This window comes from Streptomyces sp. NPDC098101, from assembly GCF_044760185.1.
In the GTDB taxonomy this organism is placed as follows: domain Bacteria; phylum Actinomycetota; class Actinomycetes; order Streptomycetales; family Streptomycetaceae; genus Streptomyces.
The window spans coordinates 1,012,147-1,127,489 of record NZ_JBIWAS010000001.1 but is presented as its reverse complement, the minus strand read 5'-3'; the positions used below and the strand labels follow the sequence as shown (position 1 = coordinate 1,127,489).

Annotated in this window: 84 protein-coding genes, 4 pseudogenes and 1 riboswitch (1 of these 89 running past the window's edge); of the genes and pseudogenes, 42 read left to right on the top strand and 46 right to left on the bottom strand. The window is 71.4% G+C overall.

Annotated features, from left to right (window positions below; genetic code table 11):
• The 7 genes from ACIQVI_RS04510 to ACIQVI_RS04480 all read right to left on the bottom strand — a co-directional run.
• Window positions 1-186: the beginning of a cation acetate symporter gene (locus tag ACIQVI_RS04510; protein WP_403590955.1), read on the bottom strand. It extends 1,596 nt beyond the left edge of the window; 186 of the gene's 1,782 nt are visible here — the first part of the coding sequence; the start codon lies at window positions 184-186; its stop codon lies off the left edge, out of view.
• 22 nt (window positions 187-208) lie between these two features.
• The gene (locus tag ACIQVI_RS04505) at window positions 209-613 is read right to left on the bottom strand and encodes a hypothetical protein (protein ID WP_403590952.1); all 405 of its coding nucleotides are present in this window, start codon (window positions 611-613) and stop codon (window positions 209-211) included.
• A gap of 143 nt (window positions 614-756) precedes the next feature.
• Window positions 757-1,509 (bottom strand): LytR/AlgR family response regulator transcription factor, encoded by a 753-nt coding sequence (locus ACIQVI_RS04500; protein ID WP_403590949.1) that lies wholly within the window; start codon window positions 1,507-1,509, stop codon window positions 757-759.
• Between the two features lie 51 nt (window positions 1,510-1,560).
• A complete protein-coding gene (locus ACIQVI_RS04495; RefSeq protein WP_351972117.1) occupies window positions 1,561-2,433 on the bottom strand; it encodes a DNA-formamidopyrimidine glycosylase family protein in 873 nt (290 codons plus the stop codon).
• A gap of 57 nt (window positions 2,434-2,490) precedes the next feature.
• Window positions 2,491-3,861, bottom strand: coding sequence for a wax ester/triacylglycerol synthase family O-acyltransferase (locus ACIQVI_RS04490; protein WP_403590946.1), 1,371 nt, complete (start codon window positions 3,859-3,861; stop codon window positions 2,491-2,493).
• Between the two features lie 127 nt (window positions 3,862-3,988).
• Window positions 3,989-6,043, bottom strand: a complete 2,055-nt coding sequence (locus ACIQVI_RS04485; protein WP_403592255.1) for a SpoIIE family protein phosphatase — start codon at window positions 6,041-6,043, stop codon at window positions 3,989-3,991.
• Window positions 6,044-6,213: 170 nt separating this feature from the next.
• Complete coding sequence (locus ACIQVI_RS04480) at window positions 6,214-7,362, bottom strand: DUF6777 domain-containing protein (protein WP_403590943.1); 1,149 nt, start codon at window positions 7,360-7,362, stop codon at window positions 6,214-6,216.
• A gap of 205 nt (window positions 7,363-7,567) precedes the next feature.
• Here ACIQVI_RS04480 and ACIQVI_RS04475 point away from each other — a divergent pair, with 205 nt between their 5' ends.
• The 3 genes from ACIQVI_RS04475 to ACIQVI_RS04465 are packed head-to-tail and all read left to right on the top strand — an operon-like array spanning window position 7,568 to window position 10,444.
• Window positions 7,568-8,446, top strand: a complete 879-nt coding sequence (locus ACIQVI_RS04475) for a YndJ family protein (protein ID WP_403592253.1) — start codon at window positions 7,568-7,570, stop codon at window positions 8,444-8,446.
• A complete protein-coding gene (locus ACIQVI_RS04470) occupies window positions 8,443-8,997 on the top strand; it encodes a DUF1990 domain-containing protein (RefSeq protein ID WP_351972114.1) in 555 nt (184 codons plus the stop codon). The genes ACIQVI_RS04475 and ACIQVI_RS04470 overlap by 4 nt, the downstream gene beginning before the upstream one ends.
• 22 nt (window positions 8,998-9,019) lie before the next feature.
• Window positions 9,020-10,444 carry a lipase maturation factor family protein gene (locus tag ACIQVI_RS04465; RefSeq protein WP_403590940.1) on the top strand — a complete coding sequence of 475 codons (1,425 nt, stop codon included), beginning with the start codon at window positions 9,020-9,022 and terminating at the stop codon, window positions 10,442-10,444.
• Window positions 10,445-10,516: 72 nt separating this feature from the next.
• On the opposite strand, the gene ACIQVI_RS04460 is transcribed toward ACIQVI_RS04465, so the two are convergent.
• The 3 genes from ACIQVI_RS04460 to ACIQVI_RS04450 form a co-directional block, all read right to left on the bottom strand.
• Window positions 10,517-10,687, bottom strand: a complete 171-nt coding sequence (locus tag ACIQVI_RS04460) for a hypothetical protein (RefSeq protein WP_163013712.1) — start codon at window positions 10,685-10,687, stop codon at window positions 10,517-10,519.
• Window positions 10,688-10,969: 282 nt separating this feature from the next.
• Window positions 10,970-12,445, bottom strand: coding sequence for an SDR family NAD(P)-dependent oxidoreductase (locus tag ACIQVI_RS04455; protein WP_351972009.1), 1,476 nt, complete (start codon window positions 12,443-12,445; stop codon window positions 10,970-10,972).
• Window positions 12,446-12,556: 111 nt separating this feature from the next.
• Window positions 12,557-13,270 (bottom strand): (2Fe-2S)-binding protein, encoded by a 714-nt coding sequence (locus ACIQVI_RS04450; protein WP_403590936.1) that lies wholly within the window; start codon window positions 13,268-13,270, stop codon window positions 12,557-12,559.
• 232 nt (window positions 13,271-13,502) lie between these two features.
• Between ACIQVI_RS04450 and ACIQVI_RS04445 the strand changes: the two genes are divergently transcribed.
• Complete coding sequence (locus ACIQVI_RS04445; RefSeq protein ID WP_351972007.1) at window positions 13,503-14,495, top strand: DMT family transporter; 993 nt, start codon at window positions 13,503-13,505, stop codon at window positions 14,493-14,495.
• Here the strand turns inward: ACIQVI_RS04445 and ACIQVI_RS04440 are convergent.
• From ACIQVI_RS04440 to ACIQVI_RS04410, 7 genes and pseudogenes are all read right to left on the bottom strand, one after another.
• A complete protein-coding gene (locus tag ACIQVI_RS04440) occupies window positions 14,376-15,794 on the bottom strand; it encodes a transglycosylase family protein (RefSeq protein ID WP_403590933.1) in 1,419 nt (472 codons plus the stop codon). The two genes, ACIQVI_RS04445 and ACIQVI_RS04440, sit on opposite strands and share 120 nt — an antisense overlap.
• Before the next feature lie 389 nt (window positions 15,795-16,183).
• Window positions 16,184-16,837 carry an aspartate/glutamate racemase family protein gene (locus ACIQVI_RS04435; protein WP_403590930.1) on the bottom strand — a complete coding sequence of 218 codons (654 nt, stop codon included), beginning with the start codon at window positions 16,835-16,837 and terminating at the stop codon, window positions 16,184-16,186.
• Entirely contained in the window at window positions 16,831-17,175 is a 345-nt protein-coding gene (locus ACIQVI_RS04430) for a GNAT family N-acetyltransferase (protein WP_403590927.1), read from the bottom strand. The genes ACIQVI_RS04435 and ACIQVI_RS04430 overlap by 7 nt, the downstream gene beginning before the upstream one ends.
• A gap of 23 nt (window positions 17,176-17,198) precedes the next feature.
• A complete protein-coding gene (gene panD, locus ACIQVI_RS04425) occupies window positions 17,199-17,624 on the bottom strand; it encodes an aspartate 1-decarboxylase (protein ID WP_403590924.1) in 426 nt (141 codons plus the stop codon).
• A 457-nt stretch (window positions 17,625-18,081) separates the two neighbouring features.
• A pseudogene (locus ACIQVI_RS04420) lies at window positions 18,082-18,345 on the bottom strand (hypothetical protein); the annotation flags it as partial.
• Window positions 18,346-18,357: 12 nt separating this feature from the next.
• Entirely contained in the window at window positions 18,358-19,062 is a 705-nt protein-coding gene (locus tag ACIQVI_RS04415; protein ID WP_403590921.1) for a hypothetical protein, read from the bottom strand.
• A 360-nt stretch (window positions 19,063-19,422) separates the two neighbouring features.
• Entirely contained in the window at window positions 19,423-19,911 is a 489-nt protein-coding gene (locus tag ACIQVI_RS04410; protein ID WP_403590918.1) for a hypothetical protein, read from the bottom strand.
• Here ACIQVI_RS04410 and ACIQVI_RS04405 point away from each other — a divergent pair.
• Both ACIQVI_RS04405 and ACIQVI_RS04400 read left to right on the top strand, forming a co-directional pair.
• Window positions 19,846-21,335: pseudogene (locus ACIQVI_RS04405) on the top strand (alpha/beta fold hydrolase). The gene ACIQVI_RS04410 and the pseudogene ACIQVI_RS04405 overlap by 66 nt on opposite strands.
• A gap of 455 nt (window positions 21,336-21,790) precedes the next feature.
• Window positions 21,791-22,660, top strand: a complete 870-nt coding sequence (locus tag ACIQVI_RS04400) for an acyl-CoA dehydrogenase family protein (protein ID WP_403590915.1) — start codon at window positions 21,791-21,793, stop codon at window positions 22,658-22,660.
• Between the two features lie 71 nt (window positions 22,661-22,731).
• On the opposite strand, the gene ACIQVI_RS04395 is transcribed toward ACIQVI_RS04400, so the two are convergent.
• The gene (locus tag ACIQVI_RS04395) at window positions 22,732-24,036 is read right to left on the bottom strand and encodes a hypothetical protein (protein ID WP_403590912.1); all 1,305 of its coding nucleotides are present in this window, start codon (window positions 24,034-24,036) and stop codon (window positions 22,732-22,734) included.
• Window positions 24,037-24,334: 298 nt separating this feature from the next.
• Here ACIQVI_RS04395 and ACIQVI_RS04390 point away from each other — a divergent pair, with 298 nt between their 5' ends.
• Window positions 24,335-25,045 carry a transposase family protein gene (locus ACIQVI_RS04390; protein ID WP_403590909.1) on the top strand — a complete coding sequence of 237 codons (711 nt, stop codon included), beginning with the start codon at window positions 24,335-24,337 and terminating at the stop codon, window positions 25,043-25,045.
• A 256-nt stretch (window positions 25,046-25,301) separates the two neighbouring features.
• Here the strand turns inward: ACIQVI_RS04390 and drmC are convergent, their stop codons facing one another.
• The 3 genes from drmC to drmA are packed head-to-tail and all read right to left on the bottom strand — an operon-like array spanning window position 25,302 to window position 31,788.
• On the bottom strand, window positions 25,302-26,069 hold the full coding sequence (drmC, locus tag ACIQVI_RS04385) for a DISARM system phospholipase D-like protein DrmC (RefSeq protein WP_403590906.1): 768 nt from the start codon (window positions 26,067-26,069) through the stop codon (window positions 25,302-25,304).
• Window positions 26,066-27,961: a DrmB family protein gene (gene drmB / locus ACIQVI_RS04380; RefSeq protein WP_403590903.1), complete on the bottom strand. Its 1,896-nt coding sequence runs from the start codon at window positions 27,959-27,961 to the stop codon at window positions 26,066-26,068. Before drmB ends, drmC begins: the two co-directional genes overlap by 4 nt.
• Window positions 27,958-31,788 (bottom strand): DISARM system helicase DrmA, encoded by a 3,831-nt coding sequence (drmA, locus tag ACIQVI_RS04375; RefSeq protein ID WP_403590900.1) that lies wholly within the window; start codon window positions 31,786-31,788, stop codon window positions 27,958-27,960. The genes drmB and drmA overlap by 4 nt, the downstream gene beginning before the upstream one ends.
• Before the next feature lie 204 nt (window positions 31,789-31,992).
• On the opposite strand from drmA, the gene ACIQVI_RS04370 reads away from it, so the two are divergent.
• Window positions 31,993-34,164, top strand: a complete 2,172-nt coding sequence (locus ACIQVI_RS04370; protein ID WP_403590897.1) for a UvrD-helicase domain-containing protein — start codon at window positions 31,993-31,995, stop codon at window positions 34,162-34,164.
• A gap of 79 nt (window positions 34,165-34,243) precedes the next feature.
• Here the strand turns inward: ACIQVI_RS04370 and ACIQVI_RS04365 are convergent, their stop codons facing one another.
• The gene (locus tag ACIQVI_RS04365; protein ID WP_403590894.1) at window positions 34,244-40,279 is read right to left on the bottom strand and encodes an AAA domain-containing protein; all 6,036 of its coding nucleotides are present in this window, start codon (window positions 40,277-40,279) and stop codon (window positions 34,244-34,246) included.
• A 590-nt stretch (window positions 40,280-40,869) separates the two neighbouring features.
• Here ACIQVI_RS04365 and ACIQVI_RS04360 point away from each other — a divergent pair.
• From ACIQVI_RS04360 to ACIQVI_RS04335, 6 genes are all read left to right on the top strand, one after another.
• The gene (locus tag ACIQVI_RS04360) at window positions 40,870-41,574 is read left to right on the top strand and encodes a hypothetical protein (RefSeq protein ID WP_403590891.1); all 705 of its coding nucleotides are present in this window, start codon (window positions 40,870-40,872) and stop codon (window positions 41,572-41,574) included.
• A gap of 112 nt (window positions 41,575-41,686) precedes the next feature.
• A complete protein-coding gene (locus ACIQVI_RS04355) occupies window positions 41,687-44,233 on the top strand; it encodes a DUF262 domain-containing protein (RefSeq protein WP_403590888.1) in 2,547 nt (848 codons plus the stop codon).
• A 116-nt stretch (window positions 44,234-44,349) separates the two neighbouring features.
• A complete protein-coding gene (locus tag ACIQVI_RS04350; RefSeq protein ID WP_403590885.1) occupies window positions 44,350-44,877 on the top strand; it encodes a hypothetical protein in 528 nt (175 codons plus the stop codon).
• Window positions 44,878-44,890: 13 nt separating this feature from the next.
• Window positions 44,891-45,730: a hypothetical protein gene (locus ACIQVI_RS04345; RefSeq protein WP_403590882.1), complete on the top strand. Its 840-nt coding sequence runs from the start codon at window positions 44,891-44,893 to the stop codon at window positions 45,728-45,730.
• Window positions 45,731-45,913: 183 nt separating this feature from the next.
• The gene (locus ACIQVI_RS04340; RefSeq protein ID WP_403590879.1) at window positions 45,914-46,996 is read left to right on the top strand and encodes a MerR family transcriptional regulator; all 1,083 of its coding nucleotides are present in this window, start codon (window positions 45,914-45,916) and stop codon (window positions 46,994-46,996) included.
• Window positions 46,997-47,174: 178 nt separating this feature from the next.
• Window positions 47,175-50,480, top strand: coding sequence for a type ISP restriction/modification enzyme (locus ACIQVI_RS04335; protein WP_403590876.1), 3,306 nt, complete (start codon window positions 47,175-47,177; stop codon window positions 50,478-50,480).
• On the opposite strand, the gene ACIQVI_RS04330 is transcribed toward ACIQVI_RS04335, so the two are convergent.
• From ACIQVI_RS04330 to ACIQVI_RS04320, 3 genes and pseudogenes are all read right to left on the bottom strand, one after another.
• Window positions 50,475-50,894, bottom strand: a complete 420-nt coding sequence (locus ACIQVI_RS04330) for a hypothetical protein (RefSeq protein WP_403590873.1) — start codon at window positions 50,892-50,894, stop codon at window positions 50,475-50,477. The two genes, ACIQVI_RS04335 and ACIQVI_RS04330, sit on opposite strands and share 6 nt — an antisense overlap.
• Before the next feature lie 117 nt (window positions 50,895-51,011).
• Window positions 51,012-51,268 (bottom strand): annotated as a pseudogene (locus tag ACIQVI_RS04325) (deoxyxylulose-5-phosphate synthase).
• A gap of 172 nt (window positions 51,269-51,440) precedes the next feature.
• Window positions 51,441-53,084, bottom strand: coding sequence for a hypothetical protein (locus ACIQVI_RS04320; RefSeq protein WP_403590870.1), 1,644 nt, complete (start codon window positions 53,082-53,084; stop codon window positions 51,441-51,443).
• A 177-nt stretch (window positions 53,085-53,261) separates the two neighbouring features.
• Here ACIQVI_RS04320 and ACIQVI_RS04315 point away from each other — a divergent pair, with 177 nt between their 5' ends.
• Entirely contained in the window at window positions 53,262-53,630 is a 369-nt protein-coding gene (locus ACIQVI_RS04315) for a hypothetical protein (RefSeq protein WP_403590867.1), read from the top strand.
• A gap of 29 nt (window positions 53,631-53,659) precedes the next feature.
• On the opposite strand, the gene ACIQVI_RS04310 is transcribed toward ACIQVI_RS04315, so the two are convergent.
• Window positions 53,660-54,121, bottom strand: coding sequence for an ATP-binding protein (locus tag ACIQVI_RS04310; protein WP_403590864.1), 462 nt, complete (start codon window positions 54,119-54,121; stop codon window positions 53,660-53,662).
• 229 nt (window positions 54,122-54,350) lie between these two features.
• Here ACIQVI_RS04310 and ACIQVI_RS04305 point away from each other — a divergent pair, with 229 nt between their 5' ends.
• Window positions 54,351-55,217, top strand: a complete 867-nt coding sequence (locus tag ACIQVI_RS04305; RefSeq protein WP_403590861.1) for a helix-turn-helix transcriptional regulator — start codon at window positions 54,351-54,353, stop codon at window positions 55,215-55,217.
• A gap of 2 nt (window positions 55,218-55,219) precedes the next feature.
• On the top strand, window positions 55,220-55,420 hold the full coding sequence (locus ACIQVI_RS04300) for a DUF397 domain-containing protein (protein WP_403592250.1): 201 nt from the start codon (window positions 55,220-55,222) through the stop codon (window positions 55,418-55,420).
• Between the two features lie 48 nt (window positions 55,421-55,468).
• Here the strand turns inward: ACIQVI_RS04300 and ACIQVI_RS04295 are convergent, their stop codons facing one another.
• The gene (locus ACIQVI_RS04295) at window positions 55,469-56,308 is read right to left on the bottom strand and encodes a tyrosine-type recombinase/integrase (RefSeq protein ID WP_403590858.1); all 840 of its coding nucleotides are present in this window, start codon (window positions 56,306-56,308) and stop codon (window positions 55,469-55,471) included.
• 81 nt (window positions 56,309-56,389) lie between these two features.
• On the opposite strand from ACIQVI_RS04295, the gene ACIQVI_RS04290 reads away from it, so the two are divergent.
• The gene (locus tag ACIQVI_RS04290) at window positions 56,390-57,340 is read left to right on the top strand and encodes a type IIL restriction-modification enzyme MmeI (RefSeq protein WP_403590855.1); all 951 of its coding nucleotides are present in this window, start codon (window positions 56,390-56,392) and stop codon (window positions 57,338-57,340) included.
• A 687-nt stretch (window positions 57,341-58,027) separates the two neighbouring features.
• Here ACIQVI_RS04290 and ACIQVI_RS04285 read toward each other — a convergent pair.
• From ACIQVI_RS04285 to ACIQVI_RS04270, 4 genes are all read right to left on the bottom strand, one after another.
• Entirely contained in the window at window positions 58,028-62,188 is a 4,161-nt protein-coding gene (locus ACIQVI_RS04285; RefSeq protein ID WP_403590852.1) for an Eco57I restriction-modification methylase domain-containing protein, read from the bottom strand.
• Window positions 62,185-65,427 carry a DISARM system SNF2-like helicase DrmD gene (gene drmD / locus ACIQVI_RS04280; protein WP_403590849.1) on the bottom strand — a complete coding sequence of 1,081 codons (3,243 nt, stop codon included), beginning with the start codon at window positions 65,425-65,427 and terminating at the stop codon, window positions 62,185-62,187. Before drmD ends, ACIQVI_RS04285 begins: the two co-directional genes overlap by 4 nt.
• Window positions 65,428-65,586: 159 nt before the next feature.
• Window positions 65,587-66,837, bottom strand: a complete 1,251-nt coding sequence (locus ACIQVI_RS04275; RefSeq protein ID WP_403590847.1) for a protein kinase — start codon at window positions 66,835-66,837, stop codon at window positions 65,587-65,589.
• A 188-nt stretch (window positions 66,838-67,025) separates the two neighbouring features.
• Window positions 67,026-67,946: a serine/threonine-protein kinase gene (locus ACIQVI_RS04270; protein WP_403590844.1), complete on the bottom strand. Its 921-nt coding sequence runs from the start codon at window positions 67,944-67,946 to the stop codon at window positions 67,026-67,028.
• Between the two features lie 164 nt (window positions 67,947-68,110).
• On the opposite strand from ACIQVI_RS04270, the gene ACIQVI_RS04265 reads away from it, so the two are divergent.
• A complete protein-coding gene (locus ACIQVI_RS04265) occupies window positions 68,111-70,096 on the top strand; it encodes a class I SAM-dependent DNA methyltransferase (RefSeq protein WP_403590841.1) in 1,986 nt (661 codons plus the stop codon).
• A gap of 595 nt (window positions 70,097-70,691) precedes the next feature.
• Here the strand turns inward: ACIQVI_RS04265 and ACIQVI_RS04260 are convergent.
• From ACIQVI_RS04260 to ACIQVI_RS04245, 4 genes and pseudogenes are all read right to left on the bottom strand, one after another.
• Window positions 70,692-71,075 carry a hypothetical protein gene (locus ACIQVI_RS04260; RefSeq protein ID WP_403590838.1) on the bottom strand — a complete coding sequence of 128 codons (384 nt, stop codon included), beginning with the start codon at window positions 71,073-71,075 and terminating at the stop codon, window positions 70,692-70,694.
• Window positions 71,012-71,176, bottom strand: a pseudogene (locus ACIQVI_RS04255) (hypothetical protein); the annotation flags it as partial. The gene ACIQVI_RS04260 and the pseudogene ACIQVI_RS04255, both read right to left, overlap by 64 nt.
• A gap of 102 nt (window positions 71,177-71,278) precedes the next feature.
• Entirely contained in the window at window positions 71,279-72,103 is an 825-nt protein-coding gene (locus ACIQVI_RS04250) for an IclR family transcriptional regulator (RefSeq protein WP_403590835.1), read from the bottom strand.
• Window positions 72,104-72,159: 56 nt separating this feature from the next.
• A complete protein-coding gene (locus ACIQVI_RS04245; protein WP_403590832.1) occupies window positions 72,160-73,779 on the bottom strand; it encodes a bifunctional 3-(3-hydroxy-phenyl)propionate/3-hydroxycinnamic acid hydroxylase in 1,620 nt (539 codons plus the stop codon).
• Between the two features lie 106 nt (window positions 73,780-73,885).
• Between ACIQVI_RS04245 and ACIQVI_RS04240 the strand changes: the two genes are divergently transcribed.
• The 6 genes from ACIQVI_RS04240 to ACIQVI_RS04215 all read left to right on the top strand — a co-directional run bounded on the left by ACIQVI_RS04240 (window position 73,886) and on the right by ACIQVI_RS04215 (window position 81,524).
• Window positions 73,886-74,845 carry an amidohydrolase family protein gene (locus ACIQVI_RS04240; protein WP_403590829.1) on the top strand — a complete coding sequence of 320 codons (960 nt, stop codon included), beginning with the start codon at window positions 73,886-73,888 and terminating at the stop codon, window positions 74,843-74,845.
• 67 nt (window positions 74,846-74,912) lie between these two features.
• Entirely contained in the window at window positions 74,913-76,373 is a 1,461-nt protein-coding gene (locus tag ACIQVI_RS04235; RefSeq protein WP_403590825.1) for an aldehyde dehydrogenase family protein, read from the top strand.
• Between the two features lie 358 nt (window positions 76,374-76,731).
• The gene (locus ACIQVI_RS04230; protein WP_403590822.1) at window positions 76,732-77,634 is read left to right on the top strand and encodes an alpha/beta hydrolase; all 903 of its coding nucleotides are present in this window, start codon (window positions 76,732-76,734) and stop codon (window positions 77,632-77,634) included.
• Complete coding sequence (locus ACIQVI_RS04225; RefSeq protein ID WP_403590820.1) at window positions 77,634-79,274, top strand: FAD-dependent monooxygenase; 1,641 nt, start codon at window positions 77,634-77,636, stop codon at window positions 79,272-79,274. The genes ACIQVI_RS04230 and ACIQVI_RS04225 overlap by 1 nt, the downstream gene beginning before the upstream one ends.
• Window positions 79,275-79,584: 310 nt before the next feature.
• Window positions 79,585-80,682 carry an amidohydrolase family protein gene (locus ACIQVI_RS04220; RefSeq protein ID WP_403590817.1) on the top strand — a complete coding sequence of 366 codons (1,098 nt, stop codon included), beginning with the start codon at window positions 79,585-79,587 and terminating at the stop codon, window positions 80,680-80,682.
• A gap of 167 nt (window positions 80,683-80,849) precedes the next feature.
• Window positions 80,850-81,524: a GntR family transcriptional regulator gene (locus tag ACIQVI_RS04215; RefSeq protein WP_403590814.1), complete on the top strand. Its 675-nt coding sequence runs from the start codon at window positions 80,850-80,852 to the stop codon at window positions 81,522-81,524.
• Between the two features lie 84 nt (window positions 81,525-81,608).
• Here the strand turns inward: ACIQVI_RS04215 and ACIQVI_RS04210 are convergent, their stop codons facing one another.
• Window positions 81,609-82,907: an MFS transporter gene (locus tag ACIQVI_RS04210; protein WP_403590811.1), complete on the bottom strand. Its 1,299-nt coding sequence runs from the start codon at window positions 82,905-82,907 to the stop codon at window positions 81,609-81,611.
• A 642-nt stretch (window positions 82,908-83,549) separates the two neighbouring features.
• Between ACIQVI_RS04210 and ACIQVI_RS04205 the strand changes: the two genes are divergently transcribed.
• Entirely contained in the window at window positions 83,550-84,740 is a 1,191-nt protein-coding gene (locus ACIQVI_RS04205; protein WP_403590808.1) for an amidohydrolase family protein, read from the top strand.
• Between the two features lie 169 nt (window positions 84,741-84,909).
• Window positions 84,910-85,914: an ABC transporter substrate-binding protein gene (locus tag ACIQVI_RS04200; protein ID WP_403590806.1), complete on the top strand. Its 1,005-nt coding sequence runs from the start codon at window positions 84,910-84,912 to the stop codon at window positions 85,912-85,914.
• 62 nt (window positions 85,915-85,976) lie between these two features.
• Here the strand turns inward: ACIQVI_RS04200 and ACIQVI_RS04195 are convergent, their stop codons facing one another.
• Window positions 85,977-88,304: a transketolase-like TK C-terminal-containing protein gene (locus ACIQVI_RS04195; RefSeq protein ID WP_403590803.1), complete on the bottom strand. Its 2,328-nt coding sequence runs from the start codon at window positions 88,302-88,304 to the stop codon at window positions 85,977-85,979.
• 228 nt (window positions 88,305-88,532) lie between these two features.
• Here ACIQVI_RS04195 and ACIQVI_RS04190 point away from each other — a divergent pair, with 228 nt between their 5' ends.
• The 4 genes from ACIQVI_RS04190 (at window position 88,533) to ACIQVI_RS04175 (ending at window position 92,101) form a co-directional block, all read left to right on the top strand.
• Window positions 88,533-89,054 (top strand): Lrp/AsnC family transcriptional regulator, encoded by a 522-nt coding sequence (locus ACIQVI_RS04190; protein WP_403590800.1) that lies wholly within the window; start codon window positions 88,533-88,535, stop codon window positions 89,052-89,054.
• 879 nt (window positions 89,055-89,933) lie between these two features.
• On the top strand, window positions 89,934-90,782 hold the full coding sequence (locus tag ACIQVI_RS04185; RefSeq protein WP_403590797.1) for a fumarylacetoacetate hydrolase family protein: 849 nt from the start codon (window positions 89,934-89,936) through the stop codon (window positions 90,780-90,782).
• 143 nt (window positions 90,783-90,925) lie between these two features.
• Complete coding sequence (locus ACIQVI_RS04180) at window positions 90,926-91,498, top strand: VOC family protein (protein ID WP_403590794.1); 573 nt, start codon at window positions 90,926-90,928, stop codon at window positions 91,496-91,498.
• 129 nt (window positions 91,499-91,627) lie between these two features.
• Window positions 91,628-92,101, top strand: a complete 474-nt coding sequence (locus ACIQVI_RS04175) for a hypothetical protein (RefSeq protein WP_403590791.1) — start codon at window positions 91,628-91,630, stop codon at window positions 92,099-92,101.
• A gap of 195 nt (window positions 92,102-92,296) precedes the next feature.
• Here the strand turns inward: ACIQVI_RS04175 and ACIQVI_RS04170 are convergent, their stop codons facing one another.
• The 5 genes from ACIQVI_RS04170 to ACIQVI_RS04150 form a co-directional block, all read right to left on the bottom strand.
• Entirely contained in the window at window positions 92,297-92,947 is a 651-nt protein-coding gene (locus tag ACIQVI_RS04170; RefSeq protein ID WP_403590788.1) for a CoA transferase subunit B, read from the bottom strand.
• Window positions 92,947-93,729, bottom strand: a complete 783-nt coding sequence (locus ACIQVI_RS04165; RefSeq protein ID WP_403590785.1) for a CoA transferase subunit A — start codon at window positions 93,727-93,729, stop codon at window positions 92,947-92,949. The genes ACIQVI_RS04170 and ACIQVI_RS04165 overlap by 1 nt, the downstream gene beginning before the upstream one ends.
• A gap of 278 nt (window positions 93,730-94,007) precedes the next feature.
• Window positions 94,008-95,660, bottom strand: coding sequence for a bifunctional 3-(3-hydroxy-phenyl)propionate/3-hydroxycinnamic acid hydroxylase (locus ACIQVI_RS04160; RefSeq protein WP_403590782.1), 1,653 nt, complete (start codon window positions 95,658-95,660; stop codon window positions 94,008-94,010).
• A complete protein-coding gene (locus tag ACIQVI_RS04155; RefSeq protein WP_403590779.1) occupies window positions 95,650-96,591 on the bottom strand; it encodes a VOC family protein in 942 nt (313 codons plus the stop codon). The genes ACIQVI_RS04160 and ACIQVI_RS04155 overlap by 11 nt, the downstream gene beginning before the upstream one ends.
• A gap of 38 nt (window positions 96,592-96,629) precedes the next feature.
• On the bottom strand, window positions 96,630-97,472 hold the full coding sequence (locus ACIQVI_RS04150; RefSeq protein WP_403590776.1) for a fumarylacetoacetate hydrolase family protein: 843 nt from the start codon (window positions 97,470-97,472) through the stop codon (window positions 96,630-96,632).
• A gap of 228 nt (window positions 97,473-97,700) precedes the next feature.
• Here ACIQVI_RS04150 and ACIQVI_RS04145 point away from each other — a divergent pair, with 228 nt between their 5' ends.
• Window positions 97,701-98,558: a FadR/GntR family transcriptional regulator gene (locus ACIQVI_RS04145; protein WP_403590773.1), complete on the top strand. Its 858-nt coding sequence runs from the start codon at window positions 97,701-97,703 to the stop codon at window positions 98,556-98,558.
• Between the two features lie 717 nt (window positions 98,559-99,275).
• On the opposite strand, the gene ACIQVI_RS04140 is transcribed toward ACIQVI_RS04145, so the two are convergent.
• Window positions 99,276-99,773 (bottom strand): hypothetical protein, encoded by a 498-nt coding sequence (locus tag ACIQVI_RS04140; RefSeq protein ID WP_403590770.1) that lies wholly within the window; start codon window positions 99,771-99,773, stop codon window positions 99,276-99,278.
• Between the two features lie 319 nt (window positions 99,774-100,092).
• Between ACIQVI_RS04140 and ACIQVI_RS04135 the strand changes: the two genes are divergently transcribed.
• Window positions 100,093-100,671, top strand: coding sequence for a DinB family protein (locus ACIQVI_RS04135; RefSeq protein WP_403592247.1), 579 nt, complete (start codon window positions 100,093-100,095; stop codon window positions 100,669-100,671).
• Between the two features lie 73 nt (window positions 100,672-100,744).
• Here the strand turns inward: ACIQVI_RS04135 and ACIQVI_RS04130 are convergent, their stop codons facing one another.
• On the bottom strand, window positions 100,745-101,599 hold the full coding sequence (locus tag ACIQVI_RS04130) for an alpha/beta fold hydrolase (RefSeq protein ID WP_403590767.1): 855 nt from the start codon (window positions 101,597-101,599) through the stop codon (window positions 100,745-100,747).
• A 148-nt stretch (window positions 101,600-101,747) separates the two neighbouring features.
• Between ACIQVI_RS04130 and ACIQVI_RS04125 the strand changes: the two genes are divergently transcribed.
• On the top strand, window positions 101,748-102,605 hold the full coding sequence (locus tag ACIQVI_RS04125; protein ID WP_403590764.1) for a LysR family transcriptional regulator: 858 nt from the start codon (window positions 101,748-101,750) through the stop codon (window positions 102,603-102,605).
• 7 nt (window positions 102,606-102,612) lie between these two features.
• On the opposite strand, the gene ACIQVI_RS04120 is transcribed toward ACIQVI_RS04125, so the two are convergent.
• On the bottom strand, window positions 102,613-103,620 hold the full coding sequence (locus ACIQVI_RS04120; RefSeq protein WP_403590761.1) for a hypothetical protein: 1,008 nt from the start codon (window positions 103,618-103,620) through the stop codon (window positions 102,613-102,615).
• Window positions 103,621-103,861: 241 nt separating this feature from the next.
• Window positions 103,862-105,985, bottom strand: coding sequence for a protein kinase (locus tag ACIQVI_RS04115; RefSeq protein ID WP_403590758.1), 2,124 nt, complete (start codon window positions 105,983-105,985; stop codon window positions 103,862-103,864).
• Between the two features lie 370 nt (window positions 105,986-106,355).
• Here ACIQVI_RS04115 and ACIQVI_RS04110 point away from each other — a divergent pair, with 370 nt between their 5' ends.
• The 8 genes from ACIQVI_RS04110 to ACIQVI_RS04075 all read left to right on the top strand — a co-directional run bounded on the left by ACIQVI_RS04110 (window position 106,356) and on the right by ACIQVI_RS04075 (window position 115,238).
• Window positions 106,356-106,556: a hypothetical protein gene (locus tag ACIQVI_RS04110; RefSeq protein ID WP_240449782.1), complete on the top strand. Its 201-nt coding sequence runs from the start codon at window positions 106,356-106,358 to the stop codon at window positions 106,554-106,556.
• Window positions 106,557-106,708: 152 nt separating this feature from the next.
• Complete coding sequence (locus ACIQVI_RS04105; protein WP_351973856.1) at window positions 106,709-107,236, top strand: MauE/DoxX family redox-associated membrane protein; 528 nt, start codon at window positions 106,709-106,711, stop codon at window positions 107,234-107,236.
• A gap of 90 nt (window positions 107,237-107,326) precedes the next feature.
• Complete coding sequence (locus ACIQVI_RS04100; RefSeq protein WP_403590754.1) at window positions 107,327-107,917, top strand: TlpA family protein disulfide reductase; 591 nt, start codon at window positions 107,327-107,329, stop codon at window positions 107,915-107,917.
• Between the two features lie 8 nt (window positions 107,918-107,925).
• Window positions 107,926-109,974: an ABC transporter ATP-binding protein gene (locus ACIQVI_RS04095; RefSeq protein ID WP_403590751.1), complete on the top strand. Its 2,049-nt coding sequence runs from the start codon at window positions 107,926-107,928 to the stop codon at window positions 109,972-109,974.
• Window positions 109,975-110,028: 54 nt separating this feature from the next.
• Window positions 110,029-110,475 (top strand): S26 family signal peptidase, encoded by a 447-nt coding sequence (locus ACIQVI_RS04090; protein ID WP_403590749.1) that lies wholly within the window; start codon window positions 110,029-110,031, stop codon window positions 110,473-110,475.
• A gap of 100 nt (window positions 110,476-110,575) precedes the next feature.
• A complete protein-coding gene (locus tag ACIQVI_RS04085; protein ID WP_403590746.1) occupies window positions 110,576-111,337 on the top strand; it encodes an isocitrate lyase/phosphoenolpyruvate mutase family protein in 762 nt (253 codons plus the stop codon).
• A 97-nt stretch (window positions 111,338-111,434) separates the two neighbouring features.
• On the top strand, window positions 111,435-113,216 hold the full coding sequence (locus ACIQVI_RS04080; protein WP_403590743.1) for an SMI1/KNR4 family protein: 1,782 nt from the start codon (window positions 111,435-111,437) through the stop codon (window positions 113,214-113,216).
• Between the two features lie 90 nt (window positions 113,217-113,306).
• A riboswitch (cobalamin riboswitch) is annotated at window positions 113,307-113,460 on the top strand.
• 137 nt (window positions 113,461-113,597) lie between these two features.
• Window positions 113,598-115,238: a prenyltransferase/squalene oxidase repeat-containing protein gene (locus ACIQVI_RS04075; RefSeq protein ID WP_403590740.1), complete on the top strand. Its 1,641-nt coding sequence runs from the start codon at window positions 113,598-113,600 to the stop codon at window positions 115,236-115,238.
• Window positions 115,239-115,343: the final 105 nt, after the last annotated feature.

Genomic DNA, 115,343 nt, shown 5'->3' with positions numbered 1-115,343 from the left:
GCCGAGGAAGGAGGCGGCGGAGAGGTACTCGCCGCTGATGGCGGCGGCGTTGAGGCCGGGCCGGACGGTCCGCGAGGCGACGTAGAAGTCGGAGGTGGTGCGGGAGATCCGCAGGCCGAGGGCGCCGATGAGGACGGTGGCGAGGACGACGGCGGTGACGGCGACGACCGCGTGGGTCTGGTTCACGCGGTCGTCCGCGCGGCGGGGCTCATCGCTCGACGAGGCCGGTGAAGTCGCGTTCGTTGCGCTCGGCGCGGCGGACGTACCAGTGGGCGATGCCCCAGACGACCGGGTACACGCCGACGCCGAGGGTGATCCAGACCAGGGCCTCGGGGGCGGGCAGCGCGAGGACGAGCGGGAGGGAGCCGACGAGCAGGGCGAGCGCGCCGAGGGCGGTGAGGGCGGCGCGGAGCTGGCTGCGCATCAGGGAGCGGACGTAGGTGTGGCCGAGGGTGGTCTGCTCGTCGATCTCGGAGCGGGCCGGGGGGTGGACGGGGCGCCGCCCGGCGGGGCCCGGGGCGTCGCCGGCACCGTGGGCGGAGGCGTAGGTGACGGTCTCGCGCCGGGGTCTGCGCGGCGGGTGGTGCTCGGACGTCGGTGTCCGTTCCGGCATCTCTCTCGACCTCGGACGGTTCTTTCGGGACGGTGCGCGGGCGGGGTGCCGCCCGGGACGCGTGGAGTCTACGCAGCGGGGCCGGAGGGCGGTAGACCTGCGGCGACGGAGGTGTGGGGGTACGGGGGTGTGGGGGTACGGGGTCAGCCGCCGGCCCGGCGCATCAGGAGGTCGCGGAGCTGGCGGGCGTGGCGGCGGCTGACCGCGAGGTCGGTGTCGCCGACCCGGACCGAGGTGGCGCCGCCGTCGAGCCGCAGTTCGTCGATCCGGGCGAGGGCCACGAGGTGGCTGCGGTGGATGCGGACGAAGCCCCGGTCCGCCCAGCGCTCCTCCAGGGCGGAGAGCGGGATGCGGACGAGATGGCTGCCCTGGTCGGTGTGGAGGCGGGCGTAGTCGCCGTGGGCCTCGACGTAGGCGATGTCGTCGACGGGGACGAAGCGGGTGACGCCGCCGAGTTCGACGGGGATCTGCTCGGGCGCGGCGGCGGGGGCGGGCGCGGCGGTGGCGTGGACCAGCTCGTGGACGCGGCGGACGGCTTCGGCGAGGCGCTCGCGGCGCACCGGCTTGAGGACGTAGTCGACGGCCTTCAGGTCGAAGGCCTGGAGGGCGAAGCCCTCGTGCGCGGTGACGAAGACGACGAGCGGGGGGCGGGCGAAGCCGGCGAGGAGCCGGGCGACGTCGAGGCCGGTGAGGCCGGGCATGTGGATGTCGAGGAAGACGACGTCGACGGCGTCCTCGCCGTCGGGTCCCGACTCCAGGGCGCGGCCGATCCTGCGCAGCGCGGCCGTCGCGTCGCCCGCGCCCTCGGCGGTGCGGACGCGCGGGTCGGCGCGCAGCAGGTAGAGCAGTTCCCCGAGGGCGGGCTCCTCGTCGTCGACGGCCAGTACGCGCACCATGCGGCGGAGTGTAGTGCGCGGCCGTCCGGGCGGCGGGGGCGGCGGGGGTCGCTATTTGAGCAGGCGCGAGAGGCGGCGGTCGGCGAGCGTCCTGCCGCCGGTCTGGCAGGTGGGGCAGTACTGGAGGGAGGAGTCGCTGAAGGAGACCTCGCGGACGGTGTCGCCGCAGACGGGGCAGGGCGCGCCGGTGCGGCCGTGGACGCGCAGGCCGCTCTTCTTCTCGGACTTGAGCTTTCCGGCGGCGAGGCCCCGGGAGCGCTCGACGGCCTCGCGGAGGGTGGCGCGCATCGCCGCGTACAGGGCGGCGGTCTCCTCGGGGGTGAGGTTCCCGGTGGGTTTGAAGGGGGACATGCGGGCGGCGTGGAGGATCTCGTCGCTGTAGGCGTTGCCGATGCCGGCGATGAGCCGCTGGTCGCGCAGGGCGCCCTTGATCTGCCGCCGTTCGCCGGCGAGGAGGGCGGCGAACTCCCCGGGGCCGAAGTCCTCGGCGAGCGGGTCGGGGCCGAGCCGGGCGACGCCGGGCACCTCGTGGGGATCGTGGACGAGGTGGACGGAGAGGCGTTTGGTGGTGCCGAACTCGGTGAGGTCGAAGCCGTCGCCGCCGGTGAGGGCGGCGCGCAGGGCCAGCGGGCCCCGGCCGGGTTTCGGCGGTCCGGAGGGCAGCGGGTCCTGCCAGCGGAGCCAGCCCGTGCGGGCCAGGTGGATCAGGAGGTGGAGCTCGCCCGCCGCGCCGGTGGTGGTGAGGTCGAGGTACTTGCCGTGCCGGCCGACCGCGGTGACCTCGGCGCCCTCGACGGTGCCGAGGGGCGGGTCGTACGTCTTGAGGACGCTGATCGCGACGGGCAGGACGCGGGCGATCTCCTTGCCGACCAGGTGCGCGTCGAGGAAGGCGCGCAGGGCTTCCACTTCCGGGAGTTCGGGCATGGTCCCAGCCTGCCGCACGGGTGGGCGGGGCGCACCGGGTTCACGGCTCCCGGCGCGTCACGCGCCGGGTCCGTCCTCCCGTTCCGGCGGGTCGAGGAGGTCGAGTTCGGCGCCGAGGGCGTCGGCGAGGGCGTCGAGGTCGGGGACGGCCGCGCCGTCGGCGACGAGGCCGATGTGGACCCGGCCGTCGTACGGGGACATGGCGACGGCGAGGGACTGGCCCCGGGCGAGCGGGGCCATGGGGAAGAGCGCGCGGAGCGGGGCGCCGCCGAGGGAGAGCGCGGAGCGGGGCAGCGGGACCTGGGTGACCAGGAGGTCGAAGAGGAGGCGGGCGGCGCCGGAGGCGAAGGGGGCGCCGAAGCGGTGGGCGAGCGGGGGGAGCTGGTCGGCGAGGAGGGCGACGGCCCCGGCGCCCCGGAAGGGGCCCGCCGCCTTGTTGCGGTCCATGGCGCGCCGGACGGCGGCGAGCCGGGCGGCCGGGTCGGGTTCGGTGACGGGCAGGTCGAGGAGGTAGCCGGAGAGGCTGTTGCCGGGGCCGGGCGGGGCGCCGGGGCGGCGGCGCGAGACGGGGACGAGGGCCCGGGGGTCGGCGCCGGGCAGCGGCAGGCCGCGCCCGTCGAACCAGCGGCGCAGGGCTCCGGCGACGACGGCCAGGAGGACGTCGTTGGCGGTGCCGCCGGTGGTGCGGCGGACCCGGTGGACGCGGTCCAGGGACAGGGTGGCGGTGGCGATCCGGCGGGTGCCGCTGGAGTGGGCGGCGAGGGCCGCGGTGGGGCGTCCGTCGAGGCGGCTGGCGCGGACGACGGAGGCGCCGACCTCGACGGCCCGGCCGAGGTCGCCGAGACGGTCCCGGGCGATGCCGAGGAGGCGTCCGGGGCCGGGGAGCCCGGAGGACGGGGAGCGCGGGGGCAGGGGGCGGGAGCGGCGCGCGGGGCGGCGGCCGGCGGCGATCTCGTCGAAGATCCCGGCGCCGATGGCGACGGCCCTCATGCCGTCGGCGAGGGCGTGGTGGAGCTTGACGAGGACGGCGAAGGAGCCGTCGGGGGCGCCGCTGAGCAGGTACATCTCCCAGGGCGGCAGGCCCCGCTCGACGGGGCGCTCCATGAGTTCGGCGGCGAGCCGGGTGGTCTCGGCGGGGAAGTCGGCGCCGGGGAGGGCGATCTCGCGGACGTGGCGGCGCACGTCGAAGTCGGGGTCGGCGCTCCAGGCGGCGCCGCCGACGGGGATCAGGACGTCGCGGACGCGCATCCGGAGCCGGGGGACGGCGGCGGCGCGGCGGGCGAGCAGCTCCAGGACGTCGGCCGTCTCGGCGCCGGGGGGCGCGGGCAGGGGGCCGAAGTGGGCGAGGGCACCGAGGTGCAGGGGGTGGGCGGTGGATTCCAGGTGCCAGAAGGCCAGGTCCAGCGGGGCCAGGAGCTCGGTGGTCACGGGTGTCCTCACGTCCTGCGCGGAGAGGCGGAAGACCGCAGTCAATCGCGCACCGACAGTTACGGTCAAGTGCGGTCAGTTAACGCTCCGTAAATACCCTCGGTCGCATGGTTTCCGGGAAACATCCTCAGTTCTCCGGAGCGACGTTCTCGGGAGCGACGTTTCCCGGGCCGTCGTTTCCCTGTACGGCGCTCTCCGGGCCGACGTTCTCCACGACGAACTCGCACCACACGCACTTGCCGCCGCCCCGCGACTCCACTCCCCACGCGTCGGAGAGCTGGTCGACCAGGAGCAGGCCCCGGCCGGACACGCCCGCCTCCCCCGCCTCGCGGCGCCGGGGCAGGGCGCTGGACCGGTCCTCGACCTCCACCCGGAGCCGCCGTACGGGTCCGGGGAGGACCCGCAGGGTCACGATCGCCCCGCCGTCGGTGTGCATCAGGGCGTTGGTCATCAGTTCGTCGGCGACCAGCTCGATCTCGTCGGCGCGCTCCCCCGCGCCCCAGGCCCGGACGGCGGCCCTGATCATGTGGCGGGCCGAGCTGAGGGCCTCCGGGTCGCTCTGGGCCACGTGCTGCTGGAAGCGGCCGGCCCCCGGGACGGCGTACGTGCCGTGGCGGCGCAGCAGCAGGATCGCGACGTCGTCCTCGCCGCCCCGCTCGGCGACCACGTCGCACAGGTGGTCGGCGAGTTCCTGGAGGTCGGCGGGGCCGCGCCGGACCAGGGAGGAGAGCCACTGGAGGCCCTCGTCGAGGTCGGCGCCGGGTTTCTCCACGAGGCCGTCGGTGTAGAGCAGCAGGGTCTGCCCGGAGTCCAGTTCGAGGGTGGTGACGGGGTAGTCGAGGCGGCCGAACTCCGCGGAGAGCCCGAGCGGGAGGCCGCCCTCCACGGGCAGTCTGCGGCACCGGCCGTCGGGCTCCCTGAGCAGCGGGTCGACGTGGCCGGCGCGGACCAGCTGGACGACTCCGGTGCGGAGGTCGACCTCCGCGTACGTGCAGGTGGCGAAGCGCTCGGTGTCGAGTTCGTGGAGGAAGACGGAGGCCCGTGCCATCACCGTGGCCGGGGTGTGGCCCTCGGCGGCGTAGGCGCGCAGCACGATCCGGAGCTGGCCCATGACGGCCGCGGCGTGGGTGTCGTGGCCCTGTACGTCGCCGATGACGGCGCCGACCCGTCCGCCGGGCAGCGCGATGACGTCGTACCAGTCGCCGCCGATGTCCCGGCCGAGGCGGGCCGAGCGGTAGCGGACGGCCGTCTGGGCGCCGGGCACCTCCGGGATCCGGCGCGGCAGCATGGCCTGCTGGAGCCCTTCGGCGAGGTCGTGCTCCTGCTCGTACAGCATGGCCCGCTGGAGGCTCTGGGCGATGCTGCTGCTGAGGGCGACGAGCAGGGTCCGTTCGTCCTCGCTGAAGCCGGTCCGGTCGCTGTAGAGCAGTCCGAGCGCGCCGATCGGGCGGGCCTGGGCGATGAGCGGCAGATAGGCGGCGGCGGTGATGCCGAGTCCGCTGATGTGCGGCCAGAGCACCGGGTAGGAGTCGGAGAAGTCGTGGGCCGAGTCGATGAACCGGGGGCGCAGGGTGCGGATCACCTCGCTCATCGGGTACGGCTCGTCCACGCGGGTGAAGCGGGTGCCGGGCACGAAGGCGCCCTCGGGGCCCTCGGCGACCAGATGGATGCGGCCCGCCTCCAGGAGGCCCATGACGAGGCTGGCGGCGCCGAAGTGTTCGAGGGCCTGGGAGTCGTTGAGGAGGTCGATGACGTCCTTCACGGTCCGGGCGTGGGCGAGGGCGGCGGTGGTGCCCTCGACGACTCCGGCGCGCTTGCGGCGCCCCTCGTCGAGGCCGAGCCGGGCGGCGGACTCGGTGAGTTCGTGGGTGGCGTCGCGCAGGACGCCGACGATGCGCACGGGGCGGCCGGTGCCGTCGCGGTGGACGATCCCCTGGGTGTGGGTCCACTGGTGGCGGCCGTCGCGGCGGCGGATGCGGAAGTACGCGCCGTACTGGTCGCTGCCGTCCTTGAGCGCCTGCGCCACCAGGGCGTCGAGGCGGCTGGCCTCGTCCGGCAGGACCCGGGTGCCCAGCCCCTCGGGGCGTCCGTCGTACTCCGCGCGGTCCATGTCGAAGACGGCGAGGGCGGCGTCGTCCATCTCCATCGTCCCGGCGAGCAGGTCCCAGTCGAAGCCGCCCATGCGGAAGGCGAAGCCGTACTCGGACAGGATCGGGGTCCCGTCCGGCGGCCCCTCCGGCGCACGGCGGACCGGGCCGTTCGCCTCCCCGCCCGCGTTGCCCGCGCTCATGGGGCCACGCTAGGCGCAGCCCCGGCCGTGCGCACCACGAAGATCCGCTCCACCCGTCGCATTCAGCCCTCGAAGGCCTCGAAGGTCTCGGGCTGGTCCGGCACCGCCTCGGGAGGGAAGAGCTCCTCGGGCGGCAGTTCCCCGTCCGGCGGGGCGGGCGGCTCGTCGGAGGGCTCGTCGAACGGGTCGGGGAGGGGCTCGGTGCTGGGGTCGGGATACGGGTCGGGGTCCGGTTCGGTGTACGGGTCGGGGGCGGGTCCGGTCGGGTCCTCGGGGGCCGGCGGGTCCTGGGACGGCGGTACGGGCTCGGGCGAGGCGGGGCGGTCGGGGGTGCTGGGGGCGGGCGTGGCCGACCCGGAGCCCTCCAGGGTGCACGCGTCGGGGTCGCAGGACGGCTCCACGGCGGGCTTCCGGTCCTCCTCGCCGTCGCTGCCCGTGCGGCGCTCGATCCAGGTGCGGTCGGTGGCGTTGACGATGACCAGGCTGGTGACGACGGTGCCGGTCGGACGGACGACGACCACGTGGTCGGGGTCGAAGGCGTCCCAGGGGACGCCCACGTGGACGCCGCCCCGGCCCGCGGCGGGGGCGCGGAGCGGGTTGCCGCCGGCGCAGCGGACGCGGGGGGAGCCGTACTGGTCGACGAGGACGGCCGTGCCGGTCTGCAGGACGGCCTGGTGGGCGGCGGCCCGGCCGCCCCGGTAGCCGTGGCCGGTGACGCGGACGTCCACGCGCAGGGCGACCGGGGTGAGGCCGCGCAGCCAGTCGGCGACGCCGGCCTCGGGGACGCCGGCGGCCTCGGCGAAGGCGCGCGCCTTCTTCGCGTCCCCGGTGAGGAGGGAGACCTGCCGTTCGACGTCGCAGCTGCCGACGGCGCGGGTGCCGCCGTAGAGGCCGGGGGTGGAGCCGGTGACCTCGCGGACCTGCCGTCCCTCGGGGACCTCGGCCGGTTCGGAGGGGCGGGTGGTGTTGCGGACGGTGGAGGCGGTGAAGGGGTCGGGCCCCGGGGCGGCGGCCGACTGGAGCAGGACGTCCTGGGCGGGCGCCGCGAGGGGCAGCCCCGCACTCCCGGCGCCGGTCCCGCCGGAGGAGCACCCGGCGAGCGCCAGGACGGAGACGACCGCGGCGCCGGCGATCAGGGCGCCGTCGCGGAGACGGCTCTCCTCCCGGAGGGCCGTGGGGGTCCGCCGCGTCCGGCGAAGGGGTGAGCGCACCTGGTACTCCCGACTTTCTCTCCCCCGGGCCCGGGGCCCGGTTCCGGCCAGTCCCTCATGTCTGTCGCAGCGCGCGGGCACCCGCAAGCGGAGGAGGGCCGACCGGGTCACCCGCCGAGGAGCCCCACTTGAACACGTTCAAGAAAAGCCCTACGCTCGAACCACTGATTGAACGCGTTCAAATGGGGGTGGTGACATGACCGCGCTGTCGATCCTGGTGGCCTCGGTCGTGACGATCGGGATGTTCTGGGTGGTCCCGACGGGCCTCGCGCTCCTCGACGGCCCCCGGCCTCCCGGCCTGGACCGGCTCCGGCGCGCCTGGCCGCTGCTCGCCGTCCCCGGGGCGCTCTCCCTCTGGCTGCCCCGCTCCGGCCTCTCGGCCGGGCTCGCCGCTGTCTACGCCCTCGCCACCCTGGCGCTCGCCTGCCAGGCACCGGCCCGGCTGGCGCTGACCCGCTCGCTCCGGCCGCGCGAGGTCGCCGTCCTGACCGCCCTGGCCTCTCCCTCGGTCGCCGGCCTGGCGCTCGTCGCGGAGCGGGCCTCGTACCCGCTCCTCGGCTTCGACCTGGACCTCCTGGCGCTCACCGTCCCGCACTTCCACTTCGCGGGCTTCGCCGCCGCCCTGGTCGCCGGGCTGGTCTGCCGCGCCGCCGAGGACGGCCCCACCGCCCGCTTCGCCGCGCTCAGCGTCCCCGCCGGCACCCTGCTCGTCCTGATCGGCTACTTCGTCGACGACTGGGCCGAGCTGGCCGGCGCCGTCGTCCTCACCGCCGGCATGGCGGCGGTCGCCGTCCTGACGCTGCGCGAGCGCCGCGCGCTCGCCGCCGACGGCCCCACCCGCGCCCTGCTCGCCGTCTCGGCCCTGGTCCTCGTCGCCACCATGCTGCTCGCCCTGAACTGGGCGCTCGGCGAGGCCACCGGCCTTCCGCACCTCGACCTGACCTGGATGGCCGCGACCCACGGCCTGGGCAACGCCCTCGGCTTCGCCGTCTGCGCCCTGCTCGCCCGCCGCCGCCTGCACGCCGACGGCGTCCCCACCGCCCCCGCCGTCCCCGCCCACCCGCGAACGGAGACCCCGGCATGACCCGCCTCCTGAAGGACCTCTCCCGGCCCGACCGCCGCCGCGAAGGCGGCCCGACCTACCGCGAGGTCGGCGCCACCCGCACCCCCGACGCGCTCCCCGAGGGCTACCACCACCTGCGGTACGACACGGTCGTCGGCCACGGCCGGGCCGCCTTCGCGGCGGCGGGCACCGCCGTCACCTCCTGGCGGATGCACCGCGCCTCCGGGGCGCGCCTCCACGCGGACGCCGACCGCGCGGGCCCCGGCGTCCGCGTGGAGGTGTCGGCGGGCGTCGGCCCGCTCCGGCTCGCCGTCCCCTGCGCGGTGATCTGGACGGCGTACGAGAAGGACCGCACCGGCTTCGCGTACGGCACCCTGGCCGGTCACCCGGAGCGCGGCGAGGAGTCCTTCCTCGTGACCCTCGAACCCGACGGCACCGTCCGGTTCACGGTCACCGCCTTCAGCCGTCCGGCCGTCTGGTACACCCGGCTCGCCGGTCCCCTGGTCCCGGTCCTCCAGCGCGCGTACGCCCGGATGCTCGGCCGGACCCTGCGGCGCCTCGTCAGGACGTGACCCCGGGCCGATACTGGAGGCGATGGAGTGGTTCACGGCGCCCGACCTCTGGACGGCCCGGATCGTCTTCCAGCGCGGCCTGGCCGGGCTGTACTGCGTGGCGTTCCTGTCGGCCGCCCTGCAGTTCCGGGCGCTGATCGGGGAGCGCGGAATGCTCCCGGTGCCGGAGTACGTGCGCCTGACCCGGCCGCGCCACACGCCCTCGCTCTTCCACTGGCGCTACTCCGACCGCCTGTTCGCGACCGTCTCCTGGACCGGCGCCGCCCTGGCGCTCGCGCTCGTGGCGGGCGCCGGGGACGCCGTGCCGCTGCCGGTCTCGATGCTCCTGTGGCTGGTGCTCTGGGCGCTCTACCTGTCGATCGTGAACGTCGGCCAGACCTGGTACGCCTTCGGCTGGGAGTCGCTGCTCCTGGAGGCCGGGTTCCTGGCCGTCTTCCTCGGCAACGACGACACGGGACCGCCCGTCCTGGTGCTCCTGCTGCTGCGCTGGCTGCTCTTCCGGGTCGAGTTCGGGGCGGGGCTCATCAAGATCCGCGGCGACCGCTGCTGGCGGGACCTGACCTGTCTGTACCACCACCACGAGACCCAGCCGATGCCCGGGCCGCTGAGCTGGTTCTTCCACCACCTCCCCCGCCCGCTGCACAAGGCGGAGGCGGCGGCCAACCACGTCGTCCAGCTCGTCGTGCCGTTCTTCCTCTTCGCCCCGCAGCCGGTGGCCACGGTCGCGGCGGGACTGATGGTGGTCACCCAGCTGTGGCTGGTGCTCTCGGGCAACTTCGCCTGGCTGAACTGGATCACCATCGTGCTCGCCCTCTCCGCCGTGGACGCCTCCCCGCTCACCGGCGACCGCCCGCGGCCGGACCCGCCGCTCTGGTACGTCGTCCTGGTCGTCGCGGTGACCGCCCTCGTCCTGGTCCGCAGCTACCGCCCGGTGCGCAACCTGCTCTCCCGGCACCAGGCGATGAACCGCTCGTACGACCCGTTCCACCTGGTCAACAGCTACGGCGCGTTCGGCACGGTCGGCCGGGTCCGGGACGAGATCGTGGTCGAGGGCACCGACGACCCGGCGCCGCACGAGGGCACCGTCTGGCGCGAGTACGGCTTCAAGGGCAAGCCCGGCGACCCGCGCCGGATGCCGCGCCAGTTCGCCCCGTACCATCTGCGGCTCGACTGGCTGATGTGGTTCGCGGCGCTCTCCCCCGGGTACGCGCGCGCGTGGTTCGGGCCCTTCGTGGAGCGGCTGCTCGACGGCGACCGGGACACCCTGCGGCTGCTCGCCCACAACCCGTTCCCGGACGCGCCGCCGGTCCACGTCCGCGCCCGGCTGTACCGGTACCGCTGCACGACCTGGCGCGAGCTGCGCGCGACCGGGGCCTGGTGGCACCGGACGCCGCTGCGGGAGTACCTGCCGCCCACCCGGCTGCGGAAGCCCCCGGGCGGGCCCTGAGGACGTGCCGGTGCCCCGGCCGGAGAGAGGTTCGGCCGGGGCACCGGGGGGAATTCACCCAGGGGCGTCGGTTCAGTCGATGCCCGGCAGGATGTGGGGCTCGGCGAGGTCTTCCTCGTAGCCCGCGAGCCGGATCGGGGCCGAGCGCGCCCAGACCTCCAGGCTTCCCAGCTCGCCCTTCCGGCGCGGCCGCTCGGTGGATTCGGTCGGTCGCGGTTCCTGCTTGGTCAGTTCGGGTGTCACCGCGCACTCCTTCGTGTCGCGTACCTGTGGGACAAGTGCCGTGCGGTCGCGGTGGCGCCGTTCGTCGGGCGGGAGCGCGGCCTTGGTGGCGGGCCAGTCCCGGGCCGGCCGTGGGGAAGGTGTGTCCCTTTGGTGGCCGACCGTGGACATCAGACTAACCAAATGAGCGCCTGCGCGCTCTACCGGGCTCGGAAGTGTGACGCGTTCGGGTGAAACAAGCCGAAAGAGCGCCCCACCCGGCCGGTGAGGCGCTCTTGCGGAAAAGCCGGAGAAGAGACCGGGTTACCAGTTGGCGGGGGCGTAGTCCTTGAGGAACACGCCGTACAGGTCCTCGCCCGCCTCGCCGCGCACGACCGGGTCGTAGACCCGGGCCGCGCCGTCGACCAGGTCGAGCGGGGCGTGGAAGCCGGCCTCGGCGAGGCGCAGCTTGTCGAAGTGCGGACGCTCGTCGGTGATCCAGCCGGTGTCGACCGAGGTCATGAGGATGCCGTCGGTCTCGAACATCTCCTGGCCGCTGGTCCGCGTCACCATGTTCATCGCGGCCTTCGCCGCGTTGGTGTTCGGGTGCCCGGCGCCCTTGTAGCCGCGGCTGAAGACGCCCTCCATCGCGGAGACGTTCACGACGTAGGCCCGCCCGCTGGCCGCCTTGCGCGCGGCCTCGGCCATCACCGGCCGCAACTTGCTGATCAGGATGAACGGCGCCGTGTAGTTGCACAGCTGCGTCTCCAGGAGCTCCACCGGGGAGATCTGCTCGATGCTCTGCACCCAGGTGTTGCTCTCGACGACGTCCGGCAGGAGGCCGCCCGCGTCGATGGCGGTGCCGTCGAGGTGCCGGGCGATGCTGGCGTTGCCCGCGACCAGGGCGAGGTCCGCGACCTTCTGGGCCTCCAGGCCGCTCGTGCCGAGGGGCAGCGCGGCGAGGCCGTCCACCGCGCCCGAGTTGAAGGCGCCGATGACGTCGTGGGCGGGCAGCTCGCCGGCGGGCAGCGGGGCGCCCTCGCCCTCGACCAGGGCGGCGTACGCGGAGGGCAGCCGGCGCACGGTCTGGGTCGCGTTGTTGATGAGGACGTCCAGCGGACCGGCCTCGGTCACGCGGTCCGCGAGGGCCACGGCCTGGGCCGGGTCGCGCAGGTCGATGCCGACGACCTCCAGGCGGTGCAGCCAGTCCGCGGAGTCCTCCATCGCCTTGAAGCGGCGGATGGCGTCCTTGGGGAAGCGGGTGGTGATCGTGGTGTGGGCGCCGTCGCGCAGCAGCCGCAGCGCGATGTACATGCCGATCTTGGCGCGGCCGCCGGTGAGCAGCGCGCGCTTGCCGGTGAGGTCGGCGCGGGCCTCGCGCTTGGCCCGGTTCTCGGCGGCGCACCTCTGGCAGAGCTGGTGGTAGAAGTAGTCGACCTCGACGAACCGCGTCTTGCAGACGTAGCACGAGCGGGGGCGCTGGAGTATCCCCGCGATCCGGCCCTCCTCCGTGACGGAGGTGGGCAGGATGCCCTCGGTCTCGTCGTCGATGCGCTGCGCGGAGCCGGTGGCCGTGGCCTCGGTGACCGCCTTGTCGTTGGCGGTCTTGGCGGCCCGGCGCTCCTGGCGGCGGCGCTGCTTCACGGTCCGGTAGATCCCGGCGGTGGCGCGCCGGACGAGGATCGCGTCCGGGTGGTCGACCTCCAGCTTGTCGAGCTCGTCGAGGACGCCGAGGCAGACGGCCAGGCGCTCGGGGTCGATGCCCGGCCCGTGGTCCTGGGTTTCTTCGGTCACCGTCATGGCCTTCGGGTTCCTCGTTCGCTCGTGCGTCGCCGCTCTCGGAGTGTCGCCGCTCTCGGGCTCTCGCCCTCGTCGGGCTGTCACCGTCGTCGGGCCTTCGAAAGGGCGAGTTTACGGAGCGGGGGGCCGCGCCTCCAAACCCGTTCGGGGGGCGTGGTCGAAGACACAGTCGCCGCACAGTCCGCCGCCGGGGCAGCGGTAGTAGAGGCAGCAGCTGGCGCGGCGCAGCCGGGGTCCCCGGACCGTACCGGCGAGGTCGGGGTGGTCGAGGAGCTCCGCGACCAGGGCGGCGGCCCGGTCGGCCGCGTCGGGCCTGCCGTGGGCGCGGGCCCAGCGGGTCAGTTCGCGCAGGGCGCCGGCGAGGGCGGAGCCCGCGTTGCCCCAGAGCAGCCGGGGCGATATCCGGCCGTCGCGGCGCAGGGCCGCGTGGAGCGGGACGAGGTGGGTCTCCTGGACGGCCGTGCGGAGCTCGGCGGCGGTGCCGGGGCGGGTCGCGGAGCCGGCCCACCACAGGTCGTCGGGCGAGGTCAGCGCCCCGTCCCAGTACAGCTCGGCGGGGTCCTGGTCCGGGAAGCGGCCGTACAGCGCGGCGGGGCCGAGGGCGGTGGACCAGAGCCGGGCCGCGAGCCCCAGGTGGGCGACGGAGGCGCCGACCCGCCGCTCGGGGGCGCCGAGCCGGGCGGCGACCCGGTCCACGCGCGCGGTGAGGGGCCCGTCCTCGCCCGCGTAGATCCGGGCGAGCGGCAGGTGGGCGCCGCCGGTCTCCGGCGGGGTGGTCCGCAGGGCGAAGAACCCGCCCACCGATCCGCTCTCGACGAGATCCATCCGGCCCCTCACGCTCCTGCCTCGTGCCGTCGTCCGCCCGGGTCCCGGTTCCGGGCCGGCGCCCACGGTAGCGCCCCGGGCGGGGGCCGGAGGACCGCTTCGCACCGGTTCCGACCTGCGTGGGCGTACAACCCGGGACGTACGCGGGTCGCCCGTACTGCGGAAGGGGTACGCGGGAAGAGGTCCTCCGGTACGACGACGCGAACGGCCGGGGAGGAGGATCGTGGAAGGCATGAGTCCCCTCATGCTGTCCGTCGTCCTGGCCCTGGTCTCCGCGGTGGCCTACGCGGCCGCGGCGATCGTCCAGGAGCGGGTCGCGGCCTCCGCCGCCGGTCCGCGCTACGCACCGCTGCGCCGCCCGGCCTGGTGGGGTGCCGTGCTGCTCAACGGGGTCGGGGCGGCCCTGCACGTCGCGGCCCTCGCGTACGGGCCGCTCAGCCTGGTCCAGCCGCTGGGCGCGCTCACGATCGTGTTCGCGCTGCCCATGGCGGCCCTCTTCGTCGGCCGGGGGGCCGGGCGGCGGGCCTGGCACGGGGCCCTGATGGCCACGGCGGGCCTCGCGGGCCTGCTGAGCCTCACGACCGGCGCCGACGCGCGGTCCCTGGGCGACGGGCAGCGGTGGCTGCTCACCGGGGCCGCCTTCGGCGCGGTGGGCCTGCTCTTCGGGTGCGCGCGCCTGGTGGGGCGGTCGCCGCTGCGCAGCGTGGTCCTGGCGACGGCGGCGGGCGTCTCCTTCGGCGCCGCGTCGGTGTTCACCAAGGCGGTGGCCGGGGAGTGGACGCCGGAGGCGCCGCTGGCCGAGTGGACGGCGCTCCTGGTGCTCTCGGTGTTCGCCGTGGCCGGGCTGCTGCTCTCGCAGGCCTCGTACCGGGGCGCGGGGCTCGCCGCCCCGCTCGCCACCCTCACCGTGGTCAATCCGGTGGTCGCCGCGGCGGTGGGCGTGACGCTGTTCGGCGAGGGCTTCCGCTACGGCGCGGCGGGCACCGTGGCCGCGCTGATCTGCGGCGCGGTCGCCGCGGGCGGTCTGGTGGAGCTCACGCTCGACCGGATGGCGCCCGTGCCGGAGGCACCGGCCCCTCCCCCGGCGGGGAAGGGGCCGAGGGGGTCAGACGGAGACCCCGCGCGCCCTGAGATAGGCCAGGGGGTCGATGTCGGAGCCGTATCCGGGACCCGTCCGGACCTCGAAGTGGAGATGCGGTCCAGAGCTGTTGCCGGTCGAGCCTGAGCGGGCGATGCGCTGCCCGGCGCCCACCCGCTGGCCCTCGCGGACGGTGAGGGCGGAGAGGTGCGCGTACTGGCTGTAGCGGCCGTCGTCGTGGCGGAGGACGATCTGGTAGCCGTACGCGCCCGCCCAGCCGGCCGAGACGATCCGGCCGGCGGCCACGGCCTTGACCGAGGTGCCGGTGGGGACGGGGAAGTCGACGCCCGTGTGGTAGCCGCTGGACCAGGAGGAGCCGGGCTTGCCGTAGCGGGTGCCGGTGTTCGCGGCGACGGGGGCGGAGTAGCGGACCTCCGGCGCGGCGGCCGGGCGCGGCTTGGTCGCGGCGGGCCGGGAGGCGGGTTTGGCGGCCGGCTTGGCGACGGTTTCGGAGACGGGCTTGGTGACGGGTTTCGCGGCCGGCCGGGTCGCGGGCTTGACGGCGGGCCGGGGAGCGGTGGCCTTGGCGGGCGTCCGCACGGGCGGGGCGGTCTTCGCGGGCGGGTCGGCCTTCGGGGGCCGGACGGTCCGTACCGGCGCGGGGACCTTCCCGGCCGCGCCGACCTTGCCGACCGTCTCCGGCTTCCCGGCCTTCGCGGGCTGCTCGGCCTTCGCCGGCCGCTCGGGCTTCTTCGGTGCGGTGATGCGCAGGGTGAGGCGCTGGCCGGGGAGGATGAGGTCGGGGTCGTCGCCGACGACGGGCCGGTTCGTGTCGTACAGCCGCTGCCAGCCGCCCCGGACGTTCTCCTCGCGGGCGATCTTCGACAGGGAGTCGCCGGGCGTCACCGTGTACATCTCGCGCACGGTGGGCACGGTGGTCGGGCTCGCGCTCCGCGCCGGCCGCTCCGGTAAGGCGCGCTGTCCGGGCAGGGAGGCCGTGCGCGGCTGGTTCCCGCCGGACGGCTTCGCCGCCGTGGCGGCCCGGGTGGAGGCCTCGGGCGCCTCGCCGCCCCGGGCGAGGCCCGCGCGGGGGCCGCAGGAGGGCCAGGCGCCGGGGCCCTGTCCCTTCAGGACGCGCTCGGCGACGAGGATCTGCTGGTCCTTGGAGGCGAGGTCGGCGCGGGGCGCGTAGTACGTGCCGCCGTACTCCTCCCAGGTGGACTGGGTGAACTGGAGGCCGCCGAAGTAGCCGTTCCCGGTATTGATGCGCCAGTTGGAGGAGGATTCGCAGGCCGCGACCTTCTCCCAGACGTTCAGCGAGGCGGCCTGCACGGTGCCCGCCCCGATGAGCGGCAGCGCCATTCCGGCGCCTCCCGCCGTGATGGTGAGCGAGGCGCGGTTGACGCGGCTCGGCTGGTGACGGCGGTGACGTCCGCGTACGGCCATGGGCCCCCCTAGAACACAGCGACAGCCGCCAAGTTAGGGGTGGCACACGCTCCGTGACAAGCGGTTCACGGAATCCGGGCCCTCTTCCGTCACCTCCGCGCGGGCGCCGGGCCTCCTCCGGCGGGTCCCGGCTGGGGCTGGGGCTCGGGTTCCGGCACGGGTCCGCCGGGCTGCGGGGCCGGGCTCGGCCCGGGATCCGGAGGGGCCGGGACCGGGCTGGGGCTCGGCGGGGGCACGGGGTTGGGCGCGGGCACGGGGGGCGGGATGGGCGACGGGGGCAGCGGGTCGGGGGCGGGGTGGGTCATCACGGGCCTCTCGCTCGTCGGGTTCCTCGCTTCCCAGGGTGGCCCGGCGGGCCGTCCGGCGCCCGCCGGACGGGTCCCCGGGGGTCAGCCCCGGCCCACCGCCCTCGCGGCCGCCGCGAGTCCGGGGCGGGGGCTGGAGAGGACGGGCATCGGGGTGGAGGTCCGTTCGGCGGCGTCGGCCATGGACGCCTGGGCGAGGACGACGACGCAGCCCTCCGTGACGGGCGCCCGGTCCACGGCCGCCGCGACGGCGTCGAGGTACCCCTCCCGGTCCCCCGCCTCGAACCGCTCCCAGGCCCCTTCCACCACCGCCGTACTGATGAGGCGGGGGTGCGGTCCCGATTCCTCCGCGAGGAGGGCGAGGGTGGGCTCCAGGGTGGAGCGCAGGGCGGCCACCACGACGACGTGGCGGGCCCGGGCGGCCTCGGCGGCCATCGGCCGGTCCACCCGGAGCACGGGCACGCCGAGGGAGGCCGCCGCGTCCTCGGCCACCCCGCCGAGGGTGGAGCAGGTGCACAGGACGGCGTCGGCGCCGTCCGCGACGGCCCCGGCGAGCACGGCGGCCACGGCCCCGGCGACGGCACCGGGGCCCTCCTCCCGGGCCCGTACGAGCAGTTCCTCGTCGACGAGGTGGCGCAGGGCGAGCCCGGGGTGGTGGCGGTCGCGCAGGGCGTCGAAGACGGGGACGTGGACCGGCGAGGTGTGCAGCAGGGCCAGGGTGCCGGCGGGGGTCACCACAGGCTCGGCGTGGCCCTGAGCCGGCCCTCCGCCGCGCGGACCACCTCGTCCGGCGGGACGGGCGCCTCGTCCGGGTGGCGCTCGGCCCACCGCGCGGCGTACGAGCAGAGGGGCACGACGGGCACGCCCTCGCGGGCGGCGGTCGCGTAGAGCTCGCGCACGAGCGCCCCGGCGATCCCCTTCCCCTCGTGCTCCGGCTCGACGACGGTGTGGACCGCCACCAGGGCGTGGGGCTCGGCGTCGAGGACGAAGTAGACGACGACACCGACGGGGGCGTCCTCCTCGAACGCCTCCAGACGTCCCTTCGCCCGGTCGTCCCGGATCTGCGGCTCGGCCATGCGGTGTGCTCCTCGGGTCGTACTCAGCCGTGGGCGGGCACGGCGTGCGGCGCGCGCACCGTGTCGCTGCCGGGGACGGGCGCGGACGCGTCGGCCCCCAGTTCCACGATGCGGTTGTCGCCGTCGACGTGCACGACGCGCGGCACGAACGTCCGCGCCTCCGCGTCCTCGACCTGCGCGTAACTGATGAGGATGACGAGGTCACCGGGGTGCACGAGGTGCGCGGCGGCCCCGTTGATGCCGATGACCCCGGATCCCCGCTCGCCCTCGATGACGTACGTCTCCAGCCGGGCGCCGTTGTCGATGTCGACGATGTGCACCAGCTCACCGGGGAGCAGGTCGGCCGCCTCCATCAACTCCGCGTCGACGGTGACCGAACCGACGTAGTGCAGATCGGCTTGGGTGACGGTGGCGCGGTGGATCTTGGACTTGAACAGAGTGCGCAGCACTTGGGACTCCTCCGAGACGGCTCCCTGCCTGCTTCGTGCAGGTCAAGGGCGGCCACGACTCTACACCGGCACGTGCCGTCCGAGGGTTGTGAGGAACATCGCTCCGGCCCGGCGAGACGGCTCCCCCTGGGCTTTCGCACCGCTGGCGACGCCTGTTCGGGCAGTCCTCCGAGAACGCGTCGGGCACCGGTGTCGCTCCGGTTCGTGGAGCGCGGTTCCTTCGGCCATCAGCCGATCGACCACCCGGAAGCCTGCGTGCTTGCGTGCGCCTCTCCGTCCACTCCGACGTGGCGCTCGCCGGGAAGGCGGGAGCCACCGTGGTTCGAAGCAACCTTCCGGAACGTCCTTCGCACCCTCGCCCGGGCCACGACCCTGTCGTGACGCGGTGCGGGACGAGGGCCGGTGGTCGTGACTCCTTCCCCGGCCTCGCCGACGAAGGCCACCGCGTTGCGGACCCCTACAAGTCGCTGCGGTCCGGTGAGCTCGGCAGCGGCTTCGCCCTCACCCCTCGTACCCCTTCTGGGGCCGGATCGTGGAGGAGCCGGGCGAAGGGAACGAGGAGCAGACCGCCCGACGCCAGAACATGGGCCTGCTCGACAAGCAGCCCCGGTAGTTCCCCCAGCGGGGTGTGGATCATCGGACAGTGGGTTGGTACACCGCCGAGCGCGCCACCCACGATCGTCAAGAACTCCCTCCGCGCTTCCCGGAAGGGCGGAACCGGCGCGGACGGTGCTCAGGAGTGGTAGAGGACCCGGACCAGAATCGTGGCGTCCGGGAGGCTGTCGAGGTAGGCGTTGAAGCGAACGTTGTACGGGTGAGAGCTGCCGTCCGACCAGCGACCGTCGACGGTGAGGAGAGCGAAGGTCGGCAGAACGCCCGCCTCCGCCTGTTCCACGAAGGCGGCACGGTCCTCTCCGAACCAGGGCACCGGGTCGAAGCCGAACCGCTCCTCGAGAGCGGGAGCCTGCCGAAGCGCGCTGATCACGGGCTGGTCCCTGAAGTCCTCCACCATCCGTTCCTGCGTGTATGCGGGGTCTTCGGCCGCCCTCCTGGCGAAGTGCGCGTACGGCAGACCAGACGGGAAGCCGGCGGCGAAGGCGTGCCAGGCGCCCCACTCCTCCCCCGCCTCCCGTGCGGCCGCCGCACGGCCCGTGTCGAGGTCGAGCAGGCCCTTCGGCCCGCCGTCGCACAGCGAACGGGGACGCGGGGACACATCGTCGCCCCGGATGATCAGCGGATCATCCTCACAGCCGCCCCGCACCGTGAAGTCCCAGCCGTGCGCGTCGATGAACCAGTGGTCCCACTCCCCCTGCCATTCCTCGTCCGATTTGCCGATCTGCGCGTCGTACTCGAACGGGGCCATCGCCGTCGCGAGCGCCGCACGCAACTCGCCCGGCTCGCACGGCGGCAGGCAGACGGTGACGACTTGCTCGCTCATGGTCCTTCTCATCAGTCCGTTCGGATCAGGCGGTGTTCATGCCTCTTCGGTTTGCCTCGTCGTAGGGGCGCCCCGAGGAGGCAATTCGGAGGGCGCCCACGGTGAGCGGTCCTGTGATGTCCACGGCCGCCCCGACGTTGCCCATCAAGCGTCCTCTCTTTCCGCACTCTTGGAACCAGAGAAGACCCTATGCGTGCCGAGGCTCGGACGATATTGTCAGGGTGCCGGGCAGGCCGGTCCGGGACCCGATCTCCCGGGGGCTCAAAGGCAGTCGCGGGGCGACTGGTGGGTACTCCGGCGGACCGGTGACGGCCGAAGAGGCGGAGCGACCGGCGACGAGCAGGCCGGTGGCGCCGGCGATCAGCCACGGTCGGTGTCGGCGGCGGAGCGGGACGCGCCGCACCGGCCGCCGCCAAGAGGAGGTGCGAAACTGTCCTCCCCGGTGACGCGCCGAAAGCCGGAAACATGGCCGAGCGTGCCCCTCTCCAGCTCCAGGTCCTCATCGGCAACAGCCAGTGCCTCCGTCACGTAGCCGAGAGACGGAATGACGACCGTTCCCCGAACGCATTCGAGTTCCTGGACTCCCTCGGCGTAGGTGTCCCGCAGGATGGCCCTCAGAACCCGGAAGGTGTTCGCCTGGTTCCCTCGGCCAACGCCATCGCTCTCCACCTCGTCCAGGAACCGCTCTGTCACCATCGGCGTGACCGAGTTCGGCTTCCGCGCTCCCAGCCACGGAACGATGTGCACGTTGATCGAGCCGTCGACGTGCCAGCCGATGGAGTAATGCGTCAGCTGACCCGGCTCGCGGCGGGCCGCCACCATCGACGGCGCCGTGGCCTTCTTCTCCACACGCAGCTGTGTGAGGCGCTCGATTGCCTCGTCCCGCGCGCCATGACCGGACTCCTCGCACTGCCTGAGCGGGTGGGCTTGGCCCAGCCGCAGTCCTTGAGGAAGGACCCTGTACCACGGGCGAGCTGTCGAGCCATGTACGCGCCACCCGTGTGCTCGGGCACTACCCCCGGAGTCGCGGTCGTCACGGCCATGACGGAAGACGGCCCGGTCGGCATGGCCGTCGGCACCTTCACGTCTATCTCGCTGGATCCGCCGCTGGTGGGCTTCTTCCCCGACCGCGACTCCTCCACCTGGGCGAGGATCCGCACTGCGGGCGCCTTCTGCGCCAACGTCCTCGGCGAGGACCACCAGGACGTCTGTCGGGTCTTTGCCTCCCGCGGCGTCGACCGCTTCGGCGCCGTCGACCGGGTGCCCGGACCAACCAGCTCCCCCGTGCTGACCGACGCGATCGCCTGGGCCGACTGCGCACTCGTCGATGACCACCCGGTCGGCGACCACCGGCTCGCCGTCGGGCGCGTCACCGGCCTCTCCCTGCACGACGGCGAGCACGCCCGGCGCCCCTCGTCTTCCACTACGGACTGGACCCTGCACTACAACAAGACGGGCGAGGGACATCCCGTCGTCCTCCTTCACGGCAGCGGGCCCGGCGCCACCGGCTGGAGCAACTTCTCCCCCAATATCCCGGCCCTCGCCAAGCGGTACCGGGTGATCGCCGTGGACATGCCCGGCTGGGGCGCGTCCGACACCGTCACGGCGGGGAACGCGACCACGCCGCCGCGGCGGTTCAGCTCCTGGGCGCCCTCGGCATCGAGAAGGCCGCCTTCGTCGGCAACTCCATGGGCGGCATGACCGCACTGCGCCTGGCCGCCCTCCACCCCGACCGCTTCTCCCACCTCGTCACCATGGGCGCTCCGGCCGGCAGGGGCGGCCCCGGGCTGTTCGGCCTCGGCGACGGTCCCAGTGAGGGAATCAAGATCCTCATCCCCGGTTACGCCGACCCGTCCGAGGCCACCATGGCCGAGCTGGTCGACGTCATGACCTTCCACACCGGCCCGGACCGCGAGGCACTGGCCCACGCTCGGGCCGCCGCCCGGTCACGGCCCGCCCACCTGAAGAACTTCCTGGAGCACCTCCGGCGGACCAGGCAGCTCGGCAGCTCGGCCACCGACGCGGAGATCGCCCGGATCACCGCGCCCGGCCTGATCGTCCACGGCCGCGACGACCGAGTGGTGCACTTCGAGAACTCCCTGCGCCTGGTCTCCACGATCCGCGACTCCCCCGGTGCTCTTCAACCGCTGCGGTCACTAGGCCCAACTGGAGCACCCCGCCGAGTTCAACCGACTGGTCGCCGAGTTCATCGCCCACCACTGATCACCACCGATACCCCCACGACCGAGGTTTCCACTCCATGCACGAGGTGAACGAACCCATCGAGGAACTCGCCGCCCGGTTCGAGCAGCAGGCCCTCTAGGACGACGAAGCCGGCCGACTGACGGACGAGACCGTGGCGCTCATGCGCTCCGCCGGTGTCGTACGACTTTTGCAGCCGCGCGAGTTCGGCAGTTACGAGGCGACACCCGGTGAGTTCTACCGGACGGTAACGGCGCTGGCCGCCCGCAATCCGACCCCCAGTTGGGGGCGGCGTGGTCGGCATCCACCCCTGGGAGCCAGCCTTCTCCGACCCGAGGCTCCAGCGGGAGCTCTGGGGAGAGAACGGCGAGAAGGCGGACACCTGGATCTCCTCGCCGTACGCGCCCAACGGCCGGGCCAGGAAGGTGGACGGCGGCTTCCTCCTCTCCGGGCGCTGGCCCTTCGGCTCCGGCAGCGACCACTGCGACTGGGCCGTCCTGGGCGGCATCGTCACCATGCCCCGGGCATGCGGCACTTCGTCCTGCCCCGCGCGGACTACGAGATCCTGCCCGACAGTTGTCGGGTCGTCGGCCTCGCCGGCACCGGCAGCAAGGACACCGTCGTCGAGGACGCCTCCGTCCCGGACCACCGCGCCCTGAACGCCCATGAGGTCAGTGAAGGCATCCTCACCGAGCGCAACCGGCCCGGGAACCCGTTGTACACGATGCCGTTCGGCGTCATGTTCTCCAGCGCGATCAGCGCCGTCACCCTCGGCATCGCCGAGGGCGCGCTCGCCGCGTTCCTGGCCTACACCCGTCAGCGCATCACCATCGTCGGCAGCCGCGCCGCCGAGGACCCGCACCAGCTCACCGGTCCGGGAGAAGCCGCGGCCGACCTGGACGCCAGCCGCACCCACCTGCTGGCCACTACGGACCGGATGTACGAGGACGTCCTCACGGGCCGGGCCATCGGCATCGAGGCCCGGACCGAGGCCCGGCGCAACCAGGTCCGCGCCTCCCGCCGCGCGACCGACGTCGTCGACGCCCTCTTCCGCCGCGCCGGCGGGGGCTCCCTCCGCCTCGACCAACCCCTCCAGCGCCACTGGCGCGACGTCCACGCCGCGATGAACCACCTGTGCAACGTCGCCGACAGCGTCTACGAGGGCTGGTCCCGCGACCAGTTCGGTCTGCCGGTCGGCATCCGCGTCCTGGTCTGCCCCCTCCACCGAACACTCCTACCGCGACCTACCGCACCGGTGGCGGCGGGAGTCCCGGCACGACCCCGGCCCCGCCCCTGGCCGGGGTCGTTGTCATTACCCGGACAGCACGGACACCGCAAGCCGCACCGATCGACGGCAGCGTCAGGACACGGGACGAAACAATGCCAGCCGGTGTAAGCCGTTCCCATGACGGCTCCTGGCGACCTGTACCGGGCGGACCTTGAACCGGGTTTCACCAAAGCTCGCACCTATGCCCTCACGGGCAGCGCGGGGAACACGACCACCGAGCCGTCCTTATTGCGAGCGATGTCGATCGCCACGTCTGTCATACGGCTATTGACCGTGACGCCATCGCCCAGCTGGTGAATCCGGTGTGCCGCGCGCATCAGACGATCGACTTCCCCGGTCGTGAAGACGGGCCGCAAACCGTTCGGACGTGCCAGCTCCAGCGCCGCCAGGCGTACCAGGACGTCGGCGATGTCCGACTCCAGTTCATCGAGGCGCTGCTGGTCGCGCTTGAGTACGCGGGTGAAGTTCTCGAACAAGTTGCCAGGGTTGCTCTGCGCGTGCTCGACGGCCTGGAGGACGTTGACACGTCGTTTCAGCGCGATGGCCAGGGCAGCGAGTTCGAGGTGGGCACGGAACGTACCACCATGGTCGTCCACGCCGGGGAACGCCCCGGTCAGCGTCCCGATCTCGACGGGCTGGCCGTCGGGCAGCTTGTCGAGTGCGTTCTGCCACCGGGCAAGGCGGTGGTCGGCATGGCCCAGTGCCGTATTGATGGCGTGCACTGCCGAGTCGAGTCCCATCGAGAGACCGAGCTTGCCTTGATCGAGCAGGATGGCGGTTGCTTTGTCGATGGCATCACGGCAGCCGTCAAGTTCACTCCGCTCGTCTTCGATCTTCTGCTCGCGCAGTTGCTCCAGCAGTTCCGTGATGTGCTCGATGGCCTCCTGACGCTTGGCATCGGCATGTGCACTCACCCCGACCGCCACGGCCATGAGCATGAGCGGCGCGGCTACGGTAAGCGCAGCGCTGCCGCCAACCGCGATGCCGGCTGTCGCACCTGCTCCACCGGCTGCGCCCGCTGTGGCTACTTTGTTGACGGGCACGAACGTTGCACCGGCGACGATTCCGGTCGAGTTCACGAGTGCGCCGTGGATGCCGCCAGCCACCTCCTTCGACGCCATCGGGCGAACGATGCCCTGACCGAACTGTGCGGCGACCTTCGCCGGAACCACCATGCGATACAGTCCTTCGCCGGCAGTGGCCGCCGAGGAACTCCGTGCCGACTGCGTGACGAGCTGCGACAGGTGTTGCGCCAGGGGACTCACGGCATCGAGCGAAATGCCTCGGACACGGTCAAGCTGATCGGGCAGCGGGTGCATCTCAAGTGTGGCGATCGGCTCGTCGGCAAGGACAGCCAGCACATTGCGCAGCTCAGCCAAGCGCTCAGCCGTCATCGGCCCGTCTCCGGTCACTGCGGGCACCCGGACGTCACTGGTTGCCAGTGTCCACACCGGCACGGTTGTCTTCTTGCGATAGTCGATCATCGTCTCCCCTGTTTCCCCGCACCGGCCTACGGCTGACATCCGGCGAGAACAGTGGACCCACGTCCTCCCCGATCACAGTACCCAGACGTCACTCGGCACAACGGCTCGTCCCGGACATCTATGCTGCGGTCCGCTCACCGCCGGTCATGGTGAAAGGCGACGAAACCGGGGGCGCCGACTCAGTGAGCTCTTTCCAAGATGCCGGTGATGACAGCGAGTTGGACGGGCCTGCGCAACGGCGAAGCTCCTGGTAGACGGGTTCTCGACCAAGATCACCCGTGTCTGCCAGGAGCTTCGCGTGCTTGTCTATCCGTCGGCGATTGATCTGTCCAGCCGCACTCTGCGGTTCCTGACCGGGCGACTGAAGGCCAGGCGGCAGGAGATCGGTACGCGTTGGCGGCGCCTTCCCGCCTCGCGACAGGCCATGCTTGCCCTGGCTCACCTGCGATGCGGTGACACCTACGCCCAGCCGGCCGCCGGGTTCGGCGTCGGGATCGCGACCGTCTACCGCTACATACGCGAAGCCGCCGAGGCCCTGGCAAGCCTTGTGCCGTCCCTGGCCGGGGCGATGCGGACGATCCGGGAGAAGGCGTTCGTCATCCTCGACGGCACCCTGCTGCCGATCGACCGCATCACCGCCGACACCCCCTATTACTCCGGGAAGCACAAGCGCCATGGCATGAACGTGCAGGTCCTCACCGATCCGTTCGGACGGCTGCTCTGGGTCTCGCCGACTCTGCCCGGCTCGACTCACGACCTGACCGCCGCGCGACACCACGGGATCGTCGAAGCCCTCGCCGAAGCAGGCCTCAGATGCTGGGCGGACAAGGCGTCCCAAGGCGCCGGCAACTCCGTCCGCGTACCGTTTCGGGGCCGGCGCCTCAAGCGGTGGAAGCGCCGCCACAACATCACCCACGCCAAGATCCGCTGCCTCGGCGAGCAGGCCAGCACCACCCGCATCACAGCAATCGTCCAGGCCGTCCTCGTCCTTCACCACGCGACAGCGTGAGGTTGGAAAAGGCTCAGTGTCCGCTTGGCGCCAGGCCCCGCGACTCCGCGCCACCAGCCCGTGTTTACGCTTCTCCAACACTTTCCGCGGCGGCTTGGCCGTGCCACCGCTCTCCGTCGGCAGACGGTATCCACCGGGCCTCAGCAGCCAGGCAAGTGACGGTGGTTTTGACGGGGATGCTGCGCGGTGGCGCCCTCACCCCTCATAGGAGGTCTTCAATTGGAGCGCGAGTCCGATCTCGTTGTCACTCAGGAGCTCAATGCGGTGACAAGGGTCTAAGTATGCCGAGACGCTGCAGTTCAACGATGTGCTCTGCTGTACGCCGCGGTGCTTCACCGCCGGTCACCAGCACGCCCGCCTCGATGTTGCGTCGAGCAGCGGACTCGGTCAGATTGGCACTGCCGAGCAGGAGAGTGCGACGGTCGGCAACAGCCAGCTTGGCGTGTTGGCGCGAACGGCCCCGTTCGGCCGGGCCTCGTGCCCAGACCCACAGCAGCAGGCCGGGCACGGCCGCAAACGCTTCGGCAGGCTCTCTCCCCGAGAGCAGACCGCCCGCACCGGCCAGTGTCTCGACCACCACGTGTGTCCGGACTCCTCTCTCCGCGGCCTCTGCCAAGGCCTTCGTCAGGGCGGGGTAGGGACGGGCCGCGTACGTCATCGCCAGCAGTTCGTGCTGGGCCTCGTTGATGACCTCGACCAGTACCTGGGCTGTGGCCCGCACCGGTACCGCCGGTGTCGAAGGACCGCTCCACACGGTGCGGACACGAACCGTGTCCCTGGCCTGCCGCCGGGCGGCGACATAGCCGCGCACGTAGGCGGCCGCCTCGAAGGCGGGCACCGACTCCGACTCCATGGCGTCGTGCAGCGCTGCGAGGGCCTCAGTGGCTCCGGGTGTCCCCAGTTCGGTCAGGATCCGTTCTCTGGTGCGCCCCTGGGCGAGCAGGCCGGCCAGGTCCTTGCTGCGAGAGAGGCCGAGGACCGTAATGGCGGCCTCGGTAGCTCCTTCGAACGCAGGTCGACTCACGGCAGCAGACCGACGGGGGTCAGCACCGGATCCTTGTCCCCGGTAAGCGGAACGAGGAACCGACGGTCCAGGAAGCGGTTTCCGCGTTCGCATGTCGTCTCCGACACGAACAGACAGACATGGCACGCCGCTCCGTGAAGGAAGTCGGCCGGGTCCTGCGGCAGACGCTCGGCGCAGAGGGGGTCGGCCGAACAGTGGCAGGCGCCGGTCAGGGCACGACGCACGATCCGGTCGAACTCCCGTTCTTCGGCCAGGGACACCAGGCCCCCCAGAGTGCCCTCGGAGTCCGGGACGGCAGTGTAGATGAGGATGCCCGTCCTCGGATTCTGTTCGTCCCCCGCGTAGATCCGCTCGGCGAGCGAGGCGGAGTTGTAGCCGCACTCCAGGGCGATGGTGCGGATCAGCAGGTGGGAGAGGGTGTGCAGAGCGATGTATCGTGCTCCGGGCCAGCCATGGTAAGGGTCGAAGTCACTGGTCTTGCGGTCCGACTTCCGGTTGGCGCGGAACCGCGCGTACGCCTGTCTGTGCGCCTCCATCTGCGGCGACTTCTCCATGCGTGCGGTCCACTCGGCCATCAGACCGTCCCGCACGCGCAGGAAGACTCCCTCACCGCGCACCTCGCTGGCGGGTACCCAGTTCCGAACCCCGCGGGACAGCTCGACGCGCGTGGCGATCTCCGGTGATTCGGGGTCGGGCGCGTCGAGCCGGGTGAATCCGATCAGTGCCCGCGCCTCACGCAGCCGCTCGACCTGCCTGATGTCGGCGAAGAGCTCGTTCAGACGGGTCGGCACGGTCACCGGCCGGAGTGCGAAATCATCGCTGGGAGCGAGAACGGGGCCGGAGAGCGCGTCCCATTCGGGTCCGAAGAGGTCGGCCTGGACGTCGGGAGCGGAGGGAGCCGGACCCGCGGTCCCCTGCTTGCGTGCCGTGATCGCCGCGACTACCGCATCGGCGTCGAAGTCCTTGAGGAAGGTGAACTTGGGCATGCGCGCCATGAAGTCGAATTGCCCTCGGTCCTCGATCAGTTCGAGGTCAGGCCAGTGGTCGTCCAGGAGTTTGTCGATGTCTCCGCCCTGCGCCTTGGGCAGTGCGAGGGCGCTGAGGGTGAGCGGGAACCACTGGTTGGACGCACCCGCCACCATCAGGACCGGCTCCTGGTCGCAGCCGTTCGTCTCGTAGACCCCGAGATGCGGATGTCGCCCGCGGCACCGGGGCAGGTTGCTTCGGCCTCGTTCGCCCATGGCTTCGCGGATGTTGCGCTTCACACCGCAGGCGACGCATTCGATGGTGACGTTGGCGGCCTGGTTGCCGCCGTGGTCCTTCATCCGGAGCTTCGGACGCGGGGTCTTGGCGCAGGACTGCCCCCGGTGCACGTACGGGGTGTACGGGAATTCGTCGAGATGGCCGACGGTGCACACGAGGGTGAAACGGGCCGCCACGGCCAGCGGCTTGCCTCGCTTGCAGTCGTGGACGAACTTCGCCTCGTGCGGCGTCCGTGGGTTGGCATTGACGAAGGTGAACTCGCCCGAGTCGATCGCGGCCAGCACATTGCACGCGGTGCAGCGCAGCCACTGCGGGAATGGCGTGACGGGCACTCCGATCCCTTGTGCCGCCCAGCCCTTCGGGTCCGTGTCGGCGCCTTCCAGCCAGGGTGCGGCACGCAACTGCTCGATCTGGCCGCGCCCGTAGCGCTGGAGCGACCGGTTGACGGCGGCGCGCAGCCGAGGTTCGTCGATGTCGTAGTCGGTGACGCCGGAGTGGCTCCAGGAGTCGATTCCCCGGATCAGGACGGAGAAGTTGGGCAGGTCGACGAGGGCGCCGACTCCGGCGGTGAACATGAGGTGGCTGGGCCGTACGGCGCCGACCCTGCGGTTGCTGCCCTGGCTGCTCATCGTTGTGCCTTCCTGACCGGGTCGGGCGTGACGGGCCCGTACTCGTCGCTGTCCACGGTGTTCGCGGTGTCCGGGTCGGAGTCGGGGCCGGCCCCGGAAGCACCGAACGTCCAGTCGGGTCCGTCACCCGAGGGTTCTTCCAGGAAGGCACCGCCGCCGGGGAGGAGCAGGTTGATCTCGTTCTCCGTCTCGCGCATCGACATGCCGACGGTCAGTTCGGTCCACCGGGATCCGTCCGCTCGCCGCAGCAGGCCGTTCACGACGGTCGTCTTGTGCTTCTCCTTGCGGTAGGCAAGGGCCGAGCTGTTCTCGTCGCGTTTACGGCGCCATTCGTCCTTGAGCCGGTCCAGTCGTTCGCCGAGGTATTCGCGGGCCCGGTCGCCTCCCACTCGTTCCGCTCGGTCGAGAAGCCGCCGTTCGACGTCCTGGGCGAGCGGTCCGTCGAGGTCGACGTGGTGGGCATCGAGGTTGCGGGAGGATTCGTAGGTCGCGTGGCGCAGCGCGGCCACATAGGTGGCGGCTACACCGCGGTCGAGCGCGCGGCGCGTGTACGGAGTGACGGACAGGGCTTCCACCTGGCGGTAGAACGTCGCGTGGTAGTGCTCGAAGTCCTCGTAGTGGGCGAGGTCGCGGGGGCGCGACCAGTTGTAGAGGGTCACCACCAGGCCCGGGCGGGCGGCGTCGCGACCGACTCGCGAGGACGCCTGGATGTACTCGGCGGTGCTCTTGGGCTGGCCCACGACAAGCATCAGGCCGAAGCGGGAGACGTCGACGCCCACCTGCAGCATGGAGGTGGCGAGGACGACGTCGACGGCCTGTCGCGCGATCGGCGTCATGGACGCACGGGGTTCACGCTTGTCCTTCATGGCGGCGGCGTATTCGCGCAGGAAGGCCCGCCTGCGCTCCGAGGTGTCCCGCTCGGGATCGAACTCGGTCTCCAGCCGTTTCAGGGCCGCGCCGATGTCCGACGAGGAGATGCGTGAGGTCAGTTCCTGGATGCCGAGCATCCCCGCTCTGCTGACGATGCGGTCGGACAGCGTGTCCTGACCTTTGCGGCTGCCGTTGGACCGTACCCGGGTGGTGATGTCGTCGTCCATGTACCGACGCATGCCGGCGAGTTCGCGGGTCGCGTTGAAGTAGCCCACGAGGGTCATGTACGGGTCCGCCGGCCTGCCGTGGTCGTCGAAGAGCTGCTGCGCCGCGAGCAGCAGGATCTCCGCGACGCGGATCTCGGCGGCCTTGAGACGAGTGCCGTGCGCACAGACACCGAGGTAGCGGCGGCCAGGGTTCTCACGGCTGAGTTCCACCTGCCGGGAGAAGAAGGTGTCGCCGACGTCGAGCACCTGGGGAGGGAAGACGGCGACCTTGCGGCCGAAGACCCCGCGCACCTGGTCGGTGGCCCGCTTGGTGGTCGCGGTGGAGGCGACGATCTTGGGGCCGACTTCGTGCCGTCCTCCGTGCGCGTCGGTGAAGCTCCACGTGCACAGCTGGTCGACAGCCGCCTCGAAGAGGCCCACGGTGGTGCCGAGGGCTCCGGAGATCAGGTGAAGCTCGTCCTGGATGATCAGGTCCGGGGGCCGCAGGCGGGTGACGGGCTGGGCGTTGACGCCCGGCAGGTCGCCCCTGGCGTTGTGGCGGCCACCGCAGCCGGTCTTGGCGTCCAGGTCGTCGTGGCGGTAGCCGTGGCGGGGGCACAGCTCGGTGACCCTGCCGAACAACAGACCGGAGTAACCGTTCCAGGGAAGCTGGGCGAACTTGTCCACCGTCGCGATCAGCAGCGAGGGTGCCAGCCGGTAGATCTCCTCGTCGACGGTGAGCACGGGGATGCCCTCACCGAGCGCTTCGCGACGGGAGAAGGGGCAGCGGTCCTCTCCCTCGCCGCGAGGGCAGTACAGCAGGATTCTACGGCGGCCTTCGTCGTACTCCATGTTCGAGCGGGCGGTCAGCCCACTGCCGCACCAGGGGCAGGTGAGGACTTGCAGGACCCGGGCGTGTTTGTCGCTGGCGTTCTCCTTGGCTTCGGCGATCTGTTCCTTGGCCTCGTCGAACCAGTTCGGTGAGACGGAGGTACCCACCCAGAGCCCGATCCGGAAGGGGGTGGCCCCCCAGCGGCGGTCCTGCGCGAACTCCTCGCGGCGCAGGACTTCGCAGGCGCTCACCAGGGCGGCGGCTCGCTGGAACTGCTGGGCGGTCAGCAGACGCAGGGTGTAGCGCATGAGCACACCGACGCCCGCCTCACCGCTTCGGGCTTCCGCACCCGAGCCCATGGTGCCCTGGAGGCGCCTCAGGGCGAAGGCGTAGGCGGCGAGCCCGAGGTACGCCTCGGTCTTTCCACCACCGGTCGGGAAGAACAGCAGATCGACGAGGGCTTCACGGCCGGTACCACGGTGCGGGTGTCCGGGCTGGGTGAGGGAGTCGAGGTTCAGCAGGACGAAGGCGAGCTGGAAGGGACGCCAGCTGGCCGCTGCCTTGCCCTTGTTGTGCACCTCCTCACAGGCCTCCTGGTAGGAGCGGGGATCGTTCTCACGGCCGGTGCGGGCGGCTGAGACGGCCGTGTTGCGGCGCTGCAGGGCCATGGCCCGGTTGGCGAACCGGAAGGCCTGCAGGGCCGTCTCGTCGGCCACGAGCCGGTCGATGCCGAGGGTGATGCGGTCGCAGACCTCCAGCGCTTGCTCGATCGCGGTCTCGGCCGCTTCTCGCAAGTCCTCGGGGAGTGCGGCGGCGGTGCGACGCTGCTGCTCCAGCCACGTGCCGTACCCGTCGGCCAACGGGGCGAGAGCGGCGCTGAGCTCGTCCCGGCGGTCGGGCACGGCGAGCGCCGCCAGCTCGTCCATGCCCAGCTCCAGCCCCTGGAGGAGGTCCTGATCCTCGAGTGCCGGCGCGGTGGTCGCCCTGACGTCGTACTCGGGAAGCCAGACGGTGGTCAGGCGGTGTGCATTGCGCTCCCCGTCGCGGACGTGCGCGTGAACGGCGACGTTGCGGCCCGTGGCGTGGCTGAGGCTGTCCCGATAGAGCAGACGCAGCCGTCGCTCCTCCGCGTCCTCGGGTGTGTTGTCGTGGCTCGCCGGGTCGAGGGGGTCGTCGATCGGCAGGAAGACGGCCGCCTGGTCGTCGGGAAAGGCGGTGACGTCGATCTCGGTCTGGAAGAGCCAGTGCGCGTCGCGTGCGTCCGCGCTGTCCGGCTGCCTGTTCACCAGCGCCAGTTCCACTATGCGCAGGTCCTCGGCGCCCGTGCGGCCGGTGTGTCGGCGTACCTGCACGTCGAGTACGACGGCGCCGCCGTCGAGCTGAACCGTGCGGTCGGCGCCGTCGGTGACGTCGATGTCCACCAGGCGCTCGACCGGCTCGCGTGACCAGACCCTGCGCGTCGTTCCTCGCCCGGTGGCCTCGTCCGACTGGCTGTAGCGACCCCAGCGGACGGTGACACTGAGCGTGCCGACGGACGCCGGGGCGGTGAAGGACAGTCCCATGGAGGAGGCCCAGATGTGCCCGGCGACCTGGGGGGTCAGCCGGTCCTGCAGATCGCTGTCGTCGCCCTCCTGCTCGTCGCCCGACTCCCCGTCCGCGCCTTGGGCGGCCGCTCGGGCGATCCGGTCCGCGGTCATGTCCTGGGGGCGCGGGCCGAGCATGCCGACCAGGTACCGGTCACGAGGGCCGGAGGAGGCACTCGGCAGCGTTTCCGTCGCACCGTCCCAGGGACCCAGCAGATCCCTGCGGATGTAGTGCACGAGGGCGTCGCGCACCGCGTAGGAGTCCCCTGCACGGAAAGTCTGGGGAACTTCGTCGAGCGGATGCGGAACGGCTGCCTGGGCGGGCTGGGCCGACATGCGGTGGGTCCCTTCGGACAGGGCCGTAGGAGCACGGATGTGCACCGGTGGTATGACAACACGAGAAATATAGACCGTTGACTCAGTTCACACAACGAATACGGGGGTGCCGTCGCTCGCCGTCCCGCCGAGTCTCTAGGCTGGGGCCCGCTCACCACCCGACTCACTGCGCGTACACCGCCCGTCCGCGACCCGAGGACTCCCATGCCCCGTCTCGCCCTCTCCGACGACTTCGTCGCGGATCTGATCTCCCTGCAGAGACCTGTCCAGAAGGAAGTCAACGACACGATCCAGATGTTCCGGAGCCTGACCGTGCCTCAGCTCCATGCCAGCAAGGGAATACATCTGGAGAAGCTCGAGCGGGCGCGCGACCCCCGAATCCGTACGATCCGGGTCACCAAGTTCTACCGGGGCGTTCTCCTCGCCCCGGACGACGGCAGCGAGTTGTTCACCCTCCTCAGAGTGGCGCCCCATGACGAGGCGATCAACTGGGCCTGTAAGCGTGCCTATTCGGTCAACGGCGCCACCGGAGGCCTGGAAGTTCGCAATGTCGAGGCACTCGAGCAGATGGAGAGCTACTTCGAGACGAAGGCGGACCGGACCCCGGCACGGCTCTTCGCGCGCCACTCCGACACCGTGCTTCGGGACCTCGGCATCGACGAGCAGGTCATGCGACTGGCGCGCGTGTGCGTCACCGCCGACGATCTGACGGTCATGGCGCCCCCCATGATGCCTGCCGACCAGTACGAGGTGCTGGAGTACCTGGCCGCCGACTACTCGCCCCAGGACGTCTGGGAGCAGCTGATCGCCCCGCGCGGACAGACGGTGCGCACGGCGGACGACCGACCGGCAGTCACGCTCAGCGAGGCGATCCTCAACACGCCCAACAGCATCGTGGAGGTCACCGGCCCCGGTGAGCTGGAGCGGATCCTCACCGAGGACTTCGTTCGCTGGCGTGTCTTCCTGCATCCCGCCCAGCGCCGGCACGCCTACCACCCGGGCTTCAACGGACCGGCTCAGGTGACGGGCGGCCCCGGCACCGGCAAGACGGTCGTCGCCCTGCACCGGGTGCGGCACCTGTTGCGTACCGGACGCGAGGGCGACCGGGTCCTGCTCACCACCTTCACCAACGCCATGGCGGGCGCCCTGCGGGACAGCCTGGCCCTTCTGCTCGGTGATGCCGACGCGCAGCTGCTCGACCGTGTCGACGTCACGACGGTGGACTCGCTGGCTGCCCGGGTCGTACGGGAAACCAGGGGCAGCTCGCCGAAACCGCTGTCGTCGGCGGCGGAGAAGAGCGCGTGGACGCGTGCCGCCGCGCGCGAGGACCTTCCCTGGTCGGAGCGCTTCCTGTCCCAGGAGTTCCGTAACGTCGTGCTGGCTCAGGGGCTGCGGACGCCCGAGGAGTACCTGAGGTGTGTACGCAGGGGGCGCGGCACCCAGGTGGGACGGGTGCAACGGGCTCGACTGTGGCGGGTCATGGAGCGGTTCACGGAGGATCTGGCATCGCGCGACTCCGCGACGTACACCATGGTGTGCGATCAGGCCGCCCGGCTCCTGGCCGAGCAGGGACCGCGCTACCGTCACGTCGTGGTGGACGAGGCACAGGACCTCCATCCGGCCCAGTGGCGGGTGCTACGAGCCTGCGTGGCCGAGCAGACCGACGACCTGTTCCTCGTCGGCGATCCCCATCAGCGCATCTACGACTCCCGGGTCTCGCTGCGGTCCCTGGGTGTCAACGTGCGCGGACGAACGTCCCGGCTGCGCCTCAACTACCGGAGCACGGAGGAGATTCTGCGCTGGTCTGCTTCCCTCCTGGACGGTCAGCCGGTGGGCCGGCTCGGTGAGGACGACGAGGACGGCGGCGGCCGGGACTCACTACGGGGCTACCGTTCCGAACTGCACGGCCGCGTCCCGGTGGCTCGCGGCCACGGGAATCAGGACGACGAACTGCGCGCGCTGGTGGACCAGATTCGCACATGGGTCGACCAGGACGGTGTGAAGCCGTCCGAGGTGGCGGTGTGCGCCCGGTTCAACACACTGGTCGACGCGGTCATCGCCCGTCTGCGCCGGGAGGGCGTCCCCGCCGTCGCGGTGAAGGACGACCCGGGACCGTCGGTGTCGGGCGTGCGTGTGGCGACGATGCACGCCATGAAGGGGCTGGAGTTCCGCTGTGTGGCCGTCGTCGGCGTGACGTCCAACGTACTGCCGTTCGCTCCGCAGGTGACGCCGGCAGACGAGGACGCCGTACAGCACCGTTCGGATCTCCTGGCCGAGCACTGTCTGCTCTTCGTGGCCTGCACGCGGGCACGTGACGCGCTGGCGATCTCCTGGAGCGGCGAGCGGAGCCGCATGCTGGACCCGGTCACCGACTGAGTCGCACCGGGCCCTGTCCGGCGGACCGAATGACGGGTCCGCGGGACAGGGTCGCCCGCTCAGGGTGCCGTGGCCGCGGTCAGACGCGGATCTCCCGCACGACGACCGTGCGCGCCCTGCCCTGGGACGCGTCGTACGAGATCTCGCGTCCCGCTGGCTGCCAGGACAGCGCGTGGCCGAGCGGGGAGGACGGAGAAACGATGTCCGCCTCCTCGGTGGGCAGTTCGGCGATCGTGTACAGAGTGTCCTCGTCCACCTGGCCGTCGAACTCCAGACGGAGCAGCGCGCCCGGGATCACGACCTCGGGGACGGCCCCTTCCCTCCCGACGCCGACGGCGTCGAGGAAGGTCCGCAGGAAGGCGAGGCGCTTGGCGCGTCGGTCGCGCTGTTCGGCCTGGGTCTTCCTGAGGAAGACCAGCTGGGCCGCGTCCGGTCCCGCGGGGGTCTCGTAGGGAGCGTCGACCGCCGCCTGCAGTTGCTGCACTTCACGCACCAGCCGCTGGAAGGCCGCGGCGGGAATCTCCCGGACCGGCAGGGGACCCTGACCGGTCGGGGCGGACATCACCGGCCTGGCAGGGCCCGCCTGCTGTACGACAGGGGCTGCTTCGGCCTTTCGCGCGGTAGTGGGTTGCCCCCTCTCCGGCGTCACGACACGCGGTTGCGCCGGAGCAGGCGTCGTCTCTCGGGCCTGACCGCCAAGAGACTCGCGCGGGTCCGTGGCCCTGGGCGCGGGCACCGTTCCCAGGGCGGCCGCGGTGGGGGCCGACGCCCGTGTCGTGTCCCGACTCCCGGCCTCATGGCTCGACGGGTCCTGCAGTTCGGACGGCGCACCGTCACCGGCCACGGCAGCACCACCGGCCTCGACCCGGGCGACCGTGCCGGCCCGGGTCACGTGCCCCTCCTCTGCCGCGTCACCGCCGGACGCCGCGGCACCGGCCGTCTCCGGCCCGCCGAGCGCCGCGTCGGCGGCGGTACCGGAATCTTCCGGCTCCCGCCCGACCGGTTCGATGCCCAACCGTTCCAGCTCGGTCCACAGAGGGGCCAGCGCCTGCTCGCGGTCGAGGTGGAAGCGGCTGCCCCGGATCCGGACGAACGTCCAGTCGACACGTTCCAGATCACGCTGTCTGGCAGCCGCGGTGGAGGCGTCCTCGCCCTCGGCGAAGGCGTCCCCGTCGCAGGCGACCGCAAGGCGACGCGTTCCACCCTCGACGACCAGGTCGATCGTATGGCGACCCACCTTGTATGCCGGGCGGACCCGGTGCCCCCGTGCCGTCAGTTCCAGGTACACCTGCTGCTGGAACAGGCTGTCGAACGCTTCGTGCCGGACATCGGGAAGGACCTCCCCCTCGACCGCGACGATGTCCTCCTCCGCGGGGCGGGTGAGGTGATCGAGCCACCGTCGGCGCAGATCGTTCTCGTGGAACTGTTCGGCCCGCGCGCTGTGGAACACCCACACCTGGTCCTGTGCCCGCGAGGCCGCCACGTTGATGCGCTGCTCGTAGGTCTTGCCGTTGAAGCCGCCCGGGACCGCTCCGCCGGCCGTGGTGGCCGAGTTGACGAACGAGACGAACATGACGTGTCGCTCGTCGCCCTGGAAGTCCTCGGCATCCCCGACCCGGATGCGCCGTGCCTCGCGCTGTTCGTAGTCGAGGCGCTCGGCGAGCAGGTTCTCCAGCTCCGTCAGGTGCCCCTTGCTCGCACGGAGACTGACGACGCCCATGGTCTTCCCGTCGTAGGCGGGGTCCTCACAGCAGCGCACGATCGCGTCGACAAGGGCCTCGGCCTCGGCGACGTTGGTCAGCCGGGCGTTGGTACCGACGGCTTCGCCGGTCTCGACGTGCACCGTGCGGACCGGGGGCAGCCGGTCGGCGCCGTACTGCCGCAGGGGCAGCAGGCGACGGTCGTAGCAGAGGTCGTTGGAGAAGGAGATGATCTCCGGCATGCACCGGAAGTGCTCCTTGAGCATGAGCGTGCCGCGGCCCGCCGAGAGCGCTTCCGTGAGGTCGAAGAAGCTGGAGTCGGGTCCGAACAGGCTGCGGACGTCCGGCTCCAGCGTGGTGAGCAGGCGATCCCTGAGGTGGAAGTACTCGTCCTGCTTGAGGCCGACATTGGACGGACTGACCTGCTTGCTGTCGCCGACGACGACCATGCGATCGGCGAGCCAGCTCAGCAGCATGGCCTCCAGGCCGGACTGGCTGGCCTCGTCGACGATGACGACGTCGAACAGGCCCGGCCTGTCCATGGGTACGGTCTCGGCGACCTGGTGCAGAGGCATGATCCAGGCCGGCACCGCCGCCTGTGCTTTGCGCAGAGCGGCCTGCGCGTCGCGCCGATAGCGGTGCTGGTACTTGCCCTTGATACGGCGTGCGGCCTGCTGGTAGGCGCTGAGCGCCCGGGACTGGTCACCGGTGAGCAGCCCGAGGCAGCGGTGCCAGGCACGGGCAGCGGCGAGCCGTGCGAGCATGATGCGGGCCTCGTCGTCGGCCTCCGTCAGCCGCCGGCGCAGAGCTCGCTCGGCCTCGGGGTCGGTCAGCCGCTCCATGCGGTCGCGCCACGCGGACCAGGCCCAGGCCTCGGCGAGCGACGGCAGTCTGCTGTCCCACTCGCTGTCCGCGTGTGTGCTCGAGATACGGTCCGCGAGGGTCGGAAACGCCTCGCGGACACGAGTGAGAGCTACGTCCTGCTCGGCCCGCAGCCGGACGGCCTCGCGCACCTCGGCCAGCTCATCGCTGAAAGCACGATAGCCATCGGGGTCACGGTCGCGGACGGTACCGAGAGCGTGCACCACGGCGGGCGACACACCGGGTCGGTCGCCCCAGGCGCGCAGCAGTTCCTCGGCGTCCGCGATGACCTTGCGTGATTGCTCGGCGGCGCACAGAGTGGCCGACGCGCGCAGCAGGACGCGTACGGCGTTCTCGACCGACGGGTCGTGCCAGGTGGCGACCGCGAGTACCGGGGAGGTGGCCGCGGCGGTCAGCACGTCGGTGCGGGCGGCGACGACCGCGAGCAGCGCGTCCAGCGCCTCCGCGTCCTGTCGCAGTCTCGCGAGGCGCGGCCCGAGTCCCTGCCACGCGGCGACGGGCGTTCCCCACTCGGACTCCACCTGGGCCAGACGCAGTTCCAGTCGGACACGGGCGAGGACGACGGCCGATGTCGGGATGTCCTCCGGCGCCCGGCCGTCGACCCGCACGTTCTCCACGAACGCGCCGACCGTCTTCGCCAGCTTGGAGCGCATGCCGAGGGGGCCGCGCAGCTTCTGTCCCTGGCCGAGACCGTCGTGCAGTGCGGTGACCTGGGCGAGTGCCGTGGCCGGGTCGTACTGTTCCAGACCGCTGACCATGGCCGTACTCAGGACGGCGAGCGAGCCGTCGACGGCGGTCAGGGCTTCGCTGACGGCGGCCCGCCGACTGCGTGCCTGCCAGTCCTGTCCCTCGGTCACTTCCCTGAGGAGCACCGTGGCCCAATCACCGACCGCGGCCGAGAGGGCCGCGGCTCGGGCGCGGGCGGTGGAGAAGGCGTCGAGCGCCGAGGACAACCGCTGTCGTTCCCCCTCACCGAGGCTTCTCACGGCCGTGTCGTACTTCGCGCACAGCGGGTCCTGACGCGCGGCCGCGTGTGCTTCCTCGGCCGACCGTACGATGCGTACGGCCTCCTCGAAGTCGCCGGGTCCCGGCAGGTCGGAGGGGCCGGGCACCTCTGCCGCCAAAGCCTGGTGATGAGGGGTGTACGCACGGGTGGTGTGCAGCAGGCGCAGGGCCTCGTCAGTGCTCAGGGCGGGCTGTTCCTGCGGAACCGGGCCCAGCCAGTCGTACCGTCCCGCCTCTGCGGTGAGGCGCTCGGCAATCTCCTGCAGGCTGCCGCTGTAGTCACCGATCTCCGCCTCGAAGCGGTGGGTCTCCTGCTCCCGCAGCACGGCGAGGTCGCGCAGCATGGCCTGCTGAGCGGTACGGGCCTGGGCGAGCCGCGTCTGAAGGGTACGGATCTGCTTGCCCGAGGCCTTCTCGTCGTAACCCGCGTACTCCCCGAGGATCCGCTGCACGGACGCCTCCAGCTCCCGCTGGGCGGCCGTACCGTCCTCGGTGCGGCTCACGCACAGGTCTCGGACGGAGTCGGGCAGCTTGTCACGCAGCACGCGCAGGGCGCGTGAGGTGTGGCTGGTGATGAGAACCCGCTTACCCTGGGCGAGCAGGTCGGTGACCAGGTTGGCGATGGTGTGCGTCTTGCCGGTGCCGGGCGGTCCCTGGACGACGACGAGCCGATTGGCGCGCAGGCGCTCGGCGATCGTGCGCTGCTCCTCGTTGGCGGGCAGCGCGAAGTACATCTCGTCGCCGTCCTGCGCCGTCTCGTCGCCTTCCGCCGCCGCGAGGTCCGCCGCGGTCAGCACGCCGTCCCGGCCCGCGATGTAACCGAGCAGCGCGGTGGGCGGCGTGCCGGCGTCGATCTGCCGGGCGATGGCCTTGAGCGCGTCCATGGTGGAGCGGCGGCTGCGCTCACGCAGAACGAGCGCGGGAGTGAGCCCCACCTGCGGGACGTCGAGGCTGCGCGGCTTGGCGCGCTCGACGGTCGGCGCGTAACTCCCGGCACTGTGAGCGGCGTTGGTCCAGCTGCGCAGGGCGGTGTGTACGGCATCGAGGTGTTCGGGGTCGGTCACGTCCGAGGCGCCTTCCAGCACTTCGACGATCGACTCGCGCACGGTGCCCGGCACGTGCTGGGCCCCTTCGAGCATGCCTTCTTCGAGTTCCAGGCCCGGGCCGGTGGGGTCGGGTGCGGCGGTGAGCGTACCGGTGGACGGGTCGAGCCGGACGGTGGCGCGGTGAGTGATGAGATGCCGTTCCACCCGCTGTCCGGTAGTCGTCTGCCAGGTGAGCCGGCCCAGCCCGAGTACGAGTTCGTACGCCTCACCGAGGCCTGCGGCGTCCTCATGCATCTTGTGCAGTCGGTCGTACAGCTTGACCAGGGGGTCGATCTCGCGGCGCCGTTCCGCCCAGGTGAGCCATTCCTGCTCCCAGGCGGCGTACAGCTTCTCGATCTTCTCCCGCTGGGGGTGTTCGTCCAGCTCGTGGTAGGTCTTGCCGAGCGGAATGCCCTGGGACCAGTCGGGGAACTCGGGTTCGATCCGCCGACGCAGGTGGGGGGCTCGGGGCTCCTTGAAGTCACGGATCCGTGTCTCGTCCACCCAGGGCGCGAGCAGGGCGTCGGGATGCGGCGCGTCCTGGCGTTCGGGGCGGGCGACGGTCAGCCAGGCCGGGTCGTCCCCCGCGAGAGCTCCGTCGATCATCACCTCGACGCCGTCGTCGTCCGGCAACTCGTCGAACCACACGGCGCCGGCCGCCCCGTCGAGCGTGCGGACGGGGCGGGTCTTCGACTCCTCGGCCTCGGCGAGGAACCGGAAGATCTGCCGGACGCGAGCGGCGTCCAGACCGCCGGCGGAGGCCTCCGCGTCCAGCGATCGGGCGACCGGGCGGCCAGGAGCGGCCGACCGGGCCGGAGCCGCGTCGGGCGCGGCCGGGGCGGTCGTCCGTCGCCGGCCCGTGGCCGAGACGGCGTGGACGGTCCCGGCCAGGGGCTCCGTGGTGTCGTCCAGGTCCGCGAACAGTGACTCCTGCCGCTCACCGAACAGTACGGACTGGTCGAACGCCATCGGCTCAGGGCGTTCAGCGACCATCGCCGCAACGGCCGATGCCGTGCCGAACGTGACGCTCTCCCGGCCGCGGCCCGGAAAGCGGACCTCGATGTCCAGGTCATCGGCGGTACCGGCCGGGATGCTGTAGGCCCACGTGACGGAGACTCTGCGCCCCGCGCGCAGGGTGCCCTCGAGTTCACCGTCGAGCACGTCACTGCTGCGGTCCCGCACCTGGCGGCCCGTCTTGCCGTACGGTCCTCCCCGCACCAGAAGGGTGACGCCGTCGACATCGAGCGGCCCTCCGGTACCGTTGCTCAGGTACAGGGTGCAGCGCACCAGGTCGTCACCCTCCCGGTACCCCTGCCCGCCCTCGGCGTCCGCCGGTACGTAGGGCACGACGTCGTCCACCCGTACGTACAAGCCGTCGTCGTACTGGTAGACAGAACCGACCGGTCGCAGACCTTCGCCCGGCCCGCGCTCATCCTGACTCACTCGCCCACCCCACCACTGCTTCCGAGGACCATCCGGTGGCCCCTCCGGCCATCCCGCCCTGACCACCACGAGCCCGGCGGCATGACGCCCCCACCCCAAGAGCTCGACTGTGAACTGAGCACACAGCATGAGCGTATCAGCAAACCGAGGCCGCCACCCCGCCATGGCGACATCCGCACGGACGGCCACCGAAGAAGGGCCACCCGGGCCTCCGGCCGACTGTCGACGACTTCAAGCCTGGCGCCCTCACCACTCCACACACGAGTGTTGACTTAGTTCACGGGACGCACCAAGCTGTCACCCGACGCCATACGGAAAAGATCAGCAGCTCGGTACACGGACAAGTGAGCGGCTCATCGCCCCGGTTGACGGAAGAGCAGCTCATCCACGACGTCAACGAGTCCGGTCCGGCACCCACCGGCCCCACGGGAGAACGGAATCGTCACCGGTGCGCTCCTGAAACCGGGCGGCCCGCGTCCGGCGCTGCACGACACCATGCTCGACCGGCCCCGGAACCGGTCGAGCCCGCTTCGGGCTCGGCGTATACCGACGCCTCCGATGCGCTCGCGATCCGAGAGGACCAGAACCCCATGAGCAAGGCCGACGACGCCAAGAACCTGATCCAACAGGCCTTCGAGAAGGCGCTGGTCGCCCAGCAGCCGCTGGCGAGGAAAAACGTCGAGCGCCTGCGCCGAGTCCACCCCGACGACACTCCGCAGGAGCTGATCCGTCGGCTGAATCGCTACTATCTCACCGGCATCACCACGTCCGGAGGAGCATCCGGCGTGGCAGGGATCGTGCCCGGCGCCGGGATCCCGACGGCTCTGGCCGACATCATGCTTTTCACCGAGGCGTCAGTGCTCTACACGCTGTCGCTGGCCGAGGTGCACGGCACGCACCCCGAGGACCTTGAGCGACGCAAGCTCCTGGTCCTGACCGTCCTCCTCGGCGACGGAGCGATAAGGGCTCTGGACAAGGCCGTCGGGCGCACCGGCCCGTATTGGGCACGGCGCATCGTCAGCGCGATCCCCATGAGCGCGATCAACCGGGCCAACAAGGTGCTGGGCCCGCGGTTCATCACCAAGTACGGGACCCAGCAGGGGGTCCTGGTGCTGAGCAAGCAGGTGCCGCTCGGCATCGGTGCCGCGCTCGGCGCGGGCGGCAACCACATTCTCGGGCGCCTGACGATCAAGTCCGCACGTGTCATCTTCGGAGAGCCCCCGACGAACTGGGACGGCGATGACCCCCGGGACCATGCGTCCTTTGGCACTGACTCGGGGGATTCGACTCCATAACATCGTGTTCCGGATGGACGGTTCAAGGCGATTCCCGGCGTGCCGCGAGACAGCGGAACGTGAACGGGCTCGATTCACGCCCCTGTCGGGGTGCCGTGTGGAAAGGATGCGCATGCGCGCCCAGGAGATCAGCTTCCTGAAGCTCGCCCAAGGGGACAAGCAGTTCCAGGTGCCGCTCTATCAGCGTACGTACAGCTGGGGCAGGGAACAGCTGGAACGGCTGTGGGAGGACATCGGGGAACTCGTCGACCAGCACCTTGCCGGTGAACCCACCGCGCCGCACTTCCTCGGCTCCGTGGTGCTCGCACCCGGTCAGATCCAGGCGGGCGGAGTGCAGAGATGGCTGGTGGTGGACGGACAGCAGCGGTTGACCACGCTGATGCTGGCGTTCACCGCGCTGCGCGACCACCTGAAGGAGACGGGCGATGCGCGCGGGGTGGACCGGGTGCACCGCCAGATGCTGGTCAACGAGTTCCACGAGGGCGCGGACCACTACCGGTTGCTCCCCACCCAGGCGGACCGGGACGCGTACACCGCCTGTGTGCAGTCCCGGGCGGACGCCGGCGGAGGCGACAACATCGGTGCCGCCTACCGGTTCTTCCGCGGTGCGCTCACCGAAGGCCACGAGGCGGGTGACGAGCAGTGGGCCGCCACGGTCGAGACGGCGCTCAAGGACCTGCTCTCCATCGTGGAGATCACCGCGGAGCCGGGCGACAACGTGTACCGGATCTTCGAGTCGATCAACAACACGGGCGTCGGCCTCAGTCAGAGCGATCTGCTGCGCAACTACGTCTTCATGCTGCTGCCCAAGCGGGGCGAACGGATCTACCAGGAGCTGTGGCTGCCCATGCAGCAGAGCCTCGGTCCGAAGCGCCTCGAACTCCTGGTCTGGCTCGACCTGGTGGTACGCGGCCACTACAAGACGAAGCAGAGCGAGATCTACCGCGAGCAGCAGAAGCGACTCCAGCCCCTGGCCGGCGACGAGGAGGCGCTGCAGCACGAGATCGAGCAACTCTCCGAACGGGCCGGACGGTTCCTGCGGATCGTCGAGCCCACGCGTGAGCGGTCCCCCGCTCTTCGGGTGGCACTCGAGCGTCTGGCCGCGTGGGGCGGCCAGACGCACTACCCACTCACCCTGCACCTGCTGGACCTTCTCGACGCCGGCCGGACGACGCCGGACGACGTGGCGCAGGCCTTGGGCTGCGTCGAGTCCTATCTGGTACGACGCCTGATCTGTCAGACCTCGACGACCGGCCTCAACCGCATCTTCATGGAAGCGCCGAAGGAGCTCGAGACCGACCGACCGGCTTCCGAAGCGGTGAGGCGGTTTCTGTCCGGCCGACGACGGCGTTGGCCGAGCGACGAGGAACTGCGCGAGGCAGTCCGCACCAAGCCGTTCTACTGGGCCGGGCGCCCTCCCCAGCGCGGCTACGTCCTGCGCCGCCTGGAGGAGAGCTACGCCGCCTCCGAGCCCGTGGACTTCGCCAAGGCCTCCCTCAGCGTGGAGCACGTCCTGCCTCAGCGTCCCGCGCCGGCGTGGTTCGACCTGCTCGCCGAGGAGACGGAGCCGAACCAGACTCCGCAGGAGCTGCACGACCTGCTGGTGCACACGCTCGGCAATCTGACGCTGACCGGCGACAACGCCAAGCTCTCCAATCATCCCTTCGAGCGCAAGCAGCAGATCCTCGACTCCAGCGCGCTGCGCATGAACCTCGAGATCTCCTCTGCGCAGCGCTGGGGCAAGACGCAGATCCTGGAACGCGCCGACCGTCTCGCCGACCGCTCCGTGGAACTGTGGCCCGGTCCGATCGGAGGCGTCAGGCCGACCGGCGAGGAATCACCGGCCTGGATCGAGCTGCGGGCCGCCCTGGTGGCGATGCCGAGCGGCACCTGGACGACGTACGGCGACGTCGCGGAGCTGATCGGTAGCCACCCGAAGCCCGTCGGGGCCTATCTCGGCGCTAACACGAACCTTCTCGGTGCCTACCGGGTGCTCACCGTGGAGGGGCGGGTCTCCCCTTCGTTCCGCTGGACGGACGACAGTGATCGTCTGCCGCCGCAGGAGCTGCTGGCGAGTGAGGGGGTACGCTTCGACTCCCTCGGGCGGGCCCACTCCTCCCAGCGCCTGTCCGCCGCCGAGCTTGCCACCCTCCTCGGCAGGGACGTGGCACAGCCCGCCGTCCACGATCCGCTCCCCGAGGGGGAGGACGCGGCGGCGGCCGAGCGGTTCCGTACGCAGCTGCGGGAGAACTGGCCCACCGCGTACGCCGGAGTCGTGGCGACCCTCGACTTCTGGCGTCGCCAGGGCGGCCACGTGACCTACGGCCGGTACGAGGAGACGAGCTGCTTCCCCATGCTGGACCTCGGAACCAGCCGCCGAGCACATCTGATGTGGCCGATCGCCGTCTACCCCGTCAGTGGAACGGTCGAGGTGGTCTTCCAGCACCTGAAGACCCGCCGCCCCTTCGACGACACGGAGCAGCGCCGGGAACTCCTGCACCGCCTGAACAAGATCGAGGGCATCGAGCTGCCCGCAGCGAAGCTGGAGCTGCGCCCCTCCTTCCCGGTCGGTGTCTTCGCGGAGCACGGTGACGAGATCCGTGAAGTACTGGATTGGTTCGTCGGGGTGGCGGCGTTGGATCTGGCACGGAGGAACTGAACGCGTATCGGAATCTTTCGGAGGAAACATCACTCATGCGGTTACTGAACGACCTCACGCTGACCCGGAACACCAGAAGGGTCCCACCGAGGAACGGAACGACTTGCTCCGGAGAAATGTCCCGGACGAGCGCCGTCGAGTGGGGGCTACGTCTCCCGGGTCAGCCCTCCCTGGCGGTGCACGACAACCACTGGGCGAACGGCGAACGCGATCTGGTGCTCCACAAGCCCACGGTCGTCCCCGAGATGCCGGCGGCCCTCTCCAATCTGCACAACCGGCTGCGCACCGGGATAAGCCTCTCCACCAGGCCTGGGGAACTGCGCGTCATGGTGTTCCCCACGTACGTCGACGCGCAGGAGAGGCCACGGGTCAAGAAGTCCCTCACCACATGGGACCTCGCGAACGTCATGGGGCTGCCCCGTCTTGAGGAGCTGACCGCTCGGGAGGGGGTCAGGCTGGAGGCCGCGTTCGACCGACCGGATCTGCCTCCTGTGGATCTGGACGACCCGCAGCACGAGAAACCCCTCCAGCACGCCTTGTTCTTTCCGGCCGCGGACGACGAGACACCGGTGGTCGCCTTCGTCCGCTTCCGGGTCGTGCCCGTTCTGCGGCACATCGGCTGGCTGCCGCCGGACGACGAGTGAGGAGGTGGTTCCCGTGCCGGACCGACCATGCCGAGGAACCGTTCACACGCTCAACGGAAGAACGATCTGCTTCACGGGTCGTGTTCTCGTCGACGGCGAGTGGAGGGTAAGAACGCACTGCGCCGAGCATGCCGGGCAGCGGGGCGCGACTTCCAAGAGCGACTTCTCCCGGAAGGTCACCCTCGTCGTCTACGGCGATCTGGCCAGCAAGGTCGTGATCGACGACAACCGTGCCTACAGCAGCACCCTCGTGGACGCCGAGGCGGAACGCAGCCGGGGACGGCACGTCTGCGTCGTGGATGGAGACGGCTTCTCGAAGCTGCTGCGAGGGCGTCCCGCACCGTGCCTGGAGCTGAGAAAGGCGCGCACGGGACGTGTTCGTCCCGTTCCGGCCGCCACGGCCGAAGCGCGCATTCTCGGCGGTCCCCTCCGTGTGCGGAGGACCGGCCGACGTGCCTCCGGTGATCTCACGCTGGACCTCAGCCGCCTCGACGAGGCGACCGCGGCGCACGAGGCAACGGTCGGAGCGCTCGTCGCACACCTGTACCGCCAGGGCATCGAGGCGTGTACGTACGCTTCCGGCGTCCCGGAATTCGACGCCGGGTGGTCACGCGGTGAAGACGTCTTCGTCGCCGAGGTCAAAAGCCTCACCGGGGCGCGCGAGGACCAGCAGATCCGCTTGGGTGTCGGCCAGGTCCTCGACTACGCCCAGCAGCTCCGGAGCGCGTTTCCGCGCACCGACGTACATCCGGTCCTGGTGCTGGAGAAACGCCCGTCCGCGGCCCGCTGGACCGCACTTGCCGACAGCATCGGCCTACGTCTCGTCTGGGCCCCCGACTTCTCCGGGATCTGACCGGCTCCCCGGCCACCGCGGCATCGACTGCGAGGCACCGTGCCCCGCGCGGAGGGGACACGGTGCCCGCACTTTCCTCTCAGCCGGTCAGAGGCCGGGACGGCCACGAAACGCTCCTGGACCGTGGCCGGGGTTGACCCTCGACCTTGTCGAGGGATCAGAGTTCCGAGTGTGGAGAACGACATGCGCAGCATCGGGGAGATGGCCCGGGCCGGCGGACTGAGCGTCAGCGCGCTCCGGTTCTACGACCGTGCCGGAGTACTGGTCCCCGCTTGGGTGGACCCCGTCAGCGGCTACCGCTGGTACGGACCCGGGCAGTTGGAGGAGGTCCGTCTGCTGGCCCGGTTGCGCCGGGCGGGCATGCCGCTGGCCGACATCAGGCTCGTGCTGGCCGGCTGGGCCGGCGCGGACGGGGACCTGGTGCGCGGTCTCCTCCAGGCGCACCTGCGCCGCCTCGAACGGGGGCTGGCCGATGCCCGCAGTGAGTTCTCCACACTCCGAGCGCTACTCGACCACAGGGAGCACCCCATGACCACGCCCCGCACCACCCTCACCCGACTGTCCGTCCCCCCGCCGGAGCTGGCCGCCGCGCTGGACGCGGTCCGGTTCGCCGCCGGCACCGACACCGAGCTGCCGATGCTCGGCGGGATCCTGTTCGACGTCGAGGGCGAGGAACTTCACCTGGTGGCCACGGACCGCTACCGGATGGCCGTCGCGCGAGCGCGCACGACCGGGCACGCCGGGCCCGGGACACAGGTGGTCGTGCCCCTTCCGCTCGCCGACGCGATGCGGGCTCTGCTGACCGACGAGGGGACCGCCCGGCTCACGGTGGACGGTGACCGCGTCACGCTGGAGACCGACGACCGTCAGACATCCGGCCGGAGCCTCGGCCACGAGTTCCCCGACTACCGCCGTCTGGTCCAGCTCCCGGCCGGCCGCCGGGCCCACGTCGGCACGGCGGCCTTCCGGGAGGCTTTGCAGACCGGCCCGGTCCGTACGAGCGAGGCCCGCGGGCAGGACGGCGAGCCCTACGATCTCAGCGTTCTCCGGGTGACGGAGCAGGGGGCCGTGATCGTGTGCGACGACGGTGACGACGACCGGAACGACGTGGTCGTCAACCGCGATTTCCTGCTGCACGCACTCACCGCTGGAGCGCGGGACGGACTGATCCTCGAACTGGGCGCGCCCACGGCACCGCTCGCGATCCGCCGGCCCGACGACGAGGGCGTCTTCTCGCTCCTGATGCCGGTTCGCCTGGAGGACTAGCGACTGTTCCGGCGAGCGTGCGTCCGGCACGACAGGTGCCGTCCGTAGAACACCTGTCGGGGGCGCACCTCGGCCGATCTCCTGCACGCCCCTGCCCAGGGGGACGGCACTGTCCCATACTTCGCCTGAGGGGTCGGTCCCGGATCTCGTCCGGGGCCGGGGCGATGGGGGGCGATCCATGGCTGACGCACGTCTTCAGTGGCTCCAGGAGGCCGTTTCCGTCTACGGCGCGGAATGCAAACGGAACCTGCTGGGCCCGGGTGACCGCGAGGCGGCCATCCGCACCCCTCTGGAGCAGCTGTTCCGCACGATAGCCGCGCACCACGCCCGCCCCGAGATCGGCTGGTACCCGGAGACCCGCATCCCGCACCTAGGGGTACGGCCCGACTACGCCGTACGAGCCGGCAGGGACGTGACCGGTTACATCGAGGTGAAGCGGCCCGGAAAGAGCATCGACCCGAACTCCTTCACCGGTCACGACAAGCGGCAGTGGGAACGACTGCGTGACCTCCCGAACCTGCTCTACACCAACGGCACCCATTGGCGCGTCTTCCAGTACGGCGTGCAGATCGGTGACGAGGTCACGCTGTCCGGGGCCTTGAAGAGCGCCGGGGAGAAGCTGACGGCCGTCGACCTCGCCGCCTTCGACGCACTGGCGCAGGCCGTGCTCTGCTGGAAGCCTCCGAAGATCCGTCGCGTCTCGGTACTCGTCCAGCACATCGCTCCACTGTGCCGCCTGCTGCGCGAGGCCGTGCGGGAACAACTGCGCGCCGAAGCCGGGCTGAACGCCGCCGACCCGACGGCCGAGCGCCCTTTCACCGGCCTCAGGAGCGACTGGCGTCGGCTGCTCTTCCCCACGGCGGACGACGCGACCTTCGCCGACGGATACGCCCAGACCGTCACCTTCGCGCTGCTCCTCGCCCACACCGAGCACATCCCGGTCACCGACACGAGCTTCCACGAGATCGGCCGCCGCCTCAACGCGGGCCACGCCCTGATGGGCAAAGCCCTCCAACTGCTCACCGACAGCATCAACGAGCGGTTCGAAGTGACCTTGAACCTCCTCTCCCGTACCGTCGCGGCCGTCGACTGGGAGACCATTCGGCAGGGCAACCGTGACGCCTACCTCCACCTCTACGAGTCGTTCCTCTCCGTCTACGACGACGGCCTGCGCCAGCGCAGCGGCTCGTACTACACCCCGCACCAGGTCGTCGAGGAGATGGTCCGATTCGCCGAGGAGGTGCTGCGCACCCGCCTGGGCAAGTCACGCGGCTACGGCGACGAGAGCGTGCACATCGTCGACCCCGCGATGGGCACCGGCACATACCTGCACACCGTCATCGAGCGGGTAGCACGGCAGGCGGCCGAGCGACACGGCGACGCCATGGCACCTGACGCGATCGGCCGGCTCGCCGAGCGACTGTACGGTTTCGAGCTCCAGATGGGCCCGTTCGCCGTCGCCGAACTCCGCGCGGCCGACCTGCTGAAGAAGTACGGCGCCCCACTCCCGCCGGGCGGTCTGAACCTCCACGTCACGGACACGCTCGACGACCCCTACGTCCAGGAGGAGCAACTTGCCTCGACGTACGCGGCCCTCTCCGTGTCACGCGCCCGCGCCAACCACGTCAAGGCCAACGTCCCCGTCACCGTGGTGATCTCCAATCCGCCGTACGACGACAAGGCGGAGAACCGCGGCGGCTGGGTCGAGAAACGGACGAAGGGACAGGGCCGCCCGCCCCTGGACGACTTCCGGTATCCGGGCAACGGCCGTTACGAGCACGCGCTGAAGAACCTGTACGTCTACTTCTGGCGCTGGGCCACCTGGAAGGTCTTCGACGCCCATGCGGAGGACCGACACGGCGTCGTCTGCTTCATCACCCCGTCGGCGTTCGCCACCGGCCCCGCCGGACGGGGCATGCGTGACTATCTGCGCAGGACGTGCGACGAGGGCTGGATCATCAACCTGTCGCCGGAGGGACAGCGTTCGGACGTGTCCACCCGCGTGTTCCCCCATGTCGCCCAGCCGCTGTCGATCTGCGTGTTCGTACGACGGTCGGATCACGACTCCGGCCGCCCGGCGCGCATTCACTACCGGGCACTCCAGGGCAAGCGAGCCGAGAAGTTCGCCCAGCTCCGGGAGGTGGGGCTGGATGACGGGGGGTGGCGGGACACACACGCGCAGGGGGTACGACCGTTCACTCCGGCCACCTTGTCGGGGTGGGATGACTACCCGGCGCTGGAGGACCTGTTCCCATGGGGCAGTCCCGGCAGCAAGGCCAACCGGTCCTGGGTGAGTTCACCGTCGTCGGCGGTTCTCGCGCGGCGCTGGGCACGTGTCGTTGCAGAGGACGACCCCGAGGCCAAATCCGTCCTGTTCAAAGAGACACGAGACCGCCGACTCAGCACGCGGCCGACGAACATACCGGGTTTTCCGCACCCCGACCGAAGCATGGAGAAAGAGAAGGGCACACAACCATCGCTTCTACGGATCTCCCTGCGCAGTTTCGACCGCCAGTGGCTCATCGCCGACAATCGGGTCCTCGACTTCGCGCGGCCCGACTTGTGGGAGTCCTTGCAGCAAGGGCAGATATTCCTCAACCAACAGAGCAGCCACGAGATCAGCAGCGGCCCCGCGCTGGTGGCGACCGCGCTGTTGCCGGACACGCACCACTTCAACGGCCGGGGCGGCAGGGTGCACCCCGTGCTCCATCCCGACGGCGGCGCCAACGCGCCCACGGGGCTGCTCCGGTACCTGGCCGGCGCTCTCGGCATGGAGGTGGAGCCGACCGTACACGACCTCGCCGCCTACGCCGTGGCCGTCGCCGGACACGGGGGCTTCACGGAGCACTTCGCCGAAGAACTGCTCACCCCGGGTGTCCGGTTACCCCTCACCCGCGATCCGGTGCTGTGGAACGAAGCGGTCCGCGTCGGCCGCGAGTTCCTGTGGTCGGCGACCTACGGCGACTTCGGCACCCTTCCGGGCGGGCAGGCACCGGGCCGGGAGAGCGTCACATTTCCCGTAGGGGACCCACGTCAGGTGCGGTACGAGACGGGAATCGGCTCCGCCCTGCCGGAGACGCTCGCCTACGACGCGGAGACCGCCTCCCTGCGTGTGGGTCCGGGCACCTTCACCGGAGTCCCGCCCAAGGTGTGGGCCTACGAAGTGGGCGGGATGAACGTGGTCAAGAAGTGGTTCGGCTACCGGAAGGCCTCCCCCACCAGTCGGAGGACCAGCCCGCTCGACGACCTCCACGTCACGTCGTGGCCGAAGGAGTGGACGGAGGAACTGATCGACCTGCTGTCCGTCCTTAGACGAGTGGTCGACCTCGCCCCCGTACAGCAGGCGCTCACCGCGAAGATCGTGGGTTCGCCGGTCGTCACCGTCGCCGACCTCACTTCGGCGGGCGTGCTCCCGCCGCAGCCCGGGGCCACACGCGCACGGCGCCGTGTCGTCCTGGACTTCGGTCAACCGGACGAGTCATGAGCGGGCGATGCCTGTCTCCCCCGTACGAACGTAGGACCTCGCCTGTTCGAGGGTCCATGTCCCCTCCGCGAGATGTCTCAGAGCGAGTCCGGCGGCACGGGGCTCCGCGCCCGTGGACACGGTGTCGGCGAAGGCCGCCACCGCGCTCAGGCGCGCCGCCAGCTCGTCGCACTCGGCCGCACGCAGGGTCGCGGCTCCCAAGGGAGTGAGCGCGAGGATGTCCGGGACACCGTCCCGGCGCTCCACCAGCCCGGCCCACACCAGAGTGGGCAGAGCATCCCGGATCTCGTCCGCGTCCAGGTCGCGAACGAGATATGCCTCCGGTGCGTCTTCGGGCGCCGGGAGGTCGCACAGATCCAGTTCCTGCAACAGGTGTTGCTGGAGCGGCGAGAGCTGACCGCTGAGAACGAGCATGTCCTCAGTATGCCCCGTGCCGCGTGGGACGGCGGTGGCGACGGCCAGGAGAACGGATCGTCCGTCGCGGGTCCTGTCACACGCGCCGGAGCGGCTCCCGTCCGAGGCCGTTCTTCTCTAACCGCGCGGCGAGGAAGAGGGCACCTCGTACCGCACGAGTGACTTCGCGAAGGGTTCACCACTGCGCCGGGCGTACGTCATCCGTTCGCGGATCTCGCTCAGGGTGCGGGGCGGTATCCGGGCCCGTCGCAACAGCTCTTGTGGATCAGCGGCTGCGCGCAGCGGGGGCAGATCCGCTCCCCGTCCCTAGCGTAGGACTGCTTGTACGAGGCCCGGCAGGGCAGGCAGACGTAGGAGGTCTTCGCGTGGGCCATGCCCAGGAGGGTAGGCGCCACCCGGGCGAAACTCGACGGGTTTTCGGCGTCCGCCGTGTACGCGAAGTGATGCCGGTCTCCGCCGGTGCGGCGTAGGAGGCAACACGGCGCCTGGCCCAGGGACGATCCGCACCAACGCTGCGGGCGTCGGCGCTTCCGGCGGGAACACCGGTCACTTCGGCTTCCTCTCCGGTCGGGCGTCGTCGGCTCCGGGCAGGGGGCGCGCACCCTGCAACGGATTCTTCGCCTTCTTTCCCTGTTGTCGCTGCTGAGCCTTCTCGGCTCGCGCCGGCTGCTTCACGGCCGCGGTCTTCTTCGCGGCCGCGATCCTCATGGCGCGCCGACTCTTCTTCGGCTTCTGCGCCAGTGTCTCCGGCCGACTGTCCAGCCAGCGGCGAGTGGCCGTCATCTCGACGACCAACTCGGTGCGCTGCGGTTCCGGCAACCTCGTCAGCGCCTCCTCCGCCAGCGCCATGAGGGCTGCGGCGTACCTGGGCCTGGGGCCACGCCTCTGCCGCGCGCCGCGCAGGGCATGCCCGATCTCGGTATCGCCGGGAGCCCTGGCGAGGTCCCCCGGCTTCGGCCGGGCCGTGGGCTGCCGAACCGGGCCTCCCTTGACATGGACGATGGTCTGACGCTGAACGGGCTCCGCATTCTGCTGTGCGGCGAGCTGTCCGTCCGCGGTGAGCGACAGCCGCGGCGGGGCCGTGCGGGACGGTACGCCGTACACGGCGAACGCCCGGTCCGCCTCGCGCTGGCACCATCGTCTGAGCACTGCCGCCGTCGCGGGAGCCCCGCAACCGACAGCGGCAGCCACGTCCCCCACGTAGGACGGCGGGTCGCTCTCCCCGGTCCTGATCAGCGCCGACAACAGCGGACTCCCCTCTCTGCCGCAGGCCCGGTCCACGGCGGCCAGCAGACCGACACGGTCCGGGACGGACAATCCGAGCAGGTCGCTTCCGGCGCTTCGGGCCAGTGCCTCCCAGGTGGGCCGGGTCCGAAACCCCGCCGCGCTCACCAGGGCCTCCCTCAGCCCGAGCACCTGCTCCTCGCGGGACCGCCGCACCGGCGCCGCCGTACGCCTGACACCCGTCTCGGCGGCCGGGCTGGGGCCCGAACGCCGTCGCGGCTCCGCTCCCGGGACCCGGAGCCCTTCAGGGGTGATCACGCAGGCGTCGAGGGGCACCCAGTCGGTGCTGCGACGCGGGTCCTCCGCCCTGAGACGGATGCGCCGCACGGCACCCTGCGTCTCGAAGCGGAAGCGGAGCAGGTACCCGTACTCGTCGTACAACTCCTCCATGGTCTCCGGCTGGGCCGTACCCGGGCCGAAGACCCAGTCAAGGGTGGCCGCGTCGCTGGAGAGCCTCCGCCGGGCCTGCTGCCACTCGGCGTGCGCGAGCTTGCTGAACTGGAAGCGCACATGCTGCCTGGCCTCGCCCACCCGAAAGTCGACGGCGTCTCCGGGGCCGGTTCCGAGGTCGCGTGAAGTGGCCCGTCCCTTCAGCCTGTTCCGTCCGGCCCACGCGGCGAGGTCGTCCTTGATGAAGAGGTGGTCCGCGCTGGCCGCGCCGGTGGCCGTACGGTGGCAGGAGGTGTGGGGCCGGTGTGCGAAGTGACAGACCTTGTCACGGTACAGGCGGTCCGACAACTCGTTGCCGCAGCCACCGAGCTGGGTGCCGCACCAGTAGCTGTAGGCGGGATGACGTCGGCGCCAGCGGGTCAGTTCGTCCGCGTCCGTCGGCAGGATGATCGCGCGTCCGGAGTTCCGGCTCCCGATCACCGCGGTCTGTACGAGTCTGCCGTCCGAACCGGTCATGTATGCCCCCGGGGCTGCGCGCCCGGCGAGAGGGCGGACGATGGTTGACCTTCATCAGTATGTGATCCATGTACTGAGTTCACAAGGGGCGAGTACCCGGTTCGGGCATTCGAGCCGCGATCGGGTGGGGAGTGACGTAGGTTCGGCGCTCGTCGGAATCCGAAGCCGGGAGGGCACATGCACAAGGGCACGCTGGAGTACGAGCAGGCGCTGGACGCCGTGATCGAGATCCTGCGTTCGCGGGCACGCCGGGGTGCAACGCCCATCCCGTACGGCGACCTGAGCAGCGAACTGGCACGGCTGGGCCACCATGTCCCCGCCCACGAGGGCCCCATGCCCCACCTCTTGGAGGACGCCTCCGCCCGGGAGAGCCCGGACGGCTCCCTGCCCCTGCTGTCGGCGCTCGTGGTGCTGAAGGACAGCGGCTGGCCGTCCGGCGGCTTCTTCAAGCTGGCGCGACGCGCACCGTACAAGCGGTCGGGCGACGACGTGCTGTTATGGACCCGGGAGATCGAGAAGCTGGCGGAGCATTACGCCGATCGCTGACGGTCCCCTTCGCCGGGGCGAGGCGGGCGTCACGGGCCCGACGGTCTGAGCGGTACCTCTGCCCAGACGGTCTTCGTGTACGCGTCGCGGACCGTGCATCTCCAGCGGCCGGCGCAGGCCTGGACGAGGAGCAGTCCACGGCCCGAGGTCTCGCCGGCGGGTTCCGGGGGCATGGGCGGTGGCAGGCGCTCGGGGCGGGTGTCCGTCACCTCGACGCGGAGGAGGTCGGACAGGAGGAGCAGCGCCAGCCGGAAGTCCCGGCCGGGGAGACTGCCGTGCCGGACCGCGTTGGACGCCAGCTCGGCGGTAACAAGCGCGACGGTACGGGCGGGGTCGGAGTCGTACGGGAGCCCGGTCCACTCGGTGAACTGCTGGACGGCGAGCTGCCGGGCGAGGCGGGCGCCGCGCCTGGTGCTGCTGAAACGCAGGCTCAGTTGGCGGACGGGCACGAGAGGCGACTTGGCCTCTTCGGTGAGCTGATGGCGAGTCACGGGAGCAGCGTGGCGGGGTGGCCACCCCGCCGACCAGGTACGACGGCTGTACGGTCTTCTCGTCGTACGGAGGGGGCGGGAAGGCTGTGGACTTGGTTGTACGGGTCTTGTACGGGCGTTGTACGGGTCCGGCGCGTGACCCGGTTCCCGCGCGTCGTGTTGAGCATGGACCGACGGCGAGTGCGGCCGTGGGCGGGGTGTCGGAGCGGTACGGGAAGGGCGTGGGGCCGTGAGGCCGGTACGGGACGTAGGGGACACGCGGACGGAGCGGGGCGCGAAGGCGAAGGAGGAGGCGGCCGACCGGCCGGGAGCGTGGTCGGCGTACGGGGTGCTGTTGCAGTACCTGCGGAATCGGACCGGGTTGAACCAGCAGCAACTCGGCGACGTCATGGGTTACTCGCTGGAACAGGTGGCCTCGGTCGAGCAGGGACGGCGCCCGGCGAAGGCGGCGTTCACGGTGGCGGCGGAGCGGGCGCTGAAGGCGGGCGGGGTGCTGGACGCGCTCCAGGAGGAGGTGGACCGGGCGAAGTTGCCGAAGTTCTTCAGGAACTTCGCGCTGATCGAGGCGGAGGCGGTGAGCCGGTTCTCGTACGATCCGCTTCTGGTGCCGGGGCTGTTGCAGACGGAGGGGTACGCGCGGGCCTTGTTCGCCGGCCACTGCCCGCCGCTGAGTGACGAGATCATCGACCAGCGCACAGAAGCTCGGCTGAGTCGGCAGAAGCTGTTCACGCGAGCACCGCTCGCCGAGCTGTCCTTCATCATCAACGAGGAGGCGTTGCGCGATCCGGTGGGCAGCCCGGAGGTGATGCGTGAACAGTGGCAGCGGCTGCTGGACGTAGCCGCGTTGCGGAATGTGGAGATCCAGGTCATGCCCGCTCAGCGAGGCTTCCACCCGGGCAGGAACGGCTCGTTCGTGACGGTGGAGACGCACGAGCACAAGCACCTCGGGTACTTCGAGTCCCAGGGCGTCGGGTGCGTCGTCTCAGAGCCCACCGAGGTCAGTACCTTCGCCTTGCGATATGGCAAGCTGCGGTCACAGGCCTTGAACGTCGACGAGTCTGCGCGGCTCATCGAACGGATGCTGGGAGAGACATGAGCATGGAGCGGATGGCCGAGCACGTGAACGGGCTGCGTTGGTTCAAGAGCAGTTACAGCGGATCGGACGGCGGTGACTGCGTAGAGGTGGCCGTCGGCTTGGACGCCGTGTACGTACGTGATTCGAAGGTCGCGGGTGGCGGGCCGGTACTGCGGATCAGCCAAGGCGAGTGGGCGGTGTTCGTGGCCCTCGCGGTGGAGTAGAAGGTACTGATGGGAGCAGCAGGCGAAGCCGGTTCTGGCGGCGCCTGCTCACCCCCCGCAAGACACGCATGCTGTTGCACGGCGGCTTCTGGGCCTCTTCGGTCGGGCATCAGGGTCCGCGCCCGGCAGCGCGCCGACCACTGAGTGGATCTGGTCGTCGGCGACGGCTGCGTAGCCGGCGGTTGTCGCAGGCGAGGCATGGCGCATGAGGCGCTGGGTGAGCAGCAGGTCACGACCGGACGCTCGGTAGACGGCTGTACCGAACCGGTGCCTGAGCTGGTGATACCGCATCCGGATGCCGTGTTTCGCCGCCACGCCGGCGATGGTGCGCGACACGCGTTCAGGGCTCACTCCGCTCCAGAGGCGCCCTTCGCTCGACAGGTTCAACTCACGTACAACAACGGGTGGGACTGGCACCACGTCGGTGCGCCCACCCTTGCCCTGGACGCGCAGAACGACCTCGCCATCCTGAAGGACCGAGATGTCCTCACGTCTGAGCTTGGCAGTCTCGTGCGCCCGCAGTCCGCAGAAGGCTCCCAGAAGCACCCATGCCCGCTGCCTCCCGTCGGTGCGGGCAGTAAGTTTCGTCAACTCTTCCTCGGGCAGCGGGTTGGGGGTTGATCGCGGGGCCGGCGGCTTACGTATACCCGTCACAAGATCCACACCCAGCCATTTCCCGAAGGCTTGCAGGTGATTGAGGTACGTCCGCCTGGACCAGGGCTTGAGTGATCGCGATCCGAAGTAGCTGAGCACATGCTCAACGCTCAGTTCCTCTGCGCTGACGAGCGCGGCTTTGGCGATGGCACTGACACATCGGACTCTGGCGGCAATCGTGTTACTCGAATAGCCGTCAGCCCGCTGCGCAACTATGAACTCGTCAAGAACCATGCAGTGAAGATGTGAAGCGTGGGGACGACTGTAAACATCGAGCGCAAGGACTGTCCACAAATGAGCCACATTTTGTCTTAAATGCATCCTTTTCGGTCACGGCTGGTAGCCAACGCGGGCAAGTCCTTCCAAGGATCGATCGTCCTGGGCAAGGGGTTCCTTCTGACACCGACCCAGGCCGAGGACCTCATCCAGCGGGATCCCCGTAACAAGGACGTGCTCTTCCCCTACCTCAACGGCGAGGACCTCAACTCCCGCCCGGACTGCTCGGCCAGTCGCTGGGTGATCAACTTCCACGACTGGCCGGAGGAGCGGGCGCGCGAGTACCCAGAAGTATTCGCCATCGTGGAACGCGATGTGAAGCCAGAGCGACTGAAGAACAACCGCAAGGTCTACCGGGACTACTGGTGGCAGTACGCCGAGAAGCGTCCCGCCATGCTCAGAGCAATTAAGGAACTGGACCGTGTTTTGGTGGTAGCACTCGTGTCTCGAACCATGATGCCGGTTTCAGTACCAACGGGTCAGGTCTTCTCTCACATGCTCGGAGTGTTTGCCGCATCAGCCTCAGCCCACCTGGCGCTGCTTGACAGCAGCGTCCATTATTTGTGGGCAGTCGCACGCGGATCCAGCCTCAAGGGAGACCTCCGGTATACACCGTCAGATGTCTACGAAACAATGCCACTGCCCGATTGGAGCACCGCCATGGCCACAGCAGGCGCTGACCTTGATCGGATTCGGCGTTGCATCATGACCCAAAGAGGCGTGGGGCTGACCAAGCTCTACGGCCTCGTCCACGATCCGAATGTACTGGACAGCGATATCCGCACCTTGCGAGACGCGCACGTAGAGGTCGACCAGTCCGTATTGCAGGCCTACGATTGGCAGGACCTGGATCTAATTTATGACTTCGATACGACACGCCAGGGTAATCGATTTTGCTTGTCTCGATCAGTTCGAACTGAACTGATCGACAGATTGCTTGAACTGAATTACTCTCAACATGCAAATAAGGGAGATTCTATGCTCTTCTGAGTTATTGGATAATGTCTCACTTGGTGAGTTTATATTCTGCGGCATGATATCTGCTTGCGGGTTAGTTGCCCCGTTGCTTCCGGCGCCCTTGTCCTATCCGCAGGGTGGTGGAACCGCTCTGCGTGACGAGCAGGCTACGTTCGCGACGGCGGTGTCCTGACCGGCGGGTGTACCTGGCAGCATCCGCCGGAGACGTTCGGAGTCTCCCCCGCGACAGCCAGGCCCTCAAGCCTCTGATCCGCGGCATACTCGCCATCCGCTCCCGCCGCGAGCCGCATAGGCGCCGGCCGGTCAAGCTCCGCGCGGACAAGGCGCACTTCTCCGCCGACCACCTCGCGCGGCTCCACGAGTGAGGCGTCGCCCCGCGCATAATCCACCCGGGGGCCAAGTCGGGTGAACTAGTCGGCCGACACTGCCGGAAAACCGAACATTCGATCGATTGATCGTTTGGCTACCATCGCCTCACTGCCCGATACGGGCGAAAGGACTCACACTCCCTCGCCCTCCTCGGCCGCGCAACGGCTCTGACTCACTAAAAAGCTGGCAAAGGTCACCACGCGAGACAAGCGCTAAGTGAAACTCCTAAGGCGGCACATGAGACACAAAAGCGCCGCCGCAACGACCGCGAGTCACCGCGTTGTCCTGTCGTTTCAGCCTGCGGCGACAGGCTGAAAATTTTTCATTAGGCTAGAAGAGCAGACCGTCGGGGCCTCCCGAGGATTCTTGAATGTATTGCTGGTGATTGATCTCCAGAAGTCGGTCCAGGACATCGACGCGCGTACGCATCGAGAATGTGTAGCGGACGCCTTGACGAGTTTCGCGAAAGTCGTACTCCAGAGCGATGTCATTCCATCCGTATGCGCTAGAAACCGCCCCGTCTACTACCTGGTGAAAATTGCGCAGATCCTTGATTTCGGCATCCTTTATGGCGGGATCGTGAACGAGATTATAGAGCTTTGTCAGCCCAATGCCGTATCCTTCCATGACTGAGCGTCTATGCCGCTCTAGTTTGGCTCCTGCCGCCAACAGATCTCCAGTGAGTGACGGCTTCGGAATTGTCTCGTAAATGTCCGAGGGGGCATATCGGAGATCTCCTTTGAGGCTTGACCCTCGGGAAATCGCCCATGAGTAGTGGATTCCGCTATTCAGCCAAGCGAGTTCTTCAGGGCGATCAGTGGCGAATACTACAGTTTGCTCGCTCGTCACCTGGTTGGTGGGTACGAAGAGGGGCAGGCCGGTCTTGCTAACGCGTGCTACCACCAAAACACGGTCTAGGTTACGGATCTTGGAGTAAAGGTCTGGCCTGCCGCGCTCGTACAACCACCACTTCTCTCGGGCATTTTTGCTGTGTGTAACCTTTAGTCGCTCTGGCTTCACATCGCGTTCCACGATGGCGAATACTTCTGGGTACTCGCGCGCCCGCTCCTCCGGCCAGTCGTGGAAGTTGATCACCCAGCGACTGGCCGAGCAGTCCGGGCGGGAGTTGAGGTCCTCGCCGTTGAGGTAGGGGAAGAGCACGTCCTTGTTACGGGGATCCCGCTGGATGAGGTCCTCGGCCTGCTGAGGAGGTAGGACGAACCCCTTACCCAAGACGTAGGAACCGATGTAGGCACCGGGGCGATCACCAGTTACCAGCCGGTATGGCCTGCCCTGCACCCTGGACTGCGGGTCCAGAGATGTCGTGATACCCCGGACCTTCTCGTTGTCCAAGACCCGGGCTGCCTCATCTGCCAACGCCGGCACCGACGTCCAAACCGCGCAGTACTCCAGCGCCGCGGACTTCGACGGCCACCGGGCGCTCTTGATCGCGCGTCGGATCGTGGACTTCGTCTCCAGCTGGTCCAGCCCCACCTCCCGAGTGTCCCCCTGGGCCAGCGTGTTGGTAGCAATGAGGCCTGTCTGTCCTCGCTGGTTGAGGAGTTGATGGGCACGAAGTTCGAAGTAGGCGACCAGGTCGGCGCTACCACGCTTGCCACCAGCAAGGTAGTCGACCATGTACTCGCGGTACGCCTCGCCCATCGTGCCGGTGAGCTTCTGGCCGCCGAGGAACGGCGGGTTGCCGATGATCGCGTCGAAGCCGCCGTGCTCGGTGAACACCTCGGGGAAAGCCAGCGGCCAGTGCACTGGCCTCCGCTCCAGGCTGCCCTCGGGAAGTTCGGAGGAGAGCCAGGTCTGTGCTGTTTCCCGGGCTGACAGGACGGAGGGCGCGGTCGCAGGCACCTGCTCGTCGATGATCCTCTCGACGATGAGCTCCGCCTGCGGGAAGAGGTCCTTCAGGCGCTTGCCGCCCTCCTCGGCGTACCACGGGACCCGGCCCGACGCGCACGTTGCCAACGCGGCACCCGCAAGCAGATCTCCGACAAGACGCAGGCGCGCAGAGTGGCGATTGACATCAGCGAGACGCTCCCGCTTCTGCTGCAGCGCGGGCAGGTCGACGCCCTTGACGGAGGTGATCGCCAGACGCAGCGCCTTGAGCTCCTTGGCCTTCTGTCGCAACACTTCGGCTCGCTCGTCGACCTGCTGGGTCAGCAAGCTGCGCTTCTCTCCCGGCTTGAGGTGCTCCGCACGGATCTGCTCCATGCTGTGCACGCCCAGCAGCGAGTCCCCCGCCACCAGCCTGTCGTCCAGGAACGTGAACGGGCGGCCCGGGTCCATCGACACCAGCCACAGGGACAGCTTGGCCATCTCGACGGCCATCGGGTTGATGTCGACGCCGTACAGGCAGTGCTCGATGATCTGGCGGCGGGCCTCGACCACGACCGGGTCCTGCTCCGCGTCCGCCGCCGTCACCGCTTCCACGGCCCGGCCCGCCCGGTACGCCATCGCGTCCGCGCGGCCCTCGGACTCCCACGCCTCGATCAGTCGGTCCGCCAGATAACGGCAAGCCGCCACCAGGAACGCCGCCGAGCCCATCGCGATGTCCGCGACCTTCAGATCGAGGATCTGATTTGCCGACTTCAGACGCCACTCCCCCGTGTCCGCCGTCTGGAGCGGGCCCGGCTCGTACACCAGCGGCTCCAACGCGTGGAGCACGACCTCCTCCGCCAGGAAGCGGGGGGTGTAGTGCGTGCCCGTGTTCTTGCGGAGGGAGGACTCCGTGACGTACAGCGCGCCGTTCGGGATGACCGTCGGGAGGCCGCGCAGGTCGTCCCGGAGGATGCCGACGAACGGCAGCAGTCGCTCCGCCAGCGCCGGGTCCTTCGTCACCGCGTTCAGCCGGCGCCGGGCCTCCGTCGCGTCCTCCGCCCCCAGAGGGGCGAGCTTCTTCTCCAGCTGGCCCGCCGTCGCCGGGGGCTTCGGGTCCTTCCACTTCTCGTGGACGGACTTCGCGAGCGCCTTCACCGAGCCGCCGGCCTTCGCCGCCAGCGTCTCAAGGTCCCGCAGCGGGACCTCGTGCTCCAGGCCCTCGGGGCCGATCAGGCCCACCATGTGCTCGGTGGCCCTGCGCCCGTCGAACGACAACAGGCCCTCGTATACGTAACCGATCTGCTCGACGTCCAGGGCGCGGAAGCTGAGGGTACGGACCTCGCGAGCCTTGCCCTTGCCGACGCGGACCTCCTGGACCGCCTGGAGCATGTGCAGGACGGTGCGGTCGTCGATCGGGAGGAGCGGGGTGGTGCGCTCCAGCCACTTGTACTTGTCGGGGTCGAAGATCGAGCCGTCGTACGCCGGGAGGTGGAAGCCGGAGCCTGGGTGGTCCACTCCCCCGTGCACGGCGTGGAAGAGGGCGATCAGGCGGTGCCAGGCCGACGTCGTGTGCTCGAGGGACGTCTCGCCCTCCTCGTCCGCCCGCGCCTTCAGCTCGTCGCGCAGGAAGCGGGCCGAGTACGAGCGGGCGTACACCTCGTTGTCGGCGGGGAGCAGGCCCCGCTCCTCCGCGAAGAGGAGGAAGACGATGCGCATCATGACCGCCACCGCACCGCGGTAGACCTCGTCCGCGCCGACGCCGGAGGCGTGCAGGCCCGGGGCCCCGTGCTCGACCGCACGGACGTCCGCGCGCCCTATGGCGTCCACGAGGAGTTCGACGGCCTGGCGGACCTGGACACCCAGCGCCTCGGTGACGTCCTCGCCCGCCGCGAGGCTCGCCTTGAGCAGGCCCACCAGCGTCTCGGCGTCGTCGTACTCGAAGAAGCGGCGGCGGCGCAGGAGCGAGACGAAGGCCCGTACCACGTTCCGCTCGGCGGCCTCGTTCCAGCCGATCGCGTCGAAGACGGCCGTCGTCGTGACACCGCCCAGGGGGGCCCAGACCAGGCACCACCAGCGGCCGTCGGTGACCAGGCCGAGCGGTACGCCGTGGTGGCGCAGGAGGCGGGCCAGGCGGTCGGCGGGGGCCGCGGACCAGTCGCCGCCACCGCCGGCGCGGGCCGTGGGCGCCGTGCCTGCGGCAACTGTCATGCCCAGCAGGCGTACCCGCTTCGCCGCCGACGCCACGTCCGGTTCGGCCGCGAGCTCCGCGCCCGGTTCCACCAGTGCGAAGTCGGGGCGCACCTCGGTGTTGTGCTCCGCGACGCGCAGGGTCAGGCGGTCGAGGCCGTCGTGCTCCGACTCGCCCTGGCGGAAGGCCAACGCGTCGTCCCAGCCCAGCAGGCGGCGCAGGACGTACGCTACCCACTCGTCGCGGTCCGCCCTGGTGTCCGTCTGCCAGTCGGCGTGACGGGCGCGAAGGCGGGCGCGCTCGTCCTTCTCCAGAGCGTCGAGCTGCGGCCAGGCGCGCAGGAGGACGGGCATGGTCAGGAAGGGGCCGGAGACCTCGGTGAGGTCGAGCCACTCCTGGTGCTGCCCGCGGCCGTCGACGGCCTGGGCCTTGGCGGCGGCGGCTGCGGGGCTCATGGCGCGGCGGGGGCTCATCGGCGGGCTTCCTTTGCGGGGATCACGAAGACGACGGCGGCGGGGAAGAGGTGGGAGCGGGGCTCGCGGTAGCGTGCAGCGATGGCGGCGAGTTCGCGTTCGCGTTCGGCGGGGAGGCCTTCGAGGCGTTCCTGCCAGCGGCGGCGGTCGTCCTCGAACTGGCGGCGCTCGTGACCGGTCAGCTCGTGGGTGGACAGCAGGGCGAGCTGTTCGCCCTCGCCGTCGCCCTCCTCCTTGAGTTTGGAGCGCAGGGTGGCCTCGAAACGGTCGAGGGTCCCGGTGATACGGCGTTCCTCCTCCTCCCGGCGGTCGGCGAGCCGGCTCTCCAGCTGCCGGCCGAGTTCGCCTGCACGGGCCTCCAGGGACCGGTAGAGGGGGTCGCGGAGCTTCGGCCAGGTCTCGGTGAGCTCCCGGCGGAGGTGGGGAGCCGCCTCGATGCCCTCGGTCAGCGCCTGGGACAGGACCCTGCCCTGCTCGCCCACCGACTCCCAGCGGCGGAAGCGGCCGGTGTCGCCGAACCAGCCGCCCGCGTACAGCACTTCCTCGTGCAGGCGGGTGCCGTCGGTGCCGACGAGGACGTACCGCGCGTATGCGGAGACCAGGGTCGTGGTCACGGCCGGGTCGTCGGAGACGACGGCGGTGACGCGGTGGAGGTCGATCAGGTCCGCGTTCCAGACGGCGGCGGTCAGCAGGCGCGTGGAGAGGGCCACGAGCGGGTGCTTGAGGTGGGCGAGGACCACGTCGTCCTTGCCCTGGGCTGCCACCGCCGGGGAGAAGGTGAGCGGACGCTGCTCGCCCTCGCGGAGCTTGTGGGCGAGGCCGCGGGTGGCCCTCTCCCAGCTGCCGGACAGGGGCTGTACGTCGAAGAGGTCACCCGGCTCGAAGTCCTCCGCCCGCAGCGTGGACGGCAGCAGCGGCGGCTGGTTGTCCAGAGCCAGCGCGGTGTCCACGACGCGCTTGACGTTGGCCGGGGTGAGGCCGAGGACGCCCACCGTCTCGTCGTACTGATCGGCGAGGCGCTTCGTCTGTGCGGTGACGTTCTGCTCGGGTGCGACCTCGCCGCCCGTGCGGCGGCCCTTGATCGGCCTGGGCTTGGCGTTCTCGATGTCGACCGGTGCGGTGTCGCCGGTCATCCGGCGCTGGACGGCGTCGGCGAGGACGGCGTTGACGGAGCCGAGGTCGTGCTCCATGCGGGCGACCTTCTTGGCGACCCGGGAGAGGAACTCCAGGTCGGCCTCGTAGGAGCCGGCCTGGGCCTGCTGCCAGCCGGAGCCGATGAAGTGGGTGATCTCCGGATCGTACCTCTGGCCCCAGCGGTCGATGCGGCCGATGCGCTGTTCGAGCTTGTTGGGGTTGAAGGGGATGTCGTAGTTGATCAGGCGGTGGCAGTGGTTCTGGAGGTCGATGCCCTCGCCGGCAGCGTCGGTGGCCAGGAGGATGCGGACCTTGCCCTCCGCGCGTGAGGGCTCCGCCTGGAAGCCGAGGCGGATGCGCTCGCGCTCCTCGGTGGACAGGCCGCCGTGCAAGCGCTCGACGCGGCCCCCGTCGGTGAGTTCCTCCTGCTGGAGGAGGTCGTGGAGCCACTTCTGGGTGTCGCGGTATTCGGTGAAGACCACGACCCGTTCGTTGGTCCAGCGCTTTCCGTCGGGGCGGCAGACGGCCTTGAGCTCGGCGATCAGCGCCTCGGCCTTGGAGTCGGGCGCGGCCTCGTGGGTGAGGGCCCAGCGTTCCATCTCCTGGAGCAGGTCCAGTTCCCGGCCGTCCTCCGCCGGTGTGAGCGAGGTGGAGCGGGTCAGGGCGTCGTCCTCCGCGTCGGCCAGGCCCGTGTCGTCGAGGTCGGCGACGAGGTCGGCGAACTCCTCCAGCCAGTCGGGCACGTCGTCGGCGGCGGCGCGGCCGCGGGCGGGGCCGGTGTCCTCCAGGTGGGAGAGGTAGACCTGCACGGTGTGGAGGAACGCGGCCGGGGAGGAGAAGAGGCGCTTCTTGAGGAGCAGCGTCACCAGGTCGGCCGCCCGGCGTCCGCCGCGGGCCTTCGGGGTGAGCTTCCTGCGGCGCTGCTCGGCGAACTCCCCGAGCAGCTGGTGGACCGCGCGCTCCTCGGTGGTGTAGTCGACGGACAGCTCGCGCTGCCTGCGGGTACGGAAGCGGGGCGTGCCGTCGGCGTTGGTGACCGTCGACTTCAGGCGTCGTACGACGGTGTCCCTGAGGGCTTCCTTGTCGGGGTCGACACCGCGCGCGAAACGCTGGTCGTCGATGAGTTCGAGGAGCGCCGTGTACGACTCGGGGTAGCCGTTGTGCGGGGTCGCGGAGAGGAAGAGCCGGTGCTCGAAGTGCGGGACGAGGCGCCGGATCAACTTGGTCTGCTGGGAGTCGACCGCGTACACCTGCTTGGGCGCGGCCGGGGCGACGTGGTGGGCCTCGTCGAGGACGAGCAGGTCGAAGAAGCGCTTGTGCTCACCGTCGGAGCTCTCTTCGGGAGCACCGATGACCTCGTCGAGGAGGCGCTGGGCCTTCTGGCCGCGCAGCCAGGGCAGGGAGACGATGGTGAGCGGATGGACCCGGAAGGGGTTGGCGGCGGTGCCGTGGGTGCGCCGCAGACGGGCGCAGTGCTCGGAGTCGACGACGGTGAACTCCAGGCCGAACTTCTCGGCCATCTCGTCGCGCCACTTGAGGGTGAGGCCGGCCGGGCAGACGACCATGGTGCGGCGGGCCCGGCCGCGCAGCATGAGTTCCTGTACGACGAGGCCGGCCTCGATGGTCTTGCCGAGGCCGACGTCGTCGGCGAGGAGGAGGTTGACGCGGGGCGCGCCGACCGCTCGGGAGACCGGCTCCAGCTGGTACGGCTCGACGGCGACACCGGAGCGGAACGGGGCCTGGAGGGTCCTGGCGTCGGCGGAGGCGACGGCGGACCAGCGGACGGCGTCGAGAAACGCGGCGAGACGGTTCGGGGGGTCGTAGGAGCCGGTGGAGGCATCGGGCAGGGAGCCGGCGGGCAGGACACGGCGACCTGGCTCGACCTCCCAGATCACGGAGAGGGTGTCACCGAAGCGGCCGTCGGCGACGGACTGGAGATGGACCAGAGTCGCGGGGCGCCGGTCCCCCTCGCCGTGGGACGCGGCCGGGGACGGTTCGACGCGGGCGACCACCCAGGACTGACCACGCACCTCGACCAGGTTTCCCTCTTCGGGGAGCGGCTGCGCCCCCGTCCGCTCGGTCTCGCGCTGAGCTGCTGGCGTCATGGGCGCTGTTCCCCTCGGTGTTCACCTGCCGTCGTCCGCAGACAGTGTCTCGTGTCCTGTCTCCCCTCCGGAACGACGTGACGGCAGGCTAACATGAGCCTGATCGTGTGAACAGAGATTACAAACAATCAAGCCGGTGGTGTCGACCGCCAATGGCTCTCAGCCCATGCGGCGCAGTCGCTCCAGCAGTTTCCGGCTCCGTCCGCGCCCGGGGTCGGACTCGGGCAGGACCGCCTCCTCCTCGTCGGCCAGGCGCCGGAGGAGTTCTTCGGCAGCGCGCCTTTCCCCGGTGCGGACCAGCAGGACGGCGATCTCATAGCGGGTGTCAAGGACGGCGGAGTGGCCCGGCCCGAGCAGGCTGCGCTGTTCGGCAAGGACGGACTTCAGCTCGTCGAGGGCCTCACGGGTGCGGCCGAGCGTCCCCGCGCACAGAGCGGCTCCGGCACGGGCGGCGAGCATGTCCGCGCGGTCGAGACCGAAGCCGTCCATCAACTCGCGGTACTCCTCCAAGGCGCGCGCGGGACGTCCCGCGCGGCGCAGGGCGGCCAGTTCGGCCAGTCGCGGGTGGGCGGGCGCGGTCCCGGCCGCGCGAGCCGGTCGGGGCGCCCAGGCCGCGAGCAGACCGGCCACTTCCTCGGCCGAGCCGGGCCGGTCCTCGGGCTTCTTCTCCAGCAGCCGGTCGACCAGCACCCGCAGGCCGTCCGGTACGTCGGGGCAGCGGTCCGCGAGCGGCGGAACGGGGTCGTTGGCGTGCTGGTGGTAGAGCATGAACGGACTGGCGTCCACGAAAGGAGGAGATCCGGTGAGCAGTTCGTACAGAACGCACCCCAACGAGTACAGGTCGCTGGCGGGCACAGTCCGCCCGACAGCCTGCTCGGGCGCCATGTAGACGACCGTGCCGGGAGTGGCGTCGGCAGCGGTGAAACGGGTCTCGCCCGGCTGGGGCTCCAGGGCCGCGGCGACCCCGAAGTCCAGGACCTTGACCTCCCCGTCGGGGGCCAGCATCAGGTTCGACGGCTTCAGGTCGCGATGCACGACCCCCTGGCCATGGGCGTAGGACAGCACCTCGGACACACGCCGGGCCACATCCGCCGCCTGCTCGACACGCAGAGGGCCGTCGTTCTTGAGAACGGCGTCCAAGGTCCGGCCCGGGACGAGATCCATGACCAGATACAGCTCGCCCTCGTGGTTCCCGTGGTCGTGGACGGCGGGAACACCCGGGTGCCGCAGGCGAGCGGTCAGGCGGATCTCGCGCAGGAACCGGCGTTCCAGCATGCTCGGTTCGGCCCCGCGGCCACAGGTCGCGAGGAGCTTGACGGCCACCTCGCGGTCGCGGTCACGGTCATGTGCCGCCCAGACGACGCCCATGCCGCCCCGGCCCAGTTCGTGCGTCAGCTCGTACCGTCCCATGCTCCACCGCATCGCGCCCCCCAGTCCCGGCGCCTGCCGCGCCCACCGCCTCCCGCGGTCGGGAGCCTCACGGCACAGCGGCCGACCGGGGCATTCTGTCATCGGTCACATGGCTCTGGTGCCGCCCGTGACCGGAAAGTGTGGACTACAACGATCAGGATGGCTTCCAGGCCCGGTGACGCCCTCGCTCACAGGAGCGTCGGGCCCTGGGGGACCAGGAAGGGGCGGCGCGGATCCTCCGGAGGAGTCCTCCTGAGGGCCAGCCCGGGATCCGGCTCCGGCAGATGGGGGGCCAGAGCGGCGTAGACCTCGGCCGCCGACGCGGGACGGTCGTCGGGCCGCTTGGCCAGCAGTGCCGTGATCAGGTCCTGGAGATCCCCGGGCACGCGCACCCCCATGTCGGCGACGAGGGGCGGGGCCGAGGCGAGATGACTGGAGGCCAGCAGCGCCGGCTGATCCGCGGGAAAGAGCGTCTCCCCAGTGAGCATGTGGTGCAGCAGGCAGCCCACGGCGTACAGGTCGCTGCGGCCGTCGAGCCGGTCCCGGCCGGCCAGCAGCTCAGGAGAGGCGCAGATGAGGTTGCCGATTCCCTCGCCGGTCGCCGTCAGCCGCGGGTCGGTGTCGCTGAGCAGCTTGACCAGGCCGAAGTCGAGGATCTTCACGACACCGTCGCGGCGGACCATGACGTTCTGGGTCTTGAGGTCGCGATGCACCAGGTCCGCCGCATGGACCGCGGAGAGTCCCGCGCACAGCTGGGCGGCGACGGCGACGGCGGAGGAGACGCCGAACCGGCCGTCCTCCTGCTGGTCGAAGAGGTACTCGAGCGTGGTGCCGTCGATCAGTTCCATCACCAGACAGCAGATGTCGTCCGCGCTCGACGCGTCGAAGACCGTGGCGACGTTCGGGTGATCAAGACGCGCGGCAGCCCGTGTCTCCCTGACGAACCGTGCCAGCGCGGCGTCGCGGCCGCTCGCCACGGCCAGCAGTTCCGTGGCGACGGTCTTCACCGCGACGGGTCGTTCAAGAGGGAGATCCCGCCCCCGCCACACGTGACCCATGACACCTCGGCCCAGTACGGACTCCAGTCGATAGCGGTCATGGATCACCATTCCCGGCGTGGGACTCCACATATCTGCCGACCTCCACATTCCCTACACAACCGAATGGAACGTACACACTGTGAACAAAGTCAATGATGGTAGTAGCCTTCCCCGCATGAACGGCCACTGGGAACGCCGACAAGCCGGCCGCCAAGGACCTCGGAGACTGAACCATGAGCGCCCATGACGCCGTCCCCGTCAGCCTGGCCGAGATCGCTCGGATCGCAGGCGTCGGGCGAGCGGCCGTAAGCAACTGGCGCCGCCGCCACGACTCCTTCCCCACCCGGATCGGAGGCACCGACGTCAGTCCGCAGTTCTCGCTGGCAGAGGTGGAGCTGTGGCTGCGGAACAACGGCAAGCTCAGGGACATCGGCGGCCGGGAACTCCTCTGGCCGCGCTTCGAGGCACTCGGCAGCCGGAACGAGTCCGGGCTGGCCATCGCCGAGGCGGCTCGCCTGATGCGTTCCCCCGAAGCACGGACAGCCCACCCCGACCTCTCCCCTCAAGCCAAGACCCTGGTGAACCGGGCGGCTCGGGTGGGGCGGGAAGAAGGACCGCATGAAACCTTCGAGTTCCTGCTGCAACGATGGCTGGAAACCCATGTCCGACAGCTCAGCACCACGCCGCCACAACTCGCCGCGCTGATGGCCCGGGTCGCTCTCGCCGTCCGTCTCGGCCCTGCACGGGGCCGACTGACCCTCCTCGATCCGGCGAGCGGCACCGGACACCTGGCCGCCGCGGCCCTGCAGGAGTACGACGGCCCCGGGCTGGAGGTACTCGCGTGCGAGCGGGATCCGGCGCTCGCCGCGCTGACCGCCGGTCGACTCTCGTTCCTCACGGAGAAGTACGACATCCGGCCGCGGATCGCCACTGCCGACACCCTGCGGGACGACCCCTTCCCCGGCGCGAAGGCCGACATCGCCCTGTGCAATCCCCCCTTCAACGAACGCGACTGGGGCTACGAGGAACTGGCCACCGACCAGCGCTGGACACACGGTCTACCTCCTCGCACCGAGCCCGAACTGGCCTGGGTGCAGCATCTGCTCACCCACCTCGAGCCGGGCGGGGCCGCCGTGGTCGTCCTTCCACCGGCTGTCGCGTCACGCAAGGCGGGCCGCCGTATCCGCGGCTCACTGCTGCGCACCGGAACACTTCGCGCGGTCGTGTCCCTGCCCCCCGGCAGCGCGCAACCGCACAGTGTGTCACTTCAGTTGTGGATCCTCCGTGCGGCACCGGAGAGTCCTGCGACCGCTCCCCCGAGCCAGCACGTCCTCCTGGTGGACGCCACGCGTTTCGCCAGACCGGGAACGCGCGAACCGAGCCCCGACTGGGGGAGCCTCGGTTCATTCGTCCTGACGTCGATGGCGACCCTCGACCAGGTGGACCAGGAGCCACCGAAGGGCGCCGTACGCGTCCCCCTCCTCGACCTTCTCGACGACGAGGTGGACGTCACTCCGGGGCGCTACACAGCAGTGTCGAACGAGCCGTCCCACGAGGAATTGGTCCGAAAGTGGAACAAGTTCGATTCATTGCTGACCGATCTGGCCGATCACTCGCGACACCTGTCCCGACTCGCTTTCGAGACCGGAACTCCACAGACCACGACGACGGTGGGGGATCTCGTCAAAGCCGGTGCGCTGACGCTGCGCGCCGGCCAGCAGCCGCCGCCGTCGGCCACGACGAGTGACGGGGGCACCGTTCCGCTCCTCACCATCGCCGATCTTCTGCATGACGGCACTCCCAGCGGTGTGGTCCCCACCGGTTCCGCTCCAGCCGTCGCCGAAGAGGGCGATGTCCTGGTCGCCGGAGTGGCTCGGGCCTTCAAGGCATGGGTCCACGAAGGCCCTCCCATAGCCCTGGGCCCTCAGCTCTACCTCCTGCGAGTGGATGCGGAGAAGCTGGAAGCCCACTTCCTCGCCGGCTGCCTGTACGCGCCGACCAATGGCCGCCAGGCAGGCACTCACGCCTCCAGCTCATCCCGGATCGACATCCGGCGTCTCCAGGTGCTCCAACTCCCCCTGGAGAAGCAGACGACGTATGCCGAGACGTTTCGTCGCCTCCGGGCCTTCGAAGAACTGCTCGCCACGGCCGACGGTTCAGGCAAGGGCTTGGTGAGCGACATGAGCGATCGGCTCGCGGCAGGCGGGCTGACCGTCTGACCCCACCGGCAGCGGTGTCACCGCGCCGGGTCGCCAGGACTCACCGGGGGCCTCCAGCAGCAGATCGAGCGCCACCTTCTCGTGCAGGGCGATCCACAGGTCGTTCTCGCCAGGGGTCGGCTTGCGCCCCGCCGTCTCCGCGGTGATGCCGGTGAGGCCGATCTATGGTGTGCCGTACGCCCGCACACGTATCGTAAGGCAGTTTGCAGCCGGACGCTGTCCGGCTCGATGCCGACCCACCCCAGTGGCCCATCCAGTCCGGCAAGAGGACGGAAATCCCGCCGCTTGTCCGGCGTCCCCGCATCCAGTCCTGCCGACCCCGGACGCGCCCCTGTCGTCCCACGACGCCGTCCACGACGTCAGTGTTCGTTGTGGAGGTTCTCCAGGCCCTGTCGTACAAGGGGGGAGGGAAGACCCGGGGCAGTGGGTGCCGGGCTTGGCGGCGACGCGTTCCAGGACCGTGTCGAGGCCGGCGCGGGACTACCAAGCCGTACGGCGGCGGCGCGCTCATGATCGGCTCCGGAGCCGGTCATGAGCGCCTGGGCAATCACGGTGAGGTCGCCGTCGATGGGCCGGGGCCGTGTCAGCAGATCGGTCACTTCATGGTTGGAGTCGTCGATGTCGGCGCTGTGGCACCGGAGCGACCCGACCGTCGGGCAGGGCCAGCAGAGGCGAAGGGCCCGCCGCGGCCGTCGTGCATGCTCCGGCGATCGACCAGTGCGGCTGTCACCCGGGACGGTGGAGCGCCCTCGTCCGCGTCCGCGCTCGTCGTCACCGTCTCCCACCGGGTCGGTGAGCCCATCGTGCCGGCACCGGAATCCTCGCCTTCCAGCAGCAGTCGCCGGTTGTCGTCGACGAACTGCTGCACGAAGGGAATGGAGACGGCCTCGAAGCCAGGTGTCATCTTCAGGGTGGTCACCACCTTCTTGATCTTCTGCGTCGCGCGCGTTTCCGCCGACACGCCGCCGTAGCTGACCAAGCCCACCGGCTTGTACTGCCACTCGGTGTGGGGGAGCCGATCGCGTTCTTCGGTTCGGCTTTGTAGCCGTAGTTGTACTCCGGCATAACGAACACGAAGGCGTCCGCCTTCGCGACCTTGGCGCTCCAGTCGCGGGTGTGCCGATGGGGGGAGCGACCGAGCTTCGTGACGCGCTTCCCGAATGTTAGGGGGGCGCGGGCGCCCTACGGTCGGCGCCGGTCCGTGGAGTGGCCCAGCATCTCGGACATGGCCCGCGTCGAGTTCAGCAGTTCCGCCGAGAGGCGGGTCACGTCCTGTTCCGTGACGCCCCGGGCGGGCATCACGAGGGTGACGACGAGGGGGAAGGACTCGCCGGCCGTGAACACGGGGGCCGCCAGGGAGGTGACGCCGGGGATGACGCCGCCGACGGTGGTGGCCACTCCCTCGCGCAGCACCTCGTCCCGGATCCGGTCGATCCGGTCCCGGGTGGCCGCGTCCAGGGTCTCCGTCTCCAGTTGTCCGCGCAGCACCGGCTCGGTGAGCCGCTCGGGCAGGTGGGCGAGGAACGCCCCTCCCATCGCCGAGTTCAGCAGCGGCATGGTGGCGCCGACGCGGACCGTGATCGGCAGGGCGTGGGCGCCGTACTCCCAGCGCACGACGACGGGGCCGTGGTCGCCCCACACCGCCAGGTTGACCGCGTGCGAGGTACGGTCCCGCAGTCCCGGCAGGTGTTCGCTGACCAGGGCCACCTCGTCCATCCTGCGCAGTGACTCGACACCGAGCCGTCGCATGGCCGGTCCCATGTCGTAGTGCCCGGAGCTGGGCGACTGGGCGACGAGGCCGACGCGGGCGAGGCTGACGAGATAGCGGTGGGCCTTGCTGGGCTGCATTCCGCTGGCGGCGGCTATCTGCGTCAGGCTCATCGGGCCCCGTCCCTCTTCGAGGGCCTGCAGGACGGTCATCGCCAGTTCGACGGATTGGATGCCCTGCCGGGCCGGCGACGCCTCGCCGGCCTCGGAGTCGGAGTCGGAGGGGTGACGTGTCTTCACGGAAGCGATCATAGTGACCGGCCCGACGGCGTCGCCCGGAACCGTGGAGGGCGGCATCAGGCGTCCGCCTCCACCTCCCGGGCGGTCGCGCCGCCGTGGATCGCGTCGAGGAGCTCGGCCGCGAGGCCGGTCACCGCGTCGGGGCCGTCGGCCGTGCCGTACACGTAGAAGTCGGGCCGGACCACGACGGCCGAGCATCCGAGCTCGGCGAACCAGGCGCGGTAGGTGCCGTCCACGTCCCGTACGACGGCCGCAGCCGGGTGTGCCGCGGCCCGCTCGCCGAGGGCGACGACGCGTACGCCGGCCCCGGCGAGGTCGTCGAGCAGCCGGCCGTCCTCCAGCGCGGCCAGGTGGTCTTTGGCGACGAGCAGGTGGAACCCGCCGCCCACAACCTGGTCGAGGCGGTCGCGGCGGGTGCCGTCGTCCACGACGCCCTGCACCGACAGCTGTCCGCGGCCCGCGGCCGCGCCCCGGGTGAACAGGCCCTCGGCCAGGTCCGGGAAGCGCATGGGCTCGGGTGCGGCGGATTCCGCGCGGCGGGCGAGGAGGGTCCGGTCGCGCTCGGCGGCCCGCTCGGGGTCGCGCAGGGTCTGGAGGTGGCCCAGCTCGATGCCCTTCTCCGTCACCGCGCGCACGTGCGGTTCGCGCTCGGCCTGGTACGTGTCGAGGATGCCGTCCGGCGCGGCCCCGCGCAGCACGAGGTCGAGTTTGAACGCGAGGTTCTGCGCGTCGCGGAAGCCCGAGCACATGCCCTGGCCGAGGAAGGGGGGCATCTGGTGGGCCGCGTCGCCCGCGAGCAGGACGCGGCCGCGGCGCCACTCGTGGGCGATGAGGGACCGGAAGGTGTAGGTGGCGACCCGGATGAGGTCGGCGTCGTCGGGGGTGAGGTAGGGGGCGACCCGCTTCCAGACCCGCTGCGGGTCGCTCTCGGTCGCGAAGTCGTCGACCGAGTCGAGCATGAAGCTGAACCGGTGGTGCGCGGGGCCGAGCGAGATGATCGAGGTCGGCCCCAGCGGGTCGCCGAGCTGCAGCGCGTACGGCACTTCGGTCGGGCGGCGGAAGCGGAAGTCGCACACCATCCACGGCTCGGAGAAACCGTAGTCGTCCAGTCCCACGCCGAGCGACGAGCGCACGAAGCTGTTGCCTCCGTCGCATCCCAGGACGTAGCGCGCCTCGACCCTTTGGGGTCCTTCGGGCCCCTCGAAGGTGACCGTGACGCGGTCCGCGGTCTGCTCCAGGGCGACGACGACGCTGTCGTGCCGCACCTCCACCCGGGGCATCGAACGGCACAGGGCGTCCAGCGCCTCTTCGAGGTCGGGCTGGTACATCATGTTCCATTCCGCCCAGCCGCTGCGTCCGGTCTCGGCGAAGGACTGCTCTATCAGCAGGTCGCCGCCGCCGTTGCGCCATTCGTAGGTGGGCTGCACCCGCACCTTGGGCAGCAGCGCCTCCGCCACGCCGAGACGGGCCAGGGTGCGCATGGTCTCGTCGTCGAAGCTGGCCGCCCGCGGCAGGTTGTACAGGCCGGCGTAGCGCTCCAGGACGAGGACCCGGTGACCCGCCCGCCCCAGCAGGGCGGCCGCCACCATGCCCACCGGGCCGTACCCCACCACGACCACGTCCGGCGCGGTCCCGCCCGCGGCCTGACCCATCGCGGCGACATCCGTACCCGTCATCGGGCACCTCCATTTACTCGGACGTTTCAAAGGGTTGACACCGACGGAACGTACGTTTCACCATCGTGGAAGTCAATGCATATAAGTGAAATGCAGAGGGGTCGCGATGCGGACCATCGGTCTGGAAGAACACTTCGTCACACCGGAGCTGGAGAAGTACGGGGCCTCGGCGGCCGCGATCCTCCAGCCGGACAAGTGGCGCGAGGCGTCCCGGCGGCTCCTGGACATCACCGGCGAGCGGCTGGCCGAGATGGACGCGGCGGGTCTGGACGTGCAGGTGCTGTCCCTCAACTCCCCCGGCATCCAGGCCGAGAAGGACGCGGCCACCGCGGTCGCGCAGGCCGCCGCCGTGAACGACCTCCTCGCCGGCGTGATCACCGACCGTCCCGACCGCTTCGCCGGTTTCGCCGCCCTCCCGCTGCAGGACCCGAAGGCCGCCGCCGACGAGCTGGAGCGCGCCGTCTCCGAGCTGGGCATGTGCGGCGCCCTGGTGAACGCGCACACCCAGGGCCGCTACCTCGACGACCCTGAGCTGCGGATCGTGTGGGAGCGCGCCGCCGGCCTGGACGTGCCGCTCTATCTGCACCCGGCCAACGGCGTCGACGTCCCGCACGTCATCAAGGGGCACCCGGAGCTCATCGGCCCGATGTGGAGCTGGGGCTCGGAGACGGCCACCCACTTCCTGCGGTGCGTGTTCGGCGGCGTCTTCGACGACTTCCCCGACGCCAAGATGCTGCTCGGCCACATGGGCGAGGGCCTGCCCTACGTCCTGTGGCGGATGGACTCCCGCTGGGACTACCACAACCACCAGGGCGTCGAGCTGGCCCGGGGCAACCCCTCGGAGTACATCCGGCACAACCTCTACATCACGACCAGCGGCGTGTGCTCGGCCCCGCCCCTGCTGTGCTCGCTGCTGGCCCTGGGGTCGGACCACATCCTCTTCGGCACCGACTACCCCTTCGAGGAGATGGCGGTGGCCACCGAGTTCCTGCGGACGGCCCCGATCAGCGAGGCCGACCGGGAGAAGATCGCCCACGGCAACGCCGAGCGGCTCCTCGGCCTCTGAAGGCCGGTTCGTACCACTCCCCCTTCCCGCTCTTCCTCCCTTTTCCCCTCAGCAAGGAGTCGCCGACATGACCCGAGAGAACACCGCACGGCACTGGATCGACGGCGAGTGGGTCGGTTCCGCCAGGATCTCCGAGAGCATCAACCCGGCCACGGGCGAAGTGATCGGCACGTACGCGGACGCCGACGCGGAGGTGGGGCGGCAGGCCGTCGACGCGGCCCGGCGCGCGTTCGAGGAGGGCGACTGGCGTCTCGACCCGATGCTGCGGTCCACCGCCCTCAGTCACCTCGCCGACGCGTACGCCGCGCGCATGGACGAGGTGATCGACACGCTGTGTCTGGAGAACGGCAAGCTCCGCCGCGAAGCGGGATTCGAGACGCACTTCATCCTGCGCGCGCTGCGCTTCGCGGCGGGACTCGCCGTCCAGCCGCACGGCCGGGTCACCGACACCCAGCCGGGCCGCCAGTCCATGTCGATCCGGCAGCCCGTCGGCGTCGCCGGCATCGTCGTGCCCTGGAACTCGCCCGCCTACCTGTGCATCCGCGCGCTGGCCCCGGCCCTCGCCGCGGGCTGTACGGCCGTGGTGAAGATGCCGGGGCAGGCGGCCCGCACGGCCGCGCTCATGAGCGAGATCCTCGCCTCCGTGCCCGAACTGCCGAACGGCGCGGTGAACGTCGTCGTCGAGTCCGGCTCCGACGTCGCCCGTCTCCTGGTCGAGTCACCGCAGGTGCCCGTCATCAGCTTCACCGGCAGCACCGCCACCGGCCGGCTCATCGCCCAGGGCGCCGCGGCCCGCTTCAAGCGGGTGGGCCTCGAACTGGGCGGCAAGACCCCGCACCTGGTCTTCGCCGACGCCGACATCGAGGCCGCGCTGGCCACGGCCGTCGCGTCGTGCACCGTCTTCGCCGGGCAGTTCTGCATGACGGGCAGCCGGGTCCTGGTCCAGCGGGAGATCGCCGACGAGTTCACCGCCGCCCTCGCCCAGCGCCTGGAGAGCGTGCGTCCGGGTCCGGCCGCCGATCCCGAGAGCCAGATCGGCCCCCTGATCGACAAGGCGGCGGTCGCCCGCGTCGACGCCGCCGTCGAGGCGGCCGTCGCGGCCGGCGCCAAGCCGATCGTCCGCGGCGGTCCGAGCACCCGCCCCGAGCTGGCCGGCGGCGCCTTCTACCACCCGACCCTGCTCGCGGTCACCGACTCCTCGCTCCCCATCGTCCAGGAGGAGACCTTCGGCCCGGTGCAGACCGTCCAGGTCTTCGACACCGAGGAGGAGGCGATCGCCCTCGCCAACGACACCGAGTACGGCCTGAGCGCCTGCGTCTGGAGCCGGGACGCGGACCGTCCGATGCGGGTCGCGCGGCAGCTCGACGCCGGGCTGATCTCCCTCAACAGCTGGGCGAACCTCACGGTCGAGTTCGAGGAGGGCGGCTACAAGTCCAGCGGCGTGGGCCGGCTCGGCGGCCTGGCGTCCGTGGAGGACTTCCTGGAGCACAAGCAGATCACCCAGGACTACGCGCCGCGGCACCACTGACGGGCGCCTCGCCGAAGGAGGGGTGGGCCCGCCCGGCCCGCCCGGCCCACTCCGTCCTGCCGGACGCCCGTCACCGGTCGGACCGTCGCGACCGACGGCGGCCCCGTGCCGGCTTCGGTCCCCTGGTCCACACCGGCCGGGAGGGTACCGAACCGGCTTCCGGCGGAACTCCGAAACCCTTGCTGTTATTACATATAGCGCCTAGGCTCGCAGAGCCCTGACGGCGCCCGGAACACGGTCTCCGAACCCATGGATCCGGGGCGGTCGGCTCGATTCGTGAGCCACGCGCTGTCGTTCGCCGCAGGACGCCCCCCATCCGCGCGGAACGCTGGAACCCACTCCTGGCAGGAGGCCACAGATGGCCAAACAGCGCGACCTTCTGACCTTCGAGGTCGACGGACACAAGATCACGGCACTTGCCGCGGGGCCCGCCGAACCCACCGGCAAACCCCTGATCGCCGCCCTCCACGGCGGCACGTACACGGCGCGGTACTTCGACGTCGCGGGCGCCGCCGAGGGGTCCTTCCTGGACGTCGCCGTCGCACACGGCTATCCGGTGGTGGCCTTCGACCGTCCCGGTTACGGCGGCAGCACCGTGCTGGAACCGGACGCCAACACCTTCGCCCGGCACGCGGAGCTGCTCGACGGCGCCTTGGCGCAGGCCGTCGAACGCCTGGGAGCGGACGGCGTGTTCCTCGTCGGCCACTCGATCGGCGGCATGATCGCCCTGATGATCGCCGCCTCCGAGCCGGACATACCCCTGATCGGCGTCTCGGCGACCGGCATGGGCGCCGTCATCCCGAGCGGCGGAGCGGCCGAGGCCCTCGGCTCCCTCCCGGCGGACGCGACCGTGGACCTGCCCTACGAGGAGCGGGACAAGGTGATGTTCGGTCCCGCCCACACCTTCCGGACGGAGGGGCTGCGCCAGGCACACGGCTCGTACGCGCCGGTTCCCGTAAGGGAGTTGGTCCAGGCGCCGCGGTGGCCGAGGGAGCACCTGCCCGCGCTCGCCCCCAAGGTCCGCGTCCCCGTGCACAACGCGCTCGCCGAGTTCGACGCCCTGTGGAGCAGCGGCGCGGAGAACGTCGCCGCGTTCGCCGCCCTGTTCACCTCGGCGCCGTTCGTGGACGCGAGCGTCGCCCGCGGGACGGGGCACTGCATCGACCACCACACGCTCGGTTTCGCCACGCACCTGCGGCAGCTCGCGTTCGCCGAGGAGTGTGCGCACTGGGCACGGCAGAAGGCCGAGAACGAGAACTGATGCCCTCCGCCGACAACAAGCACCTCCCGCGGCACGTACGGGTCCTCGTCGCCGGCGGCGGACCGGTCGGCCTGGCCGCCGCCGTCGAGCTGTCCCGGCGCGGCGTCGACTGCCTGGTCGTCGAGCCGCGCGCCACCGTGTCCCGCGCACGGCCCCGCTGCAAGACCCTCAACGTGCGCACGATGGAGCACCTGCGCCGCTGGGGCCTGGCCGGGCGGCTGCGCGAGCGCGCCCCGCTACCCGCCTCCTGGTCCCAGGACGTGGTGTTCTGCACCTCGCTGACGGGCCGGGAACTGTCCCGCTTCACCGGCGTCCTGGGGCTGGTCCCGGAGGGCGACCGCTTCCCGGAGACCGGCCAGCAGGCACCGCAGTACGTCCTGGAGGAGGTGCTGCGCGAGGCGGTCGAGGAGCTGGCCCCGGGACGGCTCGTCCTCGGCTCGAAGGTCGTCGGCACGAGCCAGGACGACGACCTGGTGACCGTGACCGTCGAGGACGGCGCCGGCGGGCGCACCGTCGTCACCGCCGACTACGTGATCGGCTGCGACGGTCCGCGCAGCGTCGTACGGGACGGGATCGGCGCCCGTTACGTGGGCGGTGAGGCCCTGCGCCCGAACTTCGGCATGGTCTTCCGGAGCCCCGGCCTGGAGAAGCACGTGGCACACGGGCCGGCGGTGCAGTACTGGGTCGTCAACGCGACGGCCCCGGCGCTGGTCGGACCGCTGGACCGGGCGGACACCTGGTGGGCGATCGCCTTCGGCGTCGACCGGGCGACCGGGGAGCGCGAGGCGCGGCGGATCATCGACGCCGTGGCGGGCCGCCCGGTGGAGGCCGAGGTGCTGTCCACCGACCCGTGGACCGCGCGGATGCAGATCGTCGACCACATGCGCCACGGCCGGATCTTCCTCGCCGGTGACGCCGCGCACCTCAACCCGCCGTTCGGCGGCCACGGGCTCAACACCGGCATCGGGGACGCGGTCGACCTGGGCTGGAAGCTCGCGGCCGTGCTCGCCGGCTGGGGCGGGCCGGACCTGCTCGACAGCTACGAGCGCGAGCGCCGCCCGGTGCAGGAACGCGTCATCCGCGAGGCGACCGCCAACATGCGGGTGCTCTCCACCGAGTTGCTCGCCGACGGCCTCGACGCGGACGACGAGGCGGGCGCCCGGGCCCGGCGGGCCGCGGGCGCGCGGATCCAGGAGACCAAGAAGGCGGAGTTCCACTCCCTCGACCTGGTCCTCGGCCTCCGTATCACCGGCTCGCCGGTCCTCGCCGCCGGACCGGAGGGACGCGAGGGCTCCGCGTGGACCGGGGCCCGGCTCCCCCACCTGTTCCTGGAGGGCGGCCGCTCCCTGTACGACCTGCTCGGCGACGGCCTGACGCTGCTCGCCCTCGGGCAGGACGCGTCGGTGACGGCCGTCGAGGAGGCCGCGCGCCTGCGGGGCGTCCCGCTCGCCGTGGTCCGTCTGCCGGAGCCGGTGGCCGCCGGGTACGCCGAACTGCTGGGCGCCCGCCTCGTCCTGGTCCGCCCGGACCAGGTGGTGGCCTGGCTCGGGGACGAGGCCCCCGAGGATCCCCTCGCCCTCGTCGACACCCTGAGCGGCGGCGCCCGCCGGGACGAGAGGGCGGCGCTCCGCACTTCCTGAGCCTCTCCGCACGCCGTGCGGGAGGAGCTCCCTTCGTTTCCGTCGACGCGAGGGCCGCACGGCCCCGTCGACCGGCGCGTACGCGCGCCGCCCACCAGACCCCGCCCCGGCCGCACCCTGTCCGAGGCACCTGCCTCGCGGCCGGGGCGGACCAGTACCCCGGGGAAGAAGAGGGACCGAGGGTCCGCGCCATCGGCGGCCTCGCCGATGGCGACGGCTCCGGCACGGAGCAACCGGCCGGTCCCGCTTCCCCGCACCGGGAACACGCCCCCTCGGGGAACACCCTCCTCCCGAAAGGAAGGCAGCACGCATGAGCGCTGACCAATGGACCAGACGGCAGATCCTGAACACCGCGGCGGGCACGGCCGCGCTCGCCGGCGCGTCCACGCTGATGGCGCCCGGCACCGCCCAGGCCCACGGCGGCAAGCCCGACCCGCACGGCAGACTGCGGATCATCGCCATCGAGGAAGCCATCATCCTGCCGGGCCTCATCACCCAGGGCACGGCGCTGAACGGCGCGATCCCCTTCAAGCCCGAGGTCACCGCCGAGTGGTTCAAGAGGCTGCCGGACGTCACCCAGTACCGGCTCGCCGACATGGACGCCAACGGCGTCGCCATGCAGGTGCTCTCCCTCACCCCGCCCGGAGTGCAGATGCAGCCCGACGCGGCCGTCGCCGTGCGGGACGCGCAGGTCGCCAACGACGCCCTGGCCGCCGTCGTCGACGCCCACCCCACCCGCTTCGGCGGCCTGGCCGCGCTGCCCCTCCAGGACCCGCGGGCGGCCGTGCGCGAGGCCAGACGTGCCGTACTCGACCTCAAGATGGCCGGGTTCCTGGTCAACGGCCACACCAACGGCCAGTACCTGGACGAGCCGCAGTTCCGGCCGGTGTGGGCCGCGTTGGAGGAACTGGGTGCCGCCCTCTACCTCCACCCCACCCCGGCCCCGGCCGGCGCGTGGGGACTGCTGAAGGACCGTCCCGAGCTGGTCGGCCCCCTCTACAGCTGGGCGGCGGAGACCGGCGGGCACGCCCTCCGGGTCATCCTCGGCGGCGTCTTCGACGACTTCCCCGGGGCCAGGCTCATCGTGGGCCACATGGGCGAGTTCCTGCCGTACCACGCTCCTCGCCTCGACGTGCAGATCAAGAACATCACCACCAAGGTGCCGCTGAAGAGGAAGCCCTCCGAGTACCTCAGGCGGAACATCGCCATCACCACCTCGGGCGTGATGGACGACACCATGCTCCAGGCCGCCATCAAGTCGGTGGGCATCGACAACGTGCTGTTCGCCATCGACTACCCCTTCGAGAAGAGCGAGCAGGCCGTCGGGTTCCTGCGCGGCGCGAACCTGTCCCCCTCCCACCGCCGGAAGATCGCGGGCGGCAACGCCGAGCGCATCCTGAAGCTCTGAGCAGCCCGCCGCCACGCCTCCCCCGCGCCCCGTACCGTGCCCCCACGGTGCGGGGCGTCGTCGGCGGCCGCACCCCCCGCGCCGCCCTTGTCATGCACGCAGTCCACCCCCCAGGGCGTAGTTATAGTTGGTGTCCACCACCGGACGGCCGAAACGAGGAACACACCGTGGCGACACCCCGGGGGGCGGTCCAGCCCATCACGTCGCGGTCCGTGGTGGAGCAGGCCACCGAAGAACTGCGGCGGGCGATCCTGGCCGGCCATCTGGCCCCCGGTACGGAGTACTCGCTGCGCGAGCTGGCCGGGATGCTCGGCATCAGCTTCATCCCCATCCGCGAGGCGCTGCGCAGCCTGGAGAGCGAGGGCCTGGTCATCATGCGGCCGGGCCGCAGCGCCGTCGTCGCCCCGCTCGACCTCGACGACCTGCGCGGCATCTACCGCCTGCGGCGCGCCCTGGAGCCGGAGATCGCCCGGCGTTCGTGCACCCTGCTGACGGACGGGGAGCTGGACCGGCTGGAGTCCCACGCGGCCGACTTCGGCGTCCGGGAGCACGGCATGGCCGACATCTACGACGACCACCACGCCTTCCACCTCGCCCTCCTGGCGCCCGCCGCCACCACGTGGGACATCCGGGTCCTGACCACCCTGTGGCGGGCGGCGGAGCGCTACATCCGCATCGGCTTCGGCCGGCTCGACCCGGACCCCGCCGAGCACGAGCGGCGGGGCAGGGCCCACATGGACCTGGTCGAGGCGTTCCGCACCCGCGACCCGGACACGGTCGGCGCCGCCGTCGAGAAGCACCTCGCCCGCAACGAGAAGATGGCCTTCTCGGCCCTGTCCTGAGCACGGCCGCCCCCTACGGTGTCCGACCCGGATCTTCGGGCGGACACCGTAGGGGGCTTCTCCTCGCGTAAGGCGTGCTCCGCGTCACCGGGCAAGGGGCGTCTCCGTCCCGGAAGGGCCGTCGGCCGGTGCGGGTGCGGACGCACGTCGGCCCGGCCGCAGCAGGCCGATCAGGACCGCGCCCAGGATCGCCGGGACCACGAAGGCGTAGAAGCCGGCCTTGGGCGAACTGATCAGCACGGTGACGGCGGCCAGGTAGCTGGGGCCGACGATGGCGCCGACGCGCCCGACGCCGAGGCTGAAGCCCAGGGCAGTGCCGCGCAGCCGTGCCGGGTGGGCGTGGGCGACGTAGATGTTGACCAGCGCCTGGGTTCCGAGGGCGCCGAAACCGGCGACGGCGGAGACGAGGAGGAGCAGCGGCCGGGGCTGCGGTGTGCTCAGGACGATCATGGCGACGGCGGCGAGGAGGAAACTGACGACCGTGGCGGCCTTCAGCAGCCCGCGGTCCGCGACCAGGGCGGCGCCGAGGGTGCCGATGACGGCGCCCGCGTTGAAGGCGATGGAGAACTCCAGCGAGGAGCCGAGGTCGTACCCGTTGTCGACCATCAGCGTGGGCAGCCAGGTGCTGGCGCCGTAGACGATGACGAGCCCGGCGAACGTGGCCGCCCAGAACAGCAGTGTGGAGCGGCGGTATCGCGGGGCGAGCAACCGGCGCAGGCGGTTGGGGGACTCGTCCGGCTCTGCTTCGGCGGTCTCCGTCCCGGCCTCCGGCAGGGTCTGTGCCGGGTGGTCCCGCACCACGGCGGGCACCAGGCGCCACACCACGGGGATCAGCACCAGGGGAACCGCTCCGAAGAGGAAGAGCGTGCGGAAGTCCCACTCGGGCAGCAGGACGCGGCCGACGACGCCGGTGACGATGCCGCCGACGGCCAGTCCCGTCGTGGCGGTGCCCACCTGGAGGGAGTGCCGGGCGGGATCGGCCGCTTCGCTGACGTACGCGGTGACGAGGGGGATCAGGGCGCCGATGCCCATGCCGGTGAGGAAGCGGGTCGCGCCGAAGAGGGCGAGATCGCCGGCCACGGCGCTCAGCAGCATACTCAGGGAGAGCCAGGCCAGGCTGACCGTCATGGGCAGGCGGCGTCCGTAGAGGTCACCGGCCCACCCGGCGGCGACGGAGCCGAGCGGCATACCGAGTGCCGTGAGGCTGCCCAGCAGGCCCAGTGTCGACTTGGTGACGTCCCAGTCGGGGTGGGACAACAGGGAGGGGCCGACCGCGCCCAGGATGAACAGGTCGTACCCCTCTATGCACAGGATGACGAGCCCGAGGGCCACCGCGGGGCCGGGACGGGGCCTGGTCGGGGGTTTGCCGGGGGTGGGGTTCATGTCCGTACTCCTCAGGAGGGACTGCGCGGGTGGAGAGGCCACGGCGACGCCGATGGGGCGTGGCGGAGGGCCGGAAGTGATCGCGGGGCTGTCCGTCGGCGCCCGGGGCCGGGACGGGAGCGCTCGTCGGTGACCGTGGGTTCCCGCCGCGAGCAGGAGGTGCCGCAGGGGGTTTCCGCTCGGAAGGGTCGCCCGTGGGTGCCGGGACGGTGCGGCACGCGGGACGTCGCGTCGCCGGACGTACCGCGGCGTGGACGCGGGAGCGGCGGGGAGTTGTCCCGTCGTGGTCACGCGTAGGGAACTGGGGGTGATGCTGGAGCCCGTCACGGGCGTGTGTCAATGCCCGCGTCGGACCGAACCCGAACCCGTGCCCCGACGGCAGGGGAAGGGATCCCGATTCGGCGCCGGAGGGTTGTTGTTATCACATATAGCGGCTACGGTCGGTCCGTCTTCCCGGCACCGGCCCCTCCGGCCGGGCGCCGCCACCCGAACTGTCCGCCCGCGCCCGCACGACCGGGACGCCACGGCGGCAGTCGCACCTCCCCGGAACACCGTGCCGACGACGGACCGTCGTCGGCCTTCCGCAGGGGCCGGGGCACGAACGCCGCACTTTCCGCACCCGCTCGGCAGAAAGACACAACGATGTGCATCAACCACACGAACCGGCGTGACTTCATCAAGACGGCCACGGCGGCCGGCATCGCCGTCGCGGGGGTGCCGGCGCTGGCCGCGCCCGCCTCCGCACACGCACGGGAACGGACCGTCCGGCTCGAGAAGATCGCGCTGACGAACGTCAGGGTCTTCGACGGCGACCGGGTGACCTCCCCGCTCACCGTGGTCATCGACAACGGACGCATCGGCATCAGCCCCCTCGGCGCACGTCGGATCGACTGCGGGGGCGCGGTGCTGCTTCCGGGACTGACCGACGCGCACCTCCATCTGCGGGACGTCGACACCCTGCACGCACTGGCCGGTTCCGGTGTGACCACCGCCCTCGACATGGCCTCCTTCCCTCCCTCGCTCGTCGACTCGCTGCGCGGACTGCCCGGCCTGACCGACATCCGCAGCGCGGGCGCGCCGGCGGTGGCACCCGGAAGCCCCCAGAGCCGGATCCCGACCTTCCCCGCGGACGCGGTACTGACCGGCCCCGAACAGGCCGGCCCGTTCGTCCGCTCCCGGATCGCCGAGGGCTCGGACTACATCAAGGTCATCATCGACGAGCCGGGGCTCTCGCCGGAGACCCTCAAGGCGGTGACGACGGCCGCGCACTCCGCCGGCAGGCTCGTCATGGCCCACGCGACCACCACCGCCATGGTGGTGAGGGCGCTGGACGCGAAGGTCGACATGATCCACCACGTGCCGATGGACAGCGCGCTGCCGGCGTCGGTGGCCGCGCGGTACGCCTCGTCCGGCACCGCCGCGGTGCCCACCCTGACTATGATGGAGGGCTTCGGGAAGCTCGGGATACCCGGCATGGACTACGCGGCCGCCGAGGGCAGCGTCGCCGCGCTGCGCCGCGCGGGGGCGCGGATCCTGGCGGGCACGGACGCGAACCTCACTCCGGGGATCCCGGTGCAACCGCCGTACGGCACCGGCCTGCACCACGAGCTGGAGCTCCTGGTCCGCGCGGGGCTCACCCACCGGGAGGCCCTGCGGGCCGCGACGAGCCTGCCCGCCCAGGCGTTCGGCCTGCGTGACCGCGGCGCCGTCCGCGTCGGGACCCGCGCCGACCTCGTCCTGATCGACGGCGACCCGCTCGCCGACATCACCGCGACCCGCGCCGTCCGGCGCGTCTGGGTCGGTGGCGCGGAGTACGTCCCCACCACCGCCTGACCCGATCGCCCGCCACCGTGACCGGCGTCGTCTCCCGGTCGGGAAACGACGCCGGGGTCCGGGCACCGCGCGGTGCGTCCCGGGCCCGGTACGCCTTCGCCGTGGAGCACGGCGAAGATCCACGAGCGCCTCCGGGCGCTTCCCGTACACCCACCCGAGGAACGGCGCCATGACCTTCCCAGTTCCGACCCGTCCCGTGCACCGGCCGAGAGGCGTCACCGCCCTGTTCACCGTCCTCACGCTGACCACCGTCACGGTCACGGGCTGCTCGGCGTCGCCCGGGGGCGAGCGGGCCGAGGACGGCACCGTGCGCGTGGCACTCGTCGACGCGGCACCGCCGAGCCTGCCCCTCCTGGCCGAGAGAAACGGCGACTTCGCCGACCAGGGCCTCGACGTGGAGATCTCCTCGCACCCGAGCACGCGCATCGCGTCCTTCGCCGCCTCTCTCGGCTGGGAGTACGACATCGCCTGGGGCACGCCGGCCGACGTCATCGCCTCCGCCTGGCAGGGGCACGACATCACCGTGATCGCCGGCTCCTACACCGACCGCGACGAGAACCAGCAGGGCCAGATCTACGCCGCCGAGTCGGGCGCGGTCGGCTCCGTGACCGATCTGCGGGGGAAGCAGGTGGCGGTGCCCTCCCTGTCGGGCGCGCTGTTCCTGGCGGTGCTGACCTCCCTGAAGAGGGCGGGCGTGGACCCCGAGGACGTGCGTTTCGTCCAGATGCCCTTCTCCAGCATGATCGGCGAACTCGGTTCCGGCGGGGTCGACGCCGTCGCGACCGTCCAGCCGTACATGGGTGCGGTCGAGGCGGCCGGTCACCGTCCGCTCGGGGACCCGTTCCTGTCGATCGACTCCCCCGCGACCGCCGGCGTGTGGATCGCGAAGCGCACGTGGGCGGAGAGGAATCCGCGGAAGATCTCCTCGTTCGTCGCGGCTCTGAACTCCGCCGACCTCTGGGCGTCGTCCCACGAGGAGGACGTACGGACCTTCTTGTCGTCCGCGCTGGAGGTGCCGGGCGAAGGGGCCGCGGCGGCTCCGCTGCCCGACTGGGACACGTCCGTCACGCCGGAGGCACTGGCGCCCTGGATCGAGGCCATGGCGTCGTCGGGACAGGTCCACGGCTCCGTGCCGAAGGCCGAGGACCTGGTGTGGGCTTCCTCGGAGAAGTGACCGCGTGCCGTGCGGGGGTGGGCGTCGGAGCTCCGGCGCCCACCCCCGCACGGCACTCCGCTTCACCGGGTGAGATCGAGTGCGGCGGCGACGATGCTGTCGGTGTCGATGCGGTGGTGGCGGTAGACCTCGTCCAGGGAGCCGGACTGGCCGAAGCGGGTGACGCCCAGCCTGCGGGTCGGCACCCGGTGGATGGTGGACAGGAAGGCCAGCGTGTGCGGGTGCCCGTCCAGGACGGTGACCAGGGGCGTGGCCCGCTCCGCGGGGAAGACCTGGTCCAGGATCCAGTCGGGCGCGTCGTCGTTGCCGGCGCGGGCGTCCAGGGCCTTGTAGAGCAGGCCGGGGCTGGTCACGCAGATCACGTCGGCCGGGACGCCGAGGTTCTGGAGGCGGTCCGCGGCGGCCAGGGCCTCGGTCACCATGGCGCCCATGGCGGCGATGGTGACCTCGGCTCCGTCCTGGCGACGCAAGGGGTAGGCGCCGGCTACGACTTGGCGGCGACGGCGTTCCCGGGCCGCCGGGTCGGCCGGGACCCGGGCCAGGGTCTGGTCGACGGGGCGGGTGGAGAGCCGCAGGTACGCCGAGCCCCCGTCGGGCCTGCCGAGGCGGGACAGGGCGGCGAGCAGCGTCCACTCGGTGTCGAGGGCGAAGGCGGGCTCCCAGGTCGTGCAGCCGGGCTGCTCGATGCCGAGGGACGGTGTGGTGATGGACTGGTGCGCACCGCCCTCGGGCGCCAGGGTGACGCCGGAGGGAGTGCCCACCAGGATCGACTGGCCGCCGGCGTACATGCCGAAGGACCAGGGTTCCAGGGCACGGTTGACGAAGGGGTCGTACACCACGCCGATGGGCAGCAGCGGCTTCCCCCAGCGGCTCCAGGTCGCGCCCAGCTCGCCGAGCAGACCGACGAGGTTGGTCTCGGCGATGCCCAGCTCGATGTGCTGGCCGGTCGGGCGCTCCCGCCAGTGCAGGATGGTCTCCGCGTCGTCGGCGAACCAGTTCACGCGCTCGACGGGCGCCCAGACGCCGACCTTGTTGACCCAGCCGCCCAGGTTGGTCGACGAGCTGACGTCGGGGCTGACCGTGACCACCCGGCGGGCCGCCTCGGGAGCGCTGCGGGTCAGGTCGAGCAGGGTGCGGCCGAGGGCCGCCTGGGTGGTCGCGATCCCCGCCGGGGTGCGGCCGATGTCCGTGGGGATCGCCGGGGGCGCGGTCGCGGCGACGGCGTCCCGGCGCAGCCGTGCCCCGGTCCGCGCGCAGAGGCGGGCCGCCGCCGAGTCCGGGGCGAAGCCCTCCCACGGGTTGTCGAGGTCGGCGCCCACTTGGTCCGCGAGCTGCCGCATCTGATCCTCCGTCAGCAGCGAGGAGTGGTTCTGCGGGTGGCCCTGCGTGGGCAGGCCGTGGCCCTTGACGGTGTACGCGAAGATCACCGTGGGCCGGTGGTCGTCCACCTCGGACAGTGCGGTGTCAAGAGCGGACAGGTCGTGGCCCCCCAGGTTGCGGACCGACTCCATGAGGGTGGCGTCGTCGACCTCCGCGAGCAGTCGGCCGATCTCCTCGGCTTCGGGGCCGGAGCCGGGCAGCCGGTCGCGCAACTCGTCGACGGGACAGCGCAGCAGCCGCTGGTACTCGGGGTTGGACATGTCGTCGAGGCGGGCCCGCAGGGCGGGTCCCCCGGGGCGCGCGAACAGTTCCTCGAGGAGCGTGCCGTACTTGAGGGTGAGCACCTGCCATCCGGCCGCGGCGAACATGCCGTGCAGGCGGCCGGCGGCGATGTTCGGCACGACGCGGTCGAGGGACTGCCGGTTCAGGTCGACGATCCAGACCAGTTCGCCGAGTTCGGCCACCTGCGGGTCGAGGACCGCCTCCCACACCGCGCCCTCGTCCAGCTCCGCGTCTCCCACCAGGGCGTACTGCCGGCCGGCGAAGCCGCCGTCGGATCTCCCGGCCGCGTAGCGGCGTGCCAGGGCGCCCCAGATGGTCGCGGTGGCGCCGATGCCCACCGAACCGGTGGAGTAGTCGACCGGGTCGGGGTCCTTGGAACGGCTCGGGTAGCTCTGGAGGCCGCCGAAGGCGCGCAGGGTGGACAGGTGGGAGGCGTCCAGCTCGCCGAGCAGGTGGTTGACGGCGTGCAGGACCGGCGAGGCGTGCGGCTTGACCGAGACCCTGTCCTCGGGACGCAGGTGACGGAACCACAGGGCCGTCATGATGGACACCATCGAGGCGCAGGACGCCTGGTGGCCGCCGACCTTGAGTCCCGACGGGTTGGGGCGCACGCGGTTGGCGTGGTGCACGATCGCGCTGGACAGCCACAGCACGCGGTCCTGGACCTCGCGCAGCGCGTCGAGGTCGTCGGCCGCGGGCCGCCGGGGGGCTGCTGGTGCGGTGGTCATGGCGAAACGGTCTCCTCGATCGGCACACCCGGCGCGCGGACGCGCGGCCGGATGCGACTTGGGACGTGTCACGGCGGCGCGGAGGGCGCGCCGGACGTACCCCGGGGCACGTCGGGCCGGCTCACGACCGGACACGGTCGGCGGCGCGGTGCCAGGGGCGGGATCGTTGCGTCGAGGAAACCACCAGGTCAGGATGGTGCACAAGAACTCGCAGAGAAATGACGCAGAATGCCCAATCACTCCTCCCCCCAGCCCCGGAAGGTGCGCACCGTGCCCAACTCCGAGCGGATCGACCCCACCGACGCGCGCCTGCTCCTGGCGCTGACGGCTCATCCCCGGGCCACCACGGTGGCGTTGGCCGAGGCGAGCGGGTTGAGCCGCAACACCGTCCAGGCGCGTCTGGCGGCGCTGGACCGCACGGGTGCCGTGGACTCCTTCGAGCGGCGCGTCGATCCGGCGGCCCTCGGCTATCCGCTGACCGCGTTCGTGACGACCCAGGTCGCGCAGCGCAGGCTGGACGAGGTCGGGCACGAACTCGCGGCGATTCCCGAGGTCCTTCAGGTGCACGGGCTGACCGGGGACACCGACCTGCTGGTCCACGTGGTCGCGACCGACGCCGAGGACCTGTACCGCGTGGCGAGCCGGATCCTCGACATCCCCGGAGTGGAACGCACCAGTACGGCACTCGTCATGCGCCAGCTGGTCGACTACCGAATCGCCCCGCTGCTGCGCCGGTCCGCCGCGCGCTGATCGCGGGCGGCGCGGCAAGCCCCGGCGGGGCCGCGAGGTCCTCCGCCGCTCCAGGTGCTCATCTCCAGGTGCTCATCGCCCTCCTCCCATGGTCTGTTCCGCCGGCATCTCCGAGCGACCCCGCCGGCCGTCCTTCGCGCTTCCGCGGCATCCGCCTCTTGCCCGCGGGTTCGACGGCGCCTACTGTGCAGCCACGCAGCGCCCGAGACGTCCGCGTCGGTGTTCCGACGGTCCTCGGGTGGATCGACGCCGTGGCACGGAGGCGGCAGAGCGCCCTCCGTCCCGCCGCTTCTCCGTCTCCCCCGCCCGAGTGGTCGGCCCCGGCATCCGCAGCCGGTTTCCTCGCGTGTGGACCGAGTACTGAATCGAGGCACCCATGAAAGCCCTCAGTGGAGCGCACCGGATCTGGTCCGGCGCCCGGAGCTTCCCCCAGGACCACCCCGCCCCGCCGACCGCTCCTCGGCTCCGGTCCGTCGGCGGGCGGATCGGCCTGGTCGCGCCGTCACGGAGCCCGGCTCCCAGGGAAGACGGAGTCGATGCGATCGAAGACAGGGACGCGGACGACGCCGACGGGCACGTCTGAGCACCGCCGATCGCCCGTCCAAAGGAAATTCGTCAGCCCGGCTTCTTGCTGTTATCACATATAGCGTCTTACTGTGTGATCGGCGTCGCAGTCGACGGGAGCCGGGCGGGCATCGAGCGGTACCGGCGGGCCCGGCAGCCGGTGTGATTCCGCCGATGGCGCCCGCCACCTGGCCGGCCTGCCGTCGGCCACGAGGCGCACAGCAGCCCGGCTCGACGTCGACAAGAAGATTCCCCCTCGGACCGAGCCGCCGATCCGGCCGCAACCCACCACACGAGGAACACAGGAGCAGCTCCGTGCGCATTGCCAACCTCTCCGGCCGCTTGGCCCTCATCGTGGACGGTCGCGCCGTCGACGTCGAGGAGGCCAGCGACGGCCGCTTCGCCGCGGACCCGCAGGCCGTCTACGAGCGGTGGGAGGAGTTCCGCCGGTGGGCGGCGCAGGCCCGCCTGCCCGAGGGCGTTCCCGTGGATCCCGCCCTCCTGGGCGCTCCCGCGCCCGCCCCGCGACAGATCGTCGCCGCCGGCCTGAACTACCGCGACCACGCGGCCGAATCCGGGTTCGCCCTGCCCGACACGATGCCGCCGGTCTTCACCAAGTTCGCCACCAGCGTCACCGGCCCCGTCACCGAGGTCGTCCTCCCGCCCGGCGGCCACACCGACTGGGAGATCGAACTCGTCGTCGTCATCGGCGTCCGCGCGCACCACGTCGCCGCGGAGACCGCCTGGGACCACGTCGCCGGGCTGACCGTGGGCCAGGACATCTCCGAGCGCATCACGCAACTCGAAGGGCCGTCCCCGCAGTTCAGCCTCGGCAAGTCCTTCCCGGGCTTCGCCCCCACCGGGCCCTGGCTGGTCACGCCGGACGCGTTCGACGACCCCGACGACCTGGGACTGCGCTGCACCGTGAACGGCGAGGAGGTCCAGAAGGGCCGCACTCGCGACCTGATCTTCTCCGTGCCCGAGCTGCTCGCCCGCCTGTCCTCGGTGATGCCCCTGCTGCCCGGCGACCTCGTGTTCACCGGCACCCCGGCCGGCGTCGGCCTGGGCCGTGACCCACAGCGCTGGCTCGCCCCCGGAGACGAGCTGGTCAGCACCATCGAGGGCATCGGCGAACTGCGCCAGCGCTTCGTCGCACAGACCTGACGTCCCGGCGGCCTCGTACTCACGAGGCCGTGCACAGCCACCCGCATGAACCGTCGAACACCGAAAGCGCGGGCACAGGACCGAACCACCGACCGTGAGGACCACCACGGCCGACGCCCGCGGATTCGATCGAGGAGGATCGGATGACCGCCACACCGAAGTTCGCCCACGTCGTGTTCCAGACCAGCAACCCCACCGGTATGCGGGACTGGTACTGCGCCGTCCTCGACGGGCACGTGGTGTTCCAGAACGACACCCTGTGTTTCATCACCTACGACGAGGAGCACCACCGCGTCGCCCTGCTCACCCCGCCGGTCCCCCTGGAGCGCAAGTCGCCCACGACGGCCGCGGCCCATCACGTCGCCTACACCTTCGACCACCTCGACGACCTCCTCGCCCGCTACGAGCTGCTGCGCGACAAGGGCGTCACCCCCGCGGTGTGCATCGCCCACGGCGTCACCACGTCGATGTACTACCAGGACCCGGACGGCGGTTTCGTCGAGATGCAGATCGACAACTTCGCCGACCCGGACGAGGCCACCGGCTACATGAAGGGGCCGGAGTACAGCGCCGACGCCGTCGGCCCCGCCTTCGACCCCGAGGCCATGCTCGACGCCCGCCGCTCCGGGGCGGGCGTCGAGGAACTGATCCACCGGTCCTGGGCCCTGAAGAGCGACCTGCCCGACCCGATGCTCGTCCTCACCGGGGCCGTCTGAGCACGGAACAGGCCGAGAAGTCGGACCAGGGGTGCCGGGACGGGACCGGCACCCCTTCGGCGCGTCGCTGCCCCGGGCACAGTCGCTCCACCCACCCACATCCACCCACATCCACTCACAGGGGAATCCTTGAGCACCTCCGGCCACCACGACGACGCCGACTGCTTCATGTGCGGCCTGGAACGGAACGAAGACGCCAACGTCGTTTTCCGTGACCCTCTTTGGTCAGGGGAAATGGTTCCCGGTTACGACGTGCCCGGCTGGTTCGTCCTGCGGGTCCGTCGGCACGCCGAGCGCATCACCGGGCTCGACGAGGACGAGCTGGCATCGTTCGGCCGCCGCGCGCGCGACCTGGTCGCGGCGATCACCGAGGCGACCGGTGCGCCCGCGACCTACCTGATGGCCTTCGGCGAGAACCATCCGCACTTCCACGCGCTCGTCACGGCTCGCGGTGAGGACGTCCCCGCGGGCCGACGCAGCGGAGACATCCTGCGGCTCCGGGCCGAGCGCACCGACCCGGAGGCCGCCGCCCGACTGGTGCCGGCGGTGCGCCGTGCCTACGCACTCCTCGCCGGCAACGGCGCGCACCCGCTCTCGGTCTGACCACCGAGAAGCACGTGAGGTCCCGGCCGTCGGACGGCCGGGACCTGCTCCGTTCAGGGCCGCCCCGGCCGCGAGGCAGGGCAGCCTCGGACAGGTCGCGGCCGGGGCGGGGTCATGGGCGGGTCCGGAGGACGCGCCGGTCGGTTCCGCCGGCCCGGCGGCTGTCCGGGACACGGGGCCGGCGGAAGCGGGGGCTCACCGTGCCGGAGCGTCCTGGGGGAGGTGGACAGGCGCCGCGGTGGCGGCGGCGACCTGTTCCGGAGTGACGCCGGGTGCCGTCTCCACCAGGACGAGTCCGCGGTCGGTGACGTCGAGGACGGCGAGGTCGGTGATGATCCGGTGGACGCAGGAGCGTCCGGTCAGCGGAAGGGTGCACTCGGGGACGATCTTCGGGCTGCCGTCCCTCGCGGTGTGCTCCATGAGGACGATGACGCGGCGGGCCCCGTGCACGAGGTCCATCGCCCCGCCCATGCCCTTCACCATCTTGCCGGGAATCATCCAGTTGGCGAGGTCGCCCGCCGAGGAGACCTGCATGGCACCGAGGACCGCGGTGTCGATGTGACCGCCGCGGATCATGCCGAAGGACAGCGCGGAGTCGAAGTAGCTCGCCCCCGGCAGTACCGTCACGGTCTCCTTGCCGGCGTTGATCAGGTCCGGGTCCACGGCGTCCTCGGACGGGTAGGGGCCGGTGCCCAGGATGCCGTTCTCCGACTGGAGGACCACGTGCACGCCCTCGGGCACGAAGCCGGGGACGAGGGTGGGCAGTCCGATGCCGAGATTGACGTAGTCGCCGTCTCTCAGTTCGGCCGCCGCCCGGGCGGCCGTCTCGTTCCTGGTCCAGGGCATCAGCCGGACACCGCCTCTCGTGTCGCGGGCACGGAGACCGTACGCCGTTCGATCTGTTTGTCGGCCGCCTGCCGGGGCGTGAGGGCCACGACGCGCTGCACGAACACGCCGGGCAGGTGGATCTCGTCCGGGCCGAGGACGCCGGGTTCGACCAGCTCTTCGACCTCGGCGACGGTCACGCGGCCGGCCATGGCGGCGAGGGGATTGAAGTTGCGGGCGGACTTGTCGAAGACGAGGTTGCCGTGCCGGTCCCCGCGTGCCGCCCGGACCAGGGCGAAGTCGCAGGTGATGGCCTCCTCCAGGACGAAGTCGCGGTCGCCGAAGGCGCGGGTCTCCTTGGCCGGCGAGGCGACGGCGACGCCGCCGCCGGAGTCGTGGCGCCAGGGGATGCCGCCGTCGGCGAGCGGGGTGCCCACGCCCGCGGGGGTGTAGAACGCGGGGATACCGCAGCCTCCGGCGCGCAGGCGTTCGGCGAGGGTGCCCTGGGGGACCAGTTCCACTTCGAGTTCACCGCTGAGGTACTGGCGGGCGAACTCCTTGTTCTCGCCGACGTACGAGCCGGTGACACGGGCGATGCGTCCGGCACCCAGCAGGATGCCGAGGCCGTGGTCGTCGGTGCCGCAGTTGTTGGAGACCACCCTCAGCCCGCCGGCACCCTGCGCGTGCAGGGCCGAGATGAGGGTGCTCGGGATGCCGCACAGGCCGAAACCGCCGACGGCGAGGGAGGCGCCGTCGCCTATGTCGGCCACGGCGTCGGCCGCGGAGGGCGATGTCTTGTCCATGAACGTCCTTGGGGGTCTTCGCGAGGTGCGTTTCGCGCGGGGCGGCTTGTGCGGGGTGCCTTGTGCGAGGCGCCTGTACGGGGCGCCTTGTACGGAGTTCCGCCGAGAGGCGTCCGGGCCCGTGGCAGCGGCAGCGGGCCCGGACGCCAGGCGGTGGCCCGGCTCGTGGCGCCGGGGCACGACGGCGGACGGCCTGTGCGGGGCCCGTACGCCGTGGTCGGTGGTGTTCTCCTGTAGAGGCTGCGCCCGTCCGGGCCGGGGCCCGCCGGTTCAGGTGGTCACCGCTCGCCGGCGGCCCTGAGCGGCTCGGGGACCGGGACCCGCTCGGCGGTCACGCCGGGGCGCCACAACTGTTCGCGCAGCTGCCCGACCAGCTCGCGCAGTCCCCGCGCGTCGGCGGCGGCGCCGAACAGGTAGAAGTCCGGCCGGACCAGGGCGGCGACGTGCCCCCGTTCGCGCAGGTGGGCCAGGTACCCGTCGGACGCGTCCAGGTAGCACCCGGGCGGGGCGTCCTCCGAGTACAGCGGCACGAGGCGCGCGCCGATGCCGGTGAGGAAGTCGCGGTCGGCGGCTTCCAGGGCGTCGAGCGGTCCCGACCCGTCCGTGAGGATCGTGAACCCACCGCCGGTGAGGTCGTCGAGCAGTGCGGTACGGCCCCGGTGGGTGACCTCGTACTGCGGGGTGAGGTGGCCGGTGTCCGGCGCCCGGCTGCCGTCGGGGCCGCGCTGGAGGACGCCGTCGCCCAGGACGGGAGGCGGGGCGGGCGGAAGTGCGTGCCGGGGATCGGCGCCGGCGGCGATCATGCGGGCGTCGCGGGCCGCCGCCTCCTCGGGGTCGAGGACGCAGATGACCCGGCCCAGGGCCATGGACATGCCGATGGCGTGCTGGACGTGCTCGCTGCGCTCGGAGGTGTAGGTGTCGAGGAGCGCGGGGTCGGCCCGGCCGTCGAGGACGAGGTCCAGCTTCCAGGCCAGGTTGACGGCGTCGCGCAGTCCGGAGCACATGCCCTGGCCGGCGAACGGCGGCATCTGGTGGGCGGCGTCACCGGCGAGGATCAGCCGGTCCTCGCGCCAGCGTTCCACCCAGCGGGCCTGGAAGGTGTAGACCGCGTGCCGCTCGATGGTGGTGTTCTCCGGAGTGCGCCCCCAGGGTTCCAGCAGGCGCCAGGCCGCGTCCGGCGTCCTGAGCTCCTCGACGCTCTCGTGCGGCAGCCGCATGAACTCCCAGCGGCGCCGGCCCGGGCCGCCCGAGACGATCGTGGTCGGCCGCCGCGGGTCGCACAGCTGCCAGTTCTTCGGCGACCATGCGGTCCGGTCGTGCGGGAGCGTGTCGACGACCAGCCAGTCGTAGAAGAAGCCGAGGTCGGTGACGGAGGTGGTCATGGTGGAGCGGACGAAGCTGTTGGCCCCGTCGGCACCGACGACGTAACGGGCCAGGACCTCAGCGCCGTCGTCCCCCTGGGTGGTCAACAGGACGGAGTCGTCGCCGGGTCGCAGACCGACGACCTCGCAGCCGCGGCGCACGGTGACCGTGGCCTGGTTCTCGGCGGCTCCGGCGAGGACGGCTTCCAACTGGGGCTGGCTGAAGAAGTTGGCGGTGGGCCAGCCGGAGGGGCCGTTGCCGGACCAGTCGATGCGTACCAGGGGTTCACCGGCCGCGTTGCGCCACTCGTAGTGGTCATGCACCGGATCGGTGACCGCGCGCACCTCCTCCCCCACTCCCCCGGCCTGGAAGATGCGGCCGATCTCGTGGTCGAAGTGCGCGGCGCGCGGCAGGGGGTAGGGATCGGGCCAGCGCTCCAGGGCGACGACGTCGTGTCCGGCCCGGCCCAGGAGCAGGGCCAGCATCTGGCCGACGGGACCGAAGCCGACGATCGCGACGTCGTGCACCTTCGGGGAATCGCCGTGCGTCTTCGGAGGACTACCGCTCACGGCTCTGCCTCGATTCGCTGTGGGTGCCCGTCATCAGGGCGGCGAGGTCCTCGGGGGCGAGGAAGGAGGGCGGGGGCGGCGGACCCCAGTTGAAGAGGCCCTTGGCTCCCTCCAGGACCTCCGGCGTCCACAGCTGGTCGTCGACGACGCAGTCCATGTCGGAGTAGTACTCGCTGAAGTTGCCGGCCGGGTCCTTGAGGTACCAGAAGAAGTTGGAGCCCGCGTGGTGGCGCCCCAGGCCCCAGACGTGCCGCTCGGGGTGGTCCTCCAGCATCGCGGCGGCGCCGCGGCCGACCTCGTCGATGTCGTCCACCTGCCAGGAGGAGTGGTGCAGGAAGGCGACCGGCGCGGCGAGGACCAGGATGTTGTGGTGGTCGGTGGAGCAGCGCAGGAACGCCCCGTGGCCCTTGATGTAGTCCGACGCCTTGAAGCCGAGGCCGTCGCGGAAGAACGCGGTCGTGGCGTCGAAGTCGGTCGTGCCGACGACCGCGTGGCCCAGCTTGCGCGGCCGCACCCGTTCGGTGCGCAGGACGCCGGGCGCCCGTGAGCCGGCGCGCTCGATCCGGCCGGGGCCGTTGTGGACGGGGGCCGCCACCGGGTCCTGGACCACGCGGGGGGCGATCTCCAGGACGGCCCGGACGGCGGTGGTCCTGTCGTACGCGGTGAGCGTCCCCGCCCGGAGGGTGCCCTCGACGCCGAGCCGTTCCAGGCGGGAGGCCGCCGCCGCGAGGTCGTCGGGCGTGTCGACGCCGACGCGGACCTCCACCAGGCGGCGGGTCGGCGCGTGGACGATGCGGAGCTGGCGTCCGGCGTCCCGGGTGGTGAACCAGCCGTCGCCGTCCGGGGTGAGGCCGAAGTCGGTGTAGTAGGCGGCGGTCTCGGTGACGTTGGGGACCCCCACGGTGATGGAGGCCAGACGGTGCAGTGCCATGGGAATTCTCGACTCCTTCGTCCGTCGGTCCGGTCGGTTCAGGCGACGAAGGTCTGCCGCAGTTCGCCGATGCCCTCGACGGAACTGACGAGCACGTCACCGGCGGCGAGGAAGCGCCGGGGGTCGCGTCCGATGCCGACGCCGGCCGGGGTGCCGGTGAAGACGACGTCTCCGGGCAGGAGCGGCAGTACCTCGGACAGCCGGGCGATCAGGGCGGGCACGGAGAAGATCAGGTCGCGGGTGCGCCCCTTCTGGACCTCCTCGCCGTTGACGGCACAGCGCAGTTCGAGGTCGTCGGGGTCGTCGAACTCGTCCGGCGTGACCAGCCAGGGTCCGATGGGAGCGAAGCCGGGGTGGGACTTACCCAAGCTGAACTGGGGAGCGGGTCCGGCCAGTTGGAGTACGCGCTCGGAGATGTCCTGTCCGACCGCGAGACCGGCGACGTGGCTCCAGGCGTCGGCCTCGTGGACGCCCTCGGCACGGCGGCCGATGACGGCGACCAGTTCGACCTCCCAGTCGGTGTCGCCGTCCGCCGGCAGCTTCACCTCGCTGACCGGTCCGGTGATGCTGGTGACGAACTTGGTGAAGACCGGAGGCAGCCCCTCGGGCGCCGCGAAACCGGATTCGGCGGCGTGGTCCCGGTAGTTCAGGCCGATCGCCAGCGTCTGCCGCGGCGCCGGTGCCGGGGAGCCCAGTTCGGCCGGGTCGAGCGCCGTTCCCGCGGGGAGGTCGGCGTCGGCGGCCCAGGACCGGAACTCCTCCCATCGCTCGTAGACGGCCTGCAGGTCGGCGGAGAAGCGGCCGCCGCTGGCCTTCTCGACGTCCACGGCGCGGCCGTCGACGACGAGGGCCAGGCGGCCGGAGAGGTTGGCGATGCGCATGTCGTGTCTCCCTGACAGGGAAGGGAGCGGAGCCCCGGCGCCTCTTCGGCGGGGACGGCCGCTCGGCCGCCGAAGGGATGGCGAGGGCGGCCCGTCGGCTTCGACGGGGTCTCACTCCTTCGTCAGCAATTCAGCATGATGATTACCCTGATATTGCGCCTGGGTATCCACAGCGTCAAGAGGTTCAGGCAAAATGAGCATGACGAATAGGGCGACCGAGGAGACGACGTGAGCGCCACCCCTGACAGAGCCCCGCGGCACGGGGCGCCGACGGCCTCTCCGGTCCGGGGCCGGGCCGGAGCCGAACCGCGCCGGGGCGGGCCCGTCGACGAGGGCCCGCCCTCGGCTCGCGGCGGCCGGGGCCTCGACGCCCCCCACCGGCAGACGCCCTCGGGCCGGGCCGAGCACGCGGCGGAGAAGGTCACGGAGCTGATCGAGAGTGTGCCGCCCGGATCGCGTCTGGGCACCAAGGAGACCCTGCGGACCTTGTGCGGGGTGTCCGTGGGGACGTTCAACGAAGCGCTGCGCCTCCTGCAGGCGCGCGGGCTGGTCACCGTGAAGCCCGGACCGGGCGGCGGCCTGTTCAGCGCCGAGCAGTCTCCCATGGTCCGCCTCGGCAACTCCGTCCTCGCCCTGGACGCGCGGGCGAATGACGTCGCCGACGCCGTGCGCATCCGCGACGCCCTCGACCCGCTCCTGATCGAGGACGCCCTCTGGCACGCCTCACCCGCCGACGTCGCGGGACTGCGTCGCCACATCACCGCCATGGAGCACGCCGTGGAGGCCTCGGATCCCGTGGCCTTCGTGCACGCCAACTGGCGCCTGCACGCCGCCATCGCCGCGATCAGCCCGAACGCGCTGCTCAGCTCGCTGTACACCCATCTGCTCGACCTGATCGAGAGCCACACGCTGACGGTGCTGCCCACCGACGAACAGCCGCTGGGCGAGTACGTCGCACACCGCCACGAACTACACCGCGACCTGGTCGACGCCCTGGACCGGAGGGACCGTGACGAGGCGCTCCGACTGATCCACGAACACAACACCGGCCTCCGGGCCGCCGGAGACCCCGACGCGGGGCACTGACGGATTCGCGAGCCGGGTGGAGCGGTCCACGGACGTGGACCGGGACCCCTCGACCGGTGCGGGCTCCTGGGTCCCACCGGGGCGTGCGCCTGTCGAACCAGCGCGTGATGGACATGGGCGCGTCGTCCAGCACCCGTTCCCAGGCTCCAGTGGCCCGTACCTGGAAGAACCCACCGATCGCGGTCCAGGAACCGGCGAGGTCCTGAACGGACCACGTCCACAGTGACTGGCAGTCGGGATGGGCGATGCCGGTGCGCCGCCTGACGAAGTCGGTGAACCGGGTGACGCGGGGCGTGCGGTCCGGATCGGGGGCCGGCCGCCAGACCGGCTCCGTGGTCGTCGCGGTCGGCGGGACCACCTGGTGCCACATGACCGGCCACCACTACCTCGGCCCGGTCCCCGGCGAACAGCCGGTGTACGCACTCCTGCTGACCGCCGGCGCGCTGCCCACCCGGGCCGGCGCCCCAGGGCATCCGACTGCCGGCCAGGACTCGTCCGGCCGATCACGGGCGGAGCCGGACGACGAGAGCTGCGGTGGTGGAGGTGCCCGGGTGGACGTGGCCGCGCCTGTCGCTTGTCGTAGCGGGTGGCCACCGCCAGGTCACACCAGGGGACACCGGCCCCGTACCCGGTATGGAATCCCGTCGATCGCCTTCGGCTGGTCGTCCTCACCGATCCGCAGGGCCGAGCAACCCGACGTGCTCGGCCGGACGAGTCCTAGTCGGGGATCCCCGGCATACCCCACCAGGCGTTTCTCTCCTGGACGTGGGCTCTCGGACATGCCCTCCGCCATGTCGTGACGGCCGGGGGGCGGCCCGGGCGGCCGAAGAGGAGCCGCTTCCCTCGCAGGCGCAGGCGCAGTTTCGCCGAGTCGACGACGTTGTCGCGGATGACGAGCACCCGAACCACCTGGTGGGGTTCGTGTTCGGTGGTCCGTCCGCCGGCCTGCCGGAGGCGGAGCTTGGCACGGCCGTCGGGCTCCCCGACGACGATCCGCGCCTCGACCAGGCGCCGCCGGTCCCACACCCGGTACGCCGTCTCCGCGAGCACGTAGGCCACAGCCGCGCAGGCCGCCCGGGTGGCGTCGGTATACGCCCACAGCACCAGGACGAAGAGGCCGGCACAACCGGCCGTCACCGCCGTGCGCCGCAGCCGTGAAACACTCCACGTCCTCTTGTCCGCCGCGTCCCAGAGCAGGTCCTCACTGATGGCCATTCCGCCATCATGGGTTCCGCCCGGCGCCCTGAGAAGCCTCACGAACCAAGCCGGGTTCCGGCACGATCCGATACCAAGGCGGATCCTGAACTCGGCTACCTGAAAAGGACGTTCGGCGGTTTGCGTTGTGCCCAACAAGTCCAAGCAACCTCGAGCCGTGACGACCCGCCATGACAAGCGCGGCTACGTCCGCCCCCGCACGGCAACCGCCACATCCCACTTCATCGTGGACTGTGGCGGTCACTCGGATCAACGTTTCGTCCCCTGCCCGTGGGGGGAGTTTCCGGCTTCTCGGAGCAGCGTGGCAGGCTCGTGCCCCATGATCGATGAATTCGCGAAAGCCCACCTGCACGGAAGGCTGCGGCGGGACCGTGAGGCGCTGCTCTGGAAACTCGACGGCTTGTCCGCGTACGACGCCCGCCGGCCCCTGACGGCGACCGGGACCAATCTCCTCGGTCTGGTCAAACACGTGGCCACCGTCGAAGCCAGGTACTTCGGCGAAGTCTTCGGCCGTCCTTCCCCCGAACCGCTGCCCCGGTGGCAGGACTCCGACGGCGGCGACCTGTGGGCGACCGAGAACGAAACCCCCGATGAGATCGCCGAGTTCTACCGGCGCACATGGGAACACTCGGACACGACGATCGACGAACTCACCCCCGACACCCCCGGCCACGTGCCGTGGTGGCCGGAACCTCACGCCGACACGAACCTGTTCGCCGTCATGGTCCACGTCCTCGGCGAGACCACCCGGCACACCGGACACGCCGACATCCTGCGCGAAGGACTCGACGGCCGAACCGGATTGCGCCCCGAACAGGAGAGGCAGATCGACGAGGAAGCCCGCGCGACCCACCGCGCGAAGATCGAACAGGCCGCCAGATCGGCCACCGTGACGTGATGAAGGACAAGGGTGCGCGTTTTCTCGCCATCCCCCGCCGAACGGTCCCCGGAAGAGGCGTTTCGCGTCCCGGTCACGCCCCGTCCGGAGCGAAGAAGGCGGAGAGCGCCGTCGCGACCGCCTTGGCGTCGTTCTCCATCGGGATGTGGCCCGCGTTCGGGACGCGGACGAGTTCGGTGTGGGGCATCTCCTCGGCGAAGCGCTCGGCGTACGCGATGCCCTGGAAGCCGTCGTCCTCTCCCCACACCAGCAGCTTCGGCGTCTCCGAGGCTCGGAGCGCCGGAACCAGGTCGAGGGTGTAGCGGCTGTCGGCCGCGCCGGCCAGTGCCATCCAGGAACGGCCGACGCGGCGGCTGCGCCAGGGGGCGAGGTACTCGGATATCTCCTCCTCGGCGGCCGACCGGCCCAGCGCGGCGGTGACCGCCGTGCGTCGGGCGGCGAGCAGTTCCTCGACGCTCGTGGCGGCCACCACCTCGGGGTCGCGGAACCGCTCCACGCCCGGCACCGGCCACGAGTCGTAGGTCACCGAGTTGACCAGGGCCAGCCGGGCCACCTCGGTGTCCCCGCCGACCGCGAGGTGCTGGGCTACGGCCCCGCCGATGTCGTGGCCCGCCACCCGCAGCGGCTCGTCGGCGCCCACGGCGGCGGCGAAGCGCCGTACCCAGGCAGCGAGCGCCGGTACGGCGGCTGATTCGGCGTCCAGTTCGCCGGCCGACCGGCCGAGGCCGGGCAGGTCGACGGCGAGGGGCCGCAGCCCCGCCGCCGCCAGGTCCGCCAGGACCGGCAGCCACACCCGGCTCCAGTAGGTCCCGTGCAGCAGCAGGACGGGCGGGCGGTCCGCGAGGCCGTCCACCCCGGCGACGGTGAGGTAACTGGCGGGCAGGCCGTCCACATCGACGGACGTGCGGGTGATGGTTGCAGACGACATGTCGCCTCCGGACTCGTGTCCTGAACGTTGGAGGTCACGACCTTCCTGGCCTGAATGTGTCCTCGTCAAATATCGTTGTCGGCATGGAGGCATGGGCCCTTCGGCATAGCTGCTGGTGAGCGGCCGGAGCGCAGGAGAGGCGGGGAAGATGCGGCTGTCGCACTTGCGGGTCCTGCTGGCCGTCGCCGAGCACGGGGGGTTCACCGCCGCGGCGGAGCGGACCGGGATGTCTCAGCCACACGTCAGCCGGTCGATCGCGGCGCTGGAGGCCGATCTGGGCGCGGCGCTGCTGGTGCGGCGCCGCGAGGGCGTCGCCCTCACCGAGGCCGGGCAGCGGGCCGTCTCCCGGGCCCGGGAGACGATCCGGCACTTCGATCTGATCCGCCCGGACGTGGCGGCCGCGGCCGGGCAGGTGGCGGGGCCCCTGCGGCTCGCGAGCCTGCCGAGCGCCACCGGGACGCTGATCGCTCCCTGGCTGCGCACGTTCGGTGACCGTTACCCCCAGGTCGGCGTGCGTCTGCTGGAGGGCTACAGCCCGGAGATACGCGCCTGGCTGGAGAACGGGGCCGCGGAGATAGGCGTGGTGATCCTGCCGGAACCCGGGATGCACACCGTGCCGCTGACGGCGGACAGGATGGTCGCGCTGCTGCCGCGCGGGCACGTGCTCGCCGCGACGGAGACGGTCGCCGTACGGGAACTGGCGCGCGAGCCGTTCGTCCTGACGACCGGCGGGTGCCGGCCGGTCATCCTGGACGGCGTGCGCCGGGCCGGTGCCTCCCTCGACGTCGCCTACGAGGCCGGCGAACTGTCGACCATCATCGCGATGGTGGACACGGGCCTGGGAGTCAGCATCGTGCCCACCCTGGGCCTGCCCGCGGACCTCGGCGACGTCGTCACCCGCTCCCTGGACGCGCCGATCTCTAGGCACCTCGCCCTGGCCGTCCCCTCCCTCGACACCTGCGCTCCGGCCGCCCGGGCGTTCCTGGACCACGTCCTCGTCTCGTGAGGTGCGGTCACGGTGCCGGAACTCCGGTCGCCGCGAGCGTCTGAGGGGCGTAGCAGTCGCATCCCAGGACGGTGGCGGGCGCGGACTTCCGTGCCGGAACCTCGATCAGCGCCGTCATGCTGTCGGTCTCCTTGACGCTGCGCCATTCCCGGCCGCCACCGCCGAGCAGGACGTCGGTGTCCGAGCCCTTCTTGAACCGCACCGTGCCGGTCGCCCCCGTGCCCGAGACGTCGTACTCCCGGACGTAGGTGCAGGCGACCAGGGAGCCGCCGTGCGCCAGGCGGAACACGGGGAGGTCCTCTCCCGTCGTCCGGTAGGACCACGTGCGTTCCAGGTTCTTGTTCGCCCAGCCGTTGAGGTGCCGGACGAGATCGCTGGTGAACGCGCCCTGTGTGAAGCGGGCGTCCTCCGTCCTGCCGTGCGGAGGGGAGAAGCTCAGGAGGTCGGCGAAGCCGTCGCACACGGCACGGTCCGCCGTCGCCGTCGCCGTCGGTGACGACGGCGTGGTGCCGGACGGTCCTCGCTCCAGCTCGGGAAGCTGCTTCGGCCGCAGGCGGACGGTCTTGTCGTCCTGGCTCGCGGAGGCCGTCGGCGCCGCGTTCGAGGGCGACGACGACGCGTCCGAGGGCGACGCGAAGGGCTCCGTCAGGGCCCACGTCTCCGCCGTGGCCTTCCAGGGTTCCCCGGCCTTGGCCCGCGTGAAGTAGAAGAGCAGGGAGGACCGGTCGTCCTCGTTCCCCTTCCGCTTGCTCAGGACCGCGAAGGAGCGGGGGTACGGGCGGTCCGGGTCCACGGCCGGGATCAGGAACCGGGGCCGCGCGAAATGGGTCGCCGTGTCCGTGGTCCCCGCCTTGCGGTGGATGGCGTACGCGGCCAGCGACTCCTTCAGGAGGACTCCGGCCTGCACCTTCCCGATGGCCGAGCCGTCGAGGGAGGCGTCGGCGGCCGCGTTCACGCGGTCGTACTCCTCGAAGACCTTCTCGGCCTCGGCGGACGGGACGACGGGTGCCGACACGGGGGTGGTCCGTGCGGTCCCGTCGCTGCGCGGAGGTTCCGCTTCCGAGGTGCAACCCGCCGTCAGCCCCGCGAGGAGGGCCAGCCCTCCGGCCACCGACCGCCGCACCCCATGACTTCTCACCACGTTCACACTCCCCCGTACGCTCCACCAGAATCGCTCCAGCCTACGGAAGTTGAAACGTGCGGTGCGTCAGACGTCCCCATGTTCGGCTCGTATCAGGGGCCTTGGGACTTCCGCGTCAGCCCGTCGACGTGGGCGTGGGCGTGGGCGTGTGGACGTACCCGGGCGGGTTGTGGGGCGAGAAGGGCCACAGCCGTACCGAGGTGTCGTCGCCTCTCGTGGCCAGTCTTTTCCAGTCGCGGCTGAGGGCGACCGGCACGGAGAGCCGCTCTTCGGAGATCTTCGCCTCTCCGGTGACGGCCCGGGCCTTGGTGGACCACAGGAGCAGCTTCGGGTTTCCGTCGACGTAACCGGTGGTGGCGATCGAGTCGCCGTCCGGACCGGGCATCAGCCAGTCGGTCCTCACCGTGCCGAACGGCGTGGTGGTCGCGTCGGTCCGGTCGCTCAGGCTCAGCCTGTCGCCCCCGCTGAGGACGGCGTTTCCGTCGGGCGTGAACGCCACTGACCACACGCCGTCTTCCGCGACCTTCAGTTCGGTGGGCTTCGAGGCCGCCCCCCGCTCCCACAGCCGGAGCATCCCCTCCTCCCCGCCGATGGCGAGGACCTTTCCGTCGGGGCTGAACGCGAGGGCCGCCACCGCGTCCCAGTCACGGCCCACCGTGCCGACGAGCGTGCCGTCGGAGGTGTTCCAGAGCAGGACGTCGCCGTCGCCGCCGGTCGCGAGGATCCTGCCGTCCGGGCTGAACGCCATCGGGTACGAGATGGGACCACGACGGTCGAGGGTGCGCGTGAGGGTTCGGGTCGCCACGTCCCAGAGGTGCACACGGGGTATGGGGCCGTCGGTGCCGGTGGCCAGGGTCCTGCCGTCCGGGCTGAACAGGACCCTGCGCACCTCGATCGGGTAGTCGTCTTGGGCGGGGTCCGGGGGCATGACGAGGGTGGCGGCCAGGGTGCGGGCCTTCACGTCCCAGAACCGTACGGTGTCGTCCTCGCAGCCCCCGGCGAGGAGGGTGCCGCCGGGGTCGAAGTCCAGGGACAGCACCCGGTTCCGGGCGCCGGTCAGCGCGGTCCACGGCGGAGGCGTCCCGGTCTCGTCCCCGCCGAACCGCTTCACGGCGAGCGCGGACGCTCCCCCCACCGCCGCGAGCGCGGCCAGTCCGCCCAGGAGGACGGCGCGACGGCGTGGGCCGGGCGGGTCCGTGTGACGCGAAGTGTCCGCGAGCGCGCCGGGAACGGCGGACGCCGTGGGCAGGTCGGCGAACCCGTACGCGGCACCGGCGCCAGCACCGGGTGCAGGCGCGGAGGCGGGCACAGATCCGGGTGCGGAGGCGGGTGCGGGTACGAAGGGAGGCGCGGAGGCGCGTACGGGAACGGCGTCCGCGACCACCGTCGGCGTACGCGCGGGCGTCGCGGGCCCTCCGGCCGCGCCCCCGAGGGCCCGCAGCCTCCGTGCGGCGGTCCGGGCGTCGGGGCGTGCCGCCGGGTCCTTGGCCAGGAGTTCGCCGAGCAGTTCCGCCAGCGGCCCGGCGTGCGGGGACGCCGGGACGGGTCGGGTCAGTACGGCCGTGATGACGGCGGTCAGCGTCGGCCCGTCGAAGGGCGGCCGCCCTTCGACGGCCGCGTACAGCGTGGCGCCGAGCGCCCACAGGTCCGCCGGGGCCTCGACGCGGCGGCCTTCCAACTGCTCCGGAGGCATGAACTGCGGCGTGCCGATGACGGTGTGGGTCGCCGTCAGGTGCTGTGCGGCGTCGAGGATCCGGGCGATCCCGAAGTCGGCGATGACCGGCCGGTCCCCGGCGAGGAGGACGTTGTCGGGTTTGAGGTCACGATGGACCACCCCGGCGGCGTGGGCGTACGCGAGGGCGTCCGCGATCGCGACGCCGAGTTCCGCGACGCGCTCCCGGTCGAGGCGCCCCCGGGTCCGGACGAGTTCCCCGAGCGAGGGGCCGGCGACGAACTCCATGACGATCCACGGAACGCCGCGGTGGTGGACGACGTCGTGCACGGCCACCACACCCGGGTGCCGGAGCCGGGCCGCCGCCCGCGCCTCCCGCTCGGTCCGCGCGATCAGCTCGGCCCGCAGGTCCGGTGCCGCGTCGTCCGGCACCAGTACTTCCTTGACCGCCACTTCACGGTCGAGGCGATCGTCGTGGGCGCGCCAGACCCGGCCCATTCCGCCGCGACCGATCGCCTCGACCAGTCGGTAACGCCCACCCACAAGCTCTCCGGCCGCACTCGTCATGCCGATCACCCTAGGGGGTGCCCTGTCGGCCGGGTCGCTCCCGGGCGGCGCTGCCGCATTGTGGGCAGATCGCACCCTCCACCGACACGAAGTGGCCATTGTTTCCTGGTAGTTATCGGCCAATATGAGGTACGGACCGTTCCGCATGTCCCACCATATGGACTAGACCAATATTGATCCTCGTCCTTCCCGACCTGCGGGAGCGCGGAGACGACCTGCGGGGCCCCGGACGAACCGGTGAGGGGCGGACGCTCCCCTCGGCCCGGTTGGTCTAGACGTTTCCCAAAACCCGTCATTACGTTGTTCCACGAACGATCAAGGGAGCTCCCGGTCCCACTGTCGTCCTCACTCCCCCATCCGGAGGAATCTCATGGTCAAGGCTCTGTCCAACCTGGCGGGTCGCGCCCTCTCCCGTGTCCTGCCGCAGGAGACCGCCGCCGCGGCGTGCGCCTGCCCGGCGGGCAGCTCCAGCTGGTGCTCCGGCGAGAACCTGTACCACCGGTTCTGCTGCTCCTGGAACTGTGCGGCCGCGCCGACCTGCACCGTCACCGTCATCTACGGCGGCTGCTGACCCGGTGGTCCACCGGTAGCCCACCGTACGACCCCCGCCGACCGCTCCGGCCGTCGGCGGGGCCCCGGGCCACCGCCCACCGCTTACCGGCGTCCGCGCCGCGGGCCCTCCGCGACACCGGACGAGTGATCGAAGAACGAGGGACGAGGGACATGGAATACCTGCTCTTCGGCGCTCGATGCGCGCTGGCCGTGACCCTTGCGGCCTCGGCGATCGGCAAGCTCCGCGCCCCCGGCGACTTCCGCCGGGCCGTGCGGGACATGGACGTCGTGCCGGACCGGCTGGCCGGACCGGTCGCCGGCCTCGTGCTCGCCGCCGAGACGGCCCTGATCCTCCTCGTCTGGCTGCCCGGACGGCTCGGCGCGGCCGCGTTCGCCGCCGCCGCGCTGCTCCTCGCCGCCTTCACCGCGGTCCTGGTCGTCCTGATCCGTCGCGGCTCCGACGCGTCCTGCGCCTGCTTCGGGCAGTCGCGCACGCCGGTCGGCGCCGCCCATGTCGTCCGCAACGCCGCGCTGTTGACGATCGCCGGCCTCGGGGCCGTCGCGGCGGCCGGGGGCTCCGGCACCGCCCTGCCCCCGGAGCTGCCGGCCGCGCTCGCCGCCGCGCTGGCCGCCGTCGTCACCAGCGCCCTGCTGATCTCCACCGACACCCTGGTCGGCCTGTTCGCCCGCCCCTCCTGAACGGCCGTCACCACCACCCCGGTCACCGCCCTCCGGCAGGCCGCCGGCCGGCCTGCCCGTCACCACGCAGCGCACCGAAGTGAGGCCCCCTTGTCCGCCGCAGCCACCGTCGTCCTCTGCATCAACGCCGTGATCGGCGTACTCAACCTCTTCCTGCTCCTCGCCCTCGCCCGCCGCCTCACCGGAGGCGAGCACGCCGGACACGGTCACGGCGGCGAGGCGGCGGTGACCGTCCCCGAGAACCGCCTCGCCGACGGCTCCCCCGTCCCCGAGTTCCGGGTGACGACCCGCGAGGACGGCACGCTGACCGCCGCGGACCTGACCGGCGCCACCGCCGTCGGCTTCTTCTCCACCACCTGCCGTCCCTGCCGCGAGCAGGCGCCCGGCTTCGCCCGCGTCGCCGCCTCCCTCCCCGGCGGGCGCACCGGCGCCGTGGCCGTGATCACCGGCTCCGGCCCGGTGGCCGAGGACCTGGTGAAGCTGCTCTCCCCCGTGGCCCGGGTCGTCGTCGAGTCCGACGCCGAGAACGACCCCACGCTGCTGCCCGACATCAGCCTGACCTCCGAGGCCTTCGGGATCGTCCGCTGGCCCAGCTACATCGAGGTCGGCGCCGACGGGCGCGTCGCCAACCGGGACTCGTCCACCGAACTGTTCGCGGACTCCGCGCCGCAGACCGTCTGAGGGACACGGTGATCTCCGCCCCGCGTACGAGAGAGCCGGGCCAGTACCGCGAGGCGCTGCGCTCGGCGGTCGCCGCCTGCGCGCTGGCCTGGCGGTCGAGCCCGGGCTCCGTCACCGCGTACACGGCCGTCGGCATCGCCGGTGGACTGCTGCCCACCGCGTCGGCCCTGCTGGTGAGCGGCCTCCTGGACGGGCTCACCCGGCCCGGCTCCGCCCCGCTGCTGTCCCTGGCCCTGCTGCTCGTCGCGGCCACGCTCGGCATCTCGCTGACGGCGCCGCTCGGCGAGTACCTCCGGGGCCAGAGCACGAGGGCGCTGCGCGTACAGGTCCAGGACGAGCTGTTCGAGGGCGTCAACCGGCTCCCCGGAATGCGGCACTTCGAGGACCCCGCCTTCCAGGACCGGCTCCGGCTCGCCCAGCAGGCGGCCGGCAGCGCCCCCGACCTGCTGGTCGGCTCGCTGGTCAGCAGCGTGCAGGCGGCCGTGATGCTGGCGGGCTTCCTCGTCACCGTGACCGTCGTCAACCCCGTGCTCGGGGCCGCCGCCCTGCTCCTCGCCCTGCCCGCCCTGCGGACGCAGCTGGCCGCCGGACGACGGCGGGCGGAGGTGCTGCGCGACACCATGCACAACAGCCGCCGCGAGATGTTCTACGGCAGTCTGCTCACCGACACGGACACGGTGAAGGAGATACGCCTCTACGGTCTGCAGCGCTTCTTCACGGACCGGGCCGCCGCCGAACTGCGCACCGTCGTCCGCGCGGAACGCGCCACCGACCTGCGCAACCTCCGGCAGCGCACGCCCGATCTGGTCCTCGGCGTCGCGATCTTCGGCATCGGACTCCTGTGGGCCGTGCGCGCCGCCCGGCAGGGCGAACTCACCATCGGTGACGTGTCGGTGTTCATCGCCGCCACCGCCGGCATCCAGCGCGGCGTCACCCAGCTCGCCGGTACCGCCGCCACGGCCTTCCAGGCGTCCCTGACCTTCACGTACTTCCGCACCCTGCGCGACGTGCCCGTGGACCTCGCCCTGCCGGACGCGCCGCGCGCCGTCCCCGGGCCGCACGGCCGGATCGAGCTGCGCGACGTGTGGTTCCGCTACACCCCCCGGTCCCCGTGGATCCTCCGGGGAGTCGACCTCACCCTCGGCGCCGGCGAGGTCACCGCGCTCGTCGGAGTCAACGGAACCGGCAAGAGCACCCTGGTCAAGCTGCTGTGCCGGCTGTACGACCCGACGCGCGGCCGGATCCTGTGGAACGGCGTCGACATCCGGGAGTTCGACCCGGCGGCGCTGCGGGACCGGATGGCGGCGGTCTTCCAGGACTACGGACGGTACGACCTCACGGCCGGGGAGAACATCGGGCTCGGCCGGGTCGGCAGCCTGGACAGGGCGGACCTGGTCGCGCGGGCGGCGGGCGACGCGGGCGTCCACGACCGGCTGTCCCGGCTCGGTCAGGGGTACGACACCCTGCTCAGCCGCATCTTCGCCGCCTCCGGGGCCGCGGGCGCCGCCGAGGGCGAACTCCTCTCCGGCGGCGAGTGGCAACGGGTCGCGGTGGCCCGGGCCTTCATGCGCCGGGAGGCCGACGTGATGATCCTGGACGAGCCCAGCTCGGGCCTGGACGCCGCCGCCGAGCAGGAGATCCACGACAGCCTGCGGAGACTGCGCGCGGACGCGACGGTCCTCGTCATCTCCCACCGGCTCAGCACCGTGCGCGACGCGGACCGCATCGTCGTCCTCGACGGCGGGCGGATCACCGAGAGCGGCACCCACGGCGAACTCCTCGCCGCGAACGGCCGGTACGCGCGGTTGTTCCTGCTCCAGGCGGAGGGATACCGGCAACGGCCCGAGGGGGAGGAATCCCCTGCCCGCGCCTGTGTCGCCGACGGAGAGGAGGCCCCTGCCCGCGCCTCCACCGCCGACGGGACGGAGGTCCCTGCCCGCACCTCCGCCGCCGACGGAACGGAGGCTTCCGACCGCGCCGCAGTCGTCGACGGGACGGAGCTCCGGACGGGCGGGGACCCGCTGCGGGCCGCCGAACCCGACGCCACCGTGCGCTGAACCCGACCGACAGCCCCGCCTCCGCGGGCACACAGCAGGAAGGAACCCCGGCCGATGTCCGACCTCACCGCCGCCGCGCTCCCGGTCCTCGCGGTCCTCGGGCTCGCCGCCGGCCTGCTCGCGGCGGCCCGGCGCGCCCTCCTCGTCGTCACCGTGCGCGGAGGCAGCATGACCCCGGCACTCGCTCCCGGCGACCGCATCCTCGTCCTGCGGCGCCCGGCCCGGGGGCTGCGGGACCGTCACATCGTGGTCCTCCGCTCCGACCGCATCCCCGCCGCAGGCCGCGACGACCTCCTGGTCAAGCGGATCGCCGCCGCTCCGGGGGCGCCCGTACCGTCCCGGGCGGGCGGCCGGGGAACCGTCCCCGACGGCCACTTCGTGGTGCTCGGCGACAACCCGGCCCTGAGCACCGACTCCCGCGTGTGGGGCCCCGTACCGGCGGACAGCGTCGTCGGCGTCATGATCGGCCGCGTCGCCCGGGGCGGCCACCGGGGCCCGTGAGTCCGACGGCCGCGGTGGCGTGCGCGCCCGTCGGCGGACCGGGAGGACGGCGGCCCCGTCGGCACGTTGCCCGTGGCGATTCGGGGGTAGCGTCACCGGCATGGACTTTCGTACCACTGTCGAGCGCGCTCAGCGCCTCAAGCAGCTGCACGCCGATCACCAGCCGCTCGTACTGCCGACCGTCTGGGACGTCTGGTCCGCGCGGACGGCGGTCGACGCCGGGTTCCCCGCGCTGACGGTCGGCAGCCATCCGCTCGCCGACTCCCGGGGCGCCGACGACCACGAGGGGCAGACCTTCGAAGAGGTGCTCGCCGCCGTCGGGCCGATCATCGCGGCGGTCGACGTCCCCGTGTCCGTGGACCTGGAGGCCGGGTACGGGCAGAAGCCCGCGGACCTCATCGCCGGACTCGTCGAGGCCGGCGGCGTCGGCCTCAACGTCGAGGACACCGTCCACTCGGACGGCGGACGCGTGCGCGGCACGGAGGAGCACGCGAACTACATCGCCGGTCTGCGCGCGGCGGCCGACGACGCGGGGGTCCCGGTCTGGGTCAACGGACGCACCGACCTCTTCCTGCACGCGGAGGACGCCTCCGGTGTCCTCGACGAGGCGATCGAGCGGCTGCGGGCCCTGGAGCGGGCCGGTGCCGACAGCGTCTACCCGGTGGGCATCCAGGACGACGACGACCTGCTCACGGCGGTGATCGGCGCCGTCACCGTCCCCGTGAACTCCACGGCCCACCCCGTCAAGCACGACCTCGCGCGCTTCCGCCGCCTCGGTGTCGGCCGGATCACCTACGGTCCGCTGCTGCAGTTCGCGATGACGGACGCGATGAAGGACGCGCTCCGCCCCTGGGCGCCCTAGGGCGGCCCCCGGCGGCTGCCGGAACGAAGCGCCCCCTGCCGGAACGGCCGTTCCGGCAGGGGGCGCCACTGTCAGTGCCCGCGCCTAGGGTGCCGTCATGATCACGCTCACCGTCGTCCAGTCATGGACCCGCATCGAGGCCTGGCTCGCGCGGCACGCTCCCGTCAGCCACGGACTGCTCCGGCCGCCGGCCCGCCCGGAGGACGTCGCGGCGGCCGAACTCCGGCTCGGCCTGGCGTTCCCGCCCGACCTGAGGGAGTCGCTGCTGCGTCACGACGGGGTCATGCTCCAGGACGGAACGCCGACGCTGGGCTACTACGGACCGCTGTCCGGGGTCGAGGACATCGTCGCCAGTACCGAGTTCCTGCGGAACGTCGGCGAGGAGGTCGCCGAGGAGGAGACGGACCTCGACGAGGAGGAACGCGACCAGTACGCCTACTGGCCGCACGAGCGGCTGCTGATCACCCTGGGCATCGGCGGGCAGTCCTCCGACGGGCTCTTCGCGGTCACCCGTCCCGGGCCGCACCACGGGCGCATCGGCCGGTACTTCGACGAGAGCTCCCCGTCCTTCACCGAGTGGCCGGGACTGCGGCACGTCCTCGCCGACTTCGCCACGGCCCTGGAGAACGGCACGCCTTTCAACGGACGCGTTCCGCTCGCCTTCGAGGGCCGGCTGATCTGGGAGGACGACAGGTCGGTCGTCCCCGATCCGCTCTCCCCCCTCGCTCTCGCCGCCGGGACCGCCGAGCCGCTGCTCCCGCCCCCGGCCGAGCCGGTCGCGCCGGTCCCGGGGCCCGGCGGATCGTCGCTCGTCCTCACCTTCGGGACCCCCGCCGACCCGCCCCCCGTGCAGCCGGACGTCGTGTTCGTGGCGGGCGTCTCGCCCGAGGAGCTGCTGGACAGGCTGGGCGCGGTGCGCGCGACCACCGGACCGCGCGGCCGGGAGCAGGCGCGGCTGTCCGCCGCCTCGCCCTGGGCGGCGTGCCGCCCGATGGTCCGGGCCGGCCGGTGCGGTGACGGATGGTCGTACGCCACCCAGGAGGGCGGCGACCCCCAGTTCGGCCGCCCGGAGGTGCTGCGCCGGTTGTCCCGGGGGACCCGGGTCGTACGGCTGACGAAGCAGGCGTGCGAGGTGCTCCTCACCGTTGTGGAGGACGGTGAGGAACGGTCCGGGGCGGCCCACCGGGTCGAATCGCCCCGCGAGGACTACGTGACCGGACCCGACGGGCAGCCGCTGCTCGGACCCGGCGGGCAGCAGTGGCAGAGGATCGGCGTCGACCCCTGGCCCGGCTCCACGGCCGCGTACGCCCGGCTGCTGGCCGGCCCGGTGGCGGAGTACGGCATCGTCTGGGATCCGGCGGCGGACGGCGACGAGCCGCTGGCGAGCGCGCTGCTGCTGCCGGTCCTCGACGACCTCCCGCCGGAGCGGCACCCGGTCTCCTCGGTGCGTGACGTCGACCTCGCCGGGCTCGTCGACCGGACGCCCCCGGAGCGGTTGCGCTCCGCGATGGCGGCCCAGCTCGCCCGGCTGGCGTCCGAGACCGGCGCCGACGCCCACCCGGAGATCGCGCGGGCGCTGGAGCGGATCCTCCGGAACGAGCCGGTGGACCTCCCGGCCGACGGGGCCCTCGACCTGCGGATGAGGACCCTCGCGGCGGAGACCCGGGCCGCACGGGGGCTGCTGGACGCGGCCCGGCGCGGAGCGGACCCGGCGCCCGTCACCGGGGCCGACCTCGCCGCGTGGGCCGTACGGGACTCGGCGGCCGGGGCACTGCGCGAGTTCCTGCTGCTGCCCCTGCCGGACGCGGCGGCCACGGTCCTGAACCGGCGGCTGTCCGCGCGCTGGCGCGACGACCTCGCCGCGGACCTGGCCGGCTGACGTACCGCCGTCGAACGGGGGCGGCGGGGGTAAGGGGCGGATGTGGCGTGAAACGCACCGGGCACGGCTGGCGAGTTTCGTGTGTCCGTACATAGGATGCGGCCGTTCCGCTCGTGAGCGGACGACAACTCAATGCCCACGCGATGGGGGAAGCCGGTGCGAATCCGGCGCTGACCTGCAACCGTGAGCGGCGGAGCACCACTTGCCGCGAGTCGGAATGCCCATGGCGTGGGTGAACTGCTTCTCACTGTCATGGTCTGCAGCGCGGAGCCCGGTAACTGCCTCTGGAATCCGACGCGATCGTCCACGACCGCGCGCGGCCCCTTCCTGCGACAAGGCCCGGGAGGCTGTTGCCGACCCCTTGTCGAAGGGATCTGTGCCATGGTCGGCGTCAGACCACCGGTCAAGCTCGCTGCCGTGCTCGGCGTCTGCGGCTCGTTCTTCGCCGTCGGCGCGATCGCCCTCAGCCCCGGCGCCGCCGCCGCTCCGAGGGAGGACGCGGCCGCGGCCGCCGCCCGCTGGCAGGCGGGCGAACTCGACGGCGGCGCGATACCCGGCTTCTCCCCCGGCATGTACGACTGGGGGCTGACCGTCGACACCCTCATCGCCCTCGAGGCGACGGGCGTCGACGAGGCGGCGGCGGACGAGGTCGTCGACACGCTCAAGGCGCACGTCCGCGACTACAACAGCTACGACACCTGGGGAGAGCCCGGCCAGCGGATCTCCGGCGCCACCGCCAAGCTCCTGTACGCGGCCGTGATCTCCGGGGAGGACCCGAGCGCGTTCGGCGCGTACGACCTGCGCCGGGAGACGCTCGACCTCCTCGCCGGCCCGGAGAAAGGGCTGGAGGAGGGCCGGCTGAAGGACAAGGTCGTCGAGGGCGGCGACAGCAGCAACACCTTCGGCCAGTCCCTGGCGGTGCTCGGCCTCGCGCGCAGCGGTGACGTGCCGCAGAGCGCCGTCGACTTCCTGATCGACCAGCAGTGCGCGGCCGGCGGGTTCCGCCTCTACCCCCACGGCTTCGGCGGCGACGGCGTCGAGGTCACCGGCGACTGCGACGCCGAGGGCGACGCCGCGGTGCTCGACCCGGACTCCACCTCCATGGCCGTGCAGGCGCTGCTCGCCGCCGCCGAGGACGGCGCCCCGGGCGCCGCGGAGGCGGCGAAGAAGGGCGGCGACTGGCTGGCGGAGGTGCAGCACGAGGACGGTTCCCTGACCGGTTCGGGGCCGACCTCCTTCCCCAACGCCAACAGCACGGGCCTCGGCGGCCAGGCGCTGGCGGCGACGGGTCACCAGGCGGAGGCCGACAAGGCGGCCGACTGGATCGAGGCCCGCCGGATCACCGCCGCCGACGGGGGTGCCGCCTCGGCGGAGGCCGGCGCCCTCGCCTACGACGACGACGCGCTGGCCGGGGCGCGGGCCGACGGCATCGGCGAGTTCCAGCGCGACCAGTGGCGCCGCTCCACGGCGCAGGCGGTGCTCGCGCTGGCGCAGGTCCCGCTCGCGAAGATCGGCCTCGCGGAACCGGGGCCGGGGCCGGATCCGACCGGCGACCCGACCGGTACGCCGACCGGTACGCCGACCGACGATCCGAGCGGTACGCCGTCGGGCACGCCCAGCGGCACCCCTTCGGGTACACCGAGCGGTACGCCGTCGGGTACAGCGAGCGGCACCCCTTCGGGCACGCCGAGTGGCACCCCTTCGGGCACCCCTTCCGGCACGTCGAGTGACGCACCGTCGGGTACGCCCAGCGGTACGCCCTCGGGCACGTCCGGCACAGGCCCGGGCGGCATCCCGCCGATCGTGACCGGCGACGACCCGAGCGGCGCTCCGCCCTCGCCCGCCCCCACGTACGCGGCCGGCGCGGCCGCGCACGACGTCGCTCCCCAGGGCGGTGGCGGCGGGATCCTGGCCGCGACCGGCAGCAGGGCCGTACTCCTCGGCGGCACCGCGGCCGCGCTGGCCGCGGCGGGCTTCGCCGTGGTGCGCGCCGCCGGGCGCCGCAAGCGGACGTCGGCCTGACGGCCGCCGCGCCCTTCCCCGCGCGACCCCGTTCCGCGCCGCTCACGCGCGCGTGATTCCCCTCGGCTGCGTCGACCGTCGAGCAGCCCCGCACCAGAAGGAAGA

Coding starts and splice junctions, on each gene's coding strand:
- ACIQVI_RS04505 (WP_403590952.1), bottom strand. CDS start 613: ATGCCGGAACGGACACCGACGTCCGAGCACCACCCGCCGCGCAGACCC.
- ACIQVI_RS04500 (WP_403590949.1), bottom strand. CDS start 1,509: ATGGTGCGCGTACTGGCCGTCGACGACGAGGAGCCCGCCCTCGGGGAA.
- ACIQVI_RS04495 (WP_351972117.1), bottom strand. CDS start 2,433: ATGCCCGAACTCCCGGAAGTGGAAGCCCTGCGCGCCTTCCTCGACGCG.
- ACIQVI_RS04485 (WP_403592255.1), bottom strand. CDS start 6,043: ATGGGCGGCTTCGACTGGGACCTGCTCGCCGGGACGATGGAGATGGAC.
- ACIQVI_RS04470 (WP_351972114.1), top strand. CDS start 8,443: ATGACCCGCCTCCTGAAGGACCTCTCCCGGCCCGACCGCCGCCGCGAA.
- ACIQVI_RS04465 (WP_403590940.1), top strand. CDS start 9,020: ATGGAGTGGTTCACGGCGCCCGACCTCTGGACGGCCCGGATCGTCTTC.
- ACIQVI_RS04455 (WP_351972009.1), bottom strand. CDS start 12,445: ATGACGGTGACCGAAGAAACCCAGGACCACGGGCCGGGCATCGACCCC.
- ACIQVI_RS04450 (WP_403590936.1), bottom strand. CDS start 13,270: ATGGATCTCGTCGAGAGCGGATCGGTGGGCGGGTTCTTCGCCCTGCGG.
- ACIQVI_RS04445 (WP_351972007.1), top strand. CDS start 13,503: ATGAGTCCCCTCATGCTGTCCGTCGTCCTGGCCCTGGTCTCCGCGGTG.
- ACIQVI_RS04440 (WP_403590933.1), bottom strand. CDS start 15,794: ATGGCCGTACGCGGACGTCACCGCCGTCACCAGCCGAGCCGCGTCAAC.
- ACIQVI_RS04430 (WP_403590927.1), bottom strand. CDS start 17,175: ATGGCCGAGCCGCAGATCCGGGACGACCGGGCGAAGGGACGTCTGGAG.
- ACIQVI_RS04415 (WP_403590921.1), bottom strand. CDS start 19,062: ATGAGCGAGCAAGTCGTCACCGTCTGCCTGCCGCCGTGCGAGCCGGGC.
- ACIQVI_RS04400 (WP_403590915.1), top strand. CDS start 21,791: ATGCGGCACTTCGTCCTGCCCCGCGCGGACTACGAGATCCTGCCCGAC.
- ACIQVI_RS04395 (WP_403590912.1), bottom strand. CDS start 24,036: ATGATCGACTATCGCAAGAAGACAACCGTGCCGGTGTGGACACTGGCA.
- drmB (WP_403590903.1), bottom strand. CDS start 27,961: ATGAGCAGCCAGGGCAGCAACCGCAGGGTCGGCGCCGTACGGCCCAGC.
- drmA (WP_403590900.1), bottom strand. CDS start 31,788: ATGTCGGCCCAGCCCGCCCAGGCAGCCGTTCCGCATCCGCTCGACGAA.
- ACIQVI_RS04370 (WP_403590897.1), top strand. CDS start 31,993: ATGCCCCGTCTCGCCCTCTCCGACGACTTCGTCGCGGATCTGATCTCC.
- ACIQVI_RS04360 (WP_403590891.1), top strand. CDS start 40,870: ATGAGCAAGGCCGACGACGCCAAGAACCTGATCCAACAGGCCTTCGAG.
- ACIQVI_RS04355 (WP_403590888.1), top strand. CDS start 41,687: ATGCGCGCCCAGGAGATCAGCTTCCTGAAGCTCGCCCAAGGGGACAAG.
- ACIQVI_RS04350 (WP_403590885.1), top strand. CDS start 44,350: ATGTCCCGGACGAGCGCCGTCGAGTGGGGGCTACGTCTCCCGGGTCAG.
- ACIQVI_RS04340 (WP_403590879.1), top strand. CDS start 45,914: ATGCGCAGCATCGGGGAGATGGCCCGGGCCGGCGGACTGAGCGTCAGC.
- ACIQVI_RS04335 (WP_403590876.1), top strand. CDS start 47,175: ATGGCTGACGCACGTCTTCAGTGGCTCCAGGAGGCCGTTTCCGTCTAC.
- ACIQVI_RS04330 (WP_403590873.1), bottom strand. CDS start 50,894: ATGCTCGTTCTCAGCGGTCAGCTCTCGCCGCTCCAGCAACACCTGTTG.
- ACIQVI_RS04320 (WP_403590870.1), bottom strand. CDS start 53,084: ATGACCGGTTCGGACGGCAGACTCGTACAGACCGCGGTGATCGGGAGC.
- ACIQVI_RS04315 (WP_403590867.1), top strand. CDS start 53,262: ATGCACAAGGGCACGCTGGAGTACGAGCAGGCGCTGGACGCCGTGATC.
- ACIQVI_RS04300 (WP_403592250.1), top strand. CDS start 55,220: ATGGAGCGGATGGCCGAGCACGTGAACGGGCTGCGTTGGTTCAAGAGC.
- ACIQVI_RS04295 (WP_403590858.1), bottom strand. CDS start 56,308: ATGGTTCTTGACGAGTTCATAGTTGCGCAGCGGGCTGACGGCTATTCG.
- ACIQVI_RS04290 (WP_403590855.1), top strand. CDS start 56,390: ATGCATCCTTTTCGGTCACGGCTGGTAGCCAACGCGGGCAAGTCCTTC.
- ACIQVI_RS04285 (WP_403590852.1), bottom strand. CDS start 62,188: ATGAGCCCCCGCCGCGCCATGAGCCCCGCAGCCGCCGCCGCCAAGGCC.
- drmD (WP_403590849.1), bottom strand. CDS start 65,427: ATGACGCCAGCAGCTCAGCGCGAGACCGAGCGGACGGGGGCGCAGCCG.
- ACIQVI_RS04275 (WP_403590847.1), bottom strand. CDS start 66,837: ATGGGACGGTACGAGCTGACGCACGAACTGGGCCGGGGCGGCATGGGC.
- ACIQVI_RS04270 (WP_403590844.1), bottom strand. CDS start 67,946: ATGGTGATCCATGACCGCTATCGACTGGAGTCCGTACTGGGCCGAGGT.
- ACIQVI_RS04265 (WP_403590841.1), top strand. CDS start 68,111: ATGAGCGCCCATGACGCCGTCCCCGTCAGCCTGGCCGAGATCGCTCGG.
- ACIQVI_RS04245 (WP_403590832.1), bottom strand. CDS start 73,779: ATGACGGGTACGGATGTCGCCGCGATGGGTCAGGCCGCGGGCGGGACC.
- ACIQVI_RS04240 (WP_403590829.1), top strand. CDS start 73,886: ATGCGGACCATCGGTCTGGAAGAACACTTCGTCACACCGGAGCTGGAG.
- ACIQVI_RS04235 (WP_403590825.1), top strand. CDS start 74,913: ATGACCCGAGAGAACACCGCACGGCACTGGATCGACGGCGAGTGGGTC.
- ACIQVI_RS04230 (WP_403590822.1), top strand. CDS start 76,732: ATGGCCAAACAGCGCGACCTTCTGACCTTCGAGGTCGACGGACACAAG.
- ACIQVI_RS04225 (WP_403590820.1), top strand. CDS start 77,634: ATGCCCTCCGCCGACAACAAGCACCTCCCGCGGCACGTACGGGTCCTC.
- ACIQVI_RS04220 (WP_403590817.1), top strand. CDS start 79,585: ATGAGCGCTGACCAATGGACCAGACGGCAGATCCTGAACACCGCGGCG.
- ACIQVI_RS04210 (WP_403590811.1), bottom strand. CDS start 82,907: ATGAACCCCACCCCCGGCAAACCCCCGACCAGGCCCCGTCCCGGCCCC.
- ACIQVI_RS04205 (WP_403590808.1), top strand. CDS start 83,550: ATGTGCATCAACCACACGAACCGGCGTGACTTCATCAAGACGGCCACG.
- ACIQVI_RS04200 (WP_403590806.1), top strand. CDS start 84,910: ATGACCTTCCCAGTTCCGACCCGTCCCGTGCACCGGCCGAGAGGCGTC.
- ACIQVI_RS04195 (WP_403590803.1), bottom strand. CDS start 88,304: ATGACCACCGCACCAGCAGCCCCCCGGCGGCCCGCGGCCGACGACCTC.
- ACIQVI_RS04190 (WP_403590800.1), top strand. CDS start 88,533: ATGCCCAATCACTCCTCCCCCCAGCCCCGGAAGGTGCGCACCGTGCCC.
- ACIQVI_RS04180 (WP_403590794.1), top strand. CDS start 90,926: ATGACCGCCACACCGAAGTTCGCCCACGTCGTGTTCCAGACCAGCAAC.
- ACIQVI_RS04170 (WP_403590788.1), bottom strand. CDS start 92,947: ATGCCCTGGACCAGGAACGAGACGGCCGCCCGGGCGGCGGCCGAACTG.
- ACIQVI_RS04165 (WP_403590785.1), bottom strand. CDS start 93,729: ATGGACAAGACATCGCCCTCCGCGGCCGACGCCGTGGCCGACATAGGC.
- ACIQVI_RS04155 (WP_403590779.1), bottom strand. CDS start 96,591: ATGGCACTGCACCGTCTGGCCTCCATCACCGTGGGGGTCCCCAACGTC.
- ACIQVI_RS04150 (WP_403590776.1), bottom strand. CDS start 97,472: ATGCGCATCGCCAACCTCTCCGGCCGCCTGGCCCTCGTCGTCGACGGC.
- ACIQVI_RS04140 (WP_403590770.1), bottom strand. CDS start 99,773: ATGGCCATCAGTGAGGACCTGCTCTGGGACGCGGCGGACAAGAGGACG.
- ACIQVI_RS04135 (WP_403592247.1), top strand. CDS start 100,093: ATGATCGATGAATTCGCGAAAGCCCACCTGCACGGAAGGCTGCGGCGG.
- ACIQVI_RS04130 (WP_403590767.1), bottom strand. CDS start 101,599: ATGTCGTCTGCAACCATCACCCGCACGTCCGTCGATGTGGACGGCCTG.
- ACIQVI_RS04125 (WP_403590764.1), top strand. CDS start 101,748: ATGCGGCTGTCGCACTTGCGGGTCCTGCTGGCCGTCGCCGAGCACGGG.
- ACIQVI_RS04115 (WP_403590758.1), bottom strand. CDS start 105,985: ATGACGAGTGCGGCCGGAGAGCTTGTGGGTGGGCGTTACCGACTGGTC.
- ACIQVI_RS04110 (WP_240449782.1), top strand. CDS start 106,356: ATGGTCAAGGCTCTGTCCAACCTGGCGGGTCGCGCCCTCTCCCGTGTC.
- ACIQVI_RS04105 (WP_351973856.1), top strand. CDS start 106,709: ATGGAATACCTGCTCTTCGGCGCTCGATGCGCGCTGGCCGTGACCCTT.
- ACIQVI_RS04090 (WP_403590749.1), top strand. CDS start 110,029: ATGTCCGACCTCACCGCCGCCGCGCTCCCGGTCCTCGCGGTCCTCGGG.
- ACIQVI_RS04085 (WP_403590746.1), top strand. CDS start 110,576: ATGGACTTTCGTACCACTGTCGAGCGCGCTCAGCGCCTCAAGCAGCTG.
- ACIQVI_RS04080 (WP_403590743.1), top strand. CDS start 111,435: ATGATCACGCTCACCGTCGTCCAGTCATGGACCCGCATCGAGGCCTGG.
- ACIQVI_RS04075 (WP_403590740.1), top strand. CDS start 113,598: ATGGTCGGCGTCAGACCACCGGTCAAGCTCGCTGCCGTGCTCGGCGTC.